Genomic DNA, 115,343 nt, shown 5'->3' with positions numbered 1-115,343 from the left:
TTGACGATTACCGCGAGCATTTCCGTCAGATCACCGACGGCGCCCGAGCTCGCTTCGAGCAGGCTCAATGGCAGGAGACGCAAGTCGCGTCGGCGGCGCGAATCAACCTCTACGAAGAAAAGGTCGGCGAAACGGTCGCACGCTTGCATGCGTCGTTCGCGACCGATGTGCTGATGGACGTCAGCAACTGGCCGCTGGTCAAAAGCGCTTACATCAGCCTGATCGACCTGCGCTTCGACGATGAACTGTCCGAGACCTGGTACAACTCGATTTTCTGCGGGCTGTTCAGCCACGACCTGATCAGCGACGGCTGCATGTTCATCCACACGACTCGGCCAAGCCTGCGCCGGGCCCGGGCCGCGCAAACCCGCACCTACAAGCCGCAGGGGCAGTTGTCCGGCATGCTCACGAGCATTTTTGCCGACTACCGCTTCAGCGAAGATTACGCCGACCTGCCCGGCGACCTGCGTCGCCTCGAAGCGCAATTGCGCGAGAACCTGCCGGACTGGGTCTGCAAGGATCCGGAACTGAGTGTCGAGCTGTTTTCCTCGGTGCTTTACCGCAACAAGGGTGCCTATCTGGTGGGGCGCATCTACACCCCCGACGAGCAATGGCCGCTGGTAATTCCGCTGCTGCACCGCGAAGGCCGGGGCATCCAGATCGATGCGCTGATCACCGACGAGGCGGAGGTGTCGATCATCTTCTCCTTCACCCGTTCGTACTTCATGGTCGATGTGCCGGTGCCGGCGGAATTCATCGGCTTTCTCAAACGCATCCTGCCGGGCAAGCACATCGCCGAGCTGTATACCTCGATCGGCTTCTACAAACATGGCAAGTCCGAGTTCTATCGGGCGCTGATCAATCACCTGGCCAACACCGATGATCAGTTCATCATGGCCCCCGGCGTGCGCGGGATGGTCATGAGCGTGTTTACCTTGCCGGGCTTCAACACCGTTTTCAAAATCATCAAGGACCGTTTCTCACCCTCGAAAAACGTCGACCGCGCCACGGTGATCGAGAAGTATCGCCTGGTGAAAAGCGTCGACCGGGTCGGGCGGATGGCCGACACCCAGGAGTTCGCCGACTTCCGTTTCCCGTTGAGCAAATTCGAGCCGGCATGCCTGGAGGAATTGCTCGACGTGGCCGCGTCCACGGTCTCGGTGGAGGACGATACGGTGCTGATCCGCCACTGCTGGACCGAACGCCGGATGACGCCGTTGAACCTCTATCTGGAACACGCCAACGACGCGCAGGTGCGCGAGGCGCTGGAGGATTACGGTCTGGCGATCAAGCAACTGGCGGCGGCGAACATTTTTCCCGGCGACATGCTGCTGAAAAACTTTGGCGTCACCCGTCACGGTCGTGTGGTGTTTTATGACTACGACGAGATTTGTTTCCTGACCGAAGCCAATTTCCGCCACATTCCGCAACCGCGTACACCGGAAGACGAAATGGCCTCCGAACCGTGGTACTCGATCGGGCCACTGGATGTATTCCCCGAGGAGTTTCCACCGTTTCTGTTTGCCGATTCGGGGCAACGAAAGTTGTTCGATCAGTTGCATGGCGAGTTGTACAACGCTGATTACTGGAAGAGTTTGCAGGAGGCTATTCGGGCGGGGAAGGTGATTGATGTGTTTCCGTATCGGCGCAAAGGCCTCGATAACGAGTAGCCCACACCTGACACTGATCGTTCCCACGCTCCGCGTGGGAATGCCTCCCCGGACGCTCCGCGTCCGCTCTTGGGACGCAGAGCGTCCCTTGCTGCATTCCTTTGCTGCGTGTGGGAACGATCACATGGGGGCGCAAATCTGCGACAATCCGCCCCCTGCGCCACTAGACGACTTTTGCGTACCTGATGACTGACGAATCGCCTTCAATCGACAAACTGCTGAAAAACCTCGATCACGCCATGCTCGCCGACCGCCACCGGCTGCGGCGGCAGTTGCTTGAGCTGCGCAAGAAACCGGACGAGGCCAAACTGGCCCAGTGGGTGACGCGCACGCAGGCGTCTTGCGATCAGGTGTTGGCGCGGCGCGCCAGCCTGCCGGTGATTCGTTACGACGACAGTTTGCCAATCGCCGCCAAGCGCGACGAAATCAAAGAGGCGCTGCTCAAGCATCAGGTGCTGATCATTGCCGGCGAAACCGGGTCGGGTAAAACCACCCAGTTGCCGAAGATCTGCCTGGAAATCGGTCGCGGCCAGCACGGACTGATCGGCCACACCCAGCCCCGTCGAATCGCCGCGCGCAGCGTAGCGAGCCGGGTTGCTGAAGAATTGGCGACGCCGTTGGGCGCGCTGGTCGGCTATCAGGTGCGGTTCGAGGATCAGAGCGATTTCAACACCCTGATCAAACTGATGACCGACGGCATCCTGCTGGCGGAAACACAGAACGACCGCTACCTCGAACGCTACGACACGATCATCGTCGACGAAGCCCACGAACGCAGCCTGAACATCGACTTCTTGCTCGGTTACCTGAAAACCCTGCTGCCGCGTCGTCCGGACCTGAAAGTCATCATTACTTCGGCGACCATCGACCTGGAGCGTTTTTCCAAGCACTTCGATGATGCGCCGATTGTCGAGGTCTCCGGCCGTACCTTCCCGGTAGAAACCTGGTATCGCCCGCTGACCCTGGAGCAGGACGAGGAGGGCAACCGTGTCGAGGATGACTTGACCGTGGATCAGGCGATCCTCGCCACCCTTGACGAGATCGCCGCGTTCGAACGCAGTGAGCGCAAGAGCCCCGGCGACGTGCTGGTGTTCCTGCCCGGCGAGCGCGAGATTCGCGACGCCGCCGACATGCTGCGCAAGGCCCAACTCAAACACACCGAGATTCTGCCGTTGTACGCGCGGCTGTCGCCGGCCGAGCAGCAGCGGATTTTCCAGTCCCACCCTGGGCGTCGCGTGGTACTGGCGACCAACGTCGCGGAAACCTCGCTGACGGTGCCGGGCATTCGTTACGTGATCGACAGCGGCACCGCGCGCATCAGCCGCTACAGCTACCGCGCCAAGGTTCAGCGCCTGCCCATCGAAGCGGTTTCCCAGGCCAGCGCCAACCAGCGCAAAGGCCGTTGCGGACGGGTCGAACCGGGCATTTGTATCCGCCTCTACAGCGAAGAAGATTTCATCGGCCGCCCGGAATTTACCGACCCGGAAATCCTGCGGACCAACCTCGCAGCAGTCATTCTGCAGATGCTCCATCTGCGCCTCGGCGAGATCACCGATTTCCCGTTTATCGAGCCGCCTGACGGCAAAGCGATCAGCGACGGCTTCAACCTGCTGCAAGAACTCTCGGCGGTGGACCGCAACAGTCAGCTGACGCCGCTTGGTCGCCAACTGGCGCGGTTGCCGGTGGACCCGCGCATGGGCCGCATGCTGCTGGAAGCGGCGAAACTTGGCAGCTTGCAGGAAGTGCTGATCGTCGCCAGCGCCATGTCGATTCAGGACCCGCGCGAACGTCCGCCGGAGCGTCAGCAAGCCGCCGATCAAGCCCACGCCCAGTGGAAAGACGTGGACTCGGACTTCGCCGGGCTGGTTAATCTATGGCGTGGTTTTGAAGAGCAGCGCCAGGCCCTGACGGCCAGTCCGCTGCGCAACTGGTGCCGCAAGAATTTTCTGAATTACCTGCGCCTGCGCGAGTGGCGCGACTCCCATCGTCAGTTGAGCCTGATCTGTCGCGACATGCAGTTGAGCCTCAACAAAGAGCCGGCGGATTACCCGAAACTGCACAAAGCGGTTCTGGTGGGGCTGCTTAGTCAGATCGGCCAGAAGACCGAGGATGGCGACTATCTCGGCGCCCGTCAGCGACGTTTCTGGATACACCCCTCGTCGGGTATCGGCAAGAAACGTCCGCAATGGCTGATGACCGCCGAACTGGTGGAAACCACCAAGCTTTACGCGCGGATGGTCGCCAAGATCGACGCTGACTGGATCGAGCCGCTGGCCGGGCACCTGATCAAGAAAAATCACTTCGAACCCCACTGGGAGAAGAAACGCGGTCAGGTTGTCGCCTTCGAGCAAATCACCCTCTTCGGGCTGATCGTGGTCGGACGGCGGCCAGTGCACTACGGGCCGATCGACCCGGTGGTGTCTCGTGAATTTTTTATTCGCGAAGGTCTGGTGCGCGGCGAGATTCAATCCAAAGCCAAGTGTTTGTCTGCCAATGCACAGTTGTTGGAACAGCTCGACGAACTGGAAGCCAAGGCGCGCCGCCGCGACATCCTCGCCGATGAAGAAACCCTGTTCGCCTTCTACGATGCGCGGTTGCCGGCAGAGATCCACCAGACCGCGACTTTCGACAGTTGGTACCGGGTCAACAGTCAGAAAGACCCACAGCTGCTGATCATGCGCGAAGAAGACGTGCTGGCCCGCGAAGCCAGCGAAGTCACCGCCGCGCATTATCCGGACACCCTGCACATCGGCGATCTGGAACTGGCGCTGAGTTATCACTTCGAGCCCAACCATCCGCGTGATGGCGTGACCTTGCGGGTGCCGGCGCCGTTGTTGCCGATGCTGCCGCCGGAGCGTCTGGAATGGCTGGTGCCGGGCGTGATCGAGGCCAAGTGCATTGCGTTGGTGCGCAACCTGCCCAAGGCCCTGCGCAAGAATTTCGTGCCGGTGCCGGACTTCGTCAAAGCTGCATTGCAGCGCATCACGTTTGCCGAGGGCTCGTTGCCTCTGGCGCTGGGCCGCGAGTTGCTGCGCATGACCGGTGCACGGGTCAGCGATGAAGCCTGGTCCGAAGCCTCGCAGCAGGTCGAAAGCCATTTGCGGATGAACCTGGAAATCGTCGACGGTCAGGGCAAGTTCCTCGGCGAAGGCCGTGACTTGGCCGAGCTGACCGCACGCTTTGCCGAGGCCAGCCAGGCTGCGTTGGCGGTGCCGCAAACGGCGAAGAGCCAACAACCGGTAGAGCCGAAAGTCTTTGCCGCCGTGGCTGAGAAAACCCAGCAGAAAATCGCCGGGCTATCGATGACGGTGTATCCGGCGCTGGTGGAAGAGGGCGGGACAGTCAAGGAAGGTCGATTCTCGACCCCGGCCGAAGCCGAGTTCCAGCATCGCCGGGCCTTGCAGCGCTTGCTGATGCAGCAACTGGCGGAACCGGCGAAGTTCCTGCGCGGCAAGTTGCCGGGGCTGACCGAGTTGGGCCTGATGTATCGCGAACTGGGGCGCATCGACGCGCTGGTCGAAGACATCCTGCTGGCCAGTCTCGACAGCTGCATCCTCGACGGCGAAGACTCATTGCCGCGCGATGGCGCCGGGCTGGCGTCGCTGGCCGAGCGCAAACGCGGCGGCTGGACCGAGCACGCCGAGCGGTTGGCCAAGCTGACGCTGGAGATTCTCAAGCTCTGGCATGGCCTGCAAAAACGCTTCAAGGGCAAGATAGACCTGGCGCAAGCCGTGGCCTTGAACGACATCAAGCAGCAGCTCAGCCATCTGGTGTATCCGGGGTTCGTGCGCGAAACGCCGATGCCGTGGCTCAAGGAACTGCCGCGTTACCTCAAGGCTGTCGAGCAACGTTTCGAAAAGCTCGGCGCTCAGGTGCAGAAAGATCGGGTCTGGAGCGGTGAATTGTCCGGCCTCTGGACGCAATACCAGACCCGCGCCAACAAACACGCCCAGGAAGGCAAGCGCGATCCGCAGCTGGAACTCTATCGCTGGTGGCTGGAGGAATACCGGGTCTCGCTGTTCGCGCAGCAATTGGGGACCAAGGTACCGATCTCCGACAAGCGCCTGAATAAGCAGTGGAGCCAGGTCGAACCATAACCCCTGTGGGAGCGAGCCTGCTCGCGATGAGGCCATCATATTCGACATCTATGTTGAATATTTGGCCGCCATCGCGAGCAGGCTCGCTCCCACATTAAGTGAATCGTTGCTCTTGCAAAAGGCGCCAAATGCCAGCGTTTATGGCAAACTTCGCGCCTATAAACGCCAGCCCCGCGGTTTTGAGCCTTCACGGGCCGGGCGGATCGGAATAAAGCGATGCCAGGTTTGCGTCTGGACCTGGGATAGACCCTTTGTGTGTTGGTACGTCGGTGCCAGCGCTTTCTGCCTGAACGGATTAGAGAAACGACCATGCATAACGTCGTCATCAGCGGCACCGGCCTGTACACCCCGGCCAACAGCATCTCCAACGAAGAGCTGGTGCAGTCTTTCAACGCTTACGTCGCGCTGTTCAACGCCGACAACGCCGAAGCCATCGCGCGCGGCGAAGTCCAGGCATTGACCGAATCCAACGCGGCGTTTATCGAAAAAGCGTCTGGCATCAAAAGCCGCTTTGTCATGGACAAGGACGGCATTCTCGATCCGCAGCGCATGGCACCACGCCTGCCAGAGCGTTCCAACGACGAGTGGTCGGTGCTTTGCCAGATGGCCATCGGTGCGGCCGAACAAGCCTTGCAGCGTGCCGGCAAAACCGCCGCTGACATCGACGGTGTGATTGTCGCCTGCTCCAACCTGCAACGCGCCTACCCAGCCATCGCCATCGAAGTTCAGGAAGCACTGGGCATTCAGGGTTTCGGTTTCGACATGAACGTCGCCTGCTCCTCGGCGACCTTCGGCATCCAGGCTGCGGCCAATAGCGTGCAACTGGGCCAGGCCCGGGCGATCCTGATGGTCAACCCGGAAGTCTGCACCGGCCACCTGAATTTCCGTGACCGCGACAGCCACTTCATCTTCGGCGACGCCGCCACGGCGGTGATCATCGAACGTGCCGATCTCGCGACGTCCAAGTATCAGTTCGACGTGGTCAGCACCAAACTGCTGACCAAATTCTCCAACAACATCCGCAACAACTTCGGTTTCCTCAACCGCGCCGCGGAAGAGGGTATCGGTGCTCCCGACAAGCTGTTCGTCCAGGAAGGCCGCAAGGTGTTCCGCGATGTCTGCCCGATGGTCGCCGAGCTGATCGCCACGCACCTGGAAGAAAACCAGCTCAACGTCAGCGACGTGAAGCGTTTCTGGCTGCATCAGGCCAACCTCAGCATGAACCACTTGATCGTCAAGAAGCTGCTGGGCCGCGAAGCCACCGAGGAAGAAGCCCCGGTGATTCTCGACACCTATGCCAACACCAGTTCCGCCGGTTCGGTGATTGCGTTTCACAAAAATCAGGACGATCTGGTCAGTGGTTCGCTGGCTGTGCTCAGCTCGTTCGGCGCTGGCTACTCGATAGGTAGCGTGATTCTGCGCAAGCGCTGAGTTCGCCTGATCGTGGCGAGGGGGCCTGCCCCGCTTTTCGTAGGAGCCAGGCTTGCCGGCGAAGGCGTTCTTCAGGGCGCCTTCGCCGGCAAGCCTGGCTCCTACACTGACGTTGGGGCAAGCCCCTCGCCACAATACCGATGGTTCTGAAACGAGGTTTGCATGGCCGCAGCTGACGACACCCTGTTGCTCGAACGCTTGCTGGCAGGCGAGCAGAAGGCTTTCAAGGAACTGGTCAGCTCCTACCAAAGCGCCATGCGCGCGGTGGCCTATGCCATTGTCGGCAACCGACATGCCGACGAGGTGGTACAGGATGCCTGGCTGTCAGTGGTGCGCAATCTCGGCGGGTTCGAGGGGCGTTCGAGCCTCAAGACCTGGCTGCTGACCATCACCGCCAATTCGGCCAAGAGCCGCTACAAGCAGAACCGCCGGGAAGTACTGCTCGATGACCTGCCGTCGCCTCATGGCACGATTGATGACGATCGTTTTTCACCCAGTGATGGTCATTGGCTGGTGGCGCCGTACGTTTGGCATCAAGACACGCCAGAGGCGCTATTGACCGAAGACGAACTGCGCGAATGCCTGGAACACACGTTGCTCAGCCTGTCAGAACTGCAAAGCAGTGTTTTATTGTTGCGCGAGCGACAGGGATTGGAGCTGGAGGAGATCTGTAATCTTCTGGAGATCTCGCTCTCCAATGTTCGTGTGCTGCTGCATCGGGCACGGTTGAAGGTCTTTGCGACCGTGGAGCATTTTGAGGAAACCGGCGAATGTTGACCTGCAAGGAACAAGTGGCGCGTTCCAGTGATTATCTCGATGGCCAGTTGAGTTTTCGCGAGCGACTGATGATGCGGCATCATTTGATGTTTTGCCCCAATTGCCGACGGTTCATTCGGCAGATGCGCTTGATGCAGGCGACCTTGCGGGTGATGCCGCAGAAGCCGGTCGAGGATGTCGAGGCGCTGGCCGAGCGGCTGGCGGCGCAGCGGCGTAAAGATCGTTCCTGAAGGAAAACACAGGCCGGCGCGGGTGAAACGAACGGATGATGGGGATCGTTGCCCCGCGCCAGACTGTTGAACCTCTTCAAACGATACGACCGGATGTAAAGCGTATCGTTTGAAGTGTGTTGCTTCGCTGCTTAGAACTTCGCTTCCGCGTCCAGTTGCAGCGTGTTGGCGTCGGCATCGCGCTGGGTACGGCTGGCGAAGTCGGCTTTGGTCAGGAAGTAAGTGGCACCGATAGCGAAGTTCTTGTCGATGTCGTAACCAACCTTGAGCTTGTGACCGCGAGAACCGGTGGTGCCGTTGGCGAAGTCCGAGTCGGTGAAGGCGCCGACCACGGCGTTACGCTGCACGTCGCGGTAGTTGTAGTCGAGGTTGAAACCGAAGACTTTCGACTTGGCACCGAGCAACCAGGCGGTGTCCTGATCGGTCACGGCGTCGTTGTTCTTCACGTATTGGCCGTAGAACGACAGCGGCATCGGCAGGCCGCCGATATCGATCTGGCTGAAACCTTCGTACAGGCGGAACTCGTTGTCGGCCGAGTTGCCGTTGACGGCCAGGGCGCACGGCGTGGATGTGCCGGTGCAACGGCTGTCTTCGTCGTTCTGGTAGGCATAGACGCTGCCGCCGATAGTCAGTTTCAGGTTGTCGGTGATGGCGAAACGGCTGCCCAACTGGCCTGCGGTCAGACGCAAGTCGTGACGAAATTGCACGCCTTCGCCGTCGACGTTGTCCTTGAGGTTGTAGTTGCCCAGGCTACCGAACAGTTCGGCGCTGCTGCCCAGCGGGTATTTGTAGGTCACTGCCAGACCTTCCGGGTTGATGTCGCTGTCCCAGATCACATCCCCCATGCTGACCCACGGTTGCAGCATCTTGCCGCCGATCACATGCAGGTTTTTGATGGCGTCCGGGTGGTAGTCGATGTAGCCCAGATCCAGCCAGATCTGCTTCTTGTCGAAGTAATTGTCCATGTCCTGGTTGGTCGAACGAGCATCGTCGCCGCCACCGGTGGCGATGCGGATGCCGGTGTCCACTTGCGGGTTGATTTCGCTGTAGGCACCCAGACGGGCACGGATGCGTTGACGGTCCTTGTCGCGGCCACCGTTGTTGGGTTCGCCGTCGATCTTGACCGTTTCCTGGCGCACGCGAACGTCGCCCTTGAATTGGGTCTTGGCGGCCCAGGCCAGTTTCTGGTCGAAGGCGCTCAGCTCGTTGGCTTTCTTCGCGGCGACCGCTACTTGTTCGTTGGTCTCTTGCTGCGCCTGCTGCGCGATTTGCTGGGCCTTCTGATCCTTGGCCAGTTCGGTTTGGAGTTCAACGTACTGCGCCTGGGAAATAGAACCGTTAGCCTTGAGCATGTCGAGCAGTTTGGCGTCGACTGCGGCACTGGCCGGAACACTCATGGCCAGCAACAGGCCACCGCACAAGGCCGCCGCAGTTTTCGTGGAAGCAAGACGCATAGCAATCTCCGAAGATGAGAGGGATGGCTGAACCACCCTGGACACAACCGACGGTTGAAGGTCGGAAAACAGTGGCCGGGTAGAACCCGGCGCTCTAAAAACAGGCGCCAGTATCGCGATGGTTTATGACAGGGCAGTGGCAAAGTGATGGCAGGTCGATGACGATACAAAGGTTTACGAAATGCCCGATTCAGAGCCTTGCATCGGATTGACGCGTGTGGATTACCCGGCGATCGGCGATACTCGCGGGGCTGTCACGCCAAGAGGTGGAGAGGAAAATGCCGCTGCAACGTCTGCACACACTGTCGGAAATCGCATCCCGTACCTGGGACGCCCTAGTGCCGGAAAATCAGCCGTTTTTGCGCCATGCCTTTCTGAGTGCACTGGAAGACAGCGGCAGCCTCGGCCCGCATTCCGGCTGGCAGCCCGAGCATTTGCTGCATATCGAAGGCGATCGCCTGATCGCAGCGTTGCCCAGTTACCGCAAATGGCATTCCTACGGCGAGTACGTGTTCGACCACGCCTGGGCCGATGCCTGTGAGCGTGCCGGCATCGACTACTACCCCAAGTTGTTGACGGCGGTGCCGTTCAGCCCGGTCAGCGGGCCGCGATTGCTGGCGGCGACGATCGAGGACGGTTTCGAGCTCCTGCAGAGCCTGCCGGGTTATCTGGAGATCGAAGGACTTTCCAGCGCCCATATCAACTTTACCGATCCATTCACCAACGCGGCATTGGCCGAACAGCCAGGCTGGTTGCAGCGCATTGGCTGTCAGTACCACTGGCAGAACCGCGGTTATCGGGATTTTCAGGACTTCCTCGACGCCCTCAGTTCGCGTAAGCGCAAGCAAATGCGCAAGGAGCGTGAGCAAGTGGCGGGGCAGGGCATCGATTTCGAATGGCTGGAAGGACGACAACTGGATCAGGCGCAGTGGGACTTTGTGTATGCCTGCTATGCCAATACCTACGCGGTGCGTCGACAAACGCCGTACCTGACGCGGGAGTTTTTCAGTCTGCTGGCCGAGCGCATGCCGGAATCGATTCGTGTGGTTTTGGCTAAACAAGGCTCACGACCGGTGGCCATGGCCTTCAGTCTGGTCGGTGGCGACAGTTTTTATGGTCGTTACTGGGGCTGCCTGGCGGAGTTCGATCGCCTGCATTTCGAGACCTGTTTCTATCAGGGCATGGATTACGCGATTGCCAATGGTTTTCAACGTTTCGACGCTGGGGCTCAGGGCGAGCACAAGTTGATTCGCGGCTTTGAGCCGGTGATCACCCATTCCTGGCATTACCTGCGCCACCCGGGCTTGAAGTCGGCGGTGAAAGACTTCCTTGAGCGTGAGCGGGTCGGAGTCATGGGCTATGCAGAAGAAGCGAAGACCGCCTTGCCCTACCGACAAGGCTGATCTTCGCGTTATCTCCCTTGTTAGCTGTCCTCTTTACCGAGCCAGCGATACATCACGCCGCCGATGACCGCACCCAGAATCGGCGCCAGCCAGAACAGCCACAGTTGTTGAATCGCCCAACCCCCGACAATCAGCGCCGGGCCCGTACTGCGGGCCGGGTTGACCGAGGTGTTGGTGACCGGAATCGAGATCAGGTGGATCAGGGTCAGCGCCAGGCCGATGGCGATGGGCGCCAGTCCGGCCGGGGCGCGTTTGTCGGTGGCGCCGAGAATGATCAGGATGAACATTGCGGTCATCACCAGTTCACTGACAAACCCCGCCGCCATCGAGTAGCCGCCGGGCGAGTGTTCGCCGTAGCCATTGGATGCAAGGCCGCTGGCCAGTTCGAAGCCGGGTTTTCCGCTGGCGATGAAGTACAGCAGAGCCGCTGCGATGATCGCGCCAATCACTTGGGCGATGATGTAGGCGGGCAGTTCTTTGGCAGGGAATCGTCCGCCGACCACCAGCCCGACCGAAACCGCGGGGTTGAGATGGCAGCCCGAAATGTGGCCGATAGCGAAGGCCATCGTCAGCACCGTCAAGCCGAATGCCAGGGACACCCCCAGCAAACCGATCCCCACGTCTGGAAACGCCGCCGCCAGGACCGCACTGCCGCACCCCCTAACACCAACCAGAACGTCCCCACCAATTCTGTAGCCGAGCGTTTGAACAAAGACATAGCGAATTTCCCTGTCGAGATAACACTGTCGTTGTGCATCCAGCAGATGGACTACAGAACCATCTCCAGTACCCTGGCTGAGTACAGCAGGGTTTTTACGAAATTCCAGTAACCATAAAAACCGCCAGAGCCTGTGTTTGAAAGGGCTGTGGCGGTTCGCCGATCTAATGTGGGAGCGGGCTTGCTCGCGAAGGCAGTCTGTCATCCAACATTGATGTTGAGTGTGATGGCCCTTTCGCGAGCAAGCCCGCTCCCACATTGAATGGTGGTGTCAGGTGCTCAGTAGAGACTGTCCCGCACTCTCACCGGTGCTTCCCGGTCATACGCCTCGGCATCGAACTGCCCATCGTTCAGGCGCTTGTGAAACGCCCCGGCAGTCGGCAGCGCAGAGCGTTCGAGGTGTTTCTGCGGGTTCCACAAATCCGAGCGCACAATCGCTTTCGAACAGTGGAAATACGCCGCTTCCACCGTCACCAGCATCACCGTGCGTGCCGGTTTGCCGTTGACTGCAAAACTCTCCAGCAACTCGGGCTCGGCGCTGATCTGCGCCGTGCCGTTGACCCGTAATGTCTCGCCGATCCCCGGAATGATGAACAGTAGCGATACCCGCGAGTCGAGCACGACATTGCGCAGCGTGTCGATGCGGTTGTTGCCCGGTCGATCCGGAATCGCCAGCGTGCGTTCATCGATGATCCGCACGAAACCCGGCGTATCGCCGCGTGGCGAGCCGTCCATGCCGTCGGGGCCGACCGAGCTGATAATCACCAGTGGCGAGGCGCGGACCATCGCTTGATAGTCCTCGTTCAGAAACGGGATCTGCTTGCGCACCGCGCGGTCATGGGGCAGGCCGTAGATCGCTTCCAGCGCTTCGATTGAATTCAACATCGTTCATCCCTCTACGAATCAGAAAACCAGCCCCATCCGCCGTTCGTAACCGATCCGGCCTTTGTACGCTTCGCCGCTGTCGACAAAGCCAAACTTGGCATACAGCGCGATGGCCGACTCATTGTCCGCATCCACCGACAACTCCAGTCCTTTGATTTCCGGCCAGGCCTGGCGCGCAACCTCGGGCAGGGCTTGCAGGCAGGCTTTGCCATAGCCTTTGCCCTGGGCGCGGCGATCGACTTGCAGGGCGTGCAGGGTGGCGCTGTGTTCATCGGCCCAGGCCGGTAGCACCGGCGGGCGCTTGAGCAGCAGGAAAGCCACCGGAGCATCCTCCACCAGTAGCGCAAAGCCTTTGACGCCAGGGCCAGGCTTGGACAGCAAGGTGTGCAACGCACCGTGAATGTCGCCGGAGAATTTGACTTGTTCGGCGTGGATTTCGATAGCCTCGACCTGTTGGCGCTGCAGGGCGTTCAGGTTTTCGTAAGGCACGAGTCGGGCAGTCACTGGAGTGTCCTTTTTCCAACGGAAATGAGCCTCGGATTCTAGCGAATTTGCACCCATGGATTATTTTTATTTCGGTTGTCGATTTGGCTTTTCGCCAGACGACTAAGGGTGTCTTCAACAAAAAACACGGAGAAACCATCATGAATGCTCAGACACAAATCCATAACCTGATCGAGAACTATCGCCAGGCGGTCATCGCCAAGGACGTGGAAAAGGTCATGGCCCTGTACGCCGACGACATCGTCTCCTTCGATGCTGTCAAAGCCCTGCAATTCAAGGGCAAGGCGGCCTACCGTGCGCATTGGCAGGAATGCATGGAAATGTGCCCCGGCCCGCACATTTTCGAGTTCCACGAGATCGACATCGTGCCGTCGCAGGAGATCGCTTTCGCTCACTGGCTGGCGCATTGCGGCGGCACCAATGAGAAGGGTGAAACCCAGACCTGCTGGATGCGCGTCACCGCCTGCTACCGTCAGGAAGCGGGGCTGTGGCAGATCGTTCACGAGCACTGGTCGGCACCGTTCGACATGACGAGCGGCGCGGCGCTGTTCAACCTCGAACCCTGATCGTCTAGCCTGATTCGTCGGGCTGTTTATCGGAAAGCAACGCCAAAGCACCCATCTGCAGCCATAGTTGATCAGTTCGATCAGGGCAGAGCTCCAAGAGATGGAGAGCCCCAAAGAATGGAGAGTCCTCATGAAGTATTTATGCCTGGTCTACAGCAACGAGCACGAGTTGCACTCGCTGCCCGAAAGCCCCAATGACGCCGAGTGCATGGCCTACAGTGAGTCGATTCAGGGCAGCGGCCGGATGATCGCCGCCGAAGCGCTGGAGTCGGTGCAGACCGCGACCACCGTGCGCATGCGCAACGGTAAAATGTCGGTCACCGATGGCCCGTTTGCTGAAACCAAGGAGCAGTTGGCCGGCTTCTACCTGATCGATGCCAAGGACCTCAATGAAGCCATCCAGGTCGCCGGCAACATCCCGGCGGCCCGGGTCGGCTGTGTCGAGGTACGGCCCATTCGCCAGTTGAATCCCTGAATAACAATCACAACAGGAGTTCTTTCATGAGTCCGCAATCCGTCCAGCGAAAACCGGCCGAATTCGAGCTGTCCATCAGTCGCCTGATCGATGCGCCGCGCAGCAAAATCTTCCGCGCCTGGACCGAGCCCGCGCTGCTCGCCCAATGGTGGGGGCCTCACGGCATGACCACTCCGGAGTGCGAAATGGACCTGTGGGTGGGCGGTCAGTTTCGCACCCTGATGCGGGCGCCAGATGGCTCCGAGTACCCGACCATGGGCGTGTTTCTGGAGATCGTCGCCCCGGAGCGCCTGGTGTTCACCGACGCTTTCCTTCCTGGTTGGATTCCCTCCGGCAAGCCGTTCATGACCGCCGAAGTGACGCTCGAAGACCGCGACGGCAAAACCCTCTATACCGCTCGCGCCATGCACTGGAGCGAAGAAGATCGTCAGGCACACGAGGCCATGGGGTTTCATGACGGTTGGGGGCAAAGCCTCGATCGGCTGGAGATGCTGGTGACTGAAGGCATGCCGGACTGATGCCTGGCGAGTCAGTACGGGCGCGAGTCGAGCAGGTCTACCGCGAAGACTCGCGGCGGATTCTGGCGACCCTGATCCGTCTGCTCGGCGATTTCGACCTCGCCGAAGAAGCGCTGCACGAGGCGTTCTTCGTCGCGGTCGAGCGCTGGCAGCGTGACGGTGTGCCGGACAATCCGCGTACATGGCTGGTGTCCACCGGGCGCTTCAAGGCTATTGATGTGTTGCGCCGGCGTGCGCGTTTTAACGCGTCCCGGCCGATGTTGATCGCTCAACTGGAAGAGCTGGAGCAGGCTGACTGGAGTGATGAAGATGTGGAAGACGATCGCTTGCGGCTGATCTTCACCTGTTGTCACCCGGCACTGGCAGCGGACGCTCAAGTGCCGCTGACCCTGCGTGAAGTCTGCGACCTGACCACGGAAGAAATTGCCCGGGCCTTTCTCGCGGCACCGGCCACTATTGCCCAGCGTATCGTGCGGGCCAAGGCCAAGATTCGAGACGCGAAAATCCCTTATCAGGTGCCCACCCTGACAGAACTGCCTGAGCGTCTCGACAGCGTATTGCGGGTTATTTACTTGGTGTTCAACGAAGGCTACTCGGCGTCTATCGGCAACGAATTGACCCGCGAAGACCTGACGCGAGAAGCGATTCGTCTCGGTCGGTTGTTGATGGAATTGCTACCCGAACCGGAAGTGATGGGGCTGTTGGCGCTGATGCTGTTGCATGAGTCCCGGCGCCCGGCCAGGACTTCGCCCGACGGTGAGCTGATCGTGCTGGACGAACAGGATCGCTCGTTGTGGAATGCCGAGCTGATTGCCGAAGGCTGTGCATTGGTGGAGCGGGCGCTGACGACAGGGCGCTTCGGGCCTTATTGTCTGCAAGCGGCGATTGCGGCGGTGCATGCCGAAGCGTCCACGGCGGCGGAAACGGACTGGCTGCAGATTGTCGGCCTGTATGACGTGCTGCTGCGGGCTGTGCCGTCACCGGTGATTGAACTGAACCGTGCGGCGGCGCTGGCCAAGCGAGATGGCCCGTTGGCCGGGTTGATGTTGATCGAAGGGATTCTGGCGCGGGGAGAATTGCTCGATTACCACCTGGCGCACTCGGCACGGGCAGAGTTTTACCGGCAGTTGGGAAGGGTGGATGAGGCCCGGGCGGCGTATGAGCGGGCGCTGAAATTGACGCAGCAACTGCCGGAGCGGCGGTTTATCGAGGGGCGGCTCAAGGCGTTGGAGTGATCATGGATGTGTGGCGCGGCGGCTGGCCTCTTCGCGAGCAAGCCCGCTCCCACAGTGGTTTTGTGTCGGATACATATTCTGCGTACACCGACGATCAAATGTGGGAGCGGGCTTGCTCGCGAATGGCAGCACCGCTATTCCAGCATCTTGCCAAGCAACCAACTCCCCGCCGGCCCCGGCGGATGCAGCCGCGACCACAGCGCATCGACGTACACCGCTTTCGGCCAGCCGCGCACATTCAATTCCACCAACAAGCCAGCCCCGAACCGCCCCACCAACCAACGGGGCAACGGCGCCCAGCCGAATCCGCCCTGGGCCATTTCCAGCAGCATCAGGTAACTCGGCGCCGACCAGACACGCCCCTTCGCCCGGCTTTCATACGGATTGACGATCGTCGCCAGACGCAACTCGCGGTGCTGTTGCAGCACGTCCTGATCGATGCCCTTCAGCTTCGCCAACGGGTGAGCGTGGGACACGAACAGGGCGATTTCCGTGCGCTCGTCCACCGTTGAACTGACCAGGTCTGGTGGGTAGCTGTCCTGCATCTCGGCGAAGGCGACATGCGCTCGGCCACGTTGCACGAGTGCCACCAGGTCATCGCATTCGGCGATCAGGCATTCAAGTTCCAGGTCTGGATAACGCTGCTCGAAAGCACTGAGCGCCGCTTCAAAACGGTCGGACTGATAGGTGTCGGATATCGCCACGGTCAGCTTCGGCTCGACGCCTTGGGACAGTTGGCTGGCGGTCATTTCCAGACGGCTGGTGGCGGCCAGAATCTCCTCGGCCCGCTGCAACATGACGTGCCCGGCCGGGGTCAGGCTTGGCTTGCGGCTGCTGCGGTCGAACAGGGCAAGATTCAGGTCGATTTCCAGGCTGGCCACTGCGGCGCTGATAGTCGACTGACTGCGACCGAGCTTGCGCGCCGCTGCGGAAAACGAGCCTTGAGTCGCCGCCTGGACAAACGCCAGTAGCACTTCGTGGGAAGCCATGAACTATCGCCTTGATCGATGGTTATTGATTATGAAGTATCGGCGTGATGACAGAGCATGACAACCATAGTCACTCAGGGAGTCTGGCCATGAACGCCAACAAATCCATCACTGAACGAATTTTCCAGGCCATCGGTTTCGAGCTGCTGGCGATATTGATCTGTACCCCGCTGCTAGCCTGGGTCATGGACAAACCCATGCTGGAAATGGGCGCGGTGACCATGGCCATTGCAGCCCTGGCCCTGGCTTGGAACGTGGTCTTCAACGGCCTGTTCGACCGGTTGCTCAAGCGCTTTGCCATTGTGCGTAACGCTTGGGTCCGCGTGGTGCATGCGCTGTTGTTCGAAGGCGGTCTGGTTGCGTTCGGCGTGCCGCTGATTGCCTGGTGGCTGAAGGTCAGCCTGTGGCAGGCGTTTCTGGTGGACATTGGCGTGCTGCTGTTTTTCCTGCCGTACACCTACGTTTATCACTGGGCGTATGACGTGATGCGTGAGCGGCTGTTGGTGCGCAGGGCTTGCGAGGTTTAAAGCAAAGATCGCAGCCTTCGGCAGCTCCTACAGGATCGGGTACACCCGTAATAATGGTTGTACCCGATCGGCGTAGGAGCTGCCGAAGGCTGCGATCGTTTGATCTTTGTTTACAGAAACATCCCCCCCGAAGCCTCAATGCGCTGCCCGTTGATCCACTGGCCACCCGGTGCCAGCAGCAGCGCAATCGCGGCACCGATATCATCCGGCTTACCCACGCGCCCCAACGCTGTATTGCCAGCGATGAAGCTGTTCACGTCATTGTTATCGCGCACCGTCCCACCGCCGAAATCGGTTTCGATGGCACCCGGCGCCAACGTGTTCACGGCAATATTGCGTGCGCCGAGTTCCTTGGCCTGGTAACGCGTCAGCACTTCCATCGCGCCCTTCATCGCCGCGTAGGCGCCGTAACCCGGCAAGCTGAAGCGGGTCAGGCCGCTGGAAATATTGACGATGCGCCCACCGTCAACCATCAACGGCAGCAGGCTTTGAGTGAGGAAAAACGGTCCCTTCAAATGGATGCTCATCAACAAGTCGAATTGCGCCACCGTGGTGTCGATGAAGTTCGCGTGCACGCCGATACCGGCGTTGTTGATCAAAAAGTCGAAATGCGGGCGATCGAAGTGTTTGCGCAACATCTCCTCCACCTGGGTGCTGAAGTCGGCGAAGCCTTCGCTCTGGCCGACGTCGAGTTGCAGCATAACGGCACGACCACCGAGTTTTTCAATCTCCACGACCAGTGCCTGCGCGTCCCCGGCCTGGCTGTTGTAGGTGCCGATGATGTCGATGCCTTGGGCTGCCAGGTGCAGGGCGGCGCTTTTGCCAAGGCCGCGGCTGGCGCCGGTGATCAGTGCGATTTTACGGTTCATGGGATGTCCTCAAGAGCAGTGAGTGATGATGTGGAGGAAGTGTATTTATCCGCCATAGGGTGATAAACAGGTTGGAATCGGAATCACTGGTCGGTTAATCCGAACAATAGAAGGTCGGCCCATGAACAAACTGGAACTGCTGCGCACCTTTGTCCGTGTCAGCGAAATGTCGAGTTTTACCCTCGCAGGTGAAAGTCTGGGGTTGCCCAGGTCTACGGTGTCCGAGCACGTTCAGGCCTTGGAAATGCTGCTGGGCACGCGTCTGCTGCAACGCACCACGCGCAAGGTTCAAGTGACGCAGGACGGTCTGGTGTTGTACGAGCGCAGTAAGGATTTGCTGTCGCACATGGATGAAATCGAAGGGTTGTTTCGTCAGGACGAGGCTTCACTCGCTGGGCGGATACGCATCGACATGCCGAACATTCTGGCCCGTCGCGTGGTGATGCCGCGCTTGCCGGAGTTCATGGCGCAGCACCCTCATCTGGAACTCGAAATCAGCAGCACCGACCGCCGGGTCGATTTGCTCAGCGAAGGGTTTGACTGTGTGGTGCGAATCGGCGCGCAGCCGGATCAATCGGTGGTCGCGCGTCACTTGTGCGACTTCGCCATGGTCAACTGCGCTAGCCCCGCGTATTTGCAGCGTTATGGCGTGCCTGAACGACTTGAAGATCTGGCGCGGCATCGGTTGGTCCATTACGTCGGCGTATTGGGCGCGCGGTCAGAAGGTTTTCTGTACGAGGAGGAGGGCAAGCTGCATCGAGTGCCGATGGTGGGCAGCATCACGGTGAACAGCACTGACGGTTATGAGTCGGCGTGTCTGGGAGGTTTCGGTTTGATCCAGGCGCCGATGATGGGCATGCAGCCGTACCTGCTTAGCGGCGAGTTGGTCGCGGTATTACCGCAGTGCAATGCACCGTCCATGGAAGTTTCGCTGCTCTATGCCCGGCAACGGCATTTACCGTTACGGGTCAGAGCGTTCATGGAGTGGCTGGGGCAAATCATCCTGTCCAACGCATGACCTGTGGGAGCGGGCAAGCTCGCTTCCACAGGGTAGTGCGGTGCTTCAGAACAGCTTGGTGAACAACCAATACAAACTGCCCGACAACACAATCGCCGCCGGCAAGGTCAGCACCCAGGCCATCAGCAGGTTGCGGATGGTCTTCATCTGCAAGCCGCCACCGTTGGCGACCATGGTTCCGGCCACGCCTGAAGACAACACGTGGGTGGTCGACACCGGCAGGCCGAACATGTCGGCAGCGCCGATGGTCAGCATCGCCACGGTTTCCGCCGAGGCGCCCTGGGCGTAAGTCAGGTGCGTCTTGCCGATTTTCTCGCCGACCGTCACCACAATGCGTTTCCAGCCAACCATGGTGCCCAACCCCAGGGCGATGGCCACGGCGATCTTCACCCACAGCGGAATAAACCGTGTGGCGTTGTCAATCTGTTGCTTGAACAGTTGCAGCTTGCCAGTGGTGTCGGCGTCGAAGTTGCCAACCTTGTTCTTGTCCATCAGGCGAATGGTTTCGCTGGTCAGGTACATGTCATTACGCACGTTGCCCATCGCTTCGGCCGGGACTTTCGACAATGAGCCGTAACCCTTCACTTCGTTACCGATGTGGCCCGCCAGCGCGGCGAGTGCGGGGATCAGTTGCGGCGTGGCTTCCTTGCTGCGCATGTAATCGGTCAGCACCGGGCGTGGATCGGCGGGCGCCGGCACCGGCGAGTTTTTCATCAGGGCTTGCTGGGTAACTTCCGCCACCGCAGCGAACTGCAAGGCCTGATCCGCCGGCATGGTGCGGTTCAGCGCATACGCCATCGGCAGGGTACCGACCAGGATCAGCATGATCAGCCCCATGCCTTTCTGGCCGTCGTTGGAACCGTGAGCGAAGGACACACCGGTGCAGGTCAGAATCAACATGCCACGAATCCACCACGGTGGCGGGGTATCGCCCTTCGGCGCTTTGTACAACGCGCGATTTTTGACGAAGGCGCGCAACGCCAGCAACAGCAACGCGGCAAACGCGAAACCGATCAGCGGCGACAGCAACAGTGCGTAACCGACTTTGGTTGCCTGGGCCCAATCCACGCCACTGGTGCCGTCACGGCCGTGCATCAGTGCATTGGCCACGCCGACCCCGATGATCGAGCCGATCAGGGTGTGCGACGAAGATGCCGGCAAACCCAACCACCAGGTGCCGAGGTTCCACAGGATCGCAGCGATCAACAGGGCGAAGATCATCGCGAAACCGGCGGAGGAACCGACTTGCAGAATCAACTCCACCGGTAACAGAGCGATGATGCCGAACGCCACCGCGCCGCTCGACAGCAACACCCCCAGAAAGTTGAAGAACCCGGACCAGGCCACGGCGAAATTCGGCGGCAGGGAGTTGGTGTAAATCACCGTCGCCACGGCGTTGGCGGTGTCGTGAAAACCGTTGACGAACTCAAAGCCCAAGGCAATCAACAGCGCGACGCCCAACAGCAGAAACGGCGTCCAGGTGGTGACCACCGTGCCGAGTTCGCTCATGTCGTGCATCAGACTGTAGGCGGTGAACAACAGCCCGCTGCTCAGCACCGCAAAGAACAGCATAATGGTGAGCAGGCCAGGTTTTTTATCGAGTTGCGGCTTGGCACTGCTGGCGGGAACCTGGGCAGCGGCGGTGAAGGAAGGCGTAGCCATGCCAGACAATCCTGAGCAGAGAAGGAGTGTCTCCCATGATCGTTGCTAAATATTACAAAGAGACTGCGCTGGGTCAGTGTTTGGGTTTTTTGTGGGGCCGCGATCCGACGATCTGCTCGTTCCCACGCTCCGCGTGGTAATGCCGCCCCGGACGCTCTGCGTCCAGCGTTGGTGCTGGTGGTAGTAATCAATAATCCTGGCGCTTGCGAAACGCCCAGCGTCCGGCAATCAGGGTGAACGTCGCGACCAGCGCCACCAAAATCCAGAACCCCTCCGGATCGCCAGAAAGCGGCACGCCGCCGACGTTCATGCCGAAGAAACCGGCGATGATGTTGATCGGCAGCGCCAGCACCGTAACCACGGTCAGAGTGAACAGCGTGCGGTTACTCTGTTCGTTGAGGTTGGCGGCGATCTCTTCCTGCAACAGCTTGATCCGTTCACCGAGGGCCGTGAGGTCGTTGATGATCAGCGCAAACTCCTCGGTGGATTTGCGCAGCTCCTTGACGTCCTCTTTCTGCAACCATTGCGGCGGGCGATTGAGCAGGCGCAGCAACGAGCCCGGCTCCAGCGCCAGCAACCGTTGCAGGCGCACCAGCACCCGGCGGTTGGCACCCAGCTCAGCCCGGTTGGTCGACAGGCGCGACGACAGCAACTCATCTTCGATCTGATCGACACTGAGGCTGGTCTTGCGCACGATCTGCGTCAGCACTTCACCCTGATCGCGCAGCAAATGCACCAGCAACTCCAGCGGCGAGCGAAAGCATTCACCGGCCTTCACCGAAGAGCGCAGCTTGTCCACCGAGTGCAGCGGTTGCAGGCGGGCGCTGATGATCAGCCGGCTGCGGGCACAGACCCACAGCGTCGAGACATCCGAGGAGACCATGCTGCTGAGGTTGAACACCACGTCGTTGACCACCGCCAGCAACGCCGAATCGACATGCTCGATGCGCGTCGAGCGAGAGCCTTCGTGCAGCGCTTCGAAAAACTCTTCAGGCAATGCCAGATGGCTTTTCATCCAGCGCTCGCACGCGGCGTGGGCCAGGTTCAGGTGCAGCCAGATGAATTCATCACTATCGTCCGGTTGTTGCAGGCAGTGCAGCGCCTTGGCCGAATCGATTTCCCGACCGCGCTCGCCGGGGCGAAAACTGAAGCCGTAAAGCAGGCCGAACAGGTCGGAATCGCGATGGCGCTGGTCGATGCTGTGGTTCATGAGGTCTCGCTGTGAGGGGGACTCCTGTTGCAGGTTTCCCAGGTTCACTTGAGCCTCATCATCGCAAGCTATTCTGAAGGTTTTGTGACAGTTGAATGGCACCAAAAAACCGCCCCTGCCAATGGTCGGAAGAAACTCAAGAAAGGCTCTGGCCCGCCGATGAGGCTGGTGTCGATCTTCCGAAACCAGCGTCGCTGACAGGGATGTCCGGACACCTCGCACGTCCATAAGTCGTGCTTCAACCTCGTCATGAGATACCACTCGATGTTTTTGCAAAAGTCCCTGCGAGCACAAATTCTCGCCCTGTTGAGCGGCAGCCTGTTGGCGATGTTGCTGATCGCATTGGCCTCCTTTCACTTTTTGTCCAATGGCGTTCAGAGCTACGCGAACCTGATCGAAGGTCCGTTGCACACCTCGCAATTGATCGATGAAGCCAACCTGCAATTCAAGGTGCAGGTTCAGGAGTGGAAAAACGTTCTGCTGCGCGGCAAGGAACCTGCGGACTTGGATAAATACTGGAAGCAGTTCGAGGACGGTCAGCGCAACGTGCAGGGCATCCTGGGCGAGCTGGCCGGGCAGAAGAGCATCGAGCCGCAACTCAAGACTCGCATCGAACGTCTGCGTGAAGAGCATCGCGTATTAGGTGCGGCCTATCAGAAGGGTCGTGATGCCTACGTCGCTGCCGGTGCCGACCCCGCGGCCGGCGACAACGCGGTCAAGGGCGTGGACCGTGCGGCCAGCGAACAGATGAATGAATTGGTCAGCGATCTGCGCAAGCAGGGCATGGAGCAATCGAAGCTGATCAGCGCCAGCGCTGATGAAACGGTGCTGCTGGGGATCATCGTGATGTTGGTGTCGGGTCTGCTGATTGGCCTGTTGAGCCTGTGGCTGGTCAACCGCAATCTGGTGGAGCCGATCCGCAAACTGATCGACTATGTGGCACAACTCAGCCAGGGGCGCTTCGCCGAACGCGTGGCCAGCACCCGTCAGGACGAGTTGGGCAACCTGGCCAAAGCCGCCAACACCTTGCGCGATTTCCTTGCCGAAACCTTTAATCGTTTGCAGCGCAGTGCGACGGATCTGAACACCGCCAGCAGCGAGCTGAATTCGATTGCCGGCCTCATGGCCAGCGGCACCAACGAGCAGTTCAGCCGTACCGATCAGGTGGCCACGGCGATGAACGAAATGTCCGCCACTGCGCAAGAAGTCGCGCGTCACGCAGCCGATGCGGCACGTGCGGCCGATGATGCCGACCAGTCCGCCCAGCAGGGCGAAAAAGTCATGCAGGGCACTATTCACACCATCACCCAAATGCGCGGCGAAATTGCCAACACCGCGACGGTCATCCGTCGTCTGGAAGCCGACAGCGGACGCATCGGTAAAGTGCTGGAAGTGATTCGCGGCATCGCTGAACAGACCAATCTGCTGGCGCTCAACGCTGCAATCGAAGCGGCCCGCGCCGGTGAAGCCGGGCGTGGTTTTGCGGTGGTCGCCGATGAAGTACGCAGTTTGGCCCAGCGCACGGCGGCGTCGATCATCGAGATCAACCAGATCATTCAAACCGTGCAAACCGGCGCAGTGGACGCGGCTCAGGCTATCGAAAGCGGCCAGTCGCGCAGTGAAGAAAGTGTCGAACAAGTGACTCAGGCTGGCGCCATGCTCGAGCGCATCACCCATGCCGTGGAAGCCATTCGCGACATGAACCGCCAGATCGCCACCGCCGCCGAAGAGCAGACCTCAGTGGCCGAAGACATCTCGCGCAACCTCACCGAAATCACCAGCATCGCCAGTACCAACCTGGACAACGTGCAGCGCACCGAAGCGGCCAGCCACAATCTGCATGGCTTGTCGGGGCAGTTGAATGAAGTGACGGCGCGGTTGAGCGCCTAGTGAAATGGGCTGTGTATCGGTTCGGATACCGAATCGGTACACAGTCACTCTCAAGTTCGTGCCGCGCCCGTCGATGACGGATTTACCCAAACGCCACATTGGATAAATCCCATGGTCAGCATCAGCTCCGTTTCGATCAACCAGACCCTGTCGACCTCTTCAAGCAACGTCGCGATCAACGACAGCACCGAAGAGACCTCAGTCGCAACGACAACTGAAGCGTCCAGCGACACCACCAAGGTTGCCGCTGGCGGTGCACCCGCGTCGAGCGACAGCAGTTCCAGCAGCAGCGAATCCGATACGGTGAAACAACTGCGCAAGCAGCTCGCCGAGCTGCAAAAGCAATTGCAGGAACAACAGCAGCAACTGCAAGCGGCCCAGGCCAGGCAAGACAGCGCCGAAGCCAAAGCTGCGAACGTTGCGGCGGCTCAGTCGCAGGTTGCGGCCACTTCGGCTTCGTTGCAGACGGTGACGGCGGCGTTGTTGCAGGCATTGCAGGATGAGGGTGGCAGTACGTCGGGTTCGGTGGTCAGCACCACCGCTTAAGTCCGTGAGGGCAAGCTGAAGGTAAACGTCGTGCCCTGTTGCTCGGTCGATACCACCTCCAGTTTCCCGCCATGGGACTGCGCAATCTGACTGGCAATGTACAACCCCAACCCGAGGCCGGCCTGCGGTGTTGCGCCGGCTGGTTTCGAGTAGGGCTGGAACAGATGCGGCAGCGCATCTTCGGCAATCAACCCCTGGTTTTTCACGCCCAACACAAAGTGTCCTTCCTTGACCTGCGCACTGACTTCGATCGGGCCGTTGGGATCACCGTGGACAACGGCATTCGCCAACAGATTGGAGAGCAATTGCGCGACCCGTTCGCGATCGCAATGAACATTGCTCAGGTCGCCAATCGACGACTGAATGATGCGTTTAGGATGAATGCTCTGGATCTCGGAAATCACATGCCGCAAAGCATCCGCCAAGTCCGGGCACGGCTCGATGTTCACCGGGATGCCTCGGCCCAGTGAACCCCGCGCGAAGTCCAGCACATCCTCCACCAGTTTGGTCGCCCGTCGAGCGCTGGTGAGGATGTGCCGGGCCCGTTGTTCATTCGCCGGGTCGGAGACTTTGCGCAGGAGCATTTCGGCGCCGGCGCTGATGGCGAACAAGGGGTTGCGCAGGTCATGGCCGAGCACGGCGATGAACTGTTCGCGCAGTTCGGCGGTTTGGCGTTCCTTGATCAGCGCCGTTTCGGTTCGTTGCAGGTTTTTTTCGGCTTCGATCTGCAGCGCGAGCATCCGGGCGAACGACTCCATGGTGCTCTGGATCGTGCTGGACTTGAGCGGCGCCGGATTGGGATCAAGAGCACAAAGGGTGCCGAAAAAGCGCCCGTCAGTGCGCAATATCGGGACGGCAATGTAGCTTTCGAATTGATAGGTGTGGGGCGTTTGATGATCGCGATAGAGTGGATCTTCACTGGCCTTGTCGATCACCACCGAGTGGTGGCCCTGGCGGATTTCGTTGCACAGGGTGGAGACCAGATCCAGTTCATCGCCCACCTGCAAACCCAAATTCAGTCGATCGAGCACCGCGCAGGCAGTCCAGGAATCTTCGGTAACACGGGCCACCGCCGCGAACCGCAAACCGGTCAACTCACTGATCACCTGAAGAATCGCCGGCACCGCACTGATCCGGCTGATTGTGGCGATGTCTGCTGCCGCTGTTTGCCCCATATCCGTGGTTCTCTGCTTCAACATGCCAAATGGTTTTGAGGGATTCTAGCGGGCTTGCGCGAATTGTCGCGACTGCGTTCGTCACTTCAGCGAACGGCCTGACGATGAGCGCAAAAAAGCCGCACGACCCGAAAGTCGTGCGGCTTTTTGTGCAGTTGAATCACGTGTCTTGTTTGTTGCTCAGAACCTTGCCGGTGGCGGCATCGAAATCCACGTCCCACTCGACACCTTCAGCGGTGCGCAGTTCGACTTCATATTCGTAGCCGTTGAAGTGATTATCCAGGTCGGTGTCGGTAATCGTGGCACCCGGGTGCAACTTCAGGGCGGCCTGGTTCAGTTCTTCCAGGGGTTTGATCTTGCCACTCTTGACCAACTCAGGGATCTGGTCGACGCGAACGTCAGCCTGGGCCAGGCCAGCGGTGAGGGTCAGGGCAGCAGCGGTGAACAGGGCAGTTAAGGTTTTCATGAAGTTCTTTCCTTGGATGAGCTGTTTAAGTGGGATCAGGTTAAACAGCGCAACTTAATTCACCCTTAATTGCCCGCGATGAAGGCGACTCGGTGCAGTGCCTGTCGCCGATTAGTAACCGTTGTTTTGCAACAACTGCGCAACACTCGCCGCCGCCGGACGCTTATAGAACTTCAGCAGTTCACTGGCGCGGTTGGTGAAGATGCCATCGACACCGGCATCCGCCACTTTCTGATAATCCACCGCATCGTCGATGGTGTAGACATGCACCAGCAGGCCCTGATCGTGGGTGAACTGGTTCATCCAGGGTTTCACCAGGTCCGAATAGCTCTGATCGCCACCCTTGGTCAACGCAGCCGAAGGGCCGGTGCCGATAGCGCCCTGAGCCTTGGCGTACTCGACCCATTGCTGGAATTCGGCTTTGTCTTTTGGTTCCTGTTTGGCGTAGTAAGTCGCTTTATCCTTGTCGCCGGACTCGGCGAACGTCACTTTGGATTTCGGCTCGATGCTGCCTTCGCCCACCCACAGCAACAGGATTTTCGGCACTTGCGGCATTTCCTTCTCAAGCAATTCGAGGCTGCTCTTCTCGAAGGTTTGCAGCACCACCTTGCCTTTGCCCTGGCCGACCGCCAGATTACTTTTCGCCAGTTTCGAACCGGCCGGACTCAGCCAGCCGCGGTCCTGCAATTTATCCTTGAGGTCACGCTCGATGCCGGGAAACTGCTTCGGCTCTTTGGTCTCGATGTACAGGCCAGGCTTGTGCAGCGGATTGCCCTGGGCAATGTCGATGATTTCGTCCAGGGTCAGGATCTTCAGACCCGCGTAGCCCGGACGCGCGCGATCCGGGTAAGCGCTGTTGAACCAGCTGCCGGCATCCAGGGTTTTGAGTTCGGCGATGGTGAACTCGTTGGCCAGGCTGTCCTTGCGCTCAGGGAATTTGGTGGCGACGTCGGTGGTACGTTGCAGGTTGTTGTCATGCAGGGCGAACAACACGCCATCCTTGCTGCGCTGCAGGTCCATTTCCAGATAGTCGGCACCCAGATCGCGAGCCAGTTTGTAGGCTGCGGCGGTGGATTCCGGAGCGTCGAAAGACGCGCCGCGGTGGGCAATTACCGCCGGGTGCGGAATGCCCAGACGGGTCGCCAGTGCGGTGGGGCTTGGCTCGCTGGCGGCCTGTGCCTGGCCGAGTCCGAGCATCAGGCTCAGCAGCAGGGCGCTTTTGGTGAAGGTGGCAGGCATGGTCGAAGTCCTTTTGCGATAGATTTCAAAGACGTCTCTTTTAACAACTGAACGCCGCTTGCGCTATCGCAAGACCGACATAAACGTGTTTAAAGCTGATTTTTTCAGCGCTTTTGTGCGGTTCTTTGCAGTACTCTTGGTCCGGCAATTTCCCCAGCAGAGGGAAACCGTTCGCTTGCCCTGCGTGTAAACCATCGATCACCGGTCCTTTGCGACCTTTTGTGAGGTTTACCGTGCGCATCACTTCTCAGCTCATTTGCCAGGCCGCCGACCAACTCAAAGGCTTCGTCGGCCTCAATCGCAAGACCGGCCAGTACATCGTTCGTTTCAGCGAAGACTCGTTCGGCATGGACGTGGCCGACGACGGCATCATCCCCACCAGTGAATTCGTCTGGGCATCCGGCCCCGAGCAGACCATGACGCTCAAGCGTGAACTGATCCAGTTGTTGCTGGACCAGAACATTGACGACCGGATCAACATCACCGAACCGTTGCGGGTGTATATGAATCGTCGGGAAGTGCCGCAGATTACGGCGGTGCGGAGTTTGGTGCGGGGTTGATGTTTTTGTGATGAATGTTCTGGCCTCATCGCGAGCAGGCTCGCTCCCACATTGGTTTTGTGTACGACACCTAATCAATGTGGGAGCGAGCCTGCTCGCGATGGCGGCCTGAAGAGCACCACAAATACTTACTGCTCAAACCCATATGCCCGCTCAACCCTGCACACCCGCGTATGACACGCCGAATACCAGGTCGATCGCCCGCGCTCACGAATCGCGCTGTGCTCGGGATGGTGTTTCCAGGCCAGGATCGCTGCTTCGCTGGCCCAGTAGGACACCGTAATCCCGAGCCCGTCCGCACCCCGGGCCGATTCCACGCCAAGGAAGCCGGGTTGCTCACGGGCCAGCTCCACCATGCGTTCGGCGGCCTGTTCGTAACCGTGATCGCCGTCGGTGCGCAGCGAGGTGAAAATCACTGCGTAGTAAGGCGTTGCAGGTGTCTGGGCGATCATGACTTTTGCCTCGCACAGGCCTCGATCAACGCGCGAACCAACGGCGGCAGATGGCCCTTGAGCGCGGCGCGTTCCGGTTGGAACAACGTGGCGACGAAGAACGGATGATCTTTTAACTCCACCGCCCGCAGATCCCCCATCGAATCGTGGCCAACCGCGTGCAACTGTTGTTTCAGTAGCGCCCGTTCAAACTCAGGATTCACACCATAACGGCAGTGATATCCCTCGCGAATTTCAGCGTTTTCGTACGCCTTGGCGATCAACGAGCCTTCAACCAAACGAATACTGTCGACGGCTTCCACCAGCGAACAGGCTAGCGGCGTGAGTAACGCCCGCGTTGCGTCGGGTGAGGTCTCGCCGTGTTCGGCATCTTTCCAGCCCAGAACGTTGCGGGCGAATTCGAGTACCGCGTGCTGAAAACCGCCGCAAGTGCCGAGGAAAGGTCGCAGCTGCTCGCGGGCAAAACGGATCGCCCGTAATGCGCCGTCCATGTCGCGATAAGGGCTGGCGGGCACGCACCAGAAACCATCGAAGTCATCCAGTGGCGTATCGGCGTTGATGGTGTCGGTGGCCAACCATTGAAACTGTATGTCCTTGCCTGAGTGTTCGGCGGCCATGCCGAGGGCGACGGGAATGGCTTGGTGGGCGGTGACCTGTGGGTCGTGATCGCCGATCAGGGCGATGCGGATGGCGTTGGTTTCCATGAGTGATCTCGACGCTTGTTGATTCCTGGCACCCACTATAGATTGGCGTTCACGCAATCAATATTGGCGTTATCCCAAGTGATCAATGCACCGACGCACTATCGACTGGACTACCCAGACCTGTCCCTGATCCTCGCCCTGGTGCGCGGCGGCTCTCTGGCCCGGGCGTCGGCGTTGTTGAAAGTCGATGTCTCGACGGTGTTTCGCGCCGTCCGCCGACTGGAAGCCGCGTTGGGCCAGCAATTGTTCGAAAAGAGCCGTACCGGTTACCTGCCGACCACGTTGGCGCAGAGCCTGGCCGAGCAGGCTGAGCGCGCCGAACAAGCGCTGGAGGCGGCGCGCATTGGCGTGGAGCAGGGCGGTGAAGTCATCAGCGGCACCGTGCGCCTGACCTGCACCGATTCGGTCCTGCAAAGTTTGCTATTGCCGGCGCTGGTGCGGTTCATGCCGTCCTATCCGGCGCTGACCATTGAACTCTGCACCTCCAACGATTTCGCCAACCTCAGCCGTCGCGATGCCGACATCGCCTTGCGGCTGACCCGCACACCGCCCGAGCATTTGGTTGGCAGGCGATTGGCGGATATTTCCTACCGGGTCTGTGCCAGCGCGGCCTATCTGCAATCGGTTGATTCCCACGACCTGGCTGCATTGACCTGGATCGCTCCGGACGACTTCCTGCCCGATCACCCCACCGTCGCCTGGCGTCGTCAACAATTGCCTGGCGTGACACCGAGCTATCGTTGCAACAGCATGTTGTCGGTGACCGAGTTGGTACGGGCCGGGCTCGGCGTCGCGGCGTTGCCGGACTTCCTCATCGGTGACGGACTGCAACCGTTGACCGAGCCCTTGCACGGTTACGACACCGCACTGTGGTTGCTCACTCGCCCAGACTGCCGCGCATTGCGCTCAGTGGTGACGTTGTTCGATGAGTTGGGACGGGCGCTGAAGTTGCCTTGAGTCAGATCACGCCTTCGGCGGCTCTTTGCCTACGAAGTGTTGATGCATTTGCGACGTCAGGCTTTCGATGCGCTCGGTCAGGGTCTTGGTTATTTCGGTGAGTCGAGTGTTTTGCTCCAGCAGCTCCATCAGTTGCGCGGTGTTCCGCGCAGCTTGGGCCTGACGTTCGCTGTTGGCCACGGCCAAGGCTTCACGATGTCGCGCATCGGCGTCTGATTGGGCTTTGTCTCGCGCCGCTTGACGCGTTTGGGCCAGCAAAATCAGCGGTGCGGCATAGGCTGCTTGCAGGCTGAACGCCAGGTTGAGCAGGATGAACGGGTACACATCGAAATCGGTTACGCCGGACAGGTTCAGGCAAATCCAGACCACTACAATCAGGGTCTGGGCGCCGAGAAAAGTCGGCGTGCCGAAGAATCGCGCAAAGGCCTCGGCGCGCAGGGCAAAACGGTCGGTACCGAAAGTAGGTGCCAGATGAGCGTGAGGGCGATGGAAGCGCAGGTGATCGACGGGGCCGGTGAGTTCGGTTTCGGTTTCGCGGGTCGGGGTGCTCATGGTGCTCTCTGCATGGCGCTGGGACTGAGGCACACTATAGCTCCAGCGCCAGTTTCATTCTGAAACACATTTCGGTGTTTCTACTCAGAGCGACCGGTCAGCGATAACGCGGCGGACATTGTCATTTTTTGCAGCTCGATTCAAAGCTCATAACAGGCCAGGAACATGTCCAGCGCCGACTCCACAACGGTGTGCTGCATCTCGGGCGACAAGCCTGGCTGGCCCATGGAGATCTGTGGCCAGAACGCAAACGACTTGAGCAATCCCTGGACCTGTTGCGCGGCGAAGTCGGGTGCGACCGGTTTCAACAGGCCATCGGCCTGGGCCGCTCGAATCCACACGGTCAGGCCTTCCTCGCGTTCACTCATTCGGGCGACCATGTTTTGCGCACGCTCGGGAGAATGGATAGTGGCGGCTATCGCCACCCGCGCCAGGTCGAGAAAATTGTCATCGGCCAGCATCTGCAGTTTCGCCTGCAACATCAGGCGCAACTGATCACGCAGGGGCAAGTCAGCGCGGTAGGCCGCTTCCTGTTCAGCCGTTACCCGCGCCCACAATTGATTGAGGATTTCGGCGAACAACTCTTCCTTGCTCGGGAAGTGGTTGTACACGGTGCGCTTCGACACGCCAGCGGTGGCGGCGATCTTGTCCATGCTGGTGATGTCGAAACCGTTGGCACGGAATTCGGCAATCGCCGCCTGGATGATGGCTTCGCGTTTACGGTCGGTGAGGCGCGGTAGGGCTGTCATAAATACGCTTAGGCAGAAAAAAGTGGAGAACTACACTTGGTAGTTTACTTGTGATCGGCTTTGATGCAACCTTGAAACTACACTGTGCAGTGTAATGTTTTGTTAATCCTGCCAGCGCAAAAAAGAATCTCCGGCTGATGCGTGCGTGCCTTGGCCATTTATCGTCCCACGTGGAAAATCGTCAAGCGTGCGGTTTTTCTGGAGTCATTCAGTCATGGCCACTTCAACTTCTCCAGCGGATAACGCCTCAACGCCTGAAGCGTCTCGACAGGCTCAAGGGCAGTACCGAAACCATGTGCCGGTGCAGCGCGAAGGCTTTCGCAAAACCGTGCGCATCATTTGGAACTTCATCTTCCACAAACCACGCGACACACGACCGTCTGCCCCGGTCCCGGTGCAAACCCTGACCCAGGCTGCGTTGATCGCCGCGCCCAACCACAGCGTCTATCGCCTCGGCCATTCCACGGTTCTGCTGAAACTGCGAGACAAATTCTGGATTACCGACCCAGTCTTCGCCGAGCGCGCCTCACCGGTGCAATGGGCCGGCCCCAAGCGTTTCCACCAACCGCCGATCAGCCTCGAAGATTTGCCGCCAATTGAAGCGGTGATCCTGTCCCACGATCACTACGACCACCTCGATTATCAGGCCGTCCTCAAGCTGGCGGACAAGACCCGATATTTCCTCACACCGCTGGGGGTGGGCGACACCCTGATCAAATGGGGTATCGATGCCAGCAAAGTGCGCCAACTGGATTGGTGGCAGGGCACCGAGGTCGATGGCGTTCAATTTGTCGCCACACCGTCGCAGCACTTTTCAGGTCGTGGGCTGTTCGACGGCAACAGCACCCTTTGGGCGTCGTGGGTGATGATCGACGGCGACACGCGGATCTTCTTCAGTGGTGACGGCGGCTACTTCGACGGCTTCAAACGCATCGGCGAACAGTACGGCCCATTCGACCTCACGCTCATGGAAACCGGCGCTTACAACGTCGAGTGGCCGCACGTTCATATGCAGCCCGAGCAAACCCTGCAAGCGCACATTGACCTTAAAGGGCGCTGGTTACTGCCGATCCACAACGGCACCTTTGACCTGTCAATGCACGCCTGGTACGAACCCTTCGACCGCATTTTAGCGTTGGCCTGGGAGCGGAACGTGTCGATCACCACGCCGCAGATGGGTGAGGCGTTCAATGTGATGTATCCGCAGCAGGGTCGCGCATGGTGGCTAGGGTTGGAAGATGCAAGCGATCAGGTGGCGCCTCAGAACGCTTGATGTTGTGCTGCCGGGCCGCTTGCCGTGGGAGCGGCCCGTACTGACACCTCACTCAACCATCGCATAATCCGCCCGCCCCACCGGATCCGGCGTCGACCCTCGCACATTCATCCCTCTGCCCGGCGCAAACCCCGGGAAGAACACCAGACCTTGCGACTCAAACCGATACGCCAACGCTAGCCGGGTGACATCCAGCACATCGCGTTCAGCCTCGAAACGTTGAATCGCGTCAACGGAAACCCCGGATTCTCCGGATAACTCTTCAACACTCCAGCCCAGCATCGCTCGGGCCTGGGCGCAGTGGGCGGGGGTGAACTGGAAGAGGGCGATACGTTCCAGGGTGATTTTCATCGCAAGAGTGGCCATGGTGTTCTCCGGGCTCGAGAGTGCTGATTCAAAATATACTGTGTTTTTGTACAGTTGTTTTCAGCCCGGATCAACCTCATTTTTTTGATTGATTCTATTTTTCGCTCAGGCAGGCGCGTGGGAGCGACTACGCTATTTCTATGCGGGCTCCTGAACGCTCAATGAGCTTTCAACTCCCGTCAGCAGCAATGATTGAACGTCAGCTTTCTGATTTTCAATACAAGGAAAGTGGCGTTTATGACGCAGTGCGTCACAGCGTTATGCAGGGAAGGGAATCATGAAAAGACTACGTCTGCTATGTGCCCTGATTGGTTTTACAAGTCTGCCCGTCGTGGCTGATATGGCATCGTTAAGTAAAGAGGCCTTTGTCAGCAACCTGATAAATCAGATGACCCTGGAGGAAAAAATCGGCCAACTGCGGCTGATCGCCATTGATGAAAAGATGACGCCCGAAAAGATACGTGAAGAAATCGCCGCCGGGCGAATCGGTGGTACGTACGGCTCTGTGAGCCGCTACGTCAACCGACCCATGCAAGACGCGGCTCAACAAAGCCGCCTGAAAATACCGATGTTTTTCGGCTGGGACGTCATACACGGCCATCGAACCATTTTTCCCATTGGCCTGGCGTTGGCGTCTAGCTGGGATATTGGCGCTATCGAGTTGAGCGGTCGAACAGCGGCGAAAGAAGCCAGTGCCGACGGTATCGATTTGACCTTCGCCCCGATGATCGATATCGCCCGGGATCCTCGCTGGGGGCGCACCTCCGAAGGCTTCGGCGAAGACACCTATCTGGTTTCGCGCATTGCCAAAGCAATGGTTCAGGCTTACCAGGGCGCAAGCCCGAATGCACCCGACAGCATCATGGCCAGCGCCAAACACTTTGCCTTGTATGGGGCTGTCGAGGGTGGACGCGACTACAACAGCGTCGACATGGGCCTGGCCAGAATGTACCAGGACTACCTGCCACCTTATCGCTCGGCGATTGAGGGTGGCGCGGGGGCGATGATGGTGGCGCTTAACTCGATAAATGGCGTGCCAGCCGCTTCCAATGCATGGTTGATGCAAGACCTGCTTCGCAAGGCATGGGGCTTCAAGGGACTGGTCATCAGCGACCATAACGGGATAAACGATCTGGTTCAGCATGGTGTTGCGAAGAATCCCCGCGATGCGGCCAGGCTCGCGATCAAGGCCGGCGTTGATATGAGCATGAACGATTTCTCCTATGGGCCGGAGCTATCGGGGCTGCTTGAGTCAGGCGCTATTTCCCAGAGCAATATTGATAACGCGGTGCGTGAAGTGCTGGGGGCCAAGTACGACATGGGGCTGTTCGAAGACCCTTACCGGCGCATCGGCATTGCCAGTGAAGACCCCGCTGATAACAATGCTGAAAACCGTCTGCACAGAGCGCAGGCCCGTGAGGTGGCACGCAAGACATTGGTGCTGCTGAAGAATGAAAATTCGCTCTTGCCGCTAAAAAAAGAGGGCGTGATCGCGCTCATAGGCCCGCTGGCAAAAAGTACCGTCGACATCATGGGCAGTTGGTCCGCAAGCGGCGTGCCCGCGCAATCGGTGACGATCTACGACGGGCTGAAAAACGCGATGAACCAAGGCTCGCTGATCTATGCCCGAGGCGCCAATCTCGAGGAGGATCAGGAGGTTGTTAAATACCTGGAATATCAGGGCGTGTCCGAACTCGCGAACGACCCTCGTCCGGCAGCAGAAATGATTGACGAAGCGGTCAAGGCTGCACAACAAGCCGATGTTGTGATTGCCGTGGTGGGTGAGCCCCGCAGTATGTCTCATGAAGCAGCCAGTCGAACCAGCCTCGATCTGCCTGGACGCCAGAGTGAATTGATCACCGCCCTGAAAGCCACCGGCAAGCCGCTGGTTCTGGTATTGATGAACGGCCGGCCGCTGTCCATCGGCAAGGAGCAGAAACAGGCCGATGCGATTCTGGAAACCTGGTACAGCGGCTCCGAGGGAGGCAATGCCGTTGCCGATGTGTTGTTCGGTGACTACAACCCGTCCGGCAAGTTGCCCATTACCTTTCCACGCTCCGTGGGGCAGATCCCCAATTACTACAGCCACTTGAACACCGGTCGCCCCTACATCGTGGGTGCGCTTCGCAACTACACGTCGCAATATTTCGATCAATCCTATGGTCCGCTTTATCCCTTCGGCTATGGGCTGAGCTATACCGATTTCAGCCTGACCGACATGGCCCTGTCTTCGACCACACTGAGCAAGACCGACAACCTCGTCGCCAGCGTCATGGTGAAGAACATCGGCCAGCGCGACGGCGAAACGGTGGTTCAGCTGTATATCCGCGATGTCGTTGGCTCCGTCAGCCGTCCGGTCAAAGAACTGAAGAACTTTCAAAAAATCATGCTCAAGGCGGGGGAGGAGAAAGCAGTGCACTTCAGCATTGATGAGAATGACCTGAAGTTCTTCAACACCCAATTGGAATACGCCGCCGAGCCGGGCGAATTCCGGGTACAAATCGGTCTGGATTCCCAGGATGTGAAGGAGCAGAGTTTTGAGTTGCTGCCAGAACAAGCAGTGGCTAAAACCGATCAGTAAACAAGCGCAGAACCTGTGGGAGCGTGGCTTGCCCGCGAAGAATGCACCGCGGTTTTTCAGGTATTACGCGTCATCGTTCTTCGCGGGCAAGCCACGTTCCCACAGGTTCTGCGCTTGCCGCGTGATTGGTTCTAGTGGTCGCGAACTCGCTATTTCGCCCCCACCAACCAAACGGACGGTGCCTGCCCCAACGCACGACGAAACATCGTCGAGAACGCCGCCGGGCTGTTATAGCCAAAATCCAGCGCAATCCGCGTCCGACGTGCCCACCACCAACTGCGCCAAGGCCTGCACCCCGGCGGCGTAGCGCTGCAACTGCCCTGAGGCGAATTTACTTGTCCGCCAACCCCGGCGCTTCACGAATAATGAAGTGATCCAGGTTCTCGATATTGGCACTGAACACCCCGAACGTCTGTTCGGGGTTTTTCTTGCTCGGCACCTGCTTCAACGCAGGCTGAACCCCATAAAAGAAACAATACAACTGCGCCTCACTGTCGACGGCGTGCTTGATCTCTTCCAGAAACGCTTTGCGCTTGCGGTAGTTGTCGATCAGCTTCTTGCTCAGATAAACGTTGACCGAATAAGGCTTCTTCTTCGCCTCGTCCGGTTGCTTGAACCAGACCTTTTGTTCGAAATCGATGCGAAAGCTCTGCGTGTAATCCTTGATCTCCTTGATCTTGCCCCAGTAAATCAGCCCCTTGTTGTCCTGCAGGTACTCGATCTTCTTGAAGAACGACCCATAAGGCGCCGTGTGCTCGCCAATCTTCAGCGGCATGCGCTTGAGCAGCTCCTTGTCCTCGAAGTTCGACACAAAACACTCCACCGGATGGGCGAAGACACTGGTCTTGTCCGGCGCCGACTCCCGACTCGGATGCTCGACGTCACTGGCCACTGAAGTTGGTTTTGGGTCATCCCGCATGACATCCGCCGCCACGGCAGGGTTCAACGGCTTACGCACATACTCACGCCGAGTCAGCAACAACTCCGACGGGAAATGCTCCTCCCGACTGTCATCCGATTCCGCACCATCCGCCTCCAGGCCCGACGCCGGCGTCTTCAGACTGACATAAGGACAACCCTCGATATGCCGCGTGCTAGGAATGTTTTTGAAGTGCGGCGTGCGCACGTAATTCACGTTCTTGGCGTTGAACGTCCCCAACACGTTGGGCGTATCAAACGCTGAACGACAGGTATCGTTGGGGCACTGGAAGTGTTCCTTGGCGGAATCGAACTCCATCGTCTCGTCGAAATTCAAATCGCGAACGTCATAGATCGACAGCTTTTCGTCGAGGCTGCGGCAGTAGGCGAGGTCGAATTTCATGGTGGGCTCGGGTCCTTGAGTGGGGAAGGGTATTAATAGCGGGAGGGGCGTGATAGTGCACCTCTTAATTCGTCAATATCTTCAATCTTTGGGCGTGCGCGTGGCACGTTTAGCCTCGCTCACGATGAGGTGAAGTTACGATTTTGCTGTCTACGGCATCTGTAAAAGATGTTTCTGCGGATTTTGATTGCGCTGCTAGAGCGAAACTCTTCCTTTGCTGATCGAAATGTGGGGATTTTTCGCGAAGTCTGTAGGAGTTTTCTTGTTATTTGGTAGGCTTCATCTTCTGTTATGAGGATGAATGGATGCCAGCTGTCATTGCCGAAAATGATGTATCGAAGTGGTCCGATAAAACCGGAGCCCGGTATCACTTCCCGAAGCAGTACAGACCGGTGCTCTCCGAAGGAATGGAGGTGCTTTACTACAAAGGGAAAATGAAAAGTAAGGCTTTTTCGGATCAGCGCCTGAGTGCGAGCCCACACTATTTTGGTGTTGCTCGAGTAGGGAAGATATATGCGGACAAGGACAGCACAAAGGGTGATCTATTTGCTGATATTGAGGATTTCAAGCCTTTTGAGTTTGCAGTCCCGAACAAAATTGATGGGGAATACCTTGAGCCAATTCCTCAAAGGCTAAAAAACAATTATTGGCGCAGAAGTGCTCGGGAAATTGATCAAGCCGTATTTGACAAAATTTGCTCTCACGCGGTGCTGAAGGCGCAACAGGATGACGGTTCTAGCCCAATCGATGGCACGCAGGAGTTTGAGACTAGAGTTACCGGCACTGAAGGGAAAAAAATCACCTATTACGGCGTCCGATATGAGCGCAATCAAAAGCTTAGGCTGCAAGCAATCGAAATTCATGGACTTCGATGTAACGCCTGTGAATTTGATTTTGAGAAGGCTTACGGCGAGCACGCGAAAGGGTTTATCCACGTACACCACGTGAAGCCCATTTCTGAGTATGAAGAAGACCAGGTGGTCGATCCAGCGACCGACATGATTACACTTTGCGCAAATTGCCACGCGGTTGTTCATAAGAAGCCCAACCAACTGCTGAGCGTTGAACAACTGAAAGGCATTCTCAGTGGGCGTTGGGTTTTCGACGACTTAACCTAAGGTAGTCGTGTGGTGTAAGAGGAGGTTTGCAGAGAAATTTGAGGTGATTCACTTGTCGGACGACTGAAGACTCCTGCTCCTGATCACTCCAACTTGGGATATCGATACAACTACCCGAGGGTTGAAAACCCTCGGGCAATACTTATTGGTCATCAAAGCTGTCTACGAATTGCTAAGAATAGCTACGGATTTCGTAGGCATTCCTAAAAACACGGCGCCTAGCCCACCGAATGCTTCTACGACTGAAACACCTGAGCGACCCTCCGCCACCATGGTTTCGATACATTCACCCGACTTTGCGTCTGATCGTTTAACAGGTAAGGCATGTCCCGTAACCGAATCCAACCTTCATTCTGCCAATGCAGCAGACTCAACGACATTTCCGGCCAATCCAACAAGCTCAACATCGGCCGATCCGAATTTTCAGATTGCTCCGCATCGCGCAAGGCCGGCACCACCTGATGGGTCAACCACTCACGCAGCAAGCGATTCCCCGGAACGTAGTGATACACCAACAGCGCATAGACACCGGATTCGCTGAGCATCAGCTGTTTTTCTGGTTGCCGAAAATATTCAATCCACAAAACGCGACGCTGATCTTTGTCTAATTTGCTGACCATACGATCACTCAAATGGAGACCCATCAATCGGCCGATATCGCGGGCGCAGAACCATGGTTGGTTTTCTAGGAGGAGGGCGTGGAGGGAGAGGTTGTGGCGGGTAAAGACTATGGGGTTGTGTGAGTCAGACATGATCAGCCTCCCGAGTAGGAAGCATAATTTGAGCAGTAAAGCTGTAGGTGATTTCCTTCAATAAGAAGGGAAAAAGCTTAGGCATATCCATTACCTCTACTTGATAGCTTTCTTAGGGCTAAGGCGCCGGGAGTTAAGAAACCCCAAGTAGAAGGCCGGACATATTCCCCTTTCGGGTCTTGTATTCGCCCACTCCCGACATTAGCAGAGATTTTTTACACCCACGAGAAATCCGTAGGCACAAAAAAGCCGCATCTTTCGGGAGCGGTCAGGCCGCTACTTGAGGCGTTTCTTAGGCGCCGGAAAGATGAGGGTATGGTGTTAGCTCTATTCAGTCAAGATTGAATATTTAACTTCCATGGAGGCAGCTCAAGAACCAGTACATGTCTGAAATGGCTGTCAGAATATTTCCCCAAATGTTGAATGCATTGTGATCTTTTGAGGTAAGGCTAAATATTTATCTGTATTAGCACTCCATCTGAGACTACTGAAACCTGACATGAGTCTATGCCCGACCCAGCGGGTATCAATAATTTGCTCTTCGTGAGGGTGCGATACCAAAAGTAGCCGCCCCATGAAATCAATCCACTCTGAGTTATTTATTATTTTGAGACTATAAGCGTGGCAGGACCGGCCTGAATTATAAAAAACAAGCTCATTGAAAATTTTCTTTGGGATAACTTTTTGTAACGAGTTTATTGAGTTTCTGATTAGACTCTCTGGTGCTTTAAAGTCAATCATGGGTATGTGGTATTTCATTTTGTTATGCCGAAGTATGGAGTGAAAAGCTAACTCTTTATTGGGTGCTAACTCATCAATTTTTTGTTCTATTAGAGCTTGAGTAAATTCGGCAGCTTTGATTTTTATTATTTGTCTCGTGTCTAGAATTGATTGGGGCTCGTATTCGTAGATGCTAAGTTCAAAGAAAAAGTCATCGGCTAGCCGGCCGGCTAGCTCCTTGATGATTTCTGACGGATGTTTTGAATCTAATTTCATGTAGTCCGGATGCCAGCGAGCTTTTGATACATCTCTAACGCAAAATCGTCTGTCATGCCTGAGATGTAGTCAACAAGAAAGTGAGTTCGATATATCCATTCGTACCCCGGATTCGTTGCCGAGTCGGCGCGGTATGATTTTTTACATTGCTCAGGAAGTAAATTTAACAGGCGAGCTTCTATTTGAAGTCCGTTTTCTTTTACTTTTTTTACATCTTTATTTAGTACGTGTTCGAAGTTGGCAAAGCTCATTTCTAATAGTGGTGAAAGCTTGTCTAGGAGACCAGTAATGATGCTGTTTCCTGATAGCTCAATTATTTCTGCTTCTGGTGACGTGTAAACATGTCGAGCTACGAAGTCTCGAACTGCTTTAAGCACTTTATACTCATAAGAGTCTTCATTGATTAACGAATCAAAAAAATCACCGGACAGTATTGCTTCTTGATTTAAAAGGAAAGTAGATTTTGCTAACTCTGTCGATCTGTTGATCAAGTGAGTTCGAATTGATATGAATTTGCTTACGTGAGCACTGTTTTTCTCTGCCGTATCAATTAAGTTATTCCAAAAGCTTAACGTGTCCCCGCTAAGCTTGCTTGAAATTGCTTTGATTAACTCTTCGTAAGTTATGATTTCTTTTTCAATACCGTCCTCAATATCGCTGAGGCAATACGCGATGTCATCCGCTGCCTCCATGATAAACGTCAGAGGGCTTCTTGTGTTGAATGGTATTTCAAGCTTTGTCCATACTTCCTTCAGTGATTCTTCTTCTGTTAAGAAGAATCCAGGCTTCTTGTGGAAGTCGTTTGTTTCTTTGTTTCTCGAGTGTTCTGGATGTGTGTATTTTAGATAAGCAGCAATGGTTGAACATGTTAGGTTTAAGCCAAATTGATCCTCGCCCTGAAGCTTGGTCATTATTCGTAAACCTTGAGCGTTGCCGTCAAAGTTTTCAAAGTCAATATAGTAGTCGTGATTTAGTTTTCGTTGTGAGTGAAAAGTAGATCCTTCTATTTTTGCTTTGTTCTTAAACCAGTTAGAAATCGCAGATTCGCCAAAATGGCCGAATGGTGGATTTCCAATGTCGTGCAATAGACAAGCAGATTCTACAATGTTGACAAAAGCTTCTTTGTCAGCAATTTTTGATGCGTCTGCTAATTCTTTCGAGATTTTTTGAGCGATTTGTCGCCCGACTGTCGCTACTTCTAACGTGTGAGTAAGTCTGCTTCTTACTGCTGCATTAGATTCCAAAGGGAAAACTTGTGCTTTTTTCTGTAGTCGGCGAAATGGTGCCGAAAATAGAATGCGAGCTTTGTCGCTCTCTGTTTCAGCTATTATGTTGTGGTCTCTATTGGCGGTGCTTGATCGGAGTCTGCTGCCACTTATGATTTTTGAGTATTCCATCACTTCTCCATTTGTGAAAAAGGCCCTGGGTTTCAGGGCCTTTTCTTTACTTGTGTTCCTTAATTACTGTCGATTAAGCGAAATCAATCCCAGCTAAGCGCACCACCGGTTTGGTATTCAATAACCCGAGTCTCAAAGAAATTCTTCTCTTTCTTCAAGTCCATAATCTCGCTCATCCAAGGGAACGGGTTAGTCGTCCCTGGGTACTCTTCTTTCAAACCAATCTGGCTCAAACGACGGTTAGCGATGAACTTCAGGTAATCCTCCATCATCGCCGCATTCATGCCCAACACCCCACGAGGCATGGTGTCCCGCGCGTATTCGATCTCCAGCTGAGTCCCCTGCAGAATCATCTGGCTCGCTTCTTCCTTCATTTCAGCATCCCACAAATGCGGGTTTTCGATTTTGATCTGGTTGATCACATCGATGCCGAAGTTCAGATGCATGGATTCGTCGCGCAGGATGTATTGGAACTGCTCGGCGACGCCGGTCATTTTGTTGCGGCGGCCCATGGAGAGGATTTGGGTGAAGCCGCAGTAGAAGAAGATGCCTTCCAGAACGCAGTAGTAGGCGATCAGGTTGCGCAGCAACTCTTTGTCGGTTTCGACGGTGCCGGTTTCGAACTTCGGATCGGAGATCGAGCGGGTGTATTTCAGGCCCCAGGTGGCTTTTTTCGCGACCGATGGGATCTCGTGGTACATGTTGAAGATCTCGCCTTCATCCATGGCCAACGATTCGATGCAGTACTGGTAGGCGTGGGTGTGGATCGCCTCTTCGAAGGCCTGGCGCAGGATGTACTGGCGGCATTCCGGGTTGGTGATCAGGCGGTACACGGCCAGGACCAGGTTGTTGGCAACCAGGGAGTCGGCGGTGGAGAAGAAGCCGAGGTTGCGCATCACGATGCGGCGCTCGTCGTCGGTCAGGCCTTCCGGGTCTTTCCAGAGGGCGATGTCGGCGGTCATGTTGACTTCTTGCGGCATCCAGTGGTTTGCGCAACCGTCCAGATACTTCTGCCAGGCCCAGTCGTACTTGAACGGTACGAGTTGGTTGAGGTCGGCGCGGCAGTTGATCATGCGCTTTTCGTCGACAGCAACGCGGGCGGAGGCGCCTTCGAGTTCGGCGAGGCCTTCGGCGACGTCGAGGGTGTCCAGGGCAGCTTTGGCACGGGCGATTGCGGCAGAGTCGTTCGCGGTAACAGCGCGAGCTTCTTGAGCGGCGACACCACCAGCGGTGTCGAGTCGGTCCATGTTGGCTTCAGTCGCGTGGCCGGCGTTGGCGCCTTTTACCACGGTCTCGCCGCTGTCTTCTTTGTCGAATTCGTCCCAGCTCAGCATGACGTGTCGTCTCCTGCGTGAGGGCCAGATTGCCCGTGTGAAAACTGATAGGTTGGTTTTTCACACGGCCTTACTGGCCGCGTTGGATCTAAAGGAAATCGTTTGTTGCAGCTGTACCGTTTTTTGCAGCGGTACGCAGGCAACAAACAGAATTTGTACGGGTGTTCCGAAGCCGCTGATGGGCGCAGAAAACGTGAGTCGCTCTGCATGGGCTTCAGACTGGCTTTTCACCCCTGTAAGGGAATATTGCAGGCCCGTTTAAGTGCGCATTATAAGGAAATTTTCGGCCCCGTGGTGCGGCGAAATGGCACCCGGCGTGGTCGGCGAGGGGCGTTTTCAGGTTGGAGTGAGGGTTTACAGGGCTTTGGCGGAGGAAGTTTTTTTTTTCGTCTGTTTTGGCTGGTTTTTGACGGTGAGGTCAGGGTGTTCGCGTGGTTATGGTTTGCTGCTGTGTTGCAAGCCAGGTGGGGCGGGGCTTTCAGGGAAGGAGAAGGGTTTTTGTGGGCGTGATTGTCTGCAGTTTTTGGCTGAAAATGTTCTTGAAATGGGTTGCTCAAAAAACAACCATAAATGGGTTTTTTTACTACATGTAGTGGTTTTGGTCGATTTTTGACCACTTCAGACACAACTAAGCCCGACCGAAGTCGGGCTATGAGGTCGCGTTCAGTTTTCAGCTGAAGCGAGCTGCGCCTACGCGATCAGAACCATCAGCGGCGACTTTGGCAGCGCCAGTGTGATCAGAACCATCAGCAGCAACCTTGGCAGCGCCAGTGCGATCGAAGCCATCGGAAGCGAAAGATGCCGAACCAGTGTGGTCGTAACCATCAGAAGCGACAGCCGCTTCAGTGAAAGTAGACGAGCCAGTGCGGTCGTAGCCATCGGCGGCGAACGTGTTGGCGGCCAGGACGGAAAGGGTCAGGGCGAGGATCAGTTTGGTTTTCATGGTAGTGGCTCCAGGTTCGTTGGCGTTTTGTGCCTTGGGTGTGAAATTCATACTACGCCAACTATTTTGATTAAAAAGCGCAAATAAACGCTTAAAACAATCGTATTTATCGATGCGTGGCTCGGCGCTTCATCTGTCTTTAGAAAAGGATGGGTCGAGCCTTGGGAGATAAAAGTGGGGCGGATCAGCCGTTAGAGCAGCCGTTACCCATGACGCTGTAGCGCAGAATGTGTCGCTGACCCTTGGAGTCGTCGTATTCCATTTTTGCTGGAACCACTTCGCAGACGTTCGGGATTTCGCTCATCGATATGACTTTGGCGATGTCCAGGTGAGTGGAATAGGTGTATTCCTCAATGGCGGGTTGTTGCTGTGCGACATCAGTCGGGACCTCATCCGCCATGGCGGTTGCGCACAGACTGCTGAGGGCCAGAACCAATAAAGCTTTCATTTCAAATTTACCTTTCTGAAGTCGAAGGGGGTCACGCAATCTTTTTGGGATTGCGTGTGGAGCTTTAATAAAGAGTCTTGGATTAACTGCCTTCGTGGGGGCTGCAACTGGGTTAATCGCGTTGCCGTGTTGGCGAGGCTGATTTTAGGCCTGGGGGCGGCGTGCATATAGCCGTGCTTTTGATAAACACCTTTGGCAGATTTGGTAACAATCGGCGTTTTTCAGGCAGACCGCGTTATCGTTCTTCGCGGGCAAGCCTCGCTCCTACAGGGAGCAGCGTTGTACTAGAGACGTCCGTTCCAGCTCGGTTTTGTGCTTGTCACGATATTTTGTAGGGGCTTGTTACTACCATCGTCGAATGGTTCTATAGGCCCCGCCCGGCTACAACTGGGGCCATACAAAAACAACTATTCCACCGAGGTAAGAAAGATGAGTGCGGCTTCTTTGTATCCCGTTCGTCCCGAGGTAGCAGCCAACACGCTGACTGACGAGGCCACCTATAAGGCCATGTACCAGCAGTCGGTCGTCAACCCGGACGGCTTCTGGCGTGAACAAGCCAAGCGCCTCGACTGGATCAAGCCTTTCACCACGGTGAAGCAGACGTCCTTCGACGATCACCATGTCGACATCAAATGGTTCGCCGACGGCACGCTGAACGTTTCCTACAACTGCCTCGACCGTCATCTGGCCGAGCGCGGCGATCAAATCGCGATTATTTGGGAAGGGGATGACCCTGCCGAAAGCCGCAACATCACCTACCGCGAGCTGCACGAACAAGTCTGCAAGTTCGCCAACGCCTTGCGTGGCCAGGATGTGCACCGCGGCGACGTGGTGACGATCTATATGCCGATGATCCCCGAAGCCGTGGTCGCCATGTTGGCCTGCACCCGGATCGGCGCGATTCACTCGGTAGTGTTCGGCGGTTTCTCGCCGGAAGCCCTGGCCGGTCGCATCATCGACTGCCGCTCGAAAGTGGTGATCACCGCTGACGAAGGTGTTCGTGCCGGCAAGAAAATTCCGCTGAAGACCAACGTCGACGACGCGTTGACCAACCCGGAAACCAGCAGCATTCAGAAAGTCATCGTGTGCAAGCGCACCGGTGGCGACATCAAGTGGAACCAGCATCGCGACATCTGGTACGAAGACCTGATGAAAGTGGCGGGCAGTGTGTGCGCGCCGAAAGAGATGGGCGCTGAAGAAGCGCTGTTCATCCTTTATACCTCCGGCTCTACCGGCAAGCCGAAGGGTGTGCAGCACACCACCGGCGGTTACCTGCTGTATGCGGCGATGACTCACGAGCGCGTGTTCGACTACCGTCCGGGCGAAATCTACTGGTGCACCGCCGACGTCGGCTGGGTCACCGGCCACACTTATATCGTCTATGGCCCGTTGGCCAACGGCGCGACCACGCTGCTGTTCGAAGGCGTGCCGAACTATCCGGACATCACCCGGGTGGCGAAGATCGTCGACAAGCACAAGGTCAACATCCTCTACACCGCGCCTACTGCGATTCGCGCGATGATGGCCTCGGGCACTGCCGCTGTAGAAGGCGCCGATGGCAGCAGCTTGCGTCTGTTGGGTTCGGTCGGTGAGCCGATTAACCCGGAAGCGTGGGATTGGTACTACAAGAATGTCGGCCAATCCCGTTGCCCGATCGTCGATACCTGGTGGCAGACTGAGACCGGCGGCAACATGATGAGCCCGTTGCCGGGCGCTCACGCGCTGAAACCTGGTTCGGCGTCACGTCCGTTCTTTGGCGTGGTGCCAGCGCTGGTGGACAACCTCGGTAACATCATCGAAGGCGTTGCCGAGGGCAACCTGGTGATTCTCGATTCGTGGCCAGGCCAGGCGCGCACGCTGTATGGCGACCATGACCGCTTCGTCGACACTTACTTCAAGACCTTCCGTGGCATGTACTTCACCGGTGACGGTGCGCGTCGTGACGAGGACGGTTACTACTGGATCACCGGGCGTGTGGATGACGTGCTCAACGTTTCCGGACACCGCATGGGCACTGCCGAGATCGAAAGCGCGATGGTCGCGCACCCGAAAGTCGCCGAAGCGGCAGTGGTCGGTGTGCCGCATGACATCAAAGGGCAGGGCATTTATGTCTACGTCACCCTGATCGGTGGCGAAGAGCCGACCGAGCAATTGCGCCTGGAACTGAAAAACTGGGTGCGTAAAGAGATCGGTCCGATTGCTTCGCCGGATGTGATTCAGTGGGCGCCGGGGCTGCCGAAAACCCGTTCGGGCAAGATCATGCGCCGGATTCTGCGCAAGATTGCTACGGCCGAATACGATGGGTTGGGGGATATTTCGACTCTGGCGGATCCGGGTGTGGTGCAGCATTTGATTGATACGCACAAGACCATGAACGTCGCTTAACGGCGGTTTTTGAGTCATCGAAGCCCCGCCAGGTGTTGAGCCTGGTGGGGTTTTTTCGTATTGATCGTTCCCATGCTTTGCGTGGGAATGCCGCCATGGACGCTCCGCGTCCGCCGTTGACGCTGTGACGCAGAGCGTCACGGGATGCATTCCCACGCGGAGCGTGGGAACGATCAGCGGGAGTGCCAATAATTATCGAGGTCCGCCGTAGGCCATTTCCCACTGTTACCCATCACTCTTCAAGTTACCGAATGTGTAACCTCACGCCCGGCAACGAGGCATTGGGAAACGCAAAGCCCCGTTTCAGGGCCTCCCAACCCGCATAAAAAATAAGACACAACGCTGCGCTTGCCGGATTAGAAGGGTTTGCCAATAATAGGCCCGCAATTTGCAATATAGATCGGTTCACTGTCTTTTGCTCTTGCATGAAATTGCAAGGCTGTCAACGTGCTCAAGTGGCTTTCTCGGTGCATCTGTAATTTGTTGTCGCATTGAAGAAATATCGGCTTCGGGCCTGTCGTTAGAATGCCGATCACTCGCTCGTCGTTGCCTGCGTTGAAATCAATGTTGAAATCAGCCCGCGGTTCCCAGGACGCAGCACTGCTTCGCTGTTTAACCCATTCGCATATTGGGCTGTCGCTCACTCTGCCGTTTTGCCCTTTACCGATGGAGTCCCAAGATGAAGAAACTTGTGCTGCTTGGCGCCCTGGCACTGTCCGTGCTGTCCCTGCCGACCTTCGCCGATGATAAGCCCGTAAAAATCGGTATCGAAGCGGCTTACCCTCCGTTCGCCTCCAAGGCGCCGGACGGCAGTATCGTGGGTTTTGACTACGACATCGGCAACGCACTGTGCGAAGAGATGAAGGTCAAGTGCGTGTGGGTCGAGCAAGAATTCGACGGCCTGATCCCGGCACTCAAAGTGCGCAAGATCGACGCGATCCTGTCGTCCATGTCGATCACTGAAGACCGCAAGAAGTCCGTGGACTTCACCAACAAGTACTACAACACCCCGGCTCGCCTGGTCATGAAGGCCGGCACTCAGGTCAGCGAAAACCTGGCTGAGTTGAAGGGCAAGAACATCGGTGTGCAACGTGGTTCGATCCATGAGCGTTTCGCCCGTGAAGTCCTGGCCCCGCTGGGTGCCGAGATCAAGCCTTACGGCTCGCAGAACGAAATCTACCTCGACGTGGCAGCCGGTCGCCTGGACGGCACCGTGGCAGACGCGACCTTGCTGGATGACGGTTTCCTGAAAACCGACGCCGGCAAAGGTTTCGCCTTCGTGGGCCCGGCCTTCACCGACGAGAAGTACTTCGGCGACGGCATCGGCATCGCAGTACGCAAGGGCGACGCCTTGAAAGACAAGATCAACTCCGCGATCACTGCCATTCGTGCAAGCGGCAAGTACAAGCAAATCCAGGACAAGTACTTCGCCTTCGATATCTACGGCAAGTAATACGTCCCCGCGACAAGTCCGAAATGGCGCAAGCAACAGGATCTCTGAGGTTTGCGCCATTTTTTCATCCCAACTTTCGAGGACCTGAATCATGTTGAAAGGCTACGGGGCTGTCATCCTCGATGGCGCATGGCTGACGCTTCAGCTCGCCTTGTTGTCCATGGCCCTGGCCATCGTTCTGGGGCTGATCGGCGTTGCGCTGCGTCTGTCGCCGGTGCGCTGGCTGGCCTGGCTGGGCGATCTGTACTCCACGGTGATCCGCGGTATTCCCGATCTGGTGCTGATTCTGCTGATTTTCTACGGCGGCCAGGACTTGCTCAACCGCGTCGCGCCGATGCTCGGTTATGACGACTACATCGACCTGAACCCGTTGGCCGCCGGTATCGGTACCCTGGGCTTCATCTTCGGTGCGTACCTGTCGGAAACCTTCCGTGGTGCCTTCATGGCAATCCCGAAGGGGCAGGCAGAAGCCGGCATGGCGTATGGCATGAGCAGTTTTCAGGTGTTCTTCCGGGTGTTGGTGCCGCAGATGATTCGTCTGGCGATTCCGGGCTTTACCAACAACTGGCTGGTATTGACCAAGGCGACCGCGCTGATTTCGGTGGTCGGTCTGCAAGACATGATGTTCAAGGCCAAGCAGGCGGCAGACGCTACCCGCGAGCCTTTCACCTTCTTCCTCGCAGTGGCGGCGATGTACCTGGTGATTACCAGCGTCTCGTTGCTGGCATTGCGTCACCTTGAGAAGCGCTACTCGGTAGGCGTAAGGGCGGCTGATCTATGATCTTCGACTACAACGTCATTTGGGAGGCCTTGCCGCTGTACGTCGGCGGCCTGGTGACCACCCTCAAATTGCTCGCGCTGTCGCTGTTCTTCGGTCTGTTGGCGGCACTGCCGCTGGGGCTGATGCGCGTCTCCAAGCAGCCGGTCGTCAACATGAGTGCCTGGCTGTTCACTTACGTGATCCGCGGCACGCCGATGCTGGTGCAGCTGTTTTTGATCTACTACGGTCTGGCGCAATTCGAAGCGGTGCGGGAAAGCTTCCTCTGGCCATGGCTGTCCAGCGCCACGTTCTGTGCGTGCCTGGCGTTCGCCATCAACACCAGTGCCTACACCGCTGAAATCATTGCCGGCAGCCTGCGCGCCACGCCGAACGGCGAGATCGAAGCGGCCAAGGCCATGGGCATGTCGCGCTTCAAAATGTACAAGCGGATCCTGCTGCCGTCGGCACTGCGCCGGGCACTGCCGCAATACAGCAACGAAGTGATCATGATGCTGCAGACCACCAGTCTGGCGTCCATCGTGACCCTGATCGACATCACCGGTGCCGCGCGCACGGTCAACGCGCAGTTCTACTTGCCGTTCGAAGCCTACATCACCGCTGGCGTGTTCTACCTGTGCCTGACGTTCATTTTGGTGCGCCTGTTCAAAATGGCCGAGCACCGCTGGCTGGGCTATCTGGCCCCGCGGAAGCACTGATATGGAACGCATCGATCATGCATTGCCGTGGAGCCACTTGGGCAGCGAACGCCGGATTTCGGTATTCCGCTTCGGCGCTGGCGAGCGCAAGGCCTACATCCAGGCCAGCCTGCACGCCGATGAACTGCCGGGAATGCGCACGGCCTGGGAACTGAAAAAGCGCCTGACCGAACTCGAAGCCCAAGGCTTGCTCAATGGTGTAATTGAACTGGTGCCGGTGGCCAATCCAATGGGCCTTGGTCAACTGCTTCAGGGTAACCACCAAGGGCGTTTCGAAGCTGGCAGCGGCAAGAATTTCAACCGGGATTTCGTCGAGCTGAGCGAGCCCGTGGCCGCTGAGCTGCAAGGGCATCTGGGTGACGATCCTCACGCCAATATCCGTTTGATCCGTGAAACCATGAGCGACGTGCTGGCTGCCTTGCCGCCTGCCGAGAGTCAGTTGCAAGGCATGCAGCGCATTTTGCCCAGCCATGCCTGCAATGCCGACGTGGTGCTGGATTTGCACTGCGATTGCGAAGCGGCGCTGCACATGTATGCCTTGCCGCAACACTGGCCGCACTGGCGTTCGCTGGCTGCACACTTGAACGTCAAGGTCGGTTTGCTGGCGGAAGATTCTGGCGGCAACTCCTTTGATGAAGCGTGTTCGCTGCCATGGCTGCGTTTGTCGCGCCTGTTTCCGGATGCCCGGATTCCACTGGCCTGTCTGGCGACGACCATCGAGTTGGGTGGCCAATCCGATACCGGTCGCCCAGAGGCAGAGGCTCACGCCGAAGGCATTCTGGCATTCCTCGCTGAACAAGGCTTGATCAGCGGCGAATGGCCAAAACCTGCGCAAGATGCTTGTGAAGGCATGCCGTTCGAAGGCACCGAATTGCTGTTCGCGCCACATCCTGGCGTGGTGAGTTTTCTGCGTAAACTCGGTGAGTGGGTGGACGCGGGCGACGAAATTTTTGAAGTGATCGATCCGTTATCGGATCGGGTCAGCACGGTGTGTGCTGGTACGTCCGGGGTGCTGTTTGCCATTGAACGGCTGCGTTATGCCCAACCCGGTTTCTGGCTGGCCAAGGTGGCGGGGCGCGATGCGCTGCGTCACGGGCGCTTGCTCAACGACTGACTGACTGTTTTTGTGAGAACCGACCGCATGTACAAACTTGAAGTCCAAGACCTGCATAAACGCTATGGCAGTCACGAAGTGCTCAAGGGTGTGTCCCTGAAAGCGGCGGCTGGCGATGTGATCAGCATCATCGGCTCCAGTGGCTCCGGCAAAAGTACTTTCCTGCGCTGCATCAACCTGCTTGAGCAGCCGCACGCCGGCAAGATTCTGCTCAACAACGAAGAGCTGAAACTGGTCGCCAACAAGGACGGCGCGCTGAAAGCCGCCGACCCGAAACAGCTGCAACGCATGCGTTCGCGTCTGTCGATGGTGTTCCAGCATTTCAACCTGTGGTCGCACATGACCGCGATGGAAAACATCATGGAAGCGCCGGTCCACGTGCTCGGCATGTCCAAGACCGAAGCCCGCGAGAAGGCCGAGCACTACCTGAACAAGGTCGGTGTTGCTCATCGCAAAGACGCCTACCCTGGCCACATGTCGGGCGGCGAGCAGCAGCGTGTGGCGATTGCCCGTGCGCTGGCGATGGAGCCTGAGGTGATGTTGTTCGACGAACCGACCTCGGCCCTCGACCCTGAGTTGGTCGGTGACGTGCTGAAAGTCATGCAGGCCCTGGCGCAGGAAGGCCGGACCATGGTGGTGGTGACGCACGAAATGGGCTTTGCCCGTGAAGTGTCGAACCAGCTGGTTTTCCTGCACAAAGGTGTTGTTGAAGAAAGCGGTAACCCACGCGAAGTGCTGGTCAATCCGCAGTCTGAACGTTTGCAACAATTTTTGTCCGGCAGCTTGAAATAATCAGAACTGCCGTTGTGCACAGGGATAGTGCATGCTTCGCAGCCTCGAGGCTGGCCCCGATCCCCTGTGGGAACTGGCTTGCCTGCGATGGCGGTGGGTCAGTTTGCATCTCTGGCACAGACACACCGCCATCGCAGGCAAGCCAGCTCCCACATTTAGATCTCTGCTGGTTTTGAGAATTGTGTTTATTTACGGGCTAGCATTGGTCCATGCCTTCATCGCTGTTTTCGCTTCGGATTGCCCGCCATGACTGCCCATCGAATTGGTTTCCTGATTTGGCCCAGCACTAAAGCTCTGACGCTTGCGCTGGCTGAGGAGGCCTTGCGTGTTGCCCAGCGTGTGCATCCGGACGTTGTTTACGAACTGTCGTTCTTGCAGGCCGAACCGGCGACCGAAGGCGCCTGGCAATTGCCGGGTGAGCCTTGGGCCGGCAAGCTCGAAAACTTCCAGAAACTGTTCCTGCTCGCCGACGAGCCGCCGACCTCACTTGCGCCTGCGCTCAGCAGTGGGCTGAAGCAACTGGTGCGAGCTGGTTGTGTGATCGGCGGATTGTCGGCCGGTGTTTACCCATTGGCGCAGTTGGGTTTGCTCGATGGTTACCGCGCTGCCGTGCATTGGCGCTGGCAGGACGATTTCGCCGAGCGTTTCCCGAAGGTGATCGCCACCAGTCATCTGTTCGACTGGGATCGTGATCGCTTGACCGCGTGCGGCGGCATGTCGGTGCTCGATTTGCTGCTGGCGGTGCTGGCCCGTGACCACGGCGCTGAACTGGCCGGGGCGGTTTCAGAAGAACTCGTTGTCGAACGCATCCGTGAAGGCGGCGAGCGCCAACGCATTCCGTTGCAGAACCGCTTGGGCTCCAGTCATCCGAAGCTCACCCAAGCGGTGTTGCTGATGGAAGCCAACATCGAAGAGCCGCTGACCACCGACGAAATCGCCCAGCACGTGTGCGTATCGCGTCGGCAGCTGGAGCGGATCTTCAAGCAATACCTCAACCGTGTGCCGAGCCAGTATTACCTGGAATTGCGCCTGAACAAGGCCCGGCAAATGTTGATGCAAACCAGCAAGTCGATCATCCAGATCGGCCTGTCGTGTGGCTTCTCTTCGGGGCCGCATTTCTCCAGCGCCTACCGCAACTTCTTCGGTGCCACGCCGCGGGAAGATCGCAACCAGCGGCGCAGCAGCAGTCCGTTCGAATTGTCGTCGGTGCCGTCGGAGCGTGGCTGATCAAGCCGTCACTTCCTGAGTCGACGTTTGCGTCACTCGTCGACCTCCGAGTTGTCCGACGTTGAGATATCCATTTCACCTTGATCGATGACCTCTTGCACGCCGAAATCTACTTGTGTGCGTTCAAAGTAGTCGATCAGGCGTTGCAGGCTTTCTTCGGAAAACCGATTGCCTCTCAAACTGATGTTTTCGGCGATTTCAGGAGGCAGTGCCCAGGAAAACAAAAGAAAGAGGGGGGGCGGTACATATTTACCGCACCGCTCGCCAACCCTGCCTATAACCTGTGCTGTCGGTTTAAACTGCGCCTTTGCGACCCTATATGTCGCATTGCCGTAAACCCGGTCAAAACCGGTGTTTGCGCTATAAGAAGTTGTCGCTTGGCGGCAAGGCCGGGCTGAAAACTGTCCTTACAATCCCCTCATCGCTCGCCAGTTTCAGGCGAGCGTTCCTCTTCAGGAGACTCCGATGTCCGTTGAGCACGCTGCGGTAGAACGCGCCGATTTTGACCAGGTAATGGTTCCCAACTACGCGCCAGCCGCTTTCATTCCTGTGCGTGGTGCCGGTTCCCGTGTTTGGGACCAGTCTGGCCGCGAGCTGATCGACTTCGCCGGCGGGATTGCCGTTAACGTATTGGGCCATGCGCATCCGGCGCTGGTCGCTGCATTGACCGAGCAAGCGAACAAGCTGTGGCACGTATCCAACGTGTTCACCAATGAGCCGGCCTTGCGCCTGGCCCATAAGCTGGTCGACGCCACTTTTGCCGAGCGCGTGTTCTTCTGCAACTCTGGCGCCGAAGCCAACGAGGCCGCCTTCAAGCTGGCCCGTCGCGTGGCCCATGACCGTTTCGGTACCGAGAAGTACGAAATCGTTGCCGCGCTCAACAGCTTCCACGGCCGTACCCTGTTCACCGTGAACGTCGGTGGCCAGTCGAAGTACTCCGACGGCTTCGGTCCGAAGATCACCGGCATCACTCACGTGCCTTACAACGATCTGGCCGCGCTGAAAGCCGCTGTTTCCGACAAGACCTGCGCGGTGGTTCTGGAGCCGATCCAGGGCGAAGGCGGCGTACTGCCGGCCGAGCTGTCTTACCTGCAAGGTGCTCGTGAACTGTGCGATGCGCATAACGCGCTGCTGGTTTTCGACGAAGTTCAGACCGGCATGGGTCGCAGCGGCAAGCTGTTCGCCTATCAGCATTACGGCGTGACCCCGGACATCCTGACCAGCGCCAAGAGCCTGGGCGGCGGTTTCCCGATTGCAGCGATGCTGACCACCGAAGACTTGGCCAAACACTTGGTTGTCGGCACCCACGGCACCACGTATGGCGGCAACCCGCTGGCGTGCGCTGTCGCTGAAGCGGTGATCGATGTCATCAACACGCCTGAAGTATTGAATGGCGTCAACGCCAAGCACGACAAGTTCAAGACCCGTCTTGAGCAGATCGGCGAGAAGTACGGCCTCTTCACTGAAGTCCGCGGTCTGGGCCTGCTGCTCGGTTGCGTACTGAACGATGCCTGGAAAGGCAAGGCCAAGGACATCTTCAACGCCGCCGAGCGTGAAGGCCTGATGATTCTGCAAGCCGGCCCCGACGTGATTCGTTTCGCGCCAAGCCTGGTGGTTGAAGACGCCGATATCGATGCTGGTCTCGACCGTTTCGAGCGCGCCGCGGCGAAACTGACGCAAGCCTGATAGTCCCTTCGACGCCTGAACTGTTCAGGCGTCGAACCAATTTTTATGTGCCGGGCACAGTAAATGTGGGAGCGGGCTTGCCCGCGATGAGGGCCTGACAGCCGACTTCATTGTTATCTGACAGGACGCTATCGCGGGCAAGCCCGCTCCCACATGAGCCGGGTATTTTTCTAATGAATTTTTTCGAGAAAGGAGTGACACCATGCTGGTGATGCGCCCCGCGCAAATGGCTGATCTGGGCGAGGTACAGCGTCTGGCTGCGGACAGCCCGATTGGTGTCACTTCCTTGCCGGATGACGTTGAACGCCTGAGCGACAAGATCGCCGCAAGCGAAGCCTCGTTCGCTGCCGAAGTCAGCTTCAACGGTGAAGAGAGCTATTTCTTCGTCCTCGAAGACACGGCCACCGGTAAGCTGGTCGGCTGTTCGGCCATCGTTGCCTCGGCCGGTTATTCCGAGCCGTTCTACAGCTTTCGTAACGAAACGTTCGTCCACGCCTCCCGCGAGCTGAAGATTCACAACAAGATCCACGTGCTCTCCCAGTGCCACGACCTGACCGGTAACAGCTTGCTGACCAGTTTCTACGTGAAGCCGGAATTGGTAGGTTCGCCTTGGGCGGAGCTCAATTCCCGTGGTCGCCTGCTGTTCGTGGCCAGCCATCCGGAGCGCTTTGCCGATTCGGTGGTCACCGAGATCGTCGGTTACAGCGACGAAAATGGCGACTCGCCATTCTGGGATGCCATCGGTCGCAACTTCTTCGACCTCAACTACGCCGCCGCCGAGCGTCTGTGTGGCTTGAAAAGCCGCACGTTCCTGGCTGAGCTGATGCCGCATTACCCGATCTACGTGCCGTTGCTGCCGGACTCCGCTCAAGAGGCGATGGGCCAGGTGCATCCACGGGCGCAGATCACTTTCGACATCCTGATGCGCGAAGGCTTCGAGACCGATCACTACATCGACATTTTCGACGGTGGCCCGACCCTGCATGCCCGTGTCTCGGGGATCCGTTCGATCGCCCAGAGCCGTGTAGTCCCGGTGAAAATCGGTGAGCCAGTCAAAGGTGCCGGTCGTCAATACCTGGTGGCCAACGCCCAGTTGCAGGATTACCGCGCCGTTTTGCTTGAGCTCGATTACGCGCCGGGCAAACCCGTGACCCTGGATCTGGAAGCCGCCGAAGCCTTGGGCGTCGGTGAAGGTGCCAGCGTGCGCCTGGTGGCGGTTTAACGCCTGCTGCTATGTCTATAAAGAATGAATGCTTAGTAAAGCAGCGAGTTTCACGGGTGGCGCAAGCGGCCCGTTTGAGGAGATAGCATGATCGTTCGTCCCGTACGCAGCAGCGATTTACCCGCTCTGATCGACCTGGCCCGCAGCACCGGCACCGGCCTGACCACCTTGCCGGCCAACGAAGAGCGTCTGGCCCATCGAGTCGGTTGGGCCGAGAAGACCTTTCGCGGCGAAGCCGGGCGGGGCGATGCGGACTACCTGTTCGTGCTCGAAGACGACAACGGCCGCGTGGTGGGCATTTCCGCCATTGCTGGCGCCGTCGGACTGCGTGAGCCCTGGTACAACTTCCGCGTCGGTCTGACTGTCAGCGCCTCGCAAGAGCTGAATATCTACCGCGAGATTCCGACGCTGTTCCTGGCCAACGACCTGACCGGCAATTCCGAGCTGTGCTCGTTGTTCCTGCACGCCGATTTCCGCACTGGCCTCAACGGCCGCATGTTGGCCAAGGCGCGGATGCTGTTCATCGCTGAGTTCCCGCAACTGTTTGGCAACAAGATCATCGCCGAAATGCGCGGTGTGTCCGATGAGGCCGGGCGTTCGCCGTTCTGGGAAAGCCTGGGTCGGCACTTCTTCAAGATGGAGTTCAGCCAGGCCGATTACCTCACCGGCGTGGGCAACAAGGCGTTCATCGCCGAACTGATGCCGAAATTCCCGCTGTACACCTGTTTCCTGTCGCCAGACGCGCGCAACGTGATCGGCCAGGTTCACCCGGACACCGAGCCGGCGCTGTCGATGCTCAAGAGCGAAGGTTTCAGCTACCAAGGCTACGTCGACATTTTCGATGCCGGTCCTGCGGTGGAATGCGAAACCACCAAGATCCGCGCAGTGCGCGACAGCCAGGCGCTGGTGCTGGCCATCGGCACCCCGGGTGACGACGCCACGCCGTTCCTGATTCATAACCGCAAGCGCGAAGACTGCCGGATCACTGCCGCGCCAGCACGCTTCGCAGCCGGCACTTTGGTGGTCGATCCGCTGACCGCCAAACGTCTTCAACTCAACGCCGGCGATCAAGTGCGCGCCGTCCCGTTGTCCGCTGCTCGGGAGTCGAAATAATGAATTCGCTATACGTCGCCGGTGAATGGCTGGCCGGTCAGGGTGAAAGCTTTCAATCGGTAAACCCGGTGACCCAGCAAGTGCTGTGGGCCGGCGAAGGCGCCACGACCGGTCAGGTCGAGTCGGCTGTGCAAGCTGCGCGTCAAGCGTTCCCGGGCTGGGCTCGCCGTACCCTGGAAGAACGCATCAGCGTGCTGGAAGCCTTTGCCGCTGCGCTGAAGAATCATGCTGACGAACTGGCTCGCACCATCGGCGAAGAAACCGGCAAACCCCTGTGGGAAGCGGCGACTGAAGTCACCAGCATGGTCAACAAGATTGCCATCTCGGTGCAGAGCTACCGCGAACGTACCGGCGAGAAGAGCGGCCCGCTGGGCGACGCCACTGCGGTGTTGCGCCACAAGCCACACGGTGTGGTGGCAGTGTTTGGTCCTTACAACTTTCCCGGCCACTTGCCGAACGGTCACATCGTGCCGGCGCTGCTGGCCGGTAACAGTGTGCTGTTCAAGCCAAGTGAGCTGACCCCGAAAGTTGCCGAGCTGACGGTCAAGTGCTGGATCGAAGCGGGTCTGCCGGCCGGCGTGCTGAACCTGCTGCAAGGCGCTCGCGAAACCGGTATCGCCCTGGCGGCGAACCCGGGCATCGACGGTCTGTTCTTCACCGGTTCCAGCCGTACCGGCAATCACCTGCACCAGCAGTTTGCCGGTCGTCCGGACAAGATCCTCGCGCTGGAAATGGGCGGCAACAATCCATTGGTGGTGGATCAGGTCGCGGACCTCGATGCCGCCGTTTACACCATCATTCAGTCGGCATTCATTTCTGCCGGTCAGCGTTGCACCTGTGCCCGCCGCTTGCTGGTGCCGCAAGGCGCTTGGGGCGATACGCTGCTGGCGCGTCTGGTAGCGGTCAGCTCGACGATTGAAGTCGGTGCGTTCGATCAGCAACCGGCGCCTTTCATGGGCTCGGTAATTTCCCTCGGCGCTGCGAAAGCGCTGATGGATGCGCAAGAACATCTGCTGGCCAACGGCGCAGTGGCGCTTTTGGAAATGACTCAGCCTCAGGCTCAGGCAGCCTTGCTGACCCCCGGCATTCTGGACGTGACGGCGGTTGCCGATCGCCCGGACGAAGAGCTGTTCGGTCCGCTGCTGCAAGTGATCCGCTACGCTGATTTTGAAGCGGCGATCGCTGAAGCCAACGACACCGACTATGGCCTGGCGGCCGGTCTGCTGTCGGATTCCGAAGCGCGTTATCAGCAGTTCTGGCTGGAAAGCCGCGCCGGTATCGTCAACTGGAACAAGCAGCTGACCGGTGCGGCAAGCAGCGCGCCATTCGGCGGTGTCGGCGCATCGGGTAACCATCGCGCCAGCGCCTACTACGCCGCAGATTACTGCGCGTACCCGGTGGCCTCGCTGGAAACCCCGAGCCTGACCTTGCCTGCAACCCTGACGCCCGGCTTGAAGATGGCGTGACGCCCATTCGCGAGCAAGCCCGCTCCCACAGGAAAATGCATTCCAATGTGGGAGCGGGCTTGCTCGCGAAGGCCGCGCCTCGGTCTAAAAGAACAGTTACCAGAAGCCTATAACAACAGATTCTCGTGGAGCCTCGCTGATGAAATCCTATGAAGTCAATTTTGACGGTCTAGTGGGGCCGACCCATAACTACGGCGGCTTGTCCTACGGCAACGTCGCGTCCCAGAGCAACAGCCAGCAGTCTTCGAACCCGAAGGAAGCCGCGCTGCAAGGCCTGGCGAAGATGAAAGCGCTGATGGAAATGGGCTTTCAGCAAGGCGTTTTGGCGCCACAAGAACGTCCGGACGTAGCCGCACTGCGCCGCCTGGGTTTCAGCGGTACCGATGCTCAGGTGATCGAGCGCGCCGCCAAAGAGGCCATGCCGCTGCTGGTTGCCAGTTGCTCGGCGTCGAGCATGTGGGTGGCCAACGCCGCCACGGTCAGCCCGAGCGCCGACACTGCGGATGGCCGCGTGCATTTCACCGCCGCCAACCTCAACTGCAAATACCACCGCAGCATCGAACACCCGACCACCAGCCGCGTACTGGGAGCGATGTTCGCCGATCAGAAGCACTTTGCTCACCACGCCGCTTTGCCGGCCGTGGCGCAGTTCGGTGACGAAGGCGCGGCCAACCACACCCGTTTCTGCCGTGAATACGGTGAAGCCGGCGTCGAGTTTTTCGTGTTCGGTCGCAGCGCGTTCGACACCCGTTACCCGAATCCGCAAAAGTACCCGGCACGCCAGACGCTCGAAGCGTCCCAGGCCGTCGCGCGTCTGCACGGTCTGAGCGATGACGGCGTGGTCTATGCCCAGCAGAACCCTTCGGTGATCGATCAGGGTGTGTTCCACAACGACGTGATCGCGGTGGGTAACGGCGAAGTGCTGTTCTATCACGAGGACGCCTTCCTCGACACCGAGCAGATGCTCGCTGAACTGCACGGCAAACTCGCAAAAGTCGGTGGGAAATTTCAGTCGATCTGCGTACCGCGTTCCGCGGTCACCGTGGAAGACGCTGTTCGTTCCTACCTGTTCAATAGCCAGCTGCTGTCGCGTCCTGACGGCTCCATGCTATTGATCGTGCCGGAAGAATGCCGTGGCAACGAGCGTGTCTGGCAGTACCTGCAAGGCCTGACCAGCTCTGGCGGCCTGATCCGCGAAGTAAAAGTTTTCGATCTCAAGCAGAGCATGCAGAACGGCGGTGGCCCGGCTTGCCTGCGGTTACGCGTCGCACTTAACGAAACCGAACTGGCGGCCGTCAACCAAGGAGTTATCATGACGGCACCGTTGTACGGCACATTGACCGAATGGGTCGACAAGCACTACCGCGACCGCATGACCGAAAACGATCTCGCGGACCCGCAATTGCTGCTTGAGTGCCGGACGGCACTGGATGAACTGACGCAAATCCTTAAACTGGGCGCGGTTTATCCATTCCAGATCAATTGAAAGTCGGCGCATGAATTGAATGCGCCGCGCTATCTCCAGACGAGAGCGTAAAACATGAGCGATACCCTGCAGCTGATCCTTGAAGACACCGACGGCACGCAACTGGAAACTTCCTGCACCCGCGTAGCGGTCATGTGGCAAGGTAAAGAGCTGTGGATCCAGCAGGACGGCCGCGGCCAGTTGCTGATCGGCGTGGACGTCGAAGAAGGTGACGCTGAATACGCAAACCTGCTGCTTCGCCCATTGGCGACTAATCTGGTAAGTCTGCAACTGGAGATGGAACCGGCTGAAGTCGGTGATGATGAGGACCACGTACACGGCCCGGATTGCAATCACGACCACTAAGGAAACCGCTCTATGCTCGCCCTCGGCAAACTGCTTGAACTGACCCTCGCCGGTCGCGAACCGGCGGAGAAGACTCAACTGACTGTCGAAGGCGTGCGGATGCGCTGGTTGAGCGAAGGTGCGCTGGAAGTCCGGCCACCTGAAGCCCGCGACAACGGCCTGGACCTGCTGCTTTCGGCCGGTATCCATGGCAACGAAACAGCGCCGATCGAGCTGCTCGATCGTCTGTTGCATGACATCGCCCGCGGTGACTTGAAACCGCGTGCACGTATTCTGTTCCTGTTCGGCAACCCCGAGGCTATCCGCCGCGGTGAGCGTTTCATCGAGCAGGACGTCAATCGGCTGTTCAACGGCCGTCACGAACAAACCAGCGGTTCCGAGGCCTTGCGCGCTTGTGAGCTGGAGCGGCTGGCGGCGACTTTCTTCAGCCTGCCGGATCGCAATCGCCTGCACTACGACCTGCATACGGCAATCCGTGGCTCGAAAATCGAGCAGTTCGCCCTGTATCCCTGGAAGAAGGTCGTCAGCATTCACGCCTGGAACTGGCTCGTCTGCGCGCCGCCGGCATGGAAGCGGTGCTGTTGCAGAACAAACCCTCCATCGTCTTCAGCTCCTACACCTACGACAAGCTTGACGCGGAGTCCTTCACCCTGGAGCTGGGTAAGGCCCGGCCTTTCGGGCAGAACGATGGGGTCAACGTCAGCCTTCTTGAAACTCGTCTGAAGCAGATCATCGAAGGCACCGAGCCGCCAATGACCGACGACGGGCTGGATGGGTTGCAGTTGTTCAGCGTTGCGCGGGAAATCATCAAGCACAGTGATAACTTCCGCCTGAACCTGCCGGCGGACATCGAAAACTTTTCGGAATTGAAAGTGGGGTATGTGTTGGCCGAGGACATCGCCAATACCCGCTGGGTCATCGAAGAGAAGGGCGCCCGGATCATCTTCCCGAACCCCAAGGTCAAGAACGGCCTGCGCGCCGGCATCCTGATCGTGCCGACCACCGATAAAAACCTCGCTTAAGCACGACACATAACAAATGTGGGAGCGGGCTTGCTCGCGAAAGCGGACTGACAGTCAAAAAATACGTTGAATGTCAAACCGCTTTCGCGAGCAAGCCCGCTCCACAGTTGATTTGAGTGAAGCCCAAGACTCCACCCAAATCACAGGTTTTGTGTCTAGACGGCTACCGCGCGTGGCTCACTGCGACGCAACGCCCGCATCTTGTGCAGTGTATCCACGCAAGTCTTCGCCGCTTCCTGACCTTTATGCACGAAATGCTCGAAGAAGAACTTCTGATGCTCTTCGCCGGCATGGAAGTGGTGCGGGGTCAAAACCACCGAGAACACTGGCACTTCAGTTTCCAGCTGAACCTGCATCAGGCCGCTGATTACCGACTGAGCGACGAATTCGTGGCGATAGATGCCGCCGTCGACCACCAGGCCCGCCGCGACGATGCCGGCATAACGGCCGGACTTGGCCAGCAACTTGGCGTGCAGCGGAATTTCAAAGGCGCCGCCGACTTCGAAGAAATCGATGTCCGACTCTTGATAACCCTGAGCAATCATTTCGGTGACAAAGCCTTTACGGCTCTGGTCAACGATTTCCTTGTGCCAGCAGGCCTGGATGAACGCGACGCGCTCGCCCTGATGGTTTTTGCTTTTGCTATCGATTGCGGTGGGTTGCATGTTCTGACTCCTGTTTGTGTGAAAAACAGGGCGTTATGAATCGAATGGGATTTAAGGGTACGCAGGCACAAGTGCCTACGGACGGCGCTTTGGTGCAGAGCCTAGGCGGCGCCAATCCCGTTCTCTCTTCATCCGGACTATGACCGTCGGCCCCGGGATCACACCGGGTCTGCTGACCTTGTCGCCATCACAGCCATTGCCGTGCCTGTCGCCAAGCGCTCGCGGGCTATGCGCATTGCGCGCAATTACCGCCGGTGGGGAGTTACACCCCGCCCTGAGAACGTTTTGCCGCCAGATTGTTTGGCGGCGAAGCGTTTTTAACACATATTTCCGTGGCGTGCATGCCAATACCCGTCAATCAAAATGCAGAACCTGTGGGAGCGGGCTTGCTCGCGAAAGCGGTTTAGCATTCAACGCAAATGTTAACTGTCAGTCCGCCTTCGCGAGCAAGCCCGCTCCCACATGGATTGCGCTTTTTCGAAGACGTAAAGCGCCTTTTCCTCGTTCAAGGCTTGATTATTCGCCGACATGACCGCAGTAATTCCATTCCAAAAGGGATTTTCCCCCGCTTTCCGAGGCCAGATTCATGAGTGTTATCGATCTTCGCAGCGACACCGTCACCCAACCGACCGCAGGGATGCTCGACGCGATGGCCAATGCCGCCACCGGTGACGACGTTTATGGCGAAGATCCGACGGTCAACCGTCTGGAAGCCGAGCTTGCAAATCAGTTGGGTTTTGCCGCTGCGCTGTTCGTTCCGACGGGCACCATGAGCAACTTGCTGGGCCTGATGGCCCACTGCGATCGCGGTGACGAATACATTGTCGGTCAACAGGCCCACACCTATAAGTACGAAGGTGGCGGCGCGGCAGTGCTCGGTTCGATCCAGCCGCAGCCGCTGGAAGTGCAGGCCGATGGTTCGCTGGACCTGGCGCAGGTCGCCGCCGCGATCAAGCCGGATGACTTCCACTTCGCCCGTACCCGTTTGCTGGCGCTGGAAAACACCATGCAGGGCAAGGTTCTGCCGTTGGAGTATCTCGCCCGGGCTCGCAGCTTCACTCTTGAAAATGGTCTGGCGCTGCATCTGGATGGCGCACGGCTCTACAACGCGGCAGTCAAGCTGGGTGTCGATGCGCGGGAGATCACTCAGCATTTCGATTCGGTGTCGGTTTGCCTGTCCAAAGGCCTGGGTGCGCCGATCGGTTCGGTGTTGTGCGGCCCGGTCGAGTTGATTGCCAAGGCGCGACGTCTGCGCAAGATGGTCGGCGGCGGTATGCGTCAGGCCGGGATTCTCGCCGCGGCGGGACTCTATGCGCTGGATAATAATATTCAGCGCCTGGCGGATGATCATGCCAACGCACAAATGCTGGCCGACGGCCTGCGAGCGGCGGGCTATGAGGTCGAGCCAGTGCAGACCAATATGGTTTACGTGCAGATGGGCGACAAGGCTGAAGCGATCAAGGCCTTCGCGGCGACGCGCGGGATCAAACTCAGCGCTGCCGGTCGTCTGCGAATGGTCACGCACATGGACGTCAGCCGTGCGCAAATCGAGCAAGTCGTCGCTACATTCGTCGACTTTTCCCGCAACTGATCGCGTTAGCGGTCCAATTGACCCTTTCTATCGTATAAACACGCTGTACCCCGCGCGCAGGGCCGATATAATGCGGCCCTTTGCCGTCGCTTCGTCTGTTGACGTTTCGCACAGGCCTTTGGCCGCAGCCTCCGTGGAAGAACCTAATGAAAAGCGCAGAAATCCGTGAAGCCTTCCTTCGCTTCTTCGAAGAGCAAGGCCACACCCGAGTAGCCTCCAGCTCTTTGATTCCGGGCAACGACCCAACCCTGCTGTTCACTAACGCGGGGATGAACCAGTTCAAGGACTGCTTTCTGGGCCAGGAAAAGCGCGCGTACACCCGCGCTGTAAGCAGCCAGAAATGCGTGCGCGCCGGCGGCAAGCACAACGACCTGGAAAACGTCGGTTATACCGCCCGTCACCACACCTTCTTCGAAATGCTGGGTAACTTCAGCTTCGGTGATTATTTCAAGCGTGACGCCATCACCTACGCCTGGAACTTCCTGACCTCCGAGAAGTGGCTGAACCTGCCGAAAGAAAAGCTCTGGGTCACCGTCTACGCCAGCGATGACGAGGCGTACGACATCTGGACCAAAGACATCGGCGTGCCAGCCGAGCGCATGGTTCGCATCGGCGACAACAAAGGTGCGCCGTACGCGTCCGACAACTTCTGGACCATGGGTGATACCGGCCCGTGCGGTCCTTGCACCGAGATTTTCTATGATCACGGCGCCGACATCTGGGGTGGCCCGCCGGGCTCGCCGGAAGAAGACGGTGACCGTTACATCGAGATCTGGAACAACGTGTTCATGCAGTTCAACCGCACCGCCGATGGCGTGTTGCACCCGTTGCCAGCACCGTCGGTGGATACCGGCATGGGCCTGGAGCGGATCAGTGCCGTGCTGCAGCACGTTCACTCGAACTATGAAATCGACCTGTTCCAGAGCCTGCTGACCGCATCGGCCAAAGCCATCGGTTGCACCAACGACGCTCAGGCGTCGCTGAAAGTCGTGGCTGACCACATTCGTTCGTGCGGCTTCCTGATTGCCGATGGCGTACTGCCGTCCAACGAAGGTCGCGGTTATGTGCTGCGCCGGATCATTCGTCGCGCTTGCCGTCACGGTAACAAGCTGGGCGCCAAGGGCAGCTTTTTCTATCAGATCGTTGCAGCCCTGGTCGCCGAGATGGGCGAAGCATTCCCTGAGCTGAAATCCCAACAGGCGCACATCGAGCGCGTCCTGAAGGCTGAAGAAGAGCAATTCGCCAAGACCCTGGAGCAAGGCTTGAAGATCCTCGAGCAGGATCTGGCCGAACTCAAAGGCGACGTGGTGCCGGGCGATGTGGTGTTCAAACTCTACGACACTTACGGTTTCCCGATGGACCTGACCGGCGACATCGCTCGCGAGCGCAGCCTGACTATCGACGAGGAAGGCTTCGAGCGCGAAATGGAAGCCCAGCGCGTGCGAGCTCGCTCCGCCAGCTCCTTCGGCATGGACTACAACAGCCTGGTCAAGGTTGATGTGGCCACCGAGTTCACCGGTTACACCGCTCACAGCGGTTCCGCCAAAATCGTTGCTCTCTATAAAGAAGGGCAATCGGTTGACGTGCTGAGCGAAGGCGAAGAGGGCGTGGTCGTTCTCGATCAGACCCCGTTCTATGCTGAATCGGGCGGTCAGATCGGCGACTGCGGCTTCCTCCAGGCTGGCGCTGCACGTTTCGACGTGCGCGACACCACCAAGACCGGCGGTGCGTTCCTGCACCACGGTGTGCTGGATTCGGGCAGCCTGATCGTGGGTATTCCGGTGCAGACTCATGTCGATGCCGACGTGCGTCACGCGACGTCGTTGAACCACTCCGCCACTCACTTGCTGCACGCCGCATTGCGCCAGGTACTGGGCGAGCACGTTCAGCAGAAAGGCTCGTTGGTCGACAGTCAGCGTCTGCGCTTTGACTTCAGCCACTTCGAAGCGATCAAGCCTGAGCAGTTGAAGGCGCTGGAAGACATCGTCAACGCCGAGATTCGCAAGAACTCGCCGGTTGAAACCGAAGAAACCGATATCGAAACCGCCAAGCAGAAAGGCGCCATGGCGCTGTTCGGCGAGAAGTACGGCGACAGCGTGCGCGTGCTGAGCATGGGCGATTTCTCCGTCGAGCTGTGCGGCGGTATTCACGCCAACCGTACCGGCGACATCGGCCTGCTGAAAATCACCAGCGAAGGCGGTGTGGCCTCCGGTGTGCGTCGTATCGAGGCAGTCACCGGCGCAGCCGCGCTGGCCTACTTGAACGCGGCTGAAGAACAACTCAAGGAAGCGGCCAACCTGGTCAAGGGCAGCCGCGATAACCTGATCGACAAGCTGTCGGCTGTGCTGGAGCGCAACCGTCTGCTGGAGAAGCAACTCGAGCAGTTGCAGGCCAAGGCGGCCAGCGCGGCGGGCGACGATCTGTCGGCTTCTGCCCTGGACGTCAAAGGCGTGAAAGTGCTGGCCGTGCGTCTGGACGGTCAGGATGGCAAGGCGCTGCTGGCGCTGGTCGATCAACTGAAAAACAAACTCGGCCGCGCAGTGATCCTGCTCGGCAGTGTCCATGAGGAAAAGGTCGTTCTGGTTGCAGGCGTAACCAAAGACCTGACTGGCCAACTCAAAGCCGGTGATTTGATGAAACAGGCTGCTGCGGCAGTGGGCGGGAAGGGCGGTGGTCGTCCAGACATGGCGCAGGGCGGTGGTATTGACGCTGGCGCACTGGATGGCGCATTGGCCCTGACTGTTCCATTTGTAGAGCAGGGTTTATAAGGCAGTGTGCCTGGCCCGCGGTCTAGTGGCGGGCCAGAACGCTGTTTGAGTGATTATTGGGCGCCCTTCATGGGCAGAGGCGGCTTTGAAATGGCTTTGATCGTACAGAAATTTGGAGGCACCTCAGTCGGCACTGTCGAGAGAATCGAGCAGGTCGCCGACAAGGTTAAGAAATTCCGCGATGCGGGCGATGACCTGGTGGTTGTGCTGTCTGCAATGAGCGGCGAAACCAACCGTCTGATCGATCTGGCCAAGCAAATCAGTGGCGACGGCCAACCGGTTCCTCGCGAGCTGGATGTGATCGTATCCACCGGTGAGCAGGTGACGATTGCACTGTTGGCCATGGCGCTGATCAAGCGCGGCGTGCCAGCGGTGTCGTACACCGGCAATCAGGTACGGATTCTGACGGATAGCGCGCACAATAAAGCGCGTATCTTGCAGATTGATGACCAGAAGATTCGCGGTGACCTGAAGGCCGGTCGTGTGGTGGTTGTCGCTGGTTTCCAGGGCGTCGACGAGCACGGCAATATCACCACCCTCGGTCGTGGCGGTTCCGACACCACCGGCGTAGCGCTGGCGGCGGCCCTGAAGGCTGACGAATGCCAGATCTACACCGACGTCGACGGCGTCTACACCACCGACCCGCGTGTGGTGTCCGTGGCTCAGCGCCTGGACAAGATCACCTTTGAAGAGATGCTGGAAATGGCCAGCCTCGGTTCCAAGGTGTTGCAGATCCGTGCGGTGGAATTCGCCGGCAAGTACAACGTTCCGCTGCGCGTACTGCACAGCTTCAAGGAGGGTCCGGGCACCCTCATTACTATTGATGAAGAGGAAACCATGGAACAGCCGATCATTTCCGGTATCGCTTTCAACCGCGATGAAGCCAAGCTGACCATCCGTGGCGTGCCAGACATCCCGGGCGTTGCTTTCAAGATTCTCGGCCCGATCAGTGCCGCGAACATCGAAGTCGACATGATCGTGCAGAACGTTGCGCACGATAACACCACCGACTTCACCTTCACCGTGCACCGCAACGACTACCAGGCGGCGCAAACCGTGCTGGAAAACACCGCTCGCGAGATCGGTGCCCGTGAAGTCGTTGGCGACACCAAGATTGCCAAGGTCTCGATCGTCGGCGTCGGCATGCGCTCCCACGCAGGCGTGGCCAGCCGTATGTTCGAATCCCTGGCGAAAGAAAGCATCAACATCCAGATGATCTCGACCTCGGAAATCAAGGTGTCCGTGGTAATCGAAGAGAAGTACCTGGAACTGGCTGTGCGCGCTCTGCACACGGCTTTCGAACTGGATGCGCCGGCCCGACAGGGCGAGTAAATACGGTTCTCCAAGGGCGCGGTCTGACCGCGCCCTTCGTTTTTTTGAATGGCGCGTACCAAAACTGTTCTTTTGCTCGCGCTAGTCAATACTCAGGCATGTAGGGCTGCGATCGCTCCGGTTGTAGGTCGAATGCCTTTTTTTTGCAGACTGTTGTCCCTGAAATGAAATGCGTGAGGAGAAAGGTATGCTGATTCTGACTCGTCGGTGCGCAGAAAGCCTGATTATTGGTGATGGCGAAATCACCGTGACCGTGCTCGGCGTTAAAGGAAATCAAGTGCGTATAGGTGTCAACGCCCCGAAAGAGGTTGCTGTGCACCGTGAAGAAATTTACCTGCGTATAAAGAAAGAGAAGGACGAAGAACCAAGCCATTAATTTTTATCGTTTTTTATGTTTGCAAACGGGGAAAAGGTTGGTTAAGATACGCCCCGTGTTGCGGAGAGCTGGCCGAGTGGCCGAAGGCGCTCCCCTGCTAAGGGAGTACACCTCAAAAGGGTGTCGGGGGTTCGAATCCCCCGTTCTCCGCCATTATTTGCGTAGTACGTTGTAATCTGGCTTATTCGGTAAGTGTTTGAAATTACTAGAAAAAGTGTTTGACATAGAGATTAGACGGCCTATAATGCGCGGCAACAAATGCACTCGTAGCTCAGCTGGATAGAGTACTCGGCTACGAACCGAGCGGTCACAGGTTCGAATCCTGTCGAGTGCACCATTTAAGAGTTGTTTGCAGCAATGTGAATAACTTGGCTTCAACCAGTTGTGATCTGGTATAAAAACACAAATGCACTCGTAGCTCAGCTGGATAGAGTACTCGGCTACGAACCGAGCGGTCACAGGTTCGAATCCTGTCGAGTGCACCAAACACCAAAAAGCCCGCGTTTAACGCGGGCTTTTTGCCGTCTGCGATTTGGCTTTTCCTTTGGTACAACCTTTCTCGTCGAACTCGATATGAGCACTGCGCCCTCGCTTGTTGTCGTAGCGATAGCTTGTGGCTGAATTGCGGGTGCTGATTTTGTCGGGCTTGCCGAGAGCGCTTTCGACGTCCTGCTGACTCATGCCGGCAACGACCCGCTGATTGATGATCGCTATGCGGCGTTCCTTCGCGCTGAGCAGATTTCCGCATTTGCCCTCGGACTGACCAACGACCGTCGGCTCTCTCCTTTGAGTTTGAGATTTCGTACCTGATGTTTCGCGAAACTCGGCTTCTGGCATCAGGGGCGTCGCGGTGCCCGGCGAAAACGGGTGTGCGTCCTGAAGTGAGAGGCTTTCTCCGGCCGTGCAGCTCAAGGTCGTGAAGGTGATGTGCCCATCGGCGGCTTCGCACCGGTGAACGGTCGTGGCGAGCACCTGGGGCGGTAGGCAGAGCAGGGCGGCAAACAAATAATGAGCATTGGATGGCATTCGACGTCCTCCATGACGGTCTCCATCAAGGGTAGTCATTACATTTTCAGGCGGCGGTGTGTTTTCTTTTCAGGATAAGTCGTCGCAGTTTCATGGATCAGGATGGCGCTCAAGTTTGTCTCGCAAGCACTTGTTTCAGCCGCGATTTTTTAACGTTTAAAACCGTCAGGCGGTGTTATCATTGCGCCCGTCAGCCCCGCCGGGGCTTGTGGAATACCTCCATGGACTTACCCAGTAGTTACTCAGTACCCCGTTTCTACAATCATGAATTGACTGATTGATCCTTCCGGCGTGCCCCGCTGCTGGGAGTGGAGTTCGCCTATGTCTGAAGTTGAAGTAAAGAAAACGCAGGAAAGCTTGCAAGATCGCCTCGCTCAAGTCGTTGAGCTGCTGCAGCGCCAGCGGGTGGTCGAAGACCTGACTCATCGCCAGGAAGGTCCGCATCACGACCGGGTCGAGAATCTGGTTCACCGGCAAAACCTCGTCGAGTTGCAGCGCAAGCTCGATGATCTGCACTCCGCCGACGTTGCCTACATCCTTGAAGCCTTGCCGGTGGACGATCGTCTGACGGTCTGGCAATTGGTCAAGGCTGATCGCGACGGCGACATTCTGCTCGAAGTATCCGATTCGGTTCGTGAAACCCTGATCGCCGACATGGACGATCATGAGCTCCTGGCGGCGGCCAAGGATATGGATGCCGACGAACTCGCTGACCTGGCCTCCGAGCTGCCGCGAGACGTCGTCCACGAGCTGATGGAAACCCTCGATGGCCAACAGCGTGAGCGCGTCCGCTCCGCGTTGTCCTATGACGAGGATCAAGTCGGTGCGCTGATGGACTTCGAGATGGTGACCATCCGTGAGGATGTCAGCCTCGAAGTGGTTTTGCGTTACCTGCGCCGTCTCAAGGAGCTGCCGGGCCACACCGACAAACTGTTCGTGGTCGATTACGATGGCGTGCTCAAGGGCGTGTTGCCGATCAAACGTCTGCTGGTCAACGACCCGGAAAAGCAAGTGTCGGAAGTCATGGCCAGTGACCCGGTGAGTTTTCATCCGGACGAAGATGCTTACGAGGCCGCTCAAGCATTCGAACGTTACGACTTGATCTCGACCCCAGTGGTCGACAAGAACGGCAAGTTGATCGGTCGTCTGACCATCGATGAAATGGTCGACCTGATTCGTGAAGAGAGCGAAAACGAAGTTCTCAACATGGCGGGTCTGCGTGAAGAAGAAGATATTTTCGCGTCAGTCTGGAAATCCCTGCGTAACCGTTGGGCCTGGCTGGCGGTGAACCTGATTACTGCGTTCATTGCATCCCGGGTGATCGGCCTGTTCGAAGGCTCTATCGAGAAACTGGTAGCACTTGCGGCATTGATGCCGATCGTTGCCGGTATCGGTGGCAACTCGGGTAACCAGACGATCACCATGATCGTTCGGGCCATGGCGCTGGACCAGGTCAGTACCGGCAATACGTCGCGGCTGATGCGCAAGGAGTTGGCGGTAGGCTTGATCAATGGTTTGGTCTGGGGCGGCGTGATTGGTGTGGTGGCCTATCTGCTTTATGGCAGTTGGTCCCTGGGCGTGGTGATGACCGCCGCCATGACGCTTAACCTGTTGCTTGCAGCATTGATGGGGGTTTTGATTCCAATGACCCTGGCGCGGCTTGGGCGCGACCCGGCAATGGGTGCCAGTGTGATGATCACTGCCATGACCGACAGCGGTGGCTTTTTCATCTTCCTCGGGCTGGCGACGATTTTCCTGCTTTGACGTCTTGCTTCAAAAACAACCCGCCTGATCGGCGGGTTTTTTTAGCCAGATTTCAGGCAAAAAAAAGCCAGCAATTACGCTGGCTTGAGCTTTCGGGATGAATCAGGAAGCGTCTGCGGCCATTTCGGCGTCATGGGCGATCAGCGAAACCAGAGCGTTTTGCTGACGGTGGGAGAGTTGGCGGAAGCGTTGCAGCAGTTCGCGTTCATGCAATGACAGCTCGGGGCTGTCCAGGCGCATGCTCAATTCTTCACCCAACGCGCCTTCCTGAATAAGACTTTGCTCAAGGCGCGCGATGATTTCGGAGTTCATGCTGCGATGATGATTGCGAGCCACCTCGGCAATGCGTTCACGCATTCCGTCTGGCAGACGTACGACGAACTTGTCAGCCGTACGGCTGGAATAAATTGCCTGTTTCAATGGGCGCATATATTTAACCGGTTAGTTCAGGGGAGCGGTTCTCGGGATAGGCCGCAGGATGTCAGATAGGACAAGCACTCCGGCCAAATGTTCAACCTGAATTGATAGAGGCGCGCATCATGCCTCAAATTAGCCAGATCATTGGCGTCAATTCTGTGACAAATATTGATCTGGGTAAAGGCTTAATGCCAGCACCTGTTATCAGAAATGCGGACTGGTCTGAAAATAATCCATGAGTCCGTATCGCTGAACCGCGTCCTCTTGCCCGACAGGTGATGCCCGAAGACGCCTGAAGGTGCATGCTATGCGGATTCGATCCTTGTTCCTTACCTTATACAAGGATAGTGGCAAATGGCCGAAATACTAGTGTGGGCACATCGCGCGGGATGATTTAAGGATGGATGGCAGGCTGATTTATTTAATGGGGCCTTCGGGATCCGGCAAGGACAGCCTCATCGAAGCCGCTCGCGAGCCGTTGCGCGCAGGCAATTGTGAAGTCGTGCGCCGCGTTATCACGCGCTCGGCAGAATCCGTGGGTGAAGACGCCATCGAGGTTTCCCGCGAAGAGTTCGAACGACGCAGAGCCAAAGGGGATTTTGCATTGTCGTGGCAAGCCAATGGGCTGAGTTACGGTATTCCAGTGCGCATAGACCAATGGCTTGTGGACGGTCGCGATGTTTTGATCAACGGTTCTCGCGGGCACCTGGCAGAAGCGCAACAGCGTTATCCCACGCTATTGCCGGTGCTGTTGACGGTCAAGGATGAAGCGCTGCGCGAGCGTCTGCTACGTCGGGGGCGTGAGAGCCCGGCAGAAATTGAAGCAAGACTGCGCCGTAATAGGCTGTTCGCGGCTGACGATTCAAGCGGTGATACGCAGATCTGCCGACTCGATAACTCCGGCGACCTTGCTGGCACCGTCGCCAATCTTCTGAAGCTGCTGAGTCTCAGCGCAAAACCGGATCGAACTTGATCTTGCGCCCGGCGATCAGCGCCAGCACGAACAGTGCAACGAATACGCCGCAAGCAATCAGGGGCAGGGTGACGACCATGTCCTGAACCAATGACAGATGAAGGATGCCACTCAGTAAAGCGAGGATGAAAAATCCTGCGGCTGATTTGGACATGCGGTGCTCCTGATGGGGTGATTCAAAATACCAAGCGTTCAAAAGACTGTGTGCGCAACTGAATAGTCTCTTGGCTCACCTCTTGGCTGACAAAACCGCGTTGATCGCTCATGACTGCCAACTGCGGTGTTTTTTGCAGTTGCAGGTAATGGGGGATGCGTTGAGCAATCGTCACAACGTCGTTTTCGGGGAAGAAATGAAAACCCACCAGAACCGCTAAAGCGACCGCGTTTGCGACTAACAAAGCGCTGTTCATGGGGCTGACCTCCTGTGTTCTGTGAGAACAGCCGAAGCAGCCTGCATGCCAAAAGTTTAACGACTATTAAATCCTTTAAAAACAATGAATTAAGATATTTTTGCAAAATCTCTGCATTGCATTTTGCAATGATGGCATTTTGCAGTGATGCAATTTGCACGGTAAACAAAGCCGCGCTACCGTGAGGCGTCTGCCTACACTTAAAAAGCCCTACGGACGACATGACAAAAGCGGGCCTGCCCGTTAACATGCACGCCGTCTATCGCTGCGCATTGCTTGCGGAGCGACTTGTGTCTCAGTAGCTCAATTGGATAGAGCATCCCCCTCCTAAGGGGAAGGTTGGCAGTTCGAACCTGCCCTGGGACACCATCTATTTGAAAGCCCCACGCAGAGTGATCTGGTGGGGCTTTTTTGTGGCTGTCTGCAGTGGTGGATTCAACTCCAGCCCCGCATCAAGCCGTCAACGTATGGTCACCCTCCCCAAACCAGGTGCGCACCAGATCGGTACCGCTCGTGCCGGTGTTGGCAAGGACCGCCACATCGGCGAAGTTCGTACCATTGGCTGCGCCATCGGCATCCACCTTCACGGTGATGTCGCTGCCTGATTGCGCCAGTTGGACGAAGTCGGACGCCTGGCTGACACCGCTAACGAAGTTGGCGCTGAGCAGTGCGGAGAGGTCGAGCGCGTCACCTTCGGCGAAGTTGTAGTCGAGGATGGTATCCCCGCCTTCAGCCACGTTGAGATAGGCGAACATATCGGCTCCCGAGCCACCGCTGAGCGTGTCCTCGCCGCCACGACCTGCGATGATGTCGTTGCCATCGCCACCACTGAGTACGTCCGCCTCCATGCTGCCCACCAGTGTGCCGCTGGATTCGCCGCTGTAACTGACTTGGGTACCGGTCTCGCCGCCGTCGGTGGCCTGGAAGTCATCCACTGTGTAGTGCCCCAGCAAGTTCACCTCGGCCCGATGCACGCCGTCGTCCACTGTCAGCAGGCCGCCGGTGCCAGAGGCGTTGGCGCTGTAGCTGAGTTGGGTGTTGGCGCCGAAGGCGAGATCGCCGAAGGTCAGCATGTCATCGCTTTCCAGGCCAAGGATGCCGACCAGGGAACCCGCCGCTTCGGCTTGTGTGATCACCAGCGTGCCCGCGCCTTCACCGTGGAAGGCGACGGACCCGTGTGCAGCGCCGGAAAAGGTCAGGGTTGCGTCGCCGTCGATAGTAGCGCTGCCATTGCCCATCACGTCAGCCAGCAGGCGCAGGTCGCCACCGTTGGCCCATAAGTGGCCGGAGTTGTCGACTGTGCTGGCCACCGTCATGCCGCCTTCACCGGTGGATTCCAACACCCCGCTGTTGGTGATCCTATGGCTGCCAGTGTCGAGCACCAGGCTGTTCAGTCCGCTGGCCAGGATCAGCCCCGCATTGACCAATACCAACTGCCCGGCGCCCAACTGGCCAGCGCCGGAAATACGGTTGTCGACGTTGGTCAGCACGGTGTCGGCGCTGCCGCCGAAAATCACATTTTGCGCGCTGTCGGATAGCAGTACTTGGCCGCCACCGGTCAAGGTCGCACCACGGAACAGAATCTCAAGATTGGTCTCGCTGCCGGTGGAGCCGAGTTCGATGGTGCCGCTATTATGAATGCTGCCACCGAACGGCATGATCGCGCCGTCGGCAATGGTGAGGGTACCGGCATTGATCATCACCGGGTCCACATCGAACTGGAAGTTCGCTTCGCTCAAGTCCGCCGCATCGACACCTTTAAGGGTGACCGACTGGCCGGAGTTGATGCTGACCAGCGCATTGCCGTTGGCGTCGTTAGTGATACTCAAATCAGCAAAACCGTTGACGCCCGCGAAGCCGATCAAGTCGATCTTGTCTGCCGTGATATCGAAACTGTGGATCTGGTTGTTGCCGATCGGCTGGGCGAAGACGAACGTGTCGGCACCGGACGAGCCGGTCAGGTTGTCGTCAGCGGACAAGGCGAAAATCGGCGCGCCGGGTGCATAGACTTCGACGTTGTTGAACACATAGGCGCTACCGTCGCTGCCGTCGCTGTTGCTCCAGTACATGTTGACATCAAGCACCAACGCTCCCGCGAAATCGCTTGGGGTTGTCACAGTCAATGCGCCAGGATCACTGGTCTGCACGGTCCAGGTGCCGTCGCCGTTGTCAGCTCCCGCATTGAATATCCATCCCGAAGGAACACCGCTGATTGACACGGTTATCGGGCCGCTAATATCAGCTGACGGAATGTTGAGGGCTAGATTGATGGGTTCACCGGCAACCCCCGCTGGAAGGATTGCGCTGCTCCCGGCAGCACCCGTATTGCCCGCCAGGTCGGTGTAGCTGTTCGCGGTAACGTCGACTTTCACGCCACCGGATTGTGTTCTAGTCAGCGTTGCCGTGTAGGTATCGCCGTCTACCTGCGTGAAGTTGCTCCAGGTTCCGCGGGGCGTTCCGCTCGTTGTAGTCACCGTGACGTCCGAAAGGTTGAAACCGCTCACAACCTCACTGAACTGGAATGTGACCGTCGACGTTGAACCGATTGAACTCCCTAAGGCCGTCCCCGTCACGCTCACTGTCGGGGCCACGGTATCAACTGGAGTTTCAACTACGTTCTGCACATTCACCGTAATCGTCTGGGTGTCGGTTCCGCCATTGCCGTCGGCCACCTGAACGTCCACTACATAGGCATTGTCACCGTCAGCACCACCGACATCCTGGGCATCCTCGTAATCCGGCGCCGAATTGAACGTCAGCACCCCGCTTGAACTGATCGAGAACTTGCTGAAGTCCGTCCCGACCGTATTCAGGATCGAGTAGCTCAGGGTTTGCGCCGGCAGATCAGCGTCTGTCGCCGTCACTGTCGTGACCGCCGTGGTGTTCTCCGCCACGTTGACCGAAGCCGTCGCACCCCCCCCGTTGGAGGTGATCACCGGGGTGTTGTCGTTGACGCCCGTTACGCTCACCGCGAGCGCCTGATCGTCAAACAGTGTGCCGTCCGATGCCCGCACGATCACGTCATAGACGTTGTTCGTTCCTGAATCAGTCGGCGTCTCAAAGTTGGGCGCAGAAACAAAGCTCAGCGCGCCCGTGCCTGAAACGATCGAGAACTTCGCGGCATCCGCTCCGCCAACGATGCTGTAGCTCAGGGTTTGCGCCGGAAGATCAGCATCGCTTGCCACCACCGTTGTGACTGTCGTGGTGTTCTCCGCCACGCTGACCGAAGCGGTCGCACCGCCCCCGTTGGAGGTGATCGTCGGGGTGTTGTCATTGACGCCCGTCACGGTCACCGCGATCGTTTGGTCGTCAAACAGCGTGCCGTCCGATGCCCGCACAATTACGTCATAGATGTTGTTCGTTCCTGAATCAGTCGGGGACTCAAAGTTAGGTGCAGAGACAAAGCTCAGCGCGCCCGTGCCTGAAACGATCGAGAACTTCGCGGCATCTGCTCCCCCGACAACGCTGTAGCTCAGAGTTTGTGCCGGAAGATCAACGTCGGTTGCTACCACCGTCGTCACTGCCGTGGTGTTCTCCGCCACGCTGATCGAGGCCGTCGTACCACCACCGTTGGAGGTAATTGTCGGCGAGTCGTTGCTGCCGTTGATGGTCACCGTCACCGCAGTCGCGGTGCCGTCGGCACTGAGTACCGTGAAAGTGTCGGTCAGGCTGTTGCCGACATTGAGTGCGTCGAAGGCCGAGTTGGCGGTATAGCTCCAGTTGCCCGCGGTATTGATGGCGAAGGTTCCGTTGGCGCCGGCGGTACCGGATTGGGCCTGGAAGGTTTCCGGGCTGTCGATGTCGCTGATGGTCAGCGTACCGGTGGCGGTCAGCGGGGCATCGGTTTCGGTCAGCGTGACGCTGGCTGAGGACAGCGCGGCGGCGTCGTTGGTCCCGTTGATGTGCACGGTGACCGAGGTGAGGGTGCCATCGGCACTGCTCACCGCGAAGGTGTCGGTGTAGGTGGTGCCGGCGGCGAACTCGTTGTGGGCGCTATCGGCGACGTAGCTCCAGGCACCATTAGTGCCGATGGAGAACTTGCCGTAACTGCCGGCGGTGTTGGACTGGGCGACGAAGGTTGCGGCACTGTCGACATCGCTGATGGTCAGGGTACCGTTGGTGGTCAGTGGGGCATTGGTCTCGGTCAGCGTGACGTTGGCCGAGGACAACACGGCGGCGTCGTTAGTCCCGTTGATGTGCACGGTGACCGAAGTGAGGGTGCCATCGGCACTGCTCACCGCGAAGGTGTCGGTGTAGGTGGTGCCGGCGGCGAACTCGTTGTGAGCGCTATTGGCGACGTAGCTCCAGGCACCATTAGTGCCAATGGAGAACTGGCCGTAGCTGCCGGCGGTGTTGGACTGCGCGACGAAGGTTGCGGCACTGTCGATGTCGCTGATGGTCAGGCTGCCGTTAGTGGTCAGTGGGGCATTGGTTTCGGTCAGTGTGACGTTAGCCGAGGACAACACCGCGGCATCGTTGGTCCCGCTGACGGTAACGGTCACCAGCTGAGTGTCAACGCCGCCGAGGCCATCGCTGACCTGCACGCTGAACACTTCATCGTGACTCTCGCCAGCCCCCAGCGACTGCACCGCACTGGCAATGCCATCGGAGCCATTGGCCAGGGTGTAAGTCCATTTTCCAGTGCTATCCACCGCGATCGAGCCGTAGGTGCCCGAAGCCAAACCATTGATGCTCCAAGTGGCCGTAGCAGCATGATCGATGTCGGTCGAGCTGAACTGACCGCTCACGCTAAGTGTGGTGTCTTCCTTCACCGCGCCGGCATCGTTGCCTGTTGCGAAGCTGAGCACGGGCGCGTCGTTAGTGCCACTGACGGTGACGGTCACCAGTTGGGTGTCGACACCGCCGAGGCCATCGCTGACCTGCACGGTGAACACTTCATCGTGACTCTCGCCAGCCCCCAGCGACTGCACCGCACTGGCAATGCCATCGGAGCCATTGGCCAGGGTGTAAGTCCATTTTCCGGTGTTGTCGACTGCGATCGAGCCGTAGGCGCCCGAAGCCGAACCATTGATGCTCCAAGTGGCCGTAGCAGCATGATCGATGTCGGTCGAGCTGAACTGACCGCTCACGCTAAGTGTGGTGTCTTCCTTCACCGCGCCGGCATCGTTGCCCGTTGCGAAGCTGAGCACTGGCGCATCGTTAGTGCCGGTGATAGTGATGGTGACGGTCTGCGTCGCCGAGGCAGCATTATCCGCGCCGCTGTCGTCGGTGGCGACCACCGCGTACGAGAAGGTGATGGTTTCACCCGCACCGAGGAAGTCGAGGTTCTGATTGCTGCTGTAGTCCCAGCTGTTCTGGTCGACCGAAAAACCAGCCACCAGTGCCGAGGCCACACCAACATTGAGCGCGCCGCCGCTCCAGGCGATGTCGCCGTTGGTGGTCTGCGATACGGTCACCGTGTCGGTATTGTCTAGATCGGCAAAGCTTAGTGCGCCGCTGTCGCTTAGGGTGGCCGCGCCATTGCCTTCGCTCATCGCACCGGTAGTGTCGGCAATCGTCAGCGTTGGCTGGTCGTTGGTGCCGGTAATCGTGATAGTCACGGTCTGCACCGCGCCGTCGCCGATCGTCACGTTATAAGTCTGGGTGAGGGTCTGGCCTTCGCCGAGGAACTGCAGGGCGGTGTTGTCCACCGCGAAATTCCAACCCAGCGAACCACTGCCCGTACCGGTGCTGTCGCTCAGTGAATTGGTGGTGAAGCTGCCCAGATAACCGGAAGCGCCCGGCGTGACAGTGACGCTGTGGGTGTCGATCAGGTCGACGTCGGTGAAGGCGATGCTGCCGCTGGCTGCATAGTCGCCGCTGTCTTCCTCGGCATCGCCGGCCTGTACGCCGCTGGTGATCTGCACCTGATCGTTGGTGCCGGTGATGGAGACAGTCACATTCTGTGTGGTCGACGAACCATGCCCATCATTGATGGTGACCACATAGGTTTCAGTAACAGTCTGCCCTTGGGCCAGGTATTGGGCTGCCGCATTATTGAGAGTGTAAGTCCAGTTAACGGTGCCGTTGGCCGCATTGGCCGCTTCGATCACAGAGGCAAGGGCAAAGTTGCCCAGCGCTGTGGCATTGCCTCCCGCAGCCACGAAAGAGGCGGTATGCGTGTCACTCAGGTCAACATCGCTAAAGGCAATAGTGCCCGCCGTGCTCAGCGAGTCGGTCGGGCTCGGCGTTGTGGTCGCATCTTCGGTTACTGTGCCAGCCTGAGCGCCGAGGGACATCGTCACACTGTCATTCATGCCAGCGAACTGCACTTGCGCAGTGGCCCAGCTGAGCGTGCCATTGCCGAGACGAATTGCATAGGTAAAGCTGTCCGTCAGGGAGTCTCCGGCAGCCAGCGACTGGAGTTGTGTCCTGAAAGCAGTCGACAACGTAGCGGCGTCGTAGCCGACCTTGCCATCCGACGTGATCCAGATCTTTGCCCCGTTGAAACTGGTGTCAGTACTCATCGCCTCGATTCTGCCCGTGTCCTGGACCAGGAGATCGGCCGGCGCATAAATCTTGGTGGCAGTAGAAAGACTGGTCGCATCGTCGAGTGACCAAAGTGTCTTTGCGCTACCGCCGAGGTCATTGGACATGACGTCCAGGTACACGACCCCTAGCAGGTCTTCAGTGATGGCCGCGCTGCCCGCGCCAATAACACCGGTCGTGAAAATGTCGTCAGTCGCTTGCGGAGTATTGGAAAGCGAAGTAACGGTGCCGCCGCTGGTCGTTGTGGTGGTAGCCATGTCTTTCTCCCGAAAATGCCATTTTTTTATTTTTAGAATCGCTAGGGACTGCTAACAGGACGACGTCCCGTTCTTGCACCGCTCAGGTAGTTCAGGAGTGGTGCGAGGCGGCCGCCGGACATCGTCGGCCTGACGGGCCAGGCGCTGCCGGCAGAGGCGCGTGGGTATTGCGCAGATGGAAAAGTTCGCCGCGCTTGAGGAGCGGATCGCAGGACAGGTCGGGCGAATGTGAGCCCGAAGCTGGTGCTGCGCTGCACATGGCACGCATTAGACTGAGAGCACCCATGTGGCAGGGACTCCTGAAGTAATGGCTGAATGAGGCCGTGTTTTGAGGTAGCACCGACTCAGGGGACGGCCTTTCCTGATATCAGTTTGATGTGTGTTTAGTTGTGGGGTCAGGCTTTGTAAAGGTGTTAACCGCAGCTAACAGTGCGACGTGCCAATATTCCGACAGGCGGGTATTAAGGTGTCAATATTACGTCGATTTGTTTTTGGCGAAGGGGGCCAGAGGTACTCAATATTGGCTTGGCTCGAATGAGCTGAAACCCAAGTGGGGCATGGTCTGGCTGAGGAGTACCGGCCCTTGGACGCCATCAAATTTCAGCATTCAGCTGTTAAAAACGCCCGCCAGAGCCTTCGCTTTTGGCGGTTTTTTTACGCCCGGACCAGCCGACGACCTGCATGGAAAGTCTGTCATTACTGTGCCTTACTGCTCACTCCACAAGGAGCCCGGCAATGCGACACAGAGGCGCGCAGTTCTGGTTATGGACCGATAACCGGTTACCTCTCCACACCTATGAAGAAGTGCTCAGCGATGGGGTACAGGTGGAAGTGCGGGCGCGGGTGAGTCATGAGGGGGTCACCCAGGTGTTCATCGGTATTTACGATGGCCATGGGGTCATGCTGTGTGAGGAGTTTCACGACAGGGATCGCAATGAGCCTTACTGCGAGACGTTGAAGTGGGGCACTCAGCGCGCACGGGACATTGTGGCGCAGACGCAAGGGTTCGTTGCACCGCATCGGGTGCAGTTGACGCTAGGCCCGGTCATCACCGATGAGTCGGTACTGGCGCTGCGGCGGATGGAGATGAGCGAACATGAGCGTTTCAAGCTCAGCTGCGAAGACGCCTGGTCGGAATACCTGGCCGCCAAAGCGGCCATGTTGAACCTCATGCGAGCGCCCAAAGTCGATCCCAAGGTCTGGGCAGACCACAAGGAGCGTCTGAGACAGGCGATTGACCGGCGCGTCTGTGTGCAACGTATCTATTTACGCTGAGCCATTGCCGCTCCCTCAGGTCTGGGGCTGGCGCAGGGTCTCGATGGTTGTGATCAGGTCATCGTAGGAAACCGGTTTTCCAATGTGCTGGTTAAAACCGGATTGGCGGGCCTTTTTAATGTCGCTGCTGGAGCCATAACCGGTCAGGGCAATGGCCGGCACATCCTTGGCGAGCGGCAACTGACGCAGTGCATTCATCAGCTCATGGCCGTTCATGACCGGCATGCCCAAATCCGAAATGATCAGGTCGAAACGAGTGCTCTTCGCCGCGTCCAGAGCGGCCATCGGACGATCGAAGGCAATGACTTCGGCGTCTTCCATTTCCAGCAGCATTTTCAAGGTTTCCAGCACCTCGGCAGAATCGTCGACCAACAGGATCGTCAAGCCACTCAGTCTTCCTGACGCCTCGTCGATCGGGGTCGCAGCTTGAGTTTCACCTTCGACGTTGGCCAGCGGCAAGTAAACGCTGAAGGTACAGCCAGCCCCGACGCCCGCTGAACTCACCTCAACCGTACCCCGCTGTGCCTCGGTCAACTGGCGGACCAGTGACAAGCCGATGCCCAATCCCTCACGTTGGTGGCTGGCGTGTTGTGTCTCAGCCTGTCCGAACAGGTCGAATACGTGTTCCAGATTCTCGGCCGCAATGCCGATGCCGTTGTCTTTGACGTCCAGCCGCGCCATGTTCCCGGTCCGACTGGCGATCAATTGCACATGGCCATTGGGCGGGGTGAATTTCAGTGCATTGTTCACCAGGTTCCAGATGATCTGCTCCAGCCGCGTCGGATCGGCGTGGACCATCAACGGTTCCGATGGAACTTGCAACTCAACGGTGATGCTGTGCCGATCATTGAGAACAACGTCGTGAATATCGCGCAGCACATTGCCCAGATCCACGGCGATTGGTTTCAGCTTCAGCTTGCCGGTACGAACACGGGCAACATCCAGCAGGTCGTCGATGATCCGCGCCTGGCTGCTGACCGCATCGCAGATAGTACTGACGGCTTTGGCGGCCGGCGCCACCGACTTGGTCACCGGCAAGCGTCGCAGCAGTTCGGCGTTGAGCTGGATCAGGTTCAGGGGGTGCTTGAGTTCGTGGGACATGACCGCGAAGAACTCATCCTTGAGGTAATTGGTGTTCAGCGTCTCGGCCAGTTGTTGACTCTGCTCTTCATGCTGGCGTTTGTGACCGGTCAGGTCGCGGGCGATTTTCACGTAGCCGCGCAGGTGATCACCGCTGAGCAGGGTTACTTCGCCGCTGCAATAGAAACGGCTGCCGTCCTTGCGCAGGTGCCAGCGTTCATCTTCGGAGCGGCCATGGGTACGTGCCCCCAGCAGTTCGGTTTCGGGCACACCAGAGGCACGGTCCTCGGCGGAAAAAATGAAGTCGTAATACGCGCCTTCGGCCTCGGCCTTGCTGTAGCCGAAGATCACCTCGGCGCCTTTGTTCCAGCTGGTGATCACGCCTTGTTCATCGAGGGTGATGATCGCGTAGTCACGGGTGCTTTCGGCCACCAGGCGCATGCGTTCCTCGCCCAGGCGCAGTTCTTCTTCGGCCGCACGACGCTTGGTAATGTCGATGAACGTCAGGACGGTGCCGTCGATATGGTCTTCGCTGGAGCGGTAGGGCAGCAGGCGGGCGATGTACCAGCGCTTGTCCGTGCTGCTGACTTCGCGTTCGATCATGTTCAATGATTCGAATACCTGTGCGGCGTCACCTGCCAGGTTGTCGTAGTCCAGGCGATGCGTGATGTCGAGCAGCGAGCGGCCGGTATCCATCGGCAACATGCTGAAAATGTCGGTGGCGCGGGGGGTAAACCACTTGATCCGCATGCTGCGGTCGACGAAGACTGTGGCAATGTCGGTGGAGGCGATCAGGTTGGTCAGGTAGTCGTTGATCTTGTCGGTTTCTTCGACTTTGGTTTTCAGTTCGTAGTTGACCGTCAGCAACTCTTCATTGATCGATTGCAGCTCTTCCTTGCTGGTTTCCAGCTCTTCGGTGGCCGAGCGCAATTCTTCGTTGATCGCCTGCATTTCTTCGTTGGAGGCTTTCAGTTCTTCACTGGAGATTTCTGACTGTTCAATGGTGTCTTGCAAGTGCAACTTGGTGCGTTGCAGTTCACGCTCCAGGTTGGACAGTACCTGGCTCTCGGTTTGCAGCAGGGTCGTGGCCGTCTGCGAAGGATCGACTTCGACTTCTTCGAAGATCACCAGGACGAACTCGCCGTCCGATTCTTCGTCCTTGTAGGGCTGCACTTCCAGGCTGACCTTGTAACGTCGGTCTTCGCGCTTGAGCGGCACCTCGCGGGATTTGACGGCCATGCTGCTCTGCTGGGCCTGGAACAATGTGGTGCGGATTTCCAGGCGCAGTTCAGGAAGGATCAGCGTCAGCAGGTTGCGCGACAGCTCGCCGCCCACATGGCGCAGAAAACGCCCGGCACTTTCGCTCATGTGCAAAATGTCGGCATTGGCATCGACGATCATGCTCGGCGGGCCGGAACGTTCGAGGGCGCGCTGATGGATGTCGGCGAAGGACAGCTTGCGCTGCACGGCGTGTTGCGGTTCCTGCCGGGAAACGTTGGTGCGAACATAACCACCGCGCGGCACGGTGGGCGTGCGTCGGCTATTGGCGGTGCCGGTTTTGGCGCGGAAGATCCGGTTGCGTTTGTCCACCGGCGTGAACAGCTCATGACAAGCTTCGGCGCTTTCGGAAGAACCCAGGAACAGGAAGCCGCCGGGCCGCAATGCAAAGTGGAACATCTGAAGGATTTCGCGTTGTACTTCGCGATCCAGATAGATCAACAAGTTGCGGCAAACGATCAGGTCGATTTGCGAAAAGGGCGGGTCAGACAACAGGCTGTGCTTGGCGAACAGCACCTTTTCGCGGATTTCCTTGCGAATCCGGTAGTGATCATCTTCCTTGATGAAATAGTGCCGCAGCCGTGTCGGCGGCACATCCGTGACGATGGCTTGCGAGTACAGACCGGCCCGGCCAAAACTGATGGCGCGTTCGTCGATATCGGTGGCGAAAACTTGCAGTGAGGCCAGGCTGGCTTCCTGTTGCAGCTGATCGTTGACCAGCATCGCCAGGCTATAGGCTTCTTCACCGGTGGAACAACCAGCCGACCAGACCCGAATTTCTTCTTTCTCAGGCTGTGCCGAAACTGCGGCACTGACCAGTTGCGGCACGATATCCCGCTCCAGCGCTTCGAAGGCTTCGCGATCACGGAAGAAGTTGGTCACGCCGATCAGCATGTCCGCCAGCAGCGCTTTGGTTTCTTCGGGATTGTCCTGCAGGTAGTGGTAATAAGTCCCTAGGTCGGGTTGGGCGGTGACTTGCATTCGGCGCTCGATCCGCCGCAATACCGTCGCACGTTTATAGTGCTTGAAGTCATGGCCGGTGCCAGTGCGCAACTGGATCAGGATGTCGTGGAGCATTTGTTCGGCGAACGCTGCATCGCGTTCGGACACCGAAGCGAAGGATTGAAGTTCCGGATCGTTGGCGGCGGGCAAGGTGATTTCCCGGGAGTTGTGCCACAGGTCCAGCAGCTTTTGCGGCATTTCCACCACAGGCAACACCAGATCGACCATGCCGGTCTCGATGGCTGCTCGTGGCATACCGTCGAATTCGGCGTCTTCCGGCACTTGGGCCAGGGTAATACCGCCCTGTTCCTTGATCCGCGACAGGCCGACCGCGCCGTCGGAACCGCTGCCCGAGAGCACCAGGCAGAAGGCGCGCTCGCGGTGCACTTGGGCCAGATCGCGGAAGAACAGATCGATCGAGGCGTGGCGTCCCAGCTGAGGATCGTTTTCACCGACTTCAAGGTTGTTGTCATTCATCGTCAGCCGCTGCGCCGGTGAGATGACGTACACCCGGTTTTTCTCGATTGGCACGGTTTCAGTGACCTGCAGAACCGGCATCCGGGTCGATTCCTGAATAATTTTGTCAGCAATGCTTTGATGGTCGGGCGACAGATGAAGAATGATCACGAACGCCATGCCGTTGTCATGCGGCATGTTCTGGAAGAACAGCTTAATGGCCTGGAGCCCACCCGCCGACGCGCCGATACCTACCACCGGAAAGTCCAGGGTGCTGGGACTCAAGGCCTTTCGCTCGGGAGGCGTGGCCGAGTGTTTGGAGGTGGTGGTCATTTCTTTCTGCCTTTGCTGGCGATGTAAAACGCAATGCATGCAAGCGGGTACAAAGCGCGGGTCATAAAAACAGAATAATCCCGTTTTTCAATAATGCGTTCAATTATTTAGCGCGCATTTATGGGGCTATATACGTTTTTGACAAGCAAATGCGCAAATGCACTCCCGTCGCTTCAAGGGAACGCGACTACTGGCCGATAACCCGAACGGTCGTTGTCATTTTTACTTCTGGCGGCCGGCAATTGTCATCACGGGTTTATGCAAAATTGCTTGATAGCCTATGGCCTCCCGCTATCATCTGCGCGCCAAAAAAGGCCGCGAAGCTGAGCTCGCCCCGTGTCGTTGCCTTTGGGTTGTTCTTCTTAAATTGCCTGGAAATCTTCGATGCTGTCGTATCACCAAAAGAGTTTTTTGATCGTCGATGATTTCTCGGATTTCCCGCAGTTCCGTCAGGTCCATGCTGCGGGAGCTGGGCGTCAAGGACGTCGACACCGCCGATACCGGTGAACAGGCGCTGCGCATGTGCTCGCAGAAGTCCTACGACTTCATCCTGCAGGACTTCCACTTGGGCGATGGCAAGAAGAACGGTCAGCAGGTGCTCGAAGACCTGATGATCGAGAAGCTGATCAGCCATGAAAGTGTGTTTGTCATGGTCACCGCCGAAACCAGTCAGGCCATGGTGCTCAGCGCACTGGAGCACGAGCCTGATGCTTACCTGACAAAGCCGTTCAACCGTTCCGGCCTGGCGCAGCGTCTGGAGCGTCTGGAACAGCGCAAGACCTTGCTTAAACCGATCCTGCAAGCCCTTGACCGGGGTAAACCGGTTGAAGTGCTCAATGCCTGCATCGCCCTGTGCAAACAAGACATTCGTTACTCGCCGCTGTGCCTGCGCTACCGCGCCGATGCATTGCGCGACTTGAACCAGAACGAAGCGCTGGAGCGCCTGTACGACAGCATCATTGCTGATCGACCTTTGCCTTGGGCGTTTGCCGGGTTGGGCCAGTTGCTGTTCAAGCGCGGCCAGATTAGCCAGGCCAAAGGCATTTACGAAAAAGCCCTGAAAGTTTTCCCGATGATGCCGGCCCTCTACGACGGCATGGCCGATGTGCTGGTCGCCGAAGGCGACACCAAGGGCGCGCAGAGAGTCTTGGAAGAGGCTATTCGCCTGTCGCCGCTGGCGGTGCGCCGGCAGGCGTTGCTGGGCAAACTGGCGATGGCCAACGAGGATTTCGATACTGCCTCCAAAGCTTATCGTCAGGCTGTGTCTCAAGGGGCGCAGTCACGTTTCAAGGATGCGGAAAGCAACCTCGGCCTGGCCCATGCCTTGATCAGCAAAGGCAGTGAGAAGGGCTTGGACACCCGGACCCGTCTCGAAATCAACACGACGCTGAGCGCGGTGGCGAAGGAGAATCCTTCTGACCCCGGCCTGCAGATTCGCGCGCGCCTGATGAAAGCCACCAGCCTGCTGCTCAACGATGCCGAAACGGCCGAGAAGCTCACCGAGCAAGCGATGATGCGCCTCGATGGCATGGAACAGTTCATGAGCGCCGAAGCGGCGCTGCTGGTGGCCAAGCAGCTGCAAATGCTCGGGCAGGCGGATGCTGGCGCTTCGATGCTGAAGAACTGTGCGGAAATCTACGGCGACGATCCGACCGTGATGAAAGGCATCGCCAAACTGACTGACGACCCGACCATCCTCAACTCCGGCAACGCGGCCGCCGACCTCAACCGTCAGGGCGTGCGGGTGTACAAGACTGGCAACCTGGTGGAAGCCCGGGAGGTGTTTCGCAAAGCTCTGGCACTGCAGCCGAAGAACATCAGTATTGCCCTGAACATGGCGCAATCGTTGCTGCATGGCACCGACACCAGCATGCCGTCGACCGAACTGGAAGAATGCCGCGCCTGCCTGAAAACCGTCGGCCTGATGCCCGATACCGACGCGCGTTATCCGCGCTACCAGAAACTGAAAATCAAGGCGTTCGGCGAATGATCGACAGCGAATCGTCACTCGACTTCTCCACGGTGATTGCCTCCACCGTGCATGACATGAAGAACTCCCTGGCCATGTTGATGCAGGCGCACAGCCAATGGCTGGCACGCTTGCCCGATCCCGAACGGCACACCCCCGAGCAGGGCGTGATCGACTTCGAGTTCGCCCACCTCAATGGCATGCTGGTGCAGCTGCTGGGGCTGTACAAACTCGGCGTCAACCAGATGCCGTTGCAACCGGCCTACCATGAGCTGGATGATTTCATTGAAGCGCAACTGGCGGCTCACCAAGAAGTGTTCGCCAGCCGCGGCATCATTGCGACGTATGAAGTGGACCCGTTGAGCCCGCTGGGTTTCTTCGACCGGGAGCTGATTGCCTCGGTGCTCGCCAATTGCATCAACAACGCCATTCGTTACGCTCGCCATGCCTTGTTGATCAGCGTCAGCGATGAGGCCGGGCAACTGGTGCTGACCATCAATGACGATGGTGAGGGTTACCCGCCCGAGATGATCGAGCGTCAGGCCGATTACGTACAGGGCATCAATCACAGCAGTGGCAGCACTGGCCTGGGCTTGTACTTTGCCGGGCGGATTGCCGCGTTGCATCAGCGCGATGGTGTCGGCGGACGTACTGAAATCAGCAATGGCGGCCCGTTGGGCGGCGGCGTGTTCAGCCTTTACCTTCCCTGAATACCTTTTTGTTTGACGCTGCTTGAAATTCCGAACAGTCGGAGCCTATTTTGTACGGGTTGCCGTTCGCGGCTCGTACAACAACAAGGATTGCGTCATGACAACCGATGGCCATCGTTCACTCGCGCAGCGATTGACGGGCATTGATGAGATTGAATGTGTCACGCCGGACCTGAACGGCGTACCACGGGGCAAGGTGATGACCGCCGAAGGATTTCTTGAAGGGCGGCGTTTGCAGATGGCGCGGGGAGTGCTGCTGCAATGCATCATGGGCGGCTATCCACCGGCGCGCTTTTACGGCAGTGATGATGGCGATCTGGCGCTGGTGCCTGATCCCGCGCAGATCCACCGCTTGCCCTGGAGCTCGCAGCCTCGGGCGCTGGCCATTTGCGATGCGGACGAACTGACTGGCGAGAGCTCGCTGTTGTCGACTCGCGGCCAACTCAAGGCCGTGATCGCTCGATACGCCGCTCTCGGTCTGGCGCCGGTGGTGGCGACCGAGCTGGAGTTCTTCGTCTTCGCGCCGAACCCTGACCCGACACAACCCTTCCAACCGCCGCTGGGCCTGGATGGTCGTCGCGAGGACGGTCATTCGGCGTTCAGCGTCAGCTCCAATAACGGCTTGCGACCGTTCTTCAATGAAGTCTACGAATGCATGGCGGCGCTGGGCTTGCCACGCGATACCTTCATGCACGAGATGGGCGTCAGCCAGTTCGAGATCAACCTGCTGCACGGCGATCCGCTGCTGTTGGCCGACCAGACCTTGTTGTTCAAGCATCTGCTCAAGGAAGTGGCGCTCAAGCATGGCCTGACCGTGGTCTGCATGGCCAAGCCGTTGGCTCACACACCGGGCAGTTCGATGCATATTCACCAGAGCATCGTCGAGATCGGCACCGGGCGTAACGTATTCAGCGACAAGGCCGGCGAGCCGACCGCGACCTTCCGTCATTTCATCGGTGGTCAGCAGGCCGGCCTGGCGGATTTTACCGCGCTGTTTGCGCCGAACGTGAACTCCTATCAGCGCCTGTGCCATCCTTTCGCATCGCCGAATAATGCCTGCTGGTCCCACGACAATCGCGCGGCCGGACTGCGCATTCCGGCCAGTTCACCGGTCGCTCGTCGGGTCGAAAACCGCTTGCCGGGGGCCGATGCCAATCCGTATCTGGCGATCGCCGCGAGTCTGGCCGCGGGGTTGTATGGCATCGAGAACAAACTGGAGCCGAGCGAGCCGATCCAGGGTGAGTTCGTTGTGCCGGATAATCTTTCGTTGCCGTGTACCTTGCATGCCGCTCTCGAACGTCTGAAACGTAGCCAATTGGCCAAGGAACTGTTCGGCAAGGAGTTCATCGAAGGCTACATCGCTTCGAAGACCATGGAGTTGACCAGCTTCTTTGATGAAATTACTCCCTGGGAACGGCGTGTTCTAGCAGCCCAGGCCTGACGACCCGTCGCCGTCGGGCTATCGTTTGTCGATAGTCCGATATTCACTGCAAGGAGCCGCTCGGAACGCCGATGCGCCAAATCTTGAAATCTTTTCGGGGGCTTTATTTTGCCTCGCTGATGATGTTGATCGGCTCGGGCCTGTTGAGTACTTACCTTGCCCTGCGCCTGGCAGCCGATAAAGTCGACAGCCTGTGGGTCGGTGCGTTGATGGCCGCCAACTATTTCGGCCTGGTGCTGGGCGGCAAGATCGGCCACCGGCTGATTGCCCGGGTCGGGCATATTCGAGCCTATTCAGCCTGCGCCGGGATCGTCGGCGCGGCAGTGCTGGGTCATGGCCTGGTGGACTGGTTGCCCGCGTGGCTGTTCCTGCGGGTGATCGTCGGCCTGGGCATGATGTGCCAATACATGGTGATCGAAAGCTGGCTCAATGAGCAGGCAGAAGCCAATAAGCGCGGAGTGGTCTTCAGCGGCTACATGATCGCCTCGTACCTGGGGCTGGTATTGGGTCAGCTGATTCTGGTCATGCACCCGGGCCTGGGCCTGGAATTGCTGATGCTGGTCGCGCTGTGTTTCGCCCTGTGCCTTGTGCCGGTTGCCCTGACACGGCGGATTCACCCGGCGCCTTTGCACCCGGCGCCGATGGAACCACGGTTCTTCATCAAGCGCGTGCCGCAGTCATTGAGTACGGTGTTGGGGTCGGGTTTGATCGTCGGTTCGTTCTACGGTCTGGCGCCGCTGTATGCCTCGCAGCAAGGGTTGTCGACCGAACAGGTCGGTCTGTTCATGGGTAGCTGCATTTTTGCAGGGCTGGTGGTGCAGTGGCCGTTGGGTTGGCTGTCGGACCGCTATGACCGGGCGCTGTTGATCCGCTGCTTCGCGTTCAGCCTGGCGCTGGCAGCGTTGCCCTTGGCGATCATGCGACAGGTGCCGCTGGAGGTGCTGTTCATCGCCGGGTTTTTCTGTTCGCTGGTGCAGTTCTGCCTGTACCCGCTGGCGGTGGCATTCTCCAACGACCATGTCGAGGGGGATCGCCGGGTGTCGCTGACGGCGATGTTGCTGGTGACCTACGGTGTCGGCGCGAGTATCGGGCCGCTGGTGGCCGGGGTGTTGATGAAGCTGTTCGGCAGTCAGATGCTCTATGCCTTCTTCAGTTTTTTCGCGTTGGTGCTGGTTTGGCGAATCCGTCCGAAAGCGGTTACCAACCTGCATCAGGTGGACGATGCTCCGCTGCATCACGTGGCCATGCCGGACAGCATGTCGAGTTCACCACTGGTCGCTTGCCTTGACCCGCGAGTCGATGAGCAGGTGGTGCAGGATCAGATGCAGAATCCGGTCAACCCTGAGGCTGACTTCAATCCGGATGCCGAGCCGGAAACCGAAGCTGCAACAGATTCGGAATCGTCAGACCCTGACGCGGGGCGCGAGCAAAGTTTTACCGAAGCAAGGCCTTGATCAAGGCATAAAAAAACGGGCAGTCACCGCGAGGGGCTGCCCGTTTTTTTATGGGAGCGACGTATCAGAAGTCGTCTTTGTCGAAGCGCCGCGCTTCGCGCTGAAGCTGATAGACGAACCGCTCGACTTGGCGCTGCACCAGGCCGCTCATGTTGTGAAAACGCACGCCGGCAAAAGTGGTGTTGATCTTTTCTTCGAAGTGCAGGTAACGCAGCTCGACCGGTGCCGTCATGTTGCCGAAGGGCAGGGCGGCAACGAAGCGGTCATAGACCTGGCCCAGTTGTAGCTTGGCGGTGATATCGCCCTCGAAGCGCAACTTGCAGCCGGTGGCGGAGATGTCCAGCAGTTTGCCGTTGATGGGCGACTTGAGTTTGTCACCCCCCAGTTCGACATTGACCAGTTGTGCCAGCTTCAACGCAGCTCGAAAAGCATTGCGGCGTTGGTGGTAAACCACCTCATCGGGCAGCGCGCCACGGTAGCAGCGGCCATCGCCGGATTCGTCGATGGTCAGCGGGCCATTGCTTTCCCAGGCGATGCGTACACCGTCGTGAAAGCCTTCGACCTTGAACGGTTCGCCAGCCAGCAGATAGCGTTCGCCGTCGCGCGGGATCATTTCGTCCAGGGCGATCATGTTGCGGTCACGGTCGATGTCCACCAGATAACTCTGGAAGCGCTGGCTGCGCTCATGGAACGTGATGATCAGCGGGTCATGGCTGTCTTGCAGCTGACGCAGATTGCCGGAGATTTCCAGGGGCGTGGTGAGCACCTTGGGTGGCTGCGGAGCATCTTCCGCGCTTAAGGCATTGGACACGGGGTATCAATCTCCAGACAAATATGACTACTAGCCAGCATTCTGCCAGCATGTTTCGCGTCTTGATAGAGCGTGCTCATTGAAAGGCTCAAGCCTGACTGAGCGGGCGTGGTTTTGCGAGTTTGGAGGTTGAACCGCGGGCATCGTAGAGCGCTGGCGGCTCGCCGCCGGTGAGGATTTTCAGCTGGTTGGCCGTGGCGGCCTGCTGCACCAGAATCGACTGGCCATTGTTGACATTGGCGGCCTGACACTGGGCCAGGAGATCGGTCAGCACGTCGCTCTGTGCCAGCAACTGGTCGCCAATGCTCGAATGGCTGGCAAGTTGCTCCAGGCCCTGGCGATTGGTTGGCAGGTTGAGGCTGGCGAGGATTTCACTGCGCTTGCGGCCATGCTGCTCAAGCAAAATGATCAATGCCTGTTTCTGCGCCAGAATCTCTTCGAGCAGTGGCATGTCGCGACCATGCAGCGCGAGGGACTCGGTTTGCAGCAGCTCCAGCAGGTGTTGCGCCGGGGCAAAGTCGTCGATGATCAGTTGCAGTAAATTAGTGTCGTGCATGGCTGGCCTTGGGTTTTAAGCGTCCAAAAGCCGGCGCGGGCCGTGGCCTAGCGCTGGGCTTCGAAGTTGAGCAGTTTGCTGGCTACACGGTTGCTGTCGACTTTATAGCTGCCATCGGCAATCGCTGCTTTCAACTCGGCCACGCGGGCTTTGTCGACTGCAGGCTGATCGCGCAGCTTGTCAGTGACCTTCTGCAACTGTTGAGCCTCATTGCTGAGGTGTACCGATTCCCCGCTTTTGGTGGTACTGGCCTGTTCGGCCGGGGTATTCAGCGGCGCGGATTGGCCGGCTTCGGCGGTTTCCTTCGCGGCGCTGGTACGTGTACTGCCCGTAAGTGACGAGGAGCTGTTTAAACGACTGAAATCGATGACCATGACAAAAAACCTCTGGGTATTTGGACGCTTGCCATGTTTTCGGCTCTTCCCCGGAAAACTTTAGGCCCATTTATCGATGAGCTTGCATGCGCCAGCGTGTCTTGCGCATGCGGCACAGTTTAGGGAACAGCCAGGCAGCGCGCCATATTTTCACGAACAGAGGTCCCTGCATGGCCGCTCACATAGAAACTTCCACCTGACCGGGCGCGGTAACTTGCGCCTTGATGACCCGCTGGGAGTTTAGGTTTTTCACGCGAATCTGTTCGCTCATGCCGCCATTGGACAGGGCTTCACCCGGCATGCGTACACTGAGCGTACCACTGCGGGCGGTAATCACCACCTGATCGCCCTTGCGAATGACTTCCGCCTGTTCGAGGTGCACCAGGGTAATGACCTGATCGGCGACCATTGGTCGGGTAAGTTTCTGTCCGATCGCCTGATCCACGGAGGTCAGAAAACCCTGATTTATCAAGCTGATATCACGCTCGCGCAGGGTCACGTCCTGAGGTTCGATAATCCCTGTGCGCTTGAGGGGGCGGGTGGTGGTCACGATGTCGCGAAACAGCCGTACTTGAGCGGGTACGAAGACTGTCCAGGGGGAGGCGCCCTCGCAGCGAACCTTGACCGTGACCCGGCCCAGAGGCCTGGCAGGGCTCTCGAGGGTGGCTGTCAATTCCTTGTCGCACATGGGCATGCGCAGGCGCGGATCGAGCTGGTTGACCTCGATCTCGTAGCGCCCTTGTGTTTGACTCGTGGCCAGATAGTCTTCTACGGTGAATTCAAGAAAGCCCTGAGTGACGCCGATAAGCATGTCAGGCAAGGTAACCGCGTCAGCAAGGGCAGGGCTGCCAGCGTTGAACAGGCAAACGGCCGACATCACGCAGAGCAATCTGCGGCAGGTTGATGTCAGGCGTCGAAAAAATGTCGGTTCTGTGTTCATAAGAGTTAAAAAGCAAGCGCCGTGCCGTTTAGTGATGAATGTGCGTCGCAACACACTTAGCGTTGGTGTAGGAGTCTGGCATGGCTGGTGTAATGGATTCGGTGAACCAGCGCACGCAACTGGTAGGGCAGAATCGCCTTGAGCTGTTGTTGTTCCGTCTCGACGGCCAGCAGCTGTATGGGATCAACGTATTCAAGGTTCGTGAGGTGCTGCAATGCCCCAAGCTGACCCTGATGCCCAAGTCCAGTCCTGTCGTGTGCGGTGTGGCAAATATTCGGGGGGCGACCATTCCGATTCTGGATCTGGCAATGGCGACCGGTTCCGGAGCGCTGAAAGATCAAAGCAATCCCTTCGTGATCATCACGGAGTACAACACCAAGACCCAGGGTTTCCTGGTGCGCTCGGTGGAGCGCATCGTCAACATGAACTGGGAGGAGATTCATCCGCCACCCAAGGGCACCGGGCGCGATCACTACCTGACGGCTGTGACTCGGGTCGACAATCAGTTAGTCGAAATCATCGACGTCGAGAAGGTGCTGGCGGAAGTGGCACCGACACCGGAAGCGATTTCGGTGGGTGTGGTGGATGTCGAGACTCAGCACAAGGCGTTGTCCTTACGCGTGTTGACGGTCGATGATTCATCGGTGGCGCGCAAGCAAGTCACGCGTTGTCTGCAAACGATCGGCGTCGAAGTGGTGGCGTTGAACGACGGTCGGCAAGCGCTGGATTACCTGCGCAAGCTGGTCGATGAAGGCAAGAAGCCGGAAGACGAGTTCCTGATGATGATCTCCGACATCGAGATGCCGGAGATGGACGGGTACACCCTGACAGCCGAGATCCGCGCCGACCCACGCATGCAAAAGCTTCATATCATCCTGCACACTTCGTTGTCGGGTGTGTTCAATCAGGCGATGGTCAAGAAAGTCGGTGCCGATGACTTCCTGGCCAAGTTCCGTCCTGATGACTTGGCATCCCGGGTGGTCGACCGGATCAAAGCAGCAGATATCAGCTAGGGGCGCTTTGCCCCTGGCGGTCAACACGATTTAAGAGGCCGCATCATTGTCTACGGGTAATTTGGATTTCGAACAGTTCCGGGTCTTCCTGGAAAAAGCCTGTGGCATTTTGCTCGGTGAGAACAAGCAATACCTGGTCTCGAGCCGTCTCAATAAACTGATGGAACAGCAGGGCATCAAATCGCTGGGTGAATTGGTTCAGCGCATCCAGACCCAACCGCGCAGCGGTTTGCGCGAGCTGGTGGTGGATGCCATGACCACCAACGAAACCCTGTGGTTTCGTGACACCTATCCGTTTGAAGTCTTGAAGAACAAGGTATTGCCTGAGTCGATCAAGGCAAGCCCTGGCCAGCGCCTGCGGATCTGGTCGGCGGCGTGTTCGTCGGGTCAGGAACCGTATTCGCTGTCGATGTCCATCGATGAGTTCGAGCGGGTCAACATGGGCCAGTTGAAGATGGGCGTGCAGATCGTTGCCACGGATCTGTCCGGCACCATGCTGACCAACTGCAAAACCGGCGAGTACGACAGCCTGGCCATCGGTCGCGGTCTGTCGCCCGAGCGCCTTCAGCGTTACTTCGACCCGAAAGGGCCGGGGCGCTGGGCCATCAAGGCACCGATCAAGAGTCGTGTGGAATTTCGTTCGTTCAACCTGCTCGACAGCTATGCAAGCCTGGGCAAGTTCGACATCGTGTTTTGCCGCAACGTGCTGATCTACTTCTCCGCCGAGGTGAAGAAAGACATCCTGTTGCGTATCCACAGCACGCTCAAGCCCGGCGGCTATCTGTTCCTTGGCGCGTCCGAAGCGCTGAATGGTTTGCCGGATCATTATCAAATGGTCCAGTGCAGCCCGGGGATCATCTACAAGGCGAAGTGATTCGTTGCTTCATCAAAAAACGGGAGTCCTCAGGGGCTCCCGTTTTTTTATGCCTGTAATTATCTCTCAAAATCACCACGCCCCCTGTGGGAGCGGGCTTGCCCGCGATTGCGGTGTAACAAACTACATTGATGTCGACTGATACGACGCTATCGCGGGCAAGCCCGCTCCCACAGGGTCAGTTGTTGTTCTGGCGATTGGTGATAAGCGGCAGAAAAGCGGCAGGCGGCGGAAATCGGTTGCCGCTTTTCTGGCATTGCCGCCTTGCCACCGCGCGCAAAGCCCCGGTTTACGGGCTTTTTTGAATTGGCACGCCGCTTGCTATACCCATCGTACGAAAAATCAGGTCACCCGAAGGTTTCCCGACATGAGCATCAGCTTCGATAAAGCGCTCGGTATCCACGAACAAGCCTTGGGCTTCCGCGCTCAGCGTGCCGAAGTCCTGGCCAACAACATCGCCAACGCCGATACCCCGAACTACAAGGCTCGGGATCTGGATTTCTCGAAAGTGCTCGCCGAGCAGAACGAGAAAACCAAAAACGGCAAGTTCGCCTTGAACATGACCAACAGCCGTCATATCGAAGCTGAAGGCCTGGGCAATGGCGACGAGTCGCTGATGTATCGCACACCGATGCAACCGTCGATCGACCAGAACACCGTGGACGCCCAACTGGAACAGTCGAACTACGCGGAAAACGCGGTCAACTTCCAGGCCAGCTTCACCCTGCTCAACAGTAAATTCAAAGGGCTGGTGTCAGCCCTGCGCGGAGAGTAATCCATGTCTCTATCCAGTGTTTTCAACATTGCCGGTAGCGGCATGAGTGCTCAGACCACGCGCCTGAACACCGTGGCCTCGAACATCGCCAACGCCGAGACCGTCTCGTCGAGCATCGACCAGACCTACCGTGCCCGTCACCCCGTGTTCGCCACCATGTTCCAGGGCGGCCAGAGCGGCGGCAGCGATTCGCTGTTCCAGAACCAGGACGCGGCCGGTCAAGGCGTGCAAGTACTGGGCGTGGTCGAAGACCAGAGCAACCTTGAAGCGCGCTACGAGCCGAACCATCCGGCTGCCGATGCCAAGGGCTACGTCTACTACCCGAACGTCAATGTCGTCGAAGAAATGGCCGACATGATTTCCGCGAGCCGTTCGTTCCAGACCAACGCCGAAATGATGAACACCGCCAAAACCATGATGCAGAAGGTCCTGACCCTCGGTCAGTGATAAGGGGCGATTCACATGAGCGTTATCAGCGATGTTCTGGCCAACTCTTCGGTCCAGAGCCCTACCACCAAAGACAGCCTGACCTCGGCCGCTACCGGCGGCCAGACGCTGGGCAAGGATGCGTTCCTGCAATTGCTGGTGACTCAGCTGAAAAACCAGAACCCGCTCGATCCTCAGGACAACAGCGCGTTCGTGGCCCAGCTGGCCCAGTTCAGTAGCCTGGAAGGCATCACCACGCTGAACGACACTGTCAGCGGTATTGCGGGCAACTACAACTCATCGCAAGCCTTGCAGGCTTCTTCGCTGGTGGGGCGTTCGGTCGTCGCGCAGACCGACAAAACGGTGGTTGACACCTCCAAGAGCCTCAACGGTACCGTCGTGGTACCGACATCGGTTTCCGCCGCCACCGTCAAGATCACCAACTCTGCAGGCACGACCATCCGCACCCTCGACCTGGGCAGTCAAAGCGCCGGCAACGCCAGTTTCATCTGGGACGGCAAGGACAGTTCGGGCGCGGTGGCACCGGCGGGTACTTACACCTTCGGCGCAACGACCACCATCGACGGCACGAACACTTCACTGATTACTTACCTGCCGGCAACGGTCAACAGCGTGACCATCAGCCAGACCGGCGGTGAGTTGATGCTGAACCTGGCAGGCATGGGCAGCGTTGCCCTGTCCAAAGTACAAACCATTGGTATATAGAGCCGACTAGCACGGCACAAAGGAGTGGAATATGTCTTTCAATATCGGCCTTAGCGGTCTCTATGCAGCCAACAAACAACTGGACGTGACCGGCAACAACATCGCCAACGTCGCGACCACCGGTTTCAAATCGTCCCGTGCAGAATTCGAAGACGTGTACTCGGCCACTCGCCTGGGTACCGGCAGCAAGACCATCGGTAATGGCGTGCGTCTGGCCAACGTTTCCCAGCAGTTCAGCCAGGGCGACGTGAACAACACCGGCAACGTGTTGGACATGGGCATCCAGGGCAACGGCTTCTTCATCCTCAGCGACAACGGTTCCCTGAGCTACACCCGTGCCGGTGCGTTCAAGACCGATGCTGAAAACTATGTGGTGGATAACAACGGCAACCGTTTGCAGGGTTACGGCGTCGACTCCAATGGCAAGATCATCAACGGTGTGTTGACTGACTTGAAGATTGATACGTCGGCCCTCAAGCCGAACCCGACGACCAAGGTTGATCAGACGATGAACCTGAACTCGGCTGAAACAACGCCGACGGTGACGCCGTTCAGTCCCACCGATACCAACAGCTATAACAAGACCATTTCTACCAAGGTCTACGATAGCCAGGGTAACGAGCACACTATGGATCAGTACTACGTGAAAACGGGTACCAACGCTTGGCGTGTTCACACTTACATGGACGGTCGTTCCCCGGCCAACCCTGCTACCACGCCTCCAGTGGCGATCACCGCCGACATCACTTTTAACTCCGACGGCAGCATCAACACGCTGACGGCGGGTGCTGGCTGGACCAAGACTGGCAACACGTTGACCATGACCGGTTGGGTGCCTGGTGCCGTGACCAACGCCGCAACGACTCCTGTGACCTGGGGCCCGAACGGTTCCGTCGCGGCCACGGGTGGTATTGCGTTCAACATGGCGTTGACCACCTCTTACAACTCGCCAACCGCTCGTACCGCCCAATTCCAGGATGGCTACGCCACCGGCCAGATCTCCAGCCTGACCATCGACGCCAGCGGCGTCATGACCGCCAACTTCAGCAACCAGCAAACCAAGGCCATCGGCCAGGTAGCGGTCGCCAGCTTCGCCAACGAGCAAGGCCTGCAGCCAGTGGGCGGCACACGCTGGAAAGAAACCTTCGCCTCCGGCGTGGCCGGTGTCGATGCACCGAAGACTGGTACCTTGGGTTCGGTGGTGTCCAACTCCCTGGAAGAGTCCAACGTCAACCTGACCAACGAACTGGTTGACCTGATCAAGGCGCAGAGTAACTACCAGGCGAACGCCAAGACCATTTCCACCCAGAGCACCATCATGCAGACCATCATTCAGATGACTTGATGCTTGATAGTGCTGCATAAAGAACCCCTCGCAAGAGGGGTTTTTTTATAGTCGGGGTTTTTGTCGGGTATCGGGGTTTGTGTCGTTGGTGAGGGCCTCTTCGCGGGCAAGCCTCGCTCCTACAGGGTTATACGTCGCCCAGATGATCAATGTGATCCTGTAGGAGCGAGGCTTGCTCGCGATGGCGTCAGACCGGCCACCACATTCATCAAGGCAAAAGAAAACCCCCGACCAATCCAGAGGACTGATCGGGGGTTATCGAGGTAAGCGCCTTTCAGCGCTCACCCGCTCAGCTTATTGGCAAGCTTCGCAATCCGGCTCGTCGATAGCACAAGCCTTCGGCACTGGAGCAGGGCCGGCAGGCGCTGCCAGAACCGAATCGTCGCCGTGGTTGCCGCCGCTGGAAACAGCGTTCAGCTTACCGGTGTTGATGGTCGACTTCTCGGTGCTGGTCGCGGCCAGGGCACGGAGGTAGTAGGTGGTTTTCAGACCACGGTACCAGGCCATGCGGTAGGTCACGTCCAGCTTCTTGCCCGAAGCGCCGGCGATGTACAGGTTCAGGGACTGAGCCTGGTCGATCCACTTCTGACGACGGCTGGCGGCGTCAACGATCCACTTGGTGTCCACTTCGAACGCAGTTGCGTAGAGCTCTTTGAGTTCTTGCGGGATGCGTTCGATCTGCTGCACCGAACCGTCGTAGTACTTCAGGTCGTTGATCATGACCGAGTCCCACAGGCCGCGAGCTTTCAGGTCGCGAACCAGGTACGGGTTGATCACGGTGAATTCGCCCGACAGGTTCGATTTCACGTAGAGGTTCTGGTAGGTCGGTTCGATCGACTGCGACACGCCAGTGATGTTGGCGATGGTCGCGGTCGGTGCGATGGCCATGATGTTGGAGTTACGAATGCCTTTCTGCACACGGGCACGAACCGGTGCCCAGTCCAGGGATTCGTTCAGGTCAACGTCGATGTACTTCTGGCCACGTTGCTCGATCAGGATCTGTTGCGAGTCCAGCGGCAGGATGCCTTTGGACCACAGCGAACCCTGGAACGTCTCGTAGGCGCCGCGCTCGTCGGCCAGGTCGCAGGAAGCCTGGATCGCGTAGTAGCTGACCGCTTCCATCGACTTGTCGGCGAACTCGACGGCAGCGTCGGAACCGTAAGGAATGTGCTGCAGGTACAGCGCGTCCTGGAAGCCCATGATGCCCAGACCGACCGGACGGTGCTTGAAGTTGGAGTTCTTCGCTTGCGGCACCGAGTAGTAGTTGATGTCGATAACGTTATCGAGCATGCGAACGGCGGTGTTCACGGTGCGTTCCAGCTTGGCGGTGTCCAGCTTGCCGTTGGTGATGTGGTTCGGCAGGTTGATCGAGCCCAGGTTGCAAACGGCGATCTCGTCCTTGTTGGTGTTCAAGGTGATCTCGGTGCACAGGTTCGAGCTGTGAACCACGCCGACGTGCTGCTGCGGGCTACGCAGGTTGCACGGGTCTTTGAAGGTCAGCCATGGGTGGCCGGTTTCAAACAGCATGGACAGCATTTTGCGCCACAGGTCTTTGGCCTGGATGGTCTTGAACAGCTTGATCTTGCCTGGGTACTGGGACAGGGCTTCGTAGTACTCGTAACGCTCTTCGAAAGCCTTGCCGGTCAGGTCGTGCAGGTCTGGAACTTCGGATGGCGAGAACAGGGTCCACGGGCCGTCATCGAAGACGCGCTTCATGAACAGGTCAGGGATCCAGTTGGCGGTGTTCATGTCGTGGGTACGACGACGGTCATCACCGGTGTTCTTGCGCAGTTCGATGAACTCCTCGATGTCCATGTGCCAGGTTTCCAGGTAGGCACACACAGCGCCTTTGCGCTTGCCACCCTGGTTAACGGCGACGGCGGTGTCGTTCACTACTTTCAGGAACGGTACAACGCCCTGGGATTTGCCGTTGGTGCCCTTGATGTACGAACCCAGCGCACGAACCGGCGTCCAGTCGTTGCCCAGGCCGCCTGCGAATTTCGACAACATGGCGTTGTCGTGGATCGCGTGGTAGATGCCCGACAGGTCATCCGGCACGGTGGTCAGGTAGCAGCTCGACAACTGTGGACGCAAAGTACCGGCGTTGAACAGGGTCGGAGTCGAGGACATGTAGTCGAAGGACGACAACAGGTTGTAGAACTCGATCGCACGGTCTTCTTTGTTCTTCTCTTCGATTGCCAGGCCCATGGCCACGCGCATGAAGAAAATCTGCGGCAGTTCGAAGCGAATACCATCCTTGTGGATGAAGTAACGGTCGTACAGGGTTTGCAGGCCCAGGTACGTGAACTGCTGATCGCGCTCGTGGTTGATTGCCTTGCCGAGTTTTTCCAGGTCGAAAGTCGCCAGGACCGGGTTCAGCAATTCGAATTCGATACCTTTGGCGATGTACGCCGGTAGCGCCTTGGCGTACAGGTCGACCATTTCGTGGTGGGTCGCGCTCTCGGCGACGCCCAGGAAGTTCAGGCCTTCGGCACGCAGGGTGTCCATCAGCAGGCGAGCGGTCACGAACGAGTAGTTCGGCTCACGCTCAACCAGGGTACGGGCGGTCATCACCAGGGCGGTGTTGACGTCGGTCAGGGCCACGCCGTCGTACAGGTTTTTCAGGGTTTCGCGCTGGATCAGGTCGCCGTCGACTTCTTCCAGGCCTTCGCACGCTTCGGTAACGATGGTGTTCAGGCGACCCATGTCCAGAGGAGCAAAGGTGCCATCGGCGCGGGTGATGCGGATCGACGGGTGAGCCTGTACCGCGTCCTCGGCAGGGGCGCGCACAGCGCGTTCCTTGGAACGGGCGTCACGGTAGATCACGTAGTCGCGGGCAACTTTCTGCTCGCCGGCACGCATCAGGGCCAGTTCGACCTGGTCCTGGATTTCTTCGATGTGGATGGTGCCGCCCGATGGCATGCGACGCTTGAAGGTCGCGGTGACCTGTTCGGTCAGGCGGGCAACAGTGTCGTGGATGCGCGACGAAGCGGCAGCGGTGCCGCCCTCAACTGCGAGAAACGCTTTGGTGATGGCGACGGTGATCTTGTCATCGGTGTAAGGAACGACAGTGCCGTTACGCTTGATCACGCGCAGCTGACCAGGCGCGGTGGCGGACAGATCCGAAGTCGAATCTGCGGCCTGCGGCAAGGTGCCCTGCGGGTTCTCGCGAGTTGTGTCGGTTTGCATGGGGGGTTGTCTCCACATTCTCTATGTTTGTTTGGGCACCATCACGGTGCCCACCGTTCCGTCCTGAAGCACTACAACCGGCGAGGGGCCGGGCATACCAACTTCGGGACAGATCAGGAAGGGGCAATTGGGGCGCCGCTTCCATGCCGAAGTCTTTGGTCCCAGGCCTTGAACCTGAAACCGGGATCCTTTTGGGTGACAGTAATTGACTGCAACACCCGTACCGTTAACGCCGTTTTCGGCTCAAAAACAGTAGCCATCCGCACGCGCGGTTTGGTCTTTCAAAAATACGTTTGGTTCAACCGGAAAGAGGCAATAAAAGCGCTTGAAATCGGTGTCCGGTTTGTGTTTGGTTTTTGGCGTAAAACCCTACATGTAGGGTTTTTTTCGCGCCGAGGTACAAGATAATGCGTTTTGGAGGGTGTTGCAACGTACTACCTGTGGATAAACCTGTGCGTAAATTGTGTGTGAAACGTAGAACGAGCGTGTAGGCCGCGACCTAGCTGGAGCGGACCGTTTTTCACTGATTTTCAATGATTGAAAACGGTCATTTGGATTTTTAAGGGCGCGAACCCTATCACAAAAATCCGCGTTGTCCGAACGCATTTACCGGCTTGTGTTCTCGGCGGGCGGCGTTTATACAATCGGCCAGTGCGTACGCATTCTTATCCTCCCCAATCATTACAAAAAGACGGGCGGATCCTTCCTTATTAAGTGTTGTTGGCAAGCAGAGGTCACCGTGGAGCAAGAAGCCTGGCAGGTATTGATTGTGGAGGACGACCAGCGTCTGGCCGAACTGACCCGCGACTACCTGGAAGCCAATGGTCTGCGCGTATCGATCGAGGGCAACGGCGCCTTGGCCGCGGCACGGATCATCAAGGAGAAACCGGACCTGGTGATCCTCGACCTGATGTTGCCGGGCGAAGACGGCCTGAGCATCTGCCGCAAGGTCCGCGACAAGTATGACGGCCCGATCCTGATGCTCACCGCCCGCACCGACGACACCGATCAGATTCTCGGCCTGGACCTGGGCGCCGACGACTACGTGTGCAAACCGGTTCGCCCACGTCTGCTGCTGGCGCGCATCCAGGCCTTGTTGCGACGCAGTGAAACCCCTGAAGTGGCGCCGGAAAAACAACGGCGTCTGCAGTTCGGTCCGTTGGTGGTCGACAACGCATTGCGCGAAGCCTGGCTGAACGACAACGGCATCGAGTTGACCAGCGCCGAGTTCGACTTGCTCTGGCTGCTGGTCGCCAACGCCGGGCGCATTCTGTCCCGGGAAGAGATTTTCACCGCGCTGCGTGGCATCGGCTATGACGGTCAGGACCGTTCCATCGACGTGCGCATCTCGCGCATTCGCCCGAAAATCGGCGATGACCCGGAGCATCCGCGGCTGATCAAGACCATCCGCAGCAAAGGTTATCTGTTCGTTCCGGAAGCCTGCACGCTGTGAACTCGATCTTCCTGCGCATTTATGGCGGCATGTGTGCGGCGCTGATTCTGGTCGCCGTACTCGGCGTGCTGGCCTTGCACCTGCTCAACCAGGTGCGCGGCGAGCAATACCGCGAACGCCTGGCCCACGGCACGTTCTCGCTGATGGCCGACAATCTGAACCCGATGAACGAAACCGAGCGCCATCGTGCCTTGCTGGTGTGGGAGCGGTTGCTGGGGATTCCTCTGGCGCTGAAGACCTTTGCCCAGACCGACCTCGACCTCACCCAGCGCACCCGCGTGCTGCGCGGTCAGGCGCTGGTGGAACAGACCGGTCCGCATGCGGCGAAGGTTTACCGGTTGATCAGCGACAAGGAACAGCTGGTGCTGACCGGCGAAGTCCAGCAGATCAGCGAACAACTGGCCCGGGCGACTATTTACCTGCTGGCCGATGAGCTGGTGCGCTACCCGGTGGCCGAGCAACCCGAGCGCCTGGCGCAGTTGAAGCGCGATAAAGGGTTTGGTTTCGACTTGCGGCTGGTGACGATCGAACAGGCGGACATGGACGAGGACCAGAGTCGCCGGGTGTCCGAGGGTGACACGGTGATGGCGCTGGGCAAGGGCGGCGATTCGATCCGGGTGTTTGCCGGCATGGTCGGTACGCCGTGGGTGTTGGAAATCGGCCCGTTGTATCAGATGAATCCTTACCCGCCTGAGTGGCTGGTGCTGATCGCGGCACTTGGCTTGAGCCTGATCGGTTTGATCGTTTATCTGTTGGTGCGTCAACTCGAGCGCCGTTTGCGCGGTCTGGAAGCCGCCGCCACACGGATCGCCCAGGGCAGCCTGGAAACCCGCGTACCGGCACGCGGCGCGGACTCGGTGGGGCGCCTGGCCTCGGCGTTCAACGGCATGGCCGAGCACTTGCAACAATTGTTGGCGATTCAGCGAGAACTGGTGCGTGCCGTGTCGCATGAACTGCGCACGCCGGTCGCGCGTTTGCGTTTTGGCCTGGAGATGATCGGCTCGGCCACCACGCCTGAGGCGCTGGAAAAATACCGCGAAGGGATGGACCACGACATCGAGGACCTCGATCGACTGGTCGACGAGATGCTCACCTATGCGCGGCTGGAGCAAGGTTCGCCGGCGCTGAACTTTCAGCGGATCGATCTGGATGCGTTGGTCAATCAGGTGATCGAAGAACTGGCGCCACTGCGCGCCGAGGTCACGGTACAGCGAGGCTTGTGTCTGTCGGCCGCCGATTGCGACGACGCCTGGGTCGAGGCCGAGCCGCGTTACTTGCACCGGGCGTTGCAGAACCTGGTGAGCAACGCCATGCGCCATGCCCATTCCCGGGTGACCGTCAGTTATCAGGTGGGGCAGCAGCGCTGTCGGGTGGATGTCGAGGATGACGGGCCGGGCGTGCCGGAAACCGCGTGGGAGAAAATCTTCACACCGTTCCTGCGCCTCGATGACAGCCGCACCCGCGCCTCGGGCGGGCATGGGTTGGGGTTGTCGATTGTGCGGCGGATCATCCATTGGCACGACGGGCGAGCATTGATCAGCAAGAGCAAAAGCCTGGGCGGGGCCTGTTTCAGTTTGAGCTGGCCGAGGAATCAGGAGAGGCGTTGAGATTGTGGGTGTCCTTTAGGGCCCCATCGCGGGCAAGCCCGCTCCCACAGTTTCAGTGATGCTCACAGATTTTGTGTACGACACGGACCCTGTGGGAGCGGGCTTGCCCGCGATGAGGCCATCCCAAACACTGAAAACCCTCAGGCCTTGATACTGACCAGACTCAACAACTGCCCATCCATCACTGCAAACTGCGCATCCAGCTCAATGCCGCTATGCCATTCACTGGACAGATCAGTCAGCAACCGCAACCGCACTTCACCACCCGCGCTCCACTCCAGCACTTCGGCGTGTTCGAAATAGAAGCGCTTCTGCACGATAGGGTAGAGCGCCTTGAACAGGCTTTCTTTCACCGAAAACGTCAGCGTCACCCACAATGCCAATTGATCACGAGCGCCGCCAGCCATGCGCTGCAACTCAGGCCCAGTGAGAATTTCCCCGGCCAGGCGTTCGGCGCGCTCCGCGTCGAGCAGGTTTTCCAGGTCCATCCCCAAACCGCGCCAGTGCACCTTGTTCGCGACAATCGCCGCGGCCCGGCCGGTGCTGTGGGTGATCGAACCGGTGATATGCGCCGGCCACACCGGTGCACGGTCTTCGCCGATGGCTGGAATGAAACTCAGCCCTTCCAGTTGTTGCAACGCCGCCCGAGCGCAGACCCGCCCGGCGAGAAACTCGGCTTGGCGCTTGGCCACCGAACGCTGAATGCTCGCGGGCGGCTCGATGGCGCTGCGCTGGAAGTCATCGCTGGTCAGTTGTTTGGTATCGAAGTGGGTACCCAACAAGACCGTATCGGGCAGCACAAACGGCAGCGGCCAATGGGCGTCGAGTGGGGTGCAGCAGACGGGTAGGGCGGGGACGGGATTCATGACCGGCATTTTGCCGGGTTGCCTTGAGGCTGGGTAGTAGCTGAGGGCTTTTGTGGCGAGGGAGCTTGCTCCCGTTCGGCTGCGAAGCAGTCGTAAAGTAAGGCAACCGCATTGAACCTGACGAAATGCGGTTGCAGGTTTTGGGGCCGCTTCGCAGCCCAGCGGGAGCAAGCTCCCTCGCCACAGGGAGCAATGCCCGGCTCAATGCTGTTGGTGTGTCAGCCAAAAATCTTCTTGAAAAACGCCTGCATGTCCGCCCAAGACTTCTCATCCGCGGTCTTGCTGTAACCAATGTCTGGCCCGCCGTGGTCGCCATGGCTCAGACGATCCGCCTCGGGATTGCTGAACCCATGCTTGGCGCCTTCGAGGGTGACAAACTTGTAGTCGGCCTTGGCCTTGTCCATTTCCGCTTTGAATGCCATCACGTTTTCTGCCGTGACCATGCTGTCCAGGGCGCCATGCTCCACCAGGATTTTCGCTTTCACGCTGCCCGGTGTCGCCGGGGTATTGGTCGCCAGCGCGCCGTGGAAACTCACCACGCCCGCCAGCGGCAAGCCCTGACGTGCTGCATTCAGTACCACCGCGCCGCCGAAGCAATAACCGATGGCTGCCAGTTTGTCCGGATCGGTTTGCGGCTGTTTCTTCAGCAAATCGAGCCCGGCCTGAAACCGCGCGCTGGACGCCGCACTGTCTTTCGAGGCGGCTTGCATGAACGCCATGGCGTCCTTGGGGTGTTCGGTGTTCTTGCCGTCGCCATACATGTCGATGGCCAATGCGCTGTAACCCAGACCGGCCAGATCACGGGCGCGGCGCTTGGCGTAATCGTTGAGGCCCCACCACTCATGCACCACCACTACGCCCGGGCGCGGGCCTTTGATGGCGTCGTCGTAGGCGTAATAGCCGATCAGCTTGGTGCCGTCGGCACTCTGGTAGGGAATTTCCTGGGTCTGGATGGCGGCCTGGCTGGCCCCGCTCAGAGCCAGCAGCACGAGGGCGAGGAACACACGCATGATCAAATCTCCTTAAGAATCCGTCAGAACAGCGTAGTCGATGTGATTCAGCTCAGGTTCAGAGTGCGTTCAGGGGCAGTACAGGGAGGGGGCGGTAACCTTGCCCCGTACCCAAAAAGCACATAGCGCATGAGGAAACTCCCGAATGACTACTTTTAAAAAACTGTTTCTGGCTTTCACCATGATGGGAGCCAGTATTGCGGCCCACGCCGATACCACCAATTTCGCCGGCCTGACCTTTGGCCAGACCAGCGACAAGGTTAAAAAATCCAGCGCCCTGAACGACAACCTCAACCATCCGAACGCCGACGGCGTGATCGGCAAGGACAACACCTGGGGCGTGCGTCTGGGCCAGCAAGACAGCAAGGGCCGCTACTACGCCACTTACGACAACGTGTCGGGCTCGCACAATGGCATTAAACTGCGTCAGGAAAACCTGCTGGGCAGCTACGATCTGTTTTACCCGGTGGGTGGCAGCACCAAACTGTTCGGCGGTGCCACGGCTGGTTTGACCAAACTGACCCAGGAATCGCCAGGCTTCAGCCGCGACAGCGACATCGGTTACGCCATTGGCGGCCAGGTCGGTGTATTGCAGCAAGTTTCGCAAAACACCTCGGTCGAGCTGGGTTACCGTTACCTGCGCAGCAATGCCAGCACCGAGATGAGCGAGCGCGGCGGCAGCAAACAGGGTTCGCTGGATTTGACCAGCAGCGCCCAGACCTACTTGTCCGCCAACTACGCTTTCTAAAAAGCGTTTCGCGAGGGTATGCCCCAAGGCCAGTCTGTTAAACGCAATCCCTGTGGGAGCGGGCTTGCCCGCGATGACGGCAGCACATTCACCATTGATGTGTCAGACCGATCGCTATCGCGGGCAAGCCCGCTCCCACAGGTTCCGCGGCTGAACTGACTGGCATTAGTGCACACGCCGGATCACCCCAAGCGGTTGATCCGGCGTCGCCATGTTAGCCATCGAGGTACACATGCCTTTGTATGTGTTGCGCCTTTGGAGATGTTGATTTGCCCAGGAGAGCGTTATGAAATTGCTGGTCGTCGAAGATGAAGCGCTGTTGCGCCATCACCTGCAAACCCGCCTGACGGATAGCGGCCACGTGGTCGAGTCCGTGGCCAACGCGGAAGAGGCGCTGTATCAGGCCGAGCAGTTCAACCATGACCTGGCAGTGATCGATCTCGGTCTGCCGGGCATGGGCGGGCTGGACCTGATTCGTCAATTGCGCTCCCGGGGCAAGACCTTCCCGATCCTGATCCTCACCGCACGCGGCAACTGGCAGGACAAGGTCGAAGGCCTCGCCGCCGGTGCCGACGACTACGTGGTCAAACCGTTCCAGTTCGAAGAGCTGGACGCTCGCCTGAATGCCTTGCTGCGCCGCTCCAGCGGTTTCACCCAGTCGACCATCGTCGCCGGTCCCTTGTTGCTGGACCTCAATCGCAAGCAGGCGTCCCTCGATGAACAACCGCTGGCGTTGACCGCCTACGAATACCGGATCCTCGAGTACCTGATGCGCCATCACCAGCAAGTGGTGGCCAAGGACCGCTTGATGGAGCAGCTCTACCCGGATGACGGCGAGCGCGATCCGAATGTGATCGAAGTGCTGGTCGGCCGCTTGCGCCGCAAACTCGAAGGCCCGGCCGGCTTCAAGCCGATCGATACCGTGCGTGGCCTCGGCTACCTGTTCAACGAGCGCTGCACTTGATCCGTTCCCTTCGTGTCCGCTTGATGCTCGCCGCCACGATCCTGGCGGTGTTGTTCATGCTGGCGTTGCTGCCAGCGATGCAGGGCGCGTTCAGCCTGGCGTTGCAGGATTCCATCGAACAACGCCTGGCGTCGGACGTCACCACGCTGATCTCCGCCGCGCGGGTGGATAACAACCGCCTGCAGATGCCGGCGCAATTGCCCGATGAGCGCTTCAACCTCACCGACAGCCGATTGCTCGGCTATATCTACGACCGCGAAGGTCATCTGGTCTGGCGTTCGAAGGCCACGCAGGAAGAGCACATCAATTACAAACCGCGTTACGACGGACGCGGTAACGAGTTCGCGCGGATCAGCGAAGCCAATGGCCAGGAGTTCTTCGTCTATGACGTCGAGGTCAAATTGCTGGGCGGCAAAAGTGCGGCGTTCAGCATCGTCGCTTTGCAACCGGTGCGTGAATATGAAGTCACCCTCGAAGGCCTGCGGGAAAATCTTTACCTGGGTTTTGGCGCAGCCTTGCTGGTGTTGCTCGCCTTGCTGTGGATCGGCCTGACTTGGGGCTTGCAGGCGTTACGCCGACTGAGTCAGGAACTGGACCAGATCGAAAGCGGCACCCGGGAAAGTCTCAGCGAACAACACCCGCGTGAATTACTGCGCCTGACCGGCTCGCTCAACCGCTTGTTGCACAGCGAACGCGAGCAGCGCAGCCGTTATCGCGATTCCCTCGACGACCTGGCCCACAGCCTGAAAACTCCGCTGACAGTGTTGCAAGGGGTCAGTGAAGACATGGCGCAAAAACCGCAAGACCGCGATCAGGCCCGAGTGCTGCAAACCCAGATCGAACGCATGAGCCAGCAAATAGGCTATCAGTTGCAACGCGCCAGCCTGCGCAAAAGCGGTCTGGTGCGCCATCAGGTGCGCCTGCGACCGGTGCTGCAAAGCCTCTGCGACACGCTGGGCAAGGTCTATCGCGACAAGCCCGTGCGCGTCACTTTTGATCTGCCGCAGCAGTGTTACGTGCCGATCGAGCAGGGTGCCCTGCTGGAAATGATGGGCAACCTGCTGGAAAACGCCTATCGCCTGTGCCTCGGCGAAGTGCGCATCAGCGTTCGCGAAACCCTCAGTGGGATTGAGTTGAGCGTTGAAGATGATGGGCCGGGCGTACCACCGGATCAGCGTGCGCGGATTCTGCAGCGTGGCGAGCGGCTGGATCGCCAGCACCCGGGCCAGGGGATTGGGTTGGCGGTGGTCAAGGACATCATCGAAAGCTACAGCGCCAAGCTGACGCTGGGGGATTCGCCGATGGGCGGGGCGGCGTTCCGGATTCATTTTCCGGTGGTTTGACCCCTGTCACCGATCGTTCCCACGCTCCGCGTGGGAATGCCTCCCCGGACGCTCCGCGTCCACTTCGGCAGGGACGCGGAGCGTCCCGGGCTGCATTCCCACGCAGAGCGTGGGAACGATCAACATACTGTGGGAGCGGGCTTACCCGCGATGAGGCCGGCACAACCACCACAAGTCTCGGTGTCAGACCGCTAAACAAGCACTGTTTAAACGACACTTCCAGATACTCTCCCAGGCTACACATCCTTGCGTCGCTGCCTACGACTACGCCAGAATCCGCCGGCTTGTGCGCTTTGGCCCTGATCTTTATCGTTTCCGCATCGCTGCCAATCAGCGATCGGGTTTAGCGACCCGACCAGGTATAAGCGCAACACTTCAGTCTTGCTGCAGGCGAACGTCTGCTGTTTCGATATGGCGGCTGTGCGCGGGAGACCCTCGGGTCTGCCGGGTCTTATACCTCTCGGTTCGCTAACCTGCGTACAGCCGCCACCCCTACTTGTTTAGCGACAGGTTCTGGTGGCTCCATCAGGTATAAGGAGCTTCACCATGTTCAAGATCACACCCAACCCGCCAGAAACCGACGACGTTTCCCCCTACGAATCCCTCGACTCCAAAAAACTCAACGAAGCCGCCGACCGCGCCCTCGACCATTACCTCAAACCGCCCATCCCCAAAGACACCAAGCGCAAACCCAGCACCATTTACCATGTCGGCGCCGAGGTCGATAACGAAACCCTGCTGGTCAACGCCTGCGAATCCCTGGCGTCAGCGAGCATGATGCTCAGCGAGTTCGCCGGATTGATGGACATGCCACATCGCAACATGATGTTGGGGATTCAATCGGTGGTCATGCTCGGCGAACTGGCGGTGAACCGGGTGCTGGATAACCTCGATCCGCAAGGCTAGCGAGGATGATCGTTCCCACGCTCTGCGTGGGAATGCCTCAACGGACGCTCCGCGTTCGGCTCTAGATGGGACGCGGAGCGTCCCGGGCTGCATTCCCACGCGGAGCGTGGGAACGATCAATTCTCCTGAGCCCGATAGGCCCCCGGCGTCAACCCCGTCCACTTCTTGAACGCCCGGTGAAACGCCGAAGGTTCGGAAAACCCCAGCTGTTCGGCAATCTGTTGCAACGACAGATCCGCACGCCCCAGGTGATAAATCGCAATGTCCCGGCGCAACTGATCCTTCAATTCCTGAAAACTCGTGCCTTCTTCGCGCAAATGCCGACGCAAGGTTTGCGGGCTGATGTGCAGGTGCGCGGCCACCGCTTCCAGATCTGGCCAGTGTGCACTGTCGCGGCTGAGCAAGCGGCGCAATTGGCTGCTCAGGCTGTCGCCTTCGTCGGGGCGTGATAGCAGGTCGGCGGGGGAGCGCTCGAGAAAGTGCTTGAGGGTTCGTTCGTCCTGCAACAGCGGCATGTTCAGGTAGCGACTGTGAAACAGCAGGCTACTCTGAATAGTAGTGTTCTTTGCTGTGGAAAAGCCCAAAGGGCAGGAAAACAGCAAATCGTATTCGGCACCGTGCTCGGGCTTCGGATAGCTGAACGTGGCCTGCTCCAGACGAATGCGCTGGCCGATCAGCCAGCTGCCGAACCGATGCCAGATCACCAACAGGCTTTCACTGAGGAAATGGTCCGGGTCCCACAGCAGCGAATCGTCGAGACTCAGGCGAATTATGTCGCCTTCGCGACTCAGCGTCAGACGCGGCGCGCCGGGGAACAGGCTGTAGAACAACAAGCCGCGGTTGAGCGCTTTCTCCAGCGTGCGGCAGTGAATCACGGCGTGGCACATCATGGCGAAGCTGCCGGGTTTGCTCGGGGCCTGCCCGAAGCCCAGGTATTCGTCATCCAGGGCCAGCCACAGCCCCTGGATCAATCGGGCGAACTGCTCGGGCGCGATTCGCGCACGCGGCTCCTCGAGCAACTCGGGGCTGATCCCCAGTTGCTGCAGCAGGCTCGAATAGTCATACCCGCGCCGACGCGCGCCACCGAGGGCGGCACGGGCGAAATGGCTGGCGATGGTGCGTTCACGCATAGAGGGCAGGTCCGTCCACTGAGTAATGGAGAGTAGCGGTGCCGGTCTATGATGAACAAGGCGGATATCCGCCAAATAGCAGGACGCAGTTTGGTTGATGGGCGGAAATCCGCCACTTTGACGTAACCGCTAAGTGACAAAGAAGAACTCGCAACCCTTGATGCCTGAAGCGTGTAGGAATTTTTACCGAAGGTGGCACGGAGCTTGCGATACAAGCCGCAGAGGTCTGCCAGCGCGCAGCTCGACAAAACAAATCCCTCCGGTGCAGGAGGGTTCGCAATTGAGGTGTCAGGTACAACAGATGGATGTTGTTACTGAGGGCACTCTTGAGGAACTTTGCAATGACGACTCGTCAGCCACTGTATAAATCCCTGTACTTCCAGGTGATCGTTGCCATCGCTATCGGCATCCTGCTCGGTCACTTCTACCCGCAGACCGGTGTAGCCCTCAAGCCGCTGGGTGACGGGTTCATCAAACTGATCAAAATGATCATCGCTCCGATCATCTTCTGCACCGTCGTCAGCGGTATCGCGGGCATGCAGGACATGAAATCGGTCGGCAAGACCGGCGGTTACGCGCTGCTGTACTTCGAAATCGTTTCGACCATTGCCTTGCTGGTCGGTCTGGTTGTGGTCAACATCGTGCAGCCCGGTAGCGGCATGCACATCGATGTCACCACGCTGGATGCCTCCAAAATCGCTACCTACGTTGCTGCCGGTGCGGATCAAAGCGTCGTTGGCTTCCTGCTGAATGTCATCCCGACCACCATCATTGGCGCGTTCGCCACGGGCGACATCCTGCAAGTGCTGATGTTCTCGGTGATCTTCGGTTTCGCCCTGCATCGCCTGGGTGCCTACGGCAAGCCGATCCTGGACTTCATCGATCGCTTCGCCCACGTGATGTTCAACATCATCAACATGATCATGAAGCTCGCGCCACTCGGTGCCTTCGGTGCCATGGCGTTCACCATCGGTGCCTACGGTGTGGGTTCGCTGGTGCAACTGGGTCAGCTGATGGCCTGCTTCTACATCACGTGCCTGCTGTTCATTCTGGTGGTGCTGGGCGGTATCGCTCGCGCTCACGGCTTCAGCGTGCTGAAAGTGATCCGCTACATCCGTGAAGAACTGCTGATCGTGTTGGGTACTTCCTCTTCGGAATCGGTACTGCCACGCATGCTGATCAAGATGGAACGCCTGGGCGCGCAGAAATCCGTTGTGGGTCTGGTGATCCCGACCGGTTACTCGTTCAACCTCGACGGTACGGCGATCTACCTGACCATGGCGGCGGTGTTCATTGCTCAGGCAACCGACACCCACATGGACATTACTCACCAGATCACTCTGTTGGTGGTGTTGCTGCTGTCCTCCAAAGGCGCTGCCGGCGTGACCGGTTCGGGCTTCATCGTTCTGGCTGCCACCTTGTCCGCTGTCGGCCACCTGCCGGTCGCTGGTCTGGCGCTGATCCTCGGTATCGACCGCTTCATGTCCGAAGCCCGCGCGCTGACCAACCTGATCGGTAACGCGGTTGCCACCCTTGTTGTGGCCAAGTGGGTCAAGGAACTGGATACCGACGTGCTGCAAGCCGAGCTGGCCTCGGGCGGTCGCGGTATTGCCGACGAACCTAAAGACGATGTTCTGGGCCACGTCGAAGGAGCAACCCCGACGAGCGCCAAGTAAGCCTTGTTGTAATGAAAAACCCGCTTCGGCGGGTTTTTTCATGCCTGCGATTTGAGCGCAACGGTCACCACCGCTGACACATAAGGTGATTGCTGCAATGTCCTCGGCTGCCTAGGCTTGGGGGATTGCACTGGAGAACGCTCATGCTCGGTCCACTGGCATCACTCAAGGTTCTGGATTTCTCGACACTGCTGCCGGGGCCGTTCGCCTCGTTGCTGCTGGCAGACATGGGCGCCGAGGTGCTGCGCATCGAATCGCCGACCCGCATGGACCTGCTGCGAGTATTGCCGCCGCATGATCAAGGCGTGTCGGCCAGCCACGCGTACCTCAACCGCAACAAACGCAGCCTGGCCCTGGACCTCAAGCAGCCCGAGGCGCTGGAGGTGATCAAGCAGTTGCTGCGGGACCACGACATCGTGCTGGAGCAGTTTCGTCCCGGCGTGATGGACCGGCTCGGTTTGGGGTATGAAGCCTTGAAGGCGATCAATCCGAAGCTGATTTATGTGTCGATCACCGGTTATGGCCAGACCGGCCCCTACAAGGATCGCGCCGGTCACGACATCAACTACCTGGCGTTGGCGGGGCTTTCGAGCTACACCGGTCGCGCCGACAGCGGCCCGGTGCCGTTGGGCATGCAGGTGGCGGATATCGCCGGTGGCTCGCTCCACGGGGTGATCGGCCTGCTGGCAGCGGTGATCGCGCGGCAACAGACAGGGCAGGGGCAGCATCTGGATGTGAGCATGACCGACTGCGCCTTCAGCCTGAACGCCATGGCCGGTGCCGGGTACCTGGCCTGTGGCGTGGAGCCGGGCAGGGAAGAGCAGATGCTTAACGGCGGTAGCTTCTATGACTACTACCGTTCGCGCGATGGACGCTGGTTGTCGGTGGGCAGTCTGGAGCCGGCGTTCATGAAGCAGCTGTGTACGGCGCTGGGGGTGGAGGAACTGGCGGCCCAAGGCTTGTCACCCATACCCGCCCGGCAACAGGCACTCAAGGAGGCGTTGAAAGTTGAATTCGAAAAATATGACTTTGGCGAGTTGTGCGCGTTGTTTGCCGAACTCGATGCGTGTGTCGAGCCGGTGTTGAGCCTGGGAGAAGCGCTCCGGCACCCGCAGTTACAGGCCCGGGAACTGGTCACCGAAGTGCCGCGAGGCGATGGTTCGACTCAGGCGCAGATGGCTTGCCCGTTGAAGTTTTCGGATGGGTTGCCTGAGCCACGGCATATCGGTGCGGGGCTGGGTGAGCATACGGATCAGGTGTTGGGGGAGTTGGGGTTTAGTGTTGAGCGGATTGAAGAATTGCGGCTTGCCAAGGTGATTATCTAGCGTCTGTCCCGGCCCCATCGCGGGCAAGCCCGCTCCCACAGGGATCAGTTTTGATTACAAAATTTGTGAACGAATCCGACCACTGTGGGAGCGGGCTTGCCCGCGATGAGGCCGGCCGAAACACCACATATCTAACTTACTCGACCCGCATTTCCCCACTGAACACCAACGTACTTCTGCACCGCCGGCACAAATACCGCCGCCCCTGCCTCACCAAACCATGACGTTGCGCCGAAAACGGGAAATCGCTGTTGGCGCACGGGCATTTGTAGATGTAGCGGGTCACGCTGCGACGTTTGACGTCGTAGGTGTGGCAGCGGTTGGGCGGCAATTCGTAAACACCGCGCATGATCAGTTGCCACTCTTCGCCATGAGGCTGGATGCGGTCGCCGAACAGTTGATGGGCGATCAGATGCGCGACTTCATGCGCCACGGTCTGCTTGAGGAAGTCTTCGGTGTTTTCCCGGTACAGCTGCGGATTGAAGCGCAGCAGGTTCTCGTGCAAATGCGCGACACCGGCTTTTTGTCCGCGCAGTTTGAGGCTCACCACGGGGCGTTTGAAAGGTCGTTTGAAAAAGGATTCGGCTTGTTGGAAACAGTCTTCGACGCGGGTATTGAGTTGCTCGGGCATGCTTGATGGATCTCCAGAGACGTCGAGTATGCCGCAACCCTCGGGACTTGCGAATCGCTCAGGCGCCGAATGGTCGTTGCTCCTGCTCATTCTTAGAGAGTAGAAGGCCGCCTTGCGGCGGCCTGTGTTGGCAGATCGTGTTTTTGGTTGTTATGTGGCTAATTCGTATAGACCGGCCCTACGCCGAGCCCCCAGACAATTACGGTGAACGCCATGATCGCCACCAGCACCACCAATCCAACGGCGAGCACCGAGCTTGAAAACAGGAATCCCTCGTCCGATGGAATATTCATGAACGTTGGCAGGCCCACATACAGCAGGTACACCGTGTAGCAAATGGCTGCGGTGCCGACGATCATTCCCAGCCACATATGCGGGTACAACGCCGCCAGGCCGCCGATGAACAACGGAGTCGCGGTGTACGTGGCGAATGCGACACAGCGTGCCAGGCTCGGGTTGGCGTCATAGGTGCGTGCCATCCAGTGGATGAAGGCGCCCATCACCGCAACACCCCCCAGCATCGCCAGGTACGACATGACGGTCATCCAAAGTGCGCTTTCCGTGGTTAGCATCACCGGCGCCCGGCTACCGATGACCCAACCGACCTGCGTGGTGCCGATGAACGCTGATATAGCGGGGATCGCCGCCAGAATCAGGGTGTGCGTGAGGTACATGTGGCTGATGCTTTCCTCCTGGTCGCCACGGATTTCTTTCCATTCCTGGTCAGGGTGGGTGAAGAGCCCCA

General features: G+C 58.3%; 97 protein-coding genes, 4 tRNA genes, 4 pseudogenes and 1 riboswitch (2 of these 106 only partly in view). Of the genes and pseudogenes, 63 read left to right on the top strand and 42 right to left on the bottom strand.

What is annotated here, in order from left to right; genetic code table 11:
* The 5 genes from aceK to AB4O41_RS09920 form a co-directional block, all read left to right on the top strand.
* Positions 1–1,670, top strand: partial view of a bifunctional isocitrate dehydrogenase kinase/phosphatase gene (gene aceK / locus AB4O41_RS09940; protein ID WP_460147571.1) — the 3' portion only. It extends 52 nt beyond the left edge of the window; 1,670 of the gene's 1,722 nt are visible here — the last part of the coding sequence; its start codon lies off the left edge, out of view; the stop codon is at positions 1,668–1,670.
* Positions 1,671–1,855: 185 nt separating this feature from the next.
* A complete protein-coding gene (gene hrpA / locus AB4O41_RS09935; RefSeq protein ID WP_460147569.1) occupies positions 1,856–5,767 on the top strand; it encodes an ATP-dependent RNA helicase HrpA in 3,912 nt (1,303 codons plus the stop codon).
* A gap of 309 nt (positions 5,768–6,076) precedes the next feature.
* Complete coding sequence (locus AB4O41_RS09930; RefSeq protein ID WP_460147567.1) at positions 6,077–7,198, top strand: beta-ketoacyl-ACP synthase III; 1,122 nt, start codon at positions 6,077–6,079, stop codon at positions 7,196–7,198.
* A 162-nt stretch (positions 7,199–7,360) separates the two neighbouring features.
* Positions 7,361–7,975 carry an RNA polymerase sigma factor gene (locus tag AB4O41_RS09925; protein WP_460147565.1) on the top strand — a complete coding sequence of 205 codons (615 nt, stop codon included), beginning with the start codon at positions 7,361–7,363 and terminating at the stop codon, positions 7,973–7,975.
* Positions 7,969–8,205, top strand: coding sequence for an anti-sigma factor family protein (locus AB4O41_RS09920; protein ID WP_007934080.1), 237 nt, complete (start codon positions 7,969–7,971; stop codon positions 8,203–8,205). The genes AB4O41_RS09925 and AB4O41_RS09920 overlap by 7 nt, the downstream gene beginning before the upstream one ends.
* A 131-nt stretch (positions 8,206–8,336) precedes the next feature.
* Here the strand turns inward: AB4O41_RS09920 and AB4O41_RS09915 are convergent, their stop codons facing one another.
* Complete coding sequence (locus AB4O41_RS09915) at positions 8,337–9,659, bottom strand: putative porin (RefSeq protein ID WP_460147563.1); 1,323 nt, start codon at positions 9,657–9,659, stop codon at positions 8,337–8,339.
* A 278-nt stretch (positions 9,660–9,937) separates the two neighbouring features.
* Here AB4O41_RS09915 and AB4O41_RS09910 point away from each other — a divergent pair, with 278 nt between their 5' ends.
* A complete protein-coding gene (locus tag AB4O41_RS09910) occupies positions 9,938–11,062 on the top strand; it encodes a GNAT family N-acetyltransferase (RefSeq protein WP_460147562.1) in 1,125 nt (374 codons plus the stop codon).
* 20 nt (positions 11,063–11,082) lie between these two features.
* Here AB4O41_RS09910 and aqpZ read toward each other — a convergent pair.
* From aqpZ to AB4O41_RS09895, 3 genes and pseudogenes are all read right to left on the bottom strand, one after another.
* A pseudogene (aqpZ, locus tag AB4O41_RS09905) lies at positions 11,083–11,780 on the bottom strand (aquaporin Z).
* 279 nt (positions 11,781–12,059) lie between these two features.
* The gene (locus tag AB4O41_RS09900; protein WP_460147560.1) at positions 12,060–12,665 is read right to left on the bottom strand and encodes a pyridoxamine 5'-phosphate oxidase family protein; all 606 of its coding nucleotides are present in this window, start codon (positions 12,663–12,665) and stop codon (positions 12,060–12,062) included.
* 18 nt (positions 12,666–12,683) lie between these two features.
* A complete protein-coding gene (locus AB4O41_RS09895; RefSeq protein ID WP_460147558.1) occupies positions 12,684–13,169 on the bottom strand; it encodes a GNAT family N-acetyltransferase in 486 nt (161 codons plus the stop codon).
* 140 nt (positions 13,170–13,309) lie between these two features.
* Here AB4O41_RS09895 and AB4O41_RS09890 point away from each other — a divergent pair, with 140 nt between their 5' ends.
* From AB4O41_RS09890 to AB4O41_RS09875, 4 genes are all read left to right on the top strand, one after another.
* On the top strand, positions 13,310–13,735 hold the full coding sequence (locus tag AB4O41_RS09890; protein WP_460147556.1) for a YybH family protein: 426 nt from the start codon (positions 13,310–13,312) through the stop codon (positions 13,733–13,735).
* A gap of 130 nt (positions 13,736–13,865) precedes the next feature.
* A complete protein-coding gene (locus AB4O41_RS09885) occupies positions 13,866–14,210 on the top strand; it encodes a YciI family protein (protein WP_460147554.1) in 345 nt (114 codons plus the stop codon).
* Between the two features lie 26 nt (positions 14,211–14,236).
* Positions 14,237–14,728 (top strand): SRPBCC family protein, encoded by a 492-nt coding sequence (locus AB4O41_RS09880; RefSeq protein ID WP_460147553.1) that lies wholly within the window; start codon positions 14,237–14,239, stop codon positions 14,726–14,728.
* Entirely contained in the window at positions 14,728–15,963 is a 1,236-nt protein-coding gene (locus AB4O41_RS09875) for an RNA polymerase sigma factor (RefSeq protein ID WP_460147551.1), read from the top strand. The genes AB4O41_RS09880 and AB4O41_RS09875 overlap by 1 nt, the downstream gene beginning before the upstream one ends.
* 134 nt (positions 15,964–16,097) lie before the next feature.
* On the opposite strand, the gene AB4O41_RS09870 is transcribed toward AB4O41_RS09875, so the two are convergent.
* Entirely contained in the window at positions 16,098–16,952 is an 855-nt protein-coding gene (locus tag AB4O41_RS09870; RefSeq protein ID WP_460147549.1) for a LysR family transcriptional regulator, read from the bottom strand.
* Positions 16,953–17,041: 89 nt separating this feature from the next.
* Here AB4O41_RS09870 and AB4O41_RS09865 point away from each other — a divergent pair, with 89 nt between their 5' ends.
* Positions 17,042–17,479, top strand: coding sequence for a multidrug/biocide efflux PACE transporter (locus AB4O41_RS09865; protein WP_460147547.1), 438 nt, complete (start codon positions 17,042–17,044; stop codon positions 17,477–17,479).
* 110 nt (positions 17,480–17,589) lie between these two features.
* Here the strand turns inward: AB4O41_RS09865 and AB4O41_RS09860 are convergent, their stop codons facing one another.
* On the bottom strand, positions 17,590–18,348 hold the full coding sequence (locus tag AB4O41_RS09860; protein ID WP_460147546.1) for an SDR family NAD(P)-dependent oxidoreductase: 759 nt from the start codon (positions 18,346–18,348) through the stop codon (positions 17,590–17,592).
* Between the two features lie 121 nt (positions 18,349–18,469).
* Between AB4O41_RS09860 and AB4O41_RS09855 the strand changes: the two genes are divergently transcribed.
* Positions 18,470–19,366 carry a LysR family transcriptional regulator gene (locus tag AB4O41_RS09855; protein ID WP_460147544.1) on the top strand — a complete coding sequence of 299 codons (897 nt, stop codon included), beginning with the start codon at positions 18,470–18,472 and terminating at the stop codon, positions 19,364–19,366.
* A 45-nt stretch (positions 19,367–19,411) separates the two neighbouring features.
* Here the strand turns inward: AB4O41_RS09855 and AB4O41_RS09850 are convergent, their stop codons facing one another.
* Positions 19,412–21,028, bottom strand: a complete 1,617-nt coding sequence (locus AB4O41_RS09850; RefSeq protein ID WP_460147542.1) for an inorganic phosphate transporter — start codon at positions 21,026–21,028, stop codon at positions 19,412–19,414.
* Positions 21,029–21,215: 187 nt separating this feature from the next.
* A complete protein-coding gene (locus AB4O41_RS09845) occupies positions 21,216–22,238 on the bottom strand; it encodes a transporter (RefSeq protein ID WP_460147540.1) in 1,023 nt (340 codons plus the stop codon).
* 264 nt (positions 22,239–22,502) lie between these two features.
* On the opposite strand from AB4O41_RS09845, the gene AB4O41_RS09840 reads away from it, so the two are divergent.
* Positions 22,503–24,128: a methyl-accepting chemotaxis protein gene (locus AB4O41_RS09840; protein ID WP_460147538.1), complete on the top strand. Its 1,626-nt coding sequence runs from the start codon at positions 22,503–22,505 to the stop codon at positions 24,126–24,128.
* A 111-nt stretch (positions 24,129–24,239) separates the two neighbouring features.
* Positions 24,240–24,674: a hypothetical protein gene (locus AB4O41_RS09835; RefSeq protein WP_460147536.1), complete on the top strand. Its 435-nt coding sequence runs from the start codon at positions 24,240–24,242 to the stop codon at positions 24,672–24,674.
* Here the strand turns inward: AB4O41_RS09835 and AB4O41_RS09830 are convergent.
* The 4 genes from AB4O41_RS09830 to AB4O41_RS09815 form a co-directional block, all read right to left on the bottom strand.
* Positions 24,671–25,849: a GAF domain-containing sensor histidine kinase gene (locus tag AB4O41_RS09830; RefSeq protein WP_460148322.1), complete on the bottom strand. Its 1,179-nt coding sequence runs from the start codon at positions 25,847–25,849 to the stop codon at positions 24,671–24,673. The two genes, AB4O41_RS09835 and AB4O41_RS09830, sit on opposite strands and share 4 nt — an antisense overlap.
* A gap of 160 nt (positions 25,850–26,009) precedes the next feature.
* The gene (locus AB4O41_RS09825) at positions 26,010–26,315 is read right to left on the bottom strand and encodes a PepSY domain-containing protein (RefSeq protein ID WP_460147534.1); all 306 of its coding nucleotides are present in this window, start codon (positions 26,313–26,315) and stop codon (positions 26,010–26,012) included.
* A gap of 111 nt (positions 26,316–26,426) precedes the next feature.
* Complete coding sequence (locus tag AB4O41_RS09820) at positions 26,427–27,554, bottom strand: glycerophosphodiester phosphodiesterase (protein ID WP_460147532.1); 1,128 nt, start codon at positions 27,552–27,554, stop codon at positions 26,427–26,429.
* A gap of 40 nt (positions 27,555–27,594) precedes the next feature.
* A complete protein-coding gene (locus AB4O41_RS09815; protein ID WP_460147530.1) occupies positions 27,595–27,795 on the bottom strand; it encodes a hypothetical protein in 201 nt (66 codons plus the stop codon).
* Between AB4O41_RS09815 and AB4O41_RS09810 the strand changes: the two genes are divergently transcribed.
* Positions 27,788–28,114 carry a DUF2025 family protein gene (locus AB4O41_RS09810; protein WP_460147528.1) on the top strand — a complete coding sequence of 109 codons (327 nt, stop codon included), beginning with the start codon at positions 27,788–27,790 and terminating at the stop codon, positions 28,112–28,114. The two genes, AB4O41_RS09815 and AB4O41_RS09810, sit on opposite strands and share 8 nt — an antisense overlap.
* A 128-nt stretch (positions 28,115–28,242) precedes the next feature.
* Here the strand turns inward: AB4O41_RS09810 and AB4O41_RS09805 are convergent, their stop codons facing one another.
* A complete protein-coding gene (locus AB4O41_RS09805) occupies positions 28,243–28,566 on the bottom strand; it encodes an antibiotic biosynthesis monooxygenase family protein (protein ID WP_460147526.1) in 324 nt (107 codons plus the stop codon).
* Complete coding sequence (locus tag AB4O41_RS09800) at positions 28,563–29,270, bottom strand: CTP synthase C-terminal region-related (seleno)protein (protein WP_460147524.1); 708 nt, start codon at positions 29,268–29,270, stop codon at positions 28,563–28,565. Before AB4O41_RS09800 ends, AB4O41_RS09805 begins: the two co-directional genes overlap by 4 nt.
* 15 nt (positions 29,271–29,285) lie before the next feature.
* Between AB4O41_RS09800 and AB4O41_RS09795 the strand changes: the two genes are divergently transcribed.
* Complete coding sequence (locus tag AB4O41_RS09795) at positions 29,286–30,227, top strand: LysR family transcriptional regulator (protein ID WP_460147522.1); 942 nt, start codon at positions 29,286–29,288, stop codon at positions 30,225–30,227.
* A 6-nt stretch (positions 30,228–30,233) separates the two neighbouring features.
* On the opposite strand, the gene AB4O41_RS09790 is transcribed toward AB4O41_RS09795, so the two are convergent.
* Together AB4O41_RS09790 and AB4O41_RS09785 are read right to left on the bottom strand one after the other, a co-directional pair.
* Complete coding sequence (locus AB4O41_RS09790) at positions 30,234–30,779, bottom strand: DUF1003 domain-containing protein (RefSeq protein ID WP_367374585.1); 546 nt, start codon at positions 30,777–30,779, stop codon at positions 30,234–30,236.
* A 140-nt stretch (positions 30,780–30,919) separates the two neighbouring features.
* Positions 30,920–31,528 (bottom strand): TetR/AcrR family transcriptional regulator, encoded by a 609-nt coding sequence (locus AB4O41_RS09785; protein WP_460147520.1) that lies wholly within the window; start codon positions 31,526–31,528, stop codon positions 30,920–30,922.
* Between the two features lie 214 nt (positions 31,529–31,742).
* On the opposite strand from AB4O41_RS09785, the gene AB4O41_RS09780 reads away from it, so the two are divergent.
* Positions 31,743–32,801: an MBL fold metallo-hydrolase gene (locus AB4O41_RS09780; RefSeq protein WP_460147518.1), complete on the top strand. Its 1,059-nt coding sequence runs from the start codon at positions 31,743–31,745 to the stop codon at positions 32,799–32,801.
* A 48-nt stretch (positions 32,802–32,849) separates the two neighbouring features.
* On the opposite strand, the gene AB4O41_RS09775 is transcribed toward AB4O41_RS09780, so the two are convergent.
* A complete protein-coding gene (locus AB4O41_RS09775; RefSeq protein WP_305505149.1) occupies positions 32,850–33,167 on the bottom strand; it encodes a helix-turn-helix domain-containing protein in 318 nt (105 codons plus the stop codon).
* 340 nt (positions 33,168–33,507) lie between these two features.
* On the opposite strand from AB4O41_RS09775, the gene bglX reads away from it, so the two are divergent.
* A complete protein-coding gene (bglX, locus tag AB4O41_RS09770; protein WP_460148321.1) occupies positions 33,508–35,748 on the top strand; it encodes a beta-glucosidase BglX in 2,241 nt (746 codons plus the stop codon).
* Between the two features lie 149 nt (positions 35,749–35,897).
* On the opposite strand, the pseudogene AB4O41_RS09765 reads toward bglX, so the two are convergent.
* Both AB4O41_RS09765 and AB4O41_RS09760 read right to left on the bottom strand, forming a co-directional pair.
* Positions 35,898–36,045 (bottom strand): annotated as a pseudogene (locus AB4O41_RS09765) (helix-turn-helix domain-containing protein); the annotation flags it as partial.
* Between the two features lie 34 nt (positions 36,046–36,079).
* Positions 36,080–37,069 carry a hypothetical protein gene (locus AB4O41_RS09760; protein WP_460147516.1) on the bottom strand — a complete coding sequence of 330 codons (990 nt, stop codon included), beginning with the start codon at positions 37,067–37,069 and terminating at the stop codon, positions 36,080–36,082.
* A 305-nt stretch (positions 37,070–37,374) separates the two neighbouring features.
* Here AB4O41_RS09760 and AB4O41_RS09755 point away from each other — a divergent pair, with 305 nt between their 5' ends.
* On the top strand, positions 37,375–38,187 hold the full coding sequence (locus AB4O41_RS09755; protein WP_460147514.1) for an HNH endonuclease: 813 nt from the start codon (positions 37,375–37,377) through the stop codon (positions 38,185–38,187).
* A 236-nt stretch (positions 38,188–38,423) separates the two neighbouring features.
* Here AB4O41_RS09755 and AB4O41_RS09750 read toward each other — a convergent pair whose 3' ends face one another.
* The 4 genes from AB4O41_RS09750 to AB4O41_RS09735 form a co-directional block, all read right to left on the bottom strand.
* Positions 38,424–38,939: a BRO-N domain-containing protein gene (locus AB4O41_RS09750; RefSeq protein ID WP_460147512.1), complete on the bottom strand. Its 516-nt coding sequence runs from the start codon at positions 38,937–38,939 to the stop codon at positions 38,424–38,426.
* 399 nt (positions 38,940–39,338) lie between these two features.
* Complete coding sequence (locus tag AB4O41_RS09745) at positions 39,339–39,935, bottom strand: primase 1D-like protein (protein ID WP_460147510.1); 597 nt, start codon at positions 39,933–39,935, stop codon at positions 39,339–39,341.
* Positions 39,932–41,332, bottom strand: coding sequence for a dGTPase (gene dgt / locus AB4O41_RS09740; protein WP_460147508.1), 1,401 nt, complete (start codon positions 41,330–41,332; stop codon positions 39,932–39,934). The genes AB4O41_RS09745 and dgt overlap by 4 nt, the downstream gene beginning before the upstream one ends.
* Positions 41,333–41,415: 83 nt before the next feature.
* Positions 41,416–42,666: a ribonucleotide-diphosphate reductase subunit beta gene (locus AB4O41_RS09735; RefSeq protein ID WP_208669514.1), complete on the bottom strand. Its 1,251-nt coding sequence runs from the start codon at positions 42,664–42,666 to the stop codon at positions 41,416–41,418.
* A 304-nt stretch (positions 42,667–42,970) separates the two neighbouring features.
* Here AB4O41_RS09735 and AB4O41_RS09730 point away from each other — a divergent pair, with 304 nt between their 5' ends.
* The gene (locus AB4O41_RS09730; protein WP_460147506.1) at positions 42,971–43,279 is read left to right on the top strand and encodes a hypothetical protein; all 309 of its coding nucleotides are present in this window, start codon (positions 42,971–42,973) and stop codon (positions 43,277–43,279) included.
* Positions 43,280–43,336: 57 nt separating this feature from the next.
* Here AB4O41_RS09730 and AB4O41_RS09725 read toward each other — a convergent pair whose 3' ends face one another.
* Entirely contained in the window at positions 43,337–43,609 is a 273-nt protein-coding gene (locus AB4O41_RS09725) for a hypothetical protein (RefSeq protein WP_460147504.1), read from the bottom strand.
* Positions 43,610–43,793: 184 nt separating this feature from the next.
* Positions 43,794–44,057, bottom strand: coding sequence for a DUF2790 domain-containing protein (locus tag AB4O41_RS09720; protein ID WP_038979415.1), 264 nt, complete (start codon positions 44,055–44,057; stop codon positions 43,794–43,796).
* Between the two features lie 429 nt (positions 44,058–44,486).
* Between AB4O41_RS09720 and acs the strand changes: the two genes are divergently transcribed.
* The 14 genes and pseudogenes from acs to astE all read left to right on the top strand — a co-directional run bounded on the left by acs (position 44,487) and on the right by astE (position 60,844).
* Complete coding sequence (acs, locus tag AB4O41_RS09715; protein WP_460147502.1) at positions 44,487–46,442, top strand: acetate--CoA ligase; 1,956 nt, start codon at positions 44,487–44,489, stop codon at positions 46,440–46,442.
* A gap of 679 nt (positions 46,443–47,121) precedes the next feature.
* Positions 47,122–47,895: an ABC transporter substrate-binding protein gene (locus AB4O41_RS09710; protein ID WP_030131768.1), complete on the top strand. Its 774-nt coding sequence runs from the start codon at positions 47,122–47,124 to the stop codon at positions 47,893–47,895.
* Between the two features lie 91 nt (positions 47,896–47,986).
* Complete coding sequence (locus AB4O41_RS09705; protein WP_460147500.1) at positions 47,987–48,676, top strand: ABC transporter permease; 690 nt, start codon at positions 47,987–47,989, stop codon at positions 48,674–48,676.
* Positions 48,673–49,371 carry an ABC transporter permease gene (locus tag AB4O41_RS09700; protein ID WP_460147498.1) on the top strand — a complete coding sequence of 233 codons (699 nt, stop codon included), beginning with the start codon at positions 48,673–48,675 and terminating at the stop codon, positions 49,369–49,371. The genes AB4O41_RS09705 and AB4O41_RS09700 overlap by 4 nt, the downstream gene beginning before the upstream one ends.
* 1 nt (position 49,372) lies before the next feature.
* A complete protein-coding gene (locus tag AB4O41_RS09695) occupies positions 49,373–50,485 on the top strand; it encodes a M14 family metallopeptidase (protein ID WP_460147496.1) in 1,113 nt (370 codons plus the stop codon).
* 27 nt (positions 50,486–50,512) lie between these two features.
* Positions 50,513–51,277, top strand: a complete 765-nt coding sequence (locus tag AB4O41_RS09690; protein ID WP_007904680.1) for an ABC transporter ATP-binding protein — start codon at positions 50,513–50,515, stop codon at positions 51,275–51,277.
* 246 nt (positions 51,278–51,523) lie between these two features.
* Positions 51,524–52,504 carry a transcriptional regulator ArgR gene (gene argR, locus AB4O41_RS09685; protein WP_460147494.1) on the top strand — a complete coding sequence of 327 codons (981 nt, stop codon included), beginning with the start codon at positions 51,524–51,526 and terminating at the stop codon, positions 52,502–52,504.
* A gap of 465 nt (positions 52,505–52,969) precedes the next feature.
* Positions 52,970–54,190: an aspartate aminotransferase family protein gene (locus AB4O41_RS09680; RefSeq protein ID WP_038979422.1), complete on the top strand. Its 1,221-nt coding sequence runs from the start codon at positions 52,970–52,972 to the stop codon at positions 54,188–54,190.
* A 202-nt stretch (positions 54,191–54,392) separates the two neighbouring features.
* The gene (aruF, locus tag AB4O41_RS09675) at positions 54,393–55,412 is read left to right on the top strand and encodes an arginine/ornithine succinyltransferase subunit alpha (protein ID WP_007904685.1); all 1,020 of its coding nucleotides are present in this window, start codon (positions 54,393–54,395) and stop codon (positions 55,410–55,412) included.
* An 87-nt stretch (positions 55,413–55,499) separates the two neighbouring features.
* The gene (gene astA / locus AB4O41_RS09670) at positions 55,500–56,525 is read left to right on the top strand and encodes an arginine N-succinyltransferase (RefSeq protein WP_429547704.1); all 1,026 of its coding nucleotides are present in this window, start codon (positions 55,500–55,502) and stop codon (positions 56,523–56,525) included.
* The gene (gene astD, locus AB4O41_RS09665; protein ID WP_460147491.1) at positions 56,525–57,991 is read left to right on the top strand and encodes a succinylglutamate-semialdehyde dehydrogenase; all 1,467 of its coding nucleotides are present in this window, start codon (positions 56,525–56,527) and stop codon (positions 57,989–57,991) included. Before astA ends, astD begins: the two co-directional genes overlap by 1 nt.
* Positions 57,992–58,130: 139 nt before the next feature.
* Positions 58,131–59,477: an N-succinylarginine dihydrolase gene (gene astB, locus AB4O41_RS09660; RefSeq protein WP_460147489.1), complete on the top strand. Its 1,347-nt coding sequence runs from the start codon at positions 58,131–58,133 to the stop codon at positions 59,475–59,477.
* 54 nt (positions 59,478–59,531) lie between these two features.
* Positions 59,532–59,822, top strand: a complete 291-nt coding sequence (locus tag AB4O41_RS09655) for a hypothetical protein (protein WP_030131779.1) — start codon at positions 59,532–59,534, stop codon at positions 59,820–59,822.
* Between the two features lie 12 nt (positions 59,823–59,834).
* Positions 59,835–60,844 (top strand): annotated as a pseudogene (gene astE, locus AB4O41_RS09650) (succinylglutamate desuccinylase).
* Positions 60,845–60,999: 155 nt separating this feature from the next.
* Here astE and AB4O41_RS09645 read toward each other — a convergent pair.
* Positions 61,000–61,509: a 6,7-dimethyl-8-ribityllumazine synthase gene (locus AB4O41_RS09645; RefSeq protein ID WP_460147487.1), complete on the bottom strand. Its 510-nt coding sequence runs from the start codon at positions 61,507–61,509 to the stop codon at positions 61,000–61,002.
* A 115-nt stretch (positions 61,510–61,624) separates the two neighbouring features.
* Positions 61,625–61,795: riboswitch (FMN riboswitch) on the bottom strand.
* A gap of 300 nt (positions 61,796–62,095) precedes the next feature.
* Between AB4O41_RS09645 and ltaE the strand changes: the two genes are divergently transcribed.
* From ltaE to AB4O41_RS09610, 7 genes are all read left to right on the top strand, one after another.
* Positions 62,096–63,100 (top strand): low-specificity L-threonine aldolase, encoded by a 1,005-nt coding sequence (gene ltaE, locus AB4O41_RS09640; protein WP_460147486.1) that lies wholly within the window; start codon positions 62,096–62,098, stop codon positions 63,098–63,100.
* 146 nt (positions 63,101–63,246) lie between these two features.
* Positions 63,247–65,868 (top strand): alanine--tRNA ligase, encoded by a 2,622-nt coding sequence (alaS, locus tag AB4O41_RS09635; protein WP_460147484.1) that lies wholly within the window; start codon positions 63,247–63,249, stop codon positions 65,866–65,868.
* 90 nt (positions 65,869–65,958) lie between these two features.
* Positions 65,959–67,200: an aspartate kinase gene (locus AB4O41_RS09630; protein ID WP_367374604.1), complete on the top strand. Its 1,242-nt coding sequence runs from the start codon at positions 65,959–65,961 to the stop codon at positions 67,198–67,200.
* Between the two features lie 187 nt (positions 67,201–67,387).
* Positions 67,388–67,576: a carbon storage regulator CsrA gene (csrA, locus tag AB4O41_RS09625; RefSeq protein ID WP_002554426.1), complete on the top strand. Its 189-nt coding sequence runs from the start codon at positions 67,388–67,390 to the stop codon at positions 67,574–67,576.
* Between the two features lie 62 nt (positions 67,577–67,638).
* A tRNA-Ser gene (locus AB4O41_RS09620) sits at positions 67,639–67,729 on the top strand.
* 107 nt (positions 67,730–67,836) lie between these two features.
* Positions 67,837–67,913: transfer RNA gene (locus AB4O41_RS09615), tRNA-Arg, on the top strand.
* A 71-nt stretch (positions 67,914–67,984) separates the two neighbouring features.
* Positions 67,985–68,061 (top strand) — tRNA-Arg (locus AB4O41_RS09610).
* Positions 68,062–68,080: 19 nt separating this feature from the next.
* On the opposite strand, the gene AB4O41_RS09605 is transcribed toward AB4O41_RS09610, so the two are convergent.
* Positions 68,081–68,602 (bottom strand): cell envelope protein SmpA, encoded by a 522-nt coding sequence (locus AB4O41_RS09605; protein ID WP_460147482.1) that lies wholly within the window; start codon positions 68,600–68,602, stop codon positions 68,081–68,083.
* Between the two features lie 321 nt (positions 68,603–68,923).
* Here AB4O41_RS09605 and mgtE point away from each other — a divergent pair, with 321 nt between their 5' ends.
* Positions 68,924–70,366, top strand: a complete 1,443-nt coding sequence (gene mgtE / locus AB4O41_RS09600) for a magnesium transporter (RefSeq protein ID WP_460147480.1) — start codon at positions 68,924–68,926, stop codon at positions 70,364–70,366.
* A 102-nt stretch (positions 70,367–70,468) separates the two neighbouring features.
* Here mgtE and AB4O41_RS09595 read toward each other — a convergent pair whose 3' ends face one another.
* On the bottom strand, positions 70,469–70,795 hold the full coding sequence (locus tag AB4O41_RS09595) for an Arc family DNA-binding protein (protein ID WP_003178899.1): 327 nt from the start codon (positions 70,793–70,795) through the stop codon (positions 70,469–70,471).
* Between the two features lie 388 nt (positions 70,796–71,183).
* Between AB4O41_RS09595 and phnN the strand changes: the two genes are divergently transcribed.
* Positions 71,184–71,756: a phosphonate metabolism protein/1,5-bisphosphokinase (PRPP-forming) PhnN gene (phnN, locus tag AB4O41_RS09590; protein WP_460147478.1), complete on the top strand. Its 573-nt coding sequence runs from the start codon at positions 71,184–71,186 to the stop codon at positions 71,754–71,756.
* Here the strand turns inward: phnN and AB4O41_RS09585 are convergent.
* Together AB4O41_RS09585 and AB4O41_RS09580 are read right to left on the bottom strand one after the other, a co-directional pair.
* Positions 71,731–71,910, bottom strand: coding sequence for a PA3371 family protein (locus AB4O41_RS09585; protein WP_460147477.1), 180 nt, complete (start codon positions 71,908–71,910; stop codon positions 71,731–71,733). The two genes, phnN and AB4O41_RS09585, sit on opposite strands and share 26 nt — an antisense overlap.
* A 22-nt stretch (positions 71,911–71,932) precedes the next feature.
* Complete coding sequence (locus tag AB4O41_RS09580) at positions 71,933–72,166, bottom strand: hypothetical protein (RefSeq protein ID WP_460147475.1); 234 nt, start codon at positions 72,164–72,166, stop codon at positions 71,933–71,935.
* A gap of 292 nt (positions 72,167–72,458) precedes the next feature.
* On the opposite strand from AB4O41_RS09580, the gene AB4O41_RS09575 reads away from it, so the two are divergent.
* Positions 72,459–72,535 (top strand) — tRNA-Arg (locus tag AB4O41_RS09575).
* An 83-nt stretch (positions 72,536–72,618) separates the two neighbouring features.
* On the opposite strand, the gene AB4O41_RS09570 is transcribed toward AB4O41_RS09575, so the two are convergent.
* The gene (locus AB4O41_RS09570; RefSeq protein ID WP_460147473.1) at positions 72,619–78,912 is read right to left on the bottom strand and encodes a VCBS domain-containing protein; all 6,294 of its coding nucleotides are present in this window, start codon (positions 78,910–78,912) and stop codon (positions 72,619–72,621) included.
* Positions 78,913–79,647: 735 nt separating this feature from the next.
* Here AB4O41_RS09570 and AB4O41_RS09565 point away from each other — a divergent pair.
* Positions 79,648–80,187: a hypothetical protein gene (locus tag AB4O41_RS09565; protein WP_460147471.1), complete on the top strand. Its 540-nt coding sequence runs from the start codon at positions 79,648–79,650 to the stop codon at positions 80,185–80,187.
* 15 nt (positions 80,188–80,202) lie between these two features.
* On the opposite strand, the gene AB4O41_RS09560 is transcribed toward AB4O41_RS09565, so the two are convergent.
* Entirely contained in the window at positions 80,203–84,336 is a 4,134-nt protein-coding gene (locus AB4O41_RS09560) for a CheR family methyltransferase (protein WP_460147469.1), read from the bottom strand.
* Between the two features lie 384 nt (positions 84,337–84,720).
* Here AB4O41_RS09560 and AB4O41_RS09555 point away from each other — a divergent pair.
* The 4 genes and pseudogenes from AB4O41_RS09555 to AB4O41_RS09540 all read left to right on the top strand — a co-directional run bounded on the left by AB4O41_RS09555 (position 84,721) and on the right by AB4O41_RS09540 (position 89,910).
* Positions 84,721–86,326, top strand: a pseudogene (locus AB4O41_RS09555) (response regulator).
* A complete protein-coding gene (locus AB4O41_RS09550) occupies positions 86,323–87,015 on the top strand; it encodes a sensor histidine kinase (RefSeq protein ID WP_460147467.1) in 693 nt (230 codons plus the stop codon). Before AB4O41_RS09555 ends, AB4O41_RS09550 begins: the two are co-directional and overlap by 4 nt.
* 199 nt (positions 87,016–87,214) lie before the next feature.
* Positions 87,215–88,456 carry a glutamine synthetase family protein gene (locus tag AB4O41_RS09545; RefSeq protein ID WP_460148319.1) on the top strand — a complete coding sequence of 414 codons (1,242 nt, stop codon included), beginning with the start codon at positions 87,215–87,217 and terminating at the stop codon, positions 88,454–88,456.
* A 71-nt stretch (positions 88,457–88,527) separates the two neighbouring features.
* Entirely contained in the window at positions 88,528–89,910 is a 1,383-nt protein-coding gene (locus AB4O41_RS09540) for an MFS transporter (protein WP_367374610.1), read from the top strand.
* Between the two features lie 64 nt (positions 89,911–89,974).
* On the opposite strand, the gene AB4O41_RS09535 is transcribed toward AB4O41_RS09540, so the two are convergent.
* The 4 genes from AB4O41_RS09535 to flgA form a co-directional block, all read right to left on the bottom strand.
* On the bottom strand, positions 89,975–90,721 hold the full coding sequence (locus tag AB4O41_RS09535) for a flagellar brake protein (RefSeq protein WP_460147464.1): 747 nt from the start codon (positions 90,719–90,721) through the stop codon (positions 89,975–89,977).
* An 88-nt stretch (positions 90,722–90,809) separates the two neighbouring features.
* Positions 90,810–91,277 carry a flagella synthesis protein FlgN gene (locus AB4O41_RS09530; RefSeq protein WP_008071798.1) on the bottom strand — a complete coding sequence of 156 codons (468 nt, stop codon included), beginning with the start codon at positions 91,275–91,277 and terminating at the stop codon, positions 90,810–90,812.
* Positions 91,278–91,324: 47 nt separating this feature from the next.
* Positions 91,325–91,651: a flagellar biosynthesis anti-sigma factor FlgM gene (flgM, locus tag AB4O41_RS09525; RefSeq protein ID WP_105346318.1), complete on the bottom strand. Its 327-nt coding sequence runs from the start codon at positions 91,649–91,651 to the stop codon at positions 91,325–91,327.
* A gap of 178 nt (positions 91,652–91,829) precedes the next feature.
* Positions 91,830–92,591: a flagellar basal body P-ring formation chaperone FlgA gene (flgA, locus tag AB4O41_RS09520; protein WP_460148318.1), complete on the bottom strand. Its 762-nt coding sequence runs from the start codon at positions 92,589–92,591 to the stop codon at positions 91,830–91,832.
* An 80-nt stretch (positions 92,592–92,671) separates the two neighbouring features.
* On the opposite strand from flgA, the gene AB4O41_RS09515 reads away from it, so the two are divergent.
* From AB4O41_RS09515 to flgE, 6 genes are all read left to right on the top strand, one after another.
* Positions 92,672–93,604, top strand: coding sequence for a chemotaxis protein CheV (locus AB4O41_RS09515; RefSeq protein ID WP_095051642.1), 933 nt, complete (start codon positions 92,672–92,674; stop codon positions 93,602–93,604).
* Positions 93,605–93,650: 46 nt separating this feature from the next.
* Positions 93,651–94,478 carry a protein-glutamate O-methyltransferase CheR gene (cheR, locus tag AB4O41_RS09510; protein ID WP_367374614.1) on the top strand — a complete coding sequence of 276 codons (828 nt, stop codon included), beginning with the start codon at positions 93,651–93,653 and terminating at the stop codon, positions 94,476–94,478.
* Positions 94,479–94,845: 367 nt separating this feature from the next.
* Positions 94,846–95,253 carry a flagellar basal body rod protein FlgB gene (flgB, locus tag AB4O41_RS09505; RefSeq protein ID WP_007899124.1) on the top strand — a complete coding sequence of 136 codons (408 nt, stop codon included), beginning with the start codon at positions 94,846–94,848 and terminating at the stop codon, positions 95,251–95,253.
* A 3-nt stretch (positions 95,254–95,256) separates the two neighbouring features.
* On the top strand, positions 95,257–95,700 hold the full coding sequence (gene flgC, locus AB4O41_RS09500) for a flagellar basal body rod protein FlgC (RefSeq protein ID WP_007937507.1): 444 nt from the start codon (positions 95,257–95,259) through the stop codon (positions 95,698–95,700).
* A gap of 15 nt (positions 95,701–95,715) precedes the next feature.
* Entirely contained in the window at positions 95,716–96,405 is a 690-nt protein-coding gene (gene flgD, locus AB4O41_RS09495) for a flagellar hook assembly protein FlgD (protein WP_460147461.1), read from the top strand.
* Between the two features lie 31 nt (positions 96,406–96,436).
* On the top strand, positions 96,437–97,750 hold the full coding sequence (flgE, locus tag AB4O41_RS09490; RefSeq protein WP_460147460.1) for a flagellar hook protein FlgE: 1,314 nt from the start codon (positions 96,437–96,439) through the stop codon (positions 97,748–97,750).
* A 294-nt stretch (positions 97,751–98,044) separates the two neighbouring features.
* On the opposite strand, the gene AB4O41_RS09485 is transcribed toward flgE, so the two are convergent.
* A complete protein-coding gene (locus tag AB4O41_RS09485) occupies positions 98,045–100,939 on the bottom strand; it encodes a ribonucleoside-diphosphate reductase subunit alpha (protein ID WP_460147458.1) in 2,895 nt (964 codons plus the stop codon).
* Positions 100,940–101,678: 739 nt separating this feature from the next.
* Between AB4O41_RS09485 and AB4O41_RS09480 the strand changes: the two genes are divergently transcribed.
* Positions 101,679–102,392 carry a response regulator gene (locus AB4O41_RS09480; protein ID WP_046046510.1) on the top strand — a complete coding sequence of 238 codons (714 nt, stop codon included), beginning with the start codon at positions 101,679–101,681 and terminating at the stop codon, positions 102,390–102,392.
* Positions 102,389–103,999 (top strand): ATP-binding protein, encoded by a 1,611-nt coding sequence (locus AB4O41_RS09475; RefSeq protein WP_460147456.1) that lies wholly within the window; start codon positions 102,389–102,391, stop codon positions 103,997–103,999. Before AB4O41_RS09480 ends, AB4O41_RS09475 begins: the two co-directional genes overlap by 4 nt.
* A 140-nt stretch (positions 104,000–104,139) precedes the next feature.
* Here the strand turns inward: AB4O41_RS09475 and AB4O41_RS09470 are convergent, their stop codons facing one another.
* Positions 104,140–104,865: a 4'-phosphopantetheinyl transferase family protein gene (locus tag AB4O41_RS09470; protein WP_460147454.1), complete on the bottom strand. Its 726-nt coding sequence runs from the start codon at positions 104,863–104,865 to the stop codon at positions 104,140–104,142.
* A gap of 218 nt (positions 104,866–105,083) precedes the next feature.
* Positions 105,084–105,875 carry a dienelactone hydrolase family protein gene (locus AB4O41_RS09465; RefSeq protein WP_460147452.1) on the bottom strand — a complete coding sequence of 264 codons (792 nt, stop codon included), beginning with the start codon at positions 105,873–105,875 and terminating at the stop codon, positions 105,084–105,086.
* Positions 105,876–106,020: 145 nt separating this feature from the next.
* On the opposite strand from AB4O41_RS09465, the gene AB4O41_RS09460 reads away from it, so the two are divergent.
* The 4 genes from AB4O41_RS09460 to AB4O41_RS09445 all read left to right on the top strand — a co-directional run bounded on the left by AB4O41_RS09460 (position 106,021) and on the right by AB4O41_RS09445 (position 109,836).
* Positions 106,021–106,623 (top strand): hypothetical protein, encoded by a 603-nt coding sequence (locus AB4O41_RS09460; protein WP_460147450.1) that lies wholly within the window; start codon positions 106,021–106,023, stop codon positions 106,621–106,623.
* A gap of 286 nt (positions 106,624–106,909) precedes the next feature.
* The gene (locus tag AB4O41_RS09455) at positions 106,910–107,587 is read left to right on the top strand and encodes a response regulator (protein WP_007899104.1); all 678 of its coding nucleotides are present in this window, start codon (positions 106,910–106,912) and stop codon (positions 107,585–107,587) included.
* On the top strand, positions 107,584–108,930 hold the full coding sequence (locus tag AB4O41_RS09450; protein ID WP_460147448.1) for an ATP-binding protein: 1,347 nt from the start codon (positions 107,584–107,586) through the stop codon (positions 108,928–108,930). Before AB4O41_RS09455 ends, AB4O41_RS09450 begins: the two co-directional genes overlap by 4 nt.
* A 546-nt stretch (positions 108,931–109,476) precedes the next feature.
* Positions 109,477–109,836 (top strand): DUF6124 family protein, encoded by a 360-nt coding sequence (locus AB4O41_RS09445; protein WP_460147446.1) that lies wholly within the window; start codon positions 109,477–109,479, stop codon positions 109,834–109,836.
* 116 nt (positions 109,837–109,952) lie between these two features.
* Here AB4O41_RS09445 and AB4O41_RS09440 read toward each other — a convergent pair whose 3' ends face one another.
* Positions 109,953–110,966, bottom strand: coding sequence for an AraC family transcriptional regulator (locus AB4O41_RS09440; protein ID WP_460147445.1), 1,014 nt, complete (start codon positions 110,964–110,966; stop codon positions 109,953–109,955).
* A 341-nt stretch (positions 110,967–111,307) separates the two neighbouring features.
* Here AB4O41_RS09440 and AB4O41_RS09435 point away from each other — a divergent pair, with 341 nt between their 5' ends.
* Positions 111,308–112,642, top strand: a complete 1,335-nt coding sequence (locus AB4O41_RS09435; RefSeq protein ID WP_460147443.1) for a dicarboxylate/amino acid:cation symporter — start codon at positions 111,308–111,310, stop codon at positions 112,640–112,642.
* A gap of 143 nt (positions 112,643–112,785) precedes the next feature.
* A complete protein-coding gene (locus AB4O41_RS09430; protein ID WP_460147441.1) occupies positions 112,786–113,967 on the top strand; it encodes a CaiB/BaiF CoA transferase family protein in 1,182 nt (393 codons plus the stop codon).
* Between the two features lie 136 nt (positions 113,968–114,103).
* On the opposite strand, the gene AB4O41_RS09425 is transcribed toward AB4O41_RS09430, so the two are convergent.
* On the bottom strand, positions 114,104–114,598 hold the full coding sequence (locus AB4O41_RS09425) for a SprT family zinc-dependent metalloprotease (protein WP_460147440.1): 495 nt from the start codon (positions 114,596–114,598) through the stop codon (positions 114,104–114,106).
* Positions 114,599–114,756: 158 nt separating this feature from the next.
* Positions 114,757–115,343, bottom strand: the 3' portion of a protein-coding gene (locus tag AB4O41_RS09420) for a Yip1 family protein (protein ID WP_460147438.1). The gene runs 16 nt beyond the window's last position; only the last 587 of its 603 coding nucleotides appear in the window; its start codon lies off the right edge, out of view — the gene reads right to left on this strand; it ends in the stop codon at positions 114,757–114,759.

The sequence above is a fragment of the Pseudomonas sp. S2_A02 genome (assembly GCF_054668495.1).
Note: the sequence above shows the minus strand (reverse complement) of the source record. Positions and strands in the feature narration are given on the sequence as shown.

Excerpts from the sequence above, each read along its gene's own strand:
- hrpA (WP_460147569.1), top strand. The coding sequence starts at position 1,856 with ATGACTGACGAATCGCCTTCAATCGACAAACTGCTGAAAAACCTCGAT.
- AB4O41_RS09930 (WP_460147567.1), top strand. The coding sequence starts at position 6,077 with ATGCATAACGTCGTCATCAGCGGCACCGGCCTGTACACCCCGGCCAAC.
- AB4O41_RS09925 (WP_460147565.1), top strand. The coding sequence starts at position 7,361 with ATGGCCGCAGCTGACGACACCCTGTTGCTCGAACGCTTGCTGGCAGGC.
- AB4O41_RS09920 (WP_007934080.1), top strand. The coding sequence starts at position 7,969 with ATGTTGACCTGCAAGGAACAAGTGGCGCGTTCCAGTGATTATCTCGAT.
- AB4O41_RS09915 (WP_460147563.1), bottom strand. The coding sequence starts at position 9,659 with ATGCGTCTTGCTTCCACGAAAACTGCGGCGGCCTTGTGCGGTGGCCTG.
- AB4O41_RS09910 (WP_460147562.1), top strand. The coding sequence starts at position 9,938 with ATGCCGCTGCAACGTCTGCACACACTGTCGGAAATCGCATCCCGTACC.
- AB4O41_RS09900 (WP_460147560.1), bottom strand. The coding sequence starts at position 12,665 with ATGTTGAATTCAATCGAAGCGCTGGAAGCGATCTACGGCCTGCCCCAT.
- AB4O41_RS09890 (WP_460147556.1), top strand. The coding sequence starts at position 13,310 with ATGAATGCTCAGACACAAATCCATAACCTGATCGAGAACTATCGCCAG.
- AB4O41_RS09885 (WP_460147554.1), top strand. The coding sequence starts at position 13,866 with ATGAAGTATTTATGCCTGGTCTACAGCAACGAGCACGAGTTGCACTCG.
- AB4O41_RS09880 (WP_460147553.1), top strand. The coding sequence starts at position 14,237 with ATGAGTCCGCAATCCGTCCAGCGAAAACCGGCCGAATTCGAGCTGTCC.
- AB4O41_RS09875 (WP_460147551.1), top strand. The coding sequence starts at position 14,728 with ATGCCTGGCGAGTCAGTACGGGCGCGAGTCGAGCAGGTCTACCGCGAA.
- AB4O41_RS09870 (WP_460147549.1), bottom strand. The coding sequence starts at position 16,952 with ATGGCTTCCCACGAAGTGCTACTGGCGTTTGTCCAGGCGGCGACTCAA.
- AB4O41_RS09865 (WP_460147547.1), top strand. The coding sequence starts at position 17,042 with ATGAACGCCAACAAATCCATCACTGAACGAATTTTCCAGGCCATCGGT.
- AB4O41_RS09860 (WP_460147546.1), bottom strand. The coding sequence starts at position 18,348 with ATGAACCGTAAAATCGCACTGATCACCGGCGCCAGCCGCGGCCTTGGC.
- AB4O41_RS09855 (WP_460147544.1), top strand. The coding sequence starts at position 18,470 with ATGAACAAACTGGAACTGCTGCGCACCTTTGTCCGTGTCAGCGAAATG.
- AB4O41_RS09850 (WP_460147542.1), bottom strand. The coding sequence starts at position 21,028 with ATGGCTACGCCTTCCTTCACCGCCGCTGCCCAGGTTCCCGCCAGCAGT.
- AB4O41_RS09845 (WP_460147540.1), bottom strand. The coding sequence starts at position 22,238 with ATGAACCACAGCATCGACCAGCGCCATCGCGATTCCGACCTGTTCGGC.
- AB4O41_RS09840 (WP_460147538.1), top strand. The coding sequence starts at position 22,503 with ATGTTTTTGCAAAAGTCCCTGCGAGCACAAATTCTCGCCCTGTTGAGC.
- AB4O41_RS09835 (WP_460147536.1), top strand. The coding sequence starts at position 24,240 with ATGGTCAGCATCAGCTCCGTTTCGATCAACCAGACCCTGTCGACCTCT.
- AB4O41_RS09830 (WP_460148322.1), bottom strand. The coding sequence starts at position 25,849 with ATGGGGCAAACAGCGGCAGCAGACATCGCCACAATCAGCCGGATCAGT.
- AB4O41_RS09825 (WP_460147534.1), bottom strand. The coding sequence starts at position 26,315 with ATGAAAACCTTAACTGCCCTGTTCACCGCTGCTGCCCTGACCCTCACC.
- AB4O41_RS09820 (WP_460147532.1), bottom strand. The coding sequence starts at position 27,554 with ATGCCTGCCACCTTCACCAAAAGCGCCCTGCTGCTGAGCCTGATGCTC.
- AB4O41_RS09815 (WP_460147530.1), bottom strand. The coding sequence starts at position 27,795 with ATGCGCACGGTAAACCTCACAAAAGGTCGCAAAGGACCGGTGATCGAT.
- AB4O41_RS09805 (WP_460147526.1), bottom strand. The coding sequence starts at position 28,566 with ATGATCGCCCAGACACCTGCAACGCCTTACTACGCAGTGATTTTCACC.
- AB4O41_RS09800 (WP_460147524.1), bottom strand. The coding sequence starts at position 29,270 with ATGGAAACCAACGCCATCCGCATCGCCCTGATCGGCGATCACGACCCA.
- AB4O41_RS09790 (WP_367374585.1), bottom strand. The coding sequence starts at position 30,779 with ATGAGCACCCCGACCCGCGAAACCGAAACCGAACTCACCGGCCCCGTC.
- AB4O41_RS09785 (WP_460147520.1), bottom strand. The coding sequence starts at position 31,528 with ATGACAGCCCTACCGCGCCTCACCGACCGTAAACGCGAAGCCATCATC.
- AB4O41_RS09780 (WP_460147518.1), top strand. The coding sequence starts at position 31,743 with ATGGCCACTTCAACTTCTCCAGCGGATAACGCCTCAACGCCTGAAGCG.
- AB4O41_RS09775 (WP_305505149.1), bottom strand. The coding sequence starts at position 33,167 with ATGGCCACTCTTGCGATGAAAATCACCCTGGAACGTATCGCCCTCTTC.
- bglX (WP_460148321.1), top strand. The coding sequence starts at position 33,508 with ATGGCATCGTTAAGTAAAGAGGCCTTTGTCAGCAACCTGATAAATCAG.
- AB4O41_RS09760 (WP_460147516.1), bottom strand. The coding sequence starts at position 37,069 with ATGAAATTCGACCTCGCCTACTGCCGCAGCCTCGACGAAAAGCTGTCG.
- AB4O41_RS09755 (WP_460147514.1), top strand. The coding sequence starts at position 37,375 with ATGCCAGCTGTCATTGCCGAAAATGATGTATCGAAGTGGTCCGATAAA.
- AB4O41_RS09750 (WP_460147512.1), bottom strand. The coding sequence starts at position 38,939 with ATGTCTGACTCACACAACCCCATAGTCTTTACCCGCCACAACCTCTCC.
- AB4O41_RS09745 (WP_460147510.1), bottom strand. The coding sequence starts at position 39,935 with ATGAAATTAGATTCAAAACATCCGTCAGAAATCATCAAGGAGCTAGCC.
- dgt (WP_460147508.1), bottom strand. The coding sequence starts at position 41,332 with ATGGAATACTCAAAAATCATAAGTGGCAGCAGACTCCGATCAAGCACC.
- AB4O41_RS09735 (WP_208669514.1), bottom strand. The coding sequence starts at position 42,666 with ATGCTGAGCTGGGACGAATTCGACAAAGAAGACAGCGGCGAGACCGTG.
- AB4O41_RS09730 (WP_460147506.1), top strand. The coding sequence starts at position 42,971 with ATGGCACCCGGCGTGGTCGGCGAGGGGCGTTTTCAGGTTGGAGTGAGG.
- AB4O41_RS09725 (WP_460147504.1), bottom strand. The coding sequence starts at position 43,609 with ATGAAAACCAAACTGATCCTCGCCCTGACCCTTTCCGTCCTGGCCGCC.
- AB4O41_RS09720 (WP_038979415.1), bottom strand. The coding sequence starts at position 44,057 with ATGAAAGCTTTATTGGTTCTGGCCCTCAGCAGTCTGTGCGCAACCGCC.
- acs (WP_460147502.1), top strand. The coding sequence starts at position 44,487 with ATGAGTGCGGCTTCTTTGTATCCCGTTCGTCCCGAGGTAGCAGCCAAC.
- AB4O41_RS09710 (WP_030131768.1), top strand. The coding sequence starts at position 47,122 with ATGAAGAAACTTGTGCTGCTTGGCGCCCTGGCACTGTCCGTGCTGTCC.
- AB4O41_RS09705 (WP_460147500.1), top strand. The coding sequence starts at position 47,987 with ATGTTGAAAGGCTACGGGGCTGTCATCCTCGATGGCGCATGGCTGACG.
- AB4O41_RS09700 (WP_460147498.1), top strand. The coding sequence starts at position 48,673 with ATGATCTTCGACTACAACGTCATTTGGGAGGCCTTGCCGCTGTACGTC.
- AB4O41_RS09695 (WP_460147496.1), top strand. The coding sequence starts at position 49,373 with ATGGAACGCATCGATCATGCATTGCCGTGGAGCCACTTGGGCAGCGAA.
- AB4O41_RS09690 (WP_007904680.1), top strand. The coding sequence starts at position 50,513 with ATGTACAAACTTGAAGTCCAAGACCTGCATAAACGCTATGGCAGTCAC.
- argR (WP_460147494.1), top strand. The coding sequence starts at position 51,524 with ATGACTGCCCATCGAATTGGTTTCCTGATTTGGCCCAGCACTAAAGCT.
- AB4O41_RS09680 (WP_038979422.1), top strand. The coding sequence starts at position 52,970 with ATGTCCGTTGAGCACGCTGCGGTAGAACGCGCCGATTTTGACCAGGTA.
- aruF (WP_007904685.1), top strand. The coding sequence starts at position 54,393 with ATGCTGGTGATGCGCCCCGCGCAAATGGCTGATCTGGGCGAGGTACAG.
- astA (WP_429547704.1), top strand. The coding sequence starts at position 55,500 with ATGATCGTTCGTCCCGTACGCAGCAGCGATTTACCCGCTCTGATCGAC.
- astD (WP_460147491.1), top strand. The coding sequence starts at position 56,525 with ATGAATTCGCTATACGTCGCCGGTGAATGGCTGGCCGGTCAGGGTGAA.
- astB (WP_460147489.1), top strand. The coding sequence starts at position 58,131 with ATGAAATCCTATGAAGTCAATTTTGACGGTCTAGTGGGGCCGACCCAT.
- AB4O41_RS09655 (WP_030131779.1), top strand. The coding sequence starts at position 59,532 with ATGAGCGATACCCTGCAGCTGATCCTTGAAGACACCGACGGCACGCAA.
- AB4O41_RS09645 (WP_460147487.1), bottom strand. The coding sequence starts at position 61,509 with ATGCAACCCACCGCAATCGATAGCAAAAGCAAAAACCATCAGGGCGAG.
- ltaE (WP_460147486.1), top strand. The coding sequence starts at position 62,096 with ATGAGTGTTATCGATCTTCGCAGCGACACCGTCACCCAACCGACCGCA.
- alaS (WP_460147484.1), top strand. The coding sequence starts at position 63,247 with ATGAAAAGCGCAGAAATCCGTGAAGCCTTCCTTCGCTTCTTCGAAGAG.
- AB4O41_RS09630 (WP_367374604.1), top strand. The coding sequence starts at position 65,959 with ATGGCTTTGATCGTACAGAAATTTGGAGGCACCTCAGTCGGCACTGTC.
- csrA (WP_002554426.1), top strand. The coding sequence starts at position 67,388 with ATGCTGATTCTGACTCGTCGGTGCGCAGAAAGCCTGATTATTGGTGAT.
- AB4O41_RS09605 (WP_460147482.1), bottom strand. The coding sequence starts at position 68,602 with ATGCCATCCAATGCTCATTATTTGTTTGCCGCCCTGCTCTGCCTACCG.
- mgtE (WP_460147480.1), top strand. The coding sequence starts at position 68,924 with ATGTCTGAAGTTGAAGTAAAGAAAACGCAGGAAAGCTTGCAAGATCGC.
- AB4O41_RS09595 (WP_003178899.1), bottom strand. The coding sequence starts at position 70,795 with ATGCGCCCATTGAAACAGGCAATTTATTCCAGCCGTACGGCTGACAAG.
- phnN (WP_460147478.1), top strand. The coding sequence starts at position 71,184 with ATGGATGGCAGGCTGATTTATTTAATGGGGCCTTCGGGATCCGGCAAG.
- AB4O41_RS09585 (WP_460147477.1), bottom strand. The coding sequence starts at position 71,910 with ATGTCCAAATCAGCCGCAGGATTTTTCATCCTCGCTTTACTGAGTGGC.
- AB4O41_RS09580 (WP_460147475.1), bottom strand. The coding sequence starts at position 72,166 with ATGAACAGCGCTTTGTTAGTCGCAAACGCGGTCGCTTTAGCGGTTCTG.
- AB4O41_RS09570 (WP_460147473.1), bottom strand. The coding sequence starts at position 78,912 with ATGGCTACCACCACAACGACCAGCGGCGGCACCGTTACTTCGCTTTCC.
- AB4O41_RS09565 (WP_460147471.1), top strand. The coding sequence starts at position 79,648 with ATGCGACACAGAGGCGCGCAGTTCTGGTTATGGACCGATAACCGGTTA.
- AB4O41_RS09560 (WP_460147469.1), bottom strand. The coding sequence starts at position 84,336 with ATGACCACCACCTCCAAACACTCGGCCACGCCTCCCGAGCGAAAGGCC.
- AB4O41_RS09550 (WP_460147467.1), top strand. The coding sequence starts at position 86,323 with ATGATCGACAGCGAATCGTCACTCGACTTCTCCACGGTGATTGCCTCC.
- AB4O41_RS09545 (WP_460148319.1), top strand. The coding sequence starts at position 87,215 with ATGACCGCCGAAGGATTTCTTGAAGGGCGGCGTTTGCAGATGGCGCGG.
- AB4O41_RS09540 (WP_367374610.1), top strand. The coding sequence starts at position 88,528 with ATGCGCCAAATCTTGAAATCTTTTCGGGGGCTTTATTTTGCCTCGCTG.
- AB4O41_RS09530 (WP_008071798.1), bottom strand. The coding sequence starts at position 91,277 with ATGCACGACACTAATTTACTGCAACTGATCATCGACGACTTTGCCCCG.
- flgM (WP_105346318.1), bottom strand. The coding sequence starts at position 91,651 with ATGGTCATCGATTTCAGTCGTTTAAACAGCTCCTCGTCACTTACGGGC.
- flgA (WP_460148318.1), bottom strand. The coding sequence starts at position 92,591 with ATGAACACAGAACCGACATTTTTTCGACGCCTGACATCAACCTGCCGC.
- AB4O41_RS09515 (WP_095051642.1), top strand. The coding sequence starts at position 92,672 with ATGGCTGGTGTAATGGATTCGGTGAACCAGCGCACGCAACTGGTAGGG.
- flgB (WP_007899124.1), top strand. The coding sequence starts at position 94,846 with ATGAGCATCAGCTTCGATAAAGCGCTCGGTATCCACGAACAAGCCTTG.
- flgC (WP_007937507.1), top strand. The coding sequence starts at position 95,257 with ATGTCTCTATCCAGTGTTTTCAACATTGCCGGTAGCGGCATGAGTGCT.
- flgD (WP_460147461.1), top strand. The coding sequence starts at position 95,716 with ATGAGCGTTATCAGCGATGTTCTGGCCAACTCTTCGGTCCAGAGCCCT.
- flgE (WP_460147460.1), top strand. The coding sequence starts at position 96,437 with ATGTCTTTCAATATCGGCCTTAGCGGTCTCTATGCAGCCAACAAACAA.
- AB4O41_RS09485 (WP_460147458.1), bottom strand. The coding sequence starts at position 100,939 with ATGCAAACCGACACAACTCGCGAGAACCCGCAGGGCACCTTGCCGCAG.
- AB4O41_RS09470 (WP_460147454.1), bottom strand. The coding sequence starts at position 104,865 with ATGAATCCCGTCCCCGCCCTACCCGTCTGCTGCACCCCACTCGACGCC.
- AB4O41_RS09465 (WP_460147452.1), bottom strand. The coding sequence starts at position 105,875 with ATGCGTGTGTTCCTCGCCCTCGTGCTGCTGGCTCTGAGCGGGGCCAGC.
- AB4O41_RS09460 (WP_460147450.1), top strand. The coding sequence starts at position 106,021 with ATGACTACTTTTAAAAAACTGTTTCTGGCTTTCACCATGATGGGAGCC.
- AB4O41_RS09455 (WP_007899104.1), top strand. The coding sequence starts at position 106,910 with ATGAAATTGCTGGTCGTCGAAGATGAAGCGCTGTTGCGCCATCACCTG.
- AB4O41_RS09445 (WP_460147446.1), top strand. The coding sequence starts at position 109,477 with ATGTTCAAGATCACACCCAACCCGCCAGAAACCGACGACGTTTCCCCC.
- AB4O41_RS09440 (WP_460147445.1), bottom strand. The coding sequence starts at position 110,966 with ATGCGTGAACGCACCATCGCCAGCCATTTCGCCCGTGCCGCCCTCGGT.
- AB4O41_RS09435 (WP_460147443.1), top strand. The coding sequence starts at position 111,308 with ATGACGACTCGTCAGCCACTGTATAAATCCCTGTACTTCCAGGTGATC.
- AB4O41_RS09430 (WP_460147441.1), top strand. The coding sequence starts at position 112,786 with ATGCTCGGTCCACTGGCATCACTCAAGGTTCTGGATTTCTCGACACTG.
- AB4O41_RS09425 (WP_460147440.1), bottom strand. The coding sequence starts at position 114,598 with ATGCCCGAGCAACTCAATACCCGCGTCGAAGACTGTTTCCAACAAGCC.